The 82,917-nt window shown below is 37.8% G+C and carries 89 protein-coding genes and 1 pseudogene; 65 read left to right on the top strand and 25 right to left on the bottom strand.

All coding sequences use genetic code 11. The features are described 5' to 3' along the window. Positions 1-190: 190 nt before the first annotated feature. The 3 genes from catA to ODQ17_RS14470 all read right to left on the bottom strand — a co-directional run bounded on the left by catA (position 191) and on the right by ODQ17_RS14470 (position 2,693). A complete protein-coding gene (catA, locus tag ODQ17_RS14480) occupies positions 191-1,111 on the bottom strand; it encodes a catechol 1,2-dioxygenase (protein ID WP_019458831.1) in 921 nt (306 codons plus the stop codon). A gap of 161 nt (positions 1,112-1,272) precedes the next feature. After that, positions 1,273-1,563 carry a muconolactone Delta-isomerase gene (gene catC, locus ODQ17_RS14475; protein ID WP_005069136.1) on the bottom strand — a complete coding sequence of 97 codons (291 nt, stop codon included), beginning with the start codon at positions 1,561-1,563 and terminating at the stop codon, positions 1,273-1,275. 23 nt (positions 1,564-1,586) lie between these two features. After that, positions 1,587-2,693, bottom strand: coding sequence for a muconate/chloromuconate family cycloisomerase (locus tag ODQ17_RS14470; protein WP_005305941.1), 1,107 nt, complete (start codon positions 2,691-2,693; stop codon positions 1,587-1,589). A 100-nt stretch (positions 2,694-2,793) separates the two neighbouring features. On the opposite strand from ODQ17_RS14470, the gene ODQ17_RS14465 reads away from it, so the two are divergent. The 13 genes from ODQ17_RS14465 to ODQ17_RS14405 all read left to right on the top strand — a co-directional run bounded on the left by ODQ17_RS14465 (position 2,794) and on the right by ODQ17_RS14405 (position 16,764). Next, positions 2,794-3,708, top strand: a complete 915-nt coding sequence (locus ODQ17_RS14465) for a LysR family transcriptional regulator (protein ID WP_005305939.1) — start codon at positions 2,794-2,796, stop codon at positions 3,706-3,708. A gap of 81 nt (positions 3,709-3,789) precedes the next feature. Continuing rightward, positions 3,790-4,584: a TorF family putative porin gene (locus tag ODQ17_RS14460; RefSeq protein ID WP_322904561.1), complete on the top strand. Its 795-nt coding sequence runs from the start codon at positions 3,790-3,792 to the stop codon at positions 4,582-4,584. A 305-nt stretch (positions 4,585-4,889) separates the two neighbouring features. After that, positions 4,890-5,786 (top strand): LysR family transcriptional regulator, encoded by an 897-nt coding sequence (locus ODQ17_RS14455; RefSeq protein WP_151768162.1) that lies wholly within the window; start codon positions 4,890-4,892, stop codon positions 5,784-5,786. A 202-nt stretch (positions 5,787-5,988) separates the two neighbouring features. Next, positions 5,989-7,077: an LLM class flavin-dependent oxidoreductase gene (locus tag ODQ17_RS14450; protein WP_262772044.1), complete on the top strand. Its 1,089-nt coding sequence runs from the start codon at positions 5,989-5,991 to the stop codon at positions 7,075-7,077. A 17-nt stretch (positions 7,078-7,094) separates the two neighbouring features. Beyond that, on the top strand, positions 7,095-8,087 hold the full coding sequence (locus ODQ17_RS14445; RefSeq protein ID WP_322904556.1) for an ABC transporter substrate-binding protein: 993 nt from the start codon (positions 7,095-7,097) through the stop codon (positions 8,085-8,087). A 2-nt stretch (positions 8,088-8,089) separates the two neighbouring features. After that, entirely contained in the window at positions 8,090-8,653 is a 564-nt protein-coding gene (locus tag ODQ17_RS14440) for a cysteine dioxygenase (protein WP_322904554.1), read from the top strand. A gap of 1 nt (position 8,654) precedes the next feature. Next, positions 8,655-10,244 (top strand): rhodanese-like domain-containing protein, encoded by a 1,590-nt coding sequence (locus ODQ17_RS14435; RefSeq protein ID WP_322904552.1) that lies wholly within the window; start codon positions 8,655-8,657, stop codon positions 10,242-10,244. Positions 10,245-10,568: 324 nt separating this feature from the next. Further along, on the top strand, positions 10,569-11,726 hold the full coding sequence (locus ODQ17_RS14430; protein WP_322904550.1) for an AMP-binding protein: 1,158 nt from the start codon (positions 10,569-10,571) through the stop codon (positions 11,724-11,726). Positions 11,727-11,738: 12 nt separating this feature from the next. Next, positions 11,739-12,530, top strand: coding sequence for an ABC transporter ATP-binding protein (locus ODQ17_RS14425; protein ID WP_272315224.1), 792 nt, complete (start codon positions 11,739-11,741; stop codon positions 12,528-12,530). 40 nt (positions 12,531-12,570) lie between these two features. After that, positions 12,571-13,452, top strand: a complete 882-nt coding sequence (locus ODQ17_RS14420) for a branched-chain amino acid ABC transporter permease (RefSeq protein ID WP_005305864.1) — start codon at positions 12,571-12,573, stop codon at positions 13,450-13,452. A gap of 3 nt (positions 13,453-13,455) precedes the next feature. Next, positions 13,456-14,526: a branched-chain amino acid ABC transporter permease gene (locus ODQ17_RS14415; RefSeq protein ID WP_322904546.1), complete on the top strand. Its 1,071-nt coding sequence runs from the start codon at positions 13,456-13,458 to the stop codon at positions 14,524-14,526. 43 nt (positions 14,527-14,569) lie between these two features. After that, a complete protein-coding gene (locus ODQ17_RS14410; RefSeq protein ID WP_322904544.1) occupies positions 14,570-15,967 on the top strand; it encodes an ABC transporter substrate-binding protein in 1,398 nt (465 codons plus the stop codon). Between the two features lie 17 nt (positions 15,968-15,984). Then, complete coding sequence (locus tag ODQ17_RS14405) at positions 15,985-16,764, top strand: ABC transporter ATP-binding protein (RefSeq protein WP_282496590.1); 780 nt, start codon at positions 15,985-15,987, stop codon at positions 16,762-16,764. 65 nt (positions 16,765-16,829) lie between these two features. Here the strand turns inward: ODQ17_RS14405 and ODQ17_RS14400 are convergent, their stop codons facing one another. Then, a complete protein-coding gene (locus ODQ17_RS14400) occupies positions 16,830-17,906 on the bottom strand; it encodes a sigma-54 interaction domain-containing protein (protein WP_322904543.1) in 1,077 nt (358 codons plus the stop codon). 92 nt (positions 17,907-17,998) lie between these two features. Beyond that, positions 17,999-19,195: an acyl-CoA dehydrogenase family protein gene (locus ODQ17_RS14395; protein WP_322904542.1), complete on the bottom strand. Its 1,197-nt coding sequence runs from the start codon at positions 19,193-19,195 to the stop codon at positions 17,999-18,001. Between the two features lie 486 nt (positions 19,196-19,681). Here ODQ17_RS14395 and ODQ17_RS14390 point away from each other — a divergent pair, with 486 nt between their 5' ends. Further along, on the top strand, positions 19,682-20,743 hold the full coding sequence (locus ODQ17_RS14390; protein WP_322904541.1) for a sigma-54 interaction domain-containing protein: 1,062 nt from the start codon (positions 19,682-19,684) through the stop codon (positions 20,741-20,743). A gap of 303 nt (positions 20,744-21,046) precedes the next feature. Here ODQ17_RS14390 and ODQ17_RS14385 read toward each other — a convergent pair whose 3' ends face one another. After that, entirely contained in the window at positions 21,047-21,943 is an 897-nt protein-coding gene (locus ODQ17_RS14385; RefSeq protein ID WP_322904540.1) for an acetoacetate decarboxylase, read from the bottom strand. Between the two features lie 326 nt (positions 21,944-22,269). On the opposite strand from ODQ17_RS14385, the gene ODQ17_RS14380 reads away from it, so the two are divergent. From ODQ17_RS14380 to ODQ17_RS14365, 4 genes are all read left to right on the top strand, one after another. Further along, complete coding sequence (locus tag ODQ17_RS14380) at positions 22,270-23,100, top strand: alpha/beta fold hydrolase (RefSeq protein WP_322904538.1); 831 nt, start codon at positions 22,270-22,272, stop codon at positions 23,098-23,100. A gap of 160 nt (positions 23,101-23,260) precedes the next feature. After that, the gene (locus ODQ17_RS14375; RefSeq protein ID WP_322904536.1) at positions 23,261-24,502 is read left to right on the top strand and encodes an NADH:flavin oxidoreductase/NADH oxidase family protein; all 1,242 of its coding nucleotides are present in this window, start codon (positions 23,261-23,263) and stop codon (positions 24,500-24,502) included. A gap of 12 nt (positions 24,503-24,514) precedes the next feature. Further along, the gene (locus tag ODQ17_RS14370; protein ID WP_322904534.1) at positions 24,515-25,582 is read left to right on the top strand and encodes a saccharopine dehydrogenase family protein; all 1,068 of its coding nucleotides are present in this window, start codon (positions 24,515-24,517) and stop codon (positions 25,580-25,582) included. Between the two features lie 203 nt (positions 25,583-25,785). Continuing rightward, positions 25,786-26,361: a dihydrofolate reductase family protein gene (locus tag ODQ17_RS14365; RefSeq protein ID WP_322904532.1), complete on the top strand. Its 576-nt coding sequence runs from the start codon at positions 25,786-25,788 to the stop codon at positions 26,359-26,361. Between the two features lie 69 nt (positions 26,362-26,430). Here the strand turns inward: ODQ17_RS14365 and ODQ17_RS14360 are convergent, their stop codons facing one another. Further along, the gene (locus ODQ17_RS14360; RefSeq protein WP_322904530.1) at positions 26,431-27,237 is read right to left on the bottom strand and encodes a type 1 glutamine amidotransferase domain-containing protein; all 807 of its coding nucleotides are present in this window, start codon (positions 27,235-27,237) and stop codon (positions 26,431-26,433) included. Positions 27,238-27,312: 75 nt separating this feature from the next. Further along, positions 27,313-27,729 (bottom strand): MerR family transcriptional regulator, encoded by a 417-nt coding sequence (locus ODQ17_RS14355; protein WP_322904528.1) that lies wholly within the window; start codon positions 27,727-27,729, stop codon positions 27,313-27,315. Positions 27,730-27,885: 156 nt separating this feature from the next. On the opposite strand from ODQ17_RS14355, the gene ODQ17_RS14350 reads away from it, so the two are divergent. Next, complete coding sequence (locus ODQ17_RS14350; protein ID WP_322904526.1) at positions 27,886-28,578, top strand: type 1 glutamine amidotransferase domain-containing protein; 693 nt, start codon at positions 27,886-27,888, stop codon at positions 28,576-28,578. Between the two features lie 82 nt (positions 28,579-28,660). On the opposite strand, the gene ODQ17_RS14345 is transcribed toward ODQ17_RS14350, so the two are convergent. Further along, positions 28,661-29,866 carry an NAD(P)/FAD-dependent oxidoreductase gene (locus tag ODQ17_RS14345; RefSeq protein WP_322904524.1) on the bottom strand — a complete coding sequence of 402 codons (1,206 nt, stop codon included), beginning with the start codon at positions 29,864-29,866 and terminating at the stop codon, positions 28,661-28,663. 157 nt (positions 29,867-30,023) lie between these two features. Continuing rightward, a complete protein-coding gene (locus ODQ17_RS14340; protein WP_003651943.1) occupies positions 30,024-30,572 on the bottom strand; it encodes an RrF2 family transcriptional regulator in 549 nt (182 codons plus the stop codon). Positions 30,573-30,965: 393 nt separating this feature from the next. On the opposite strand from ODQ17_RS14340, the gene ODQ17_RS14335 reads away from it, so the two are divergent. Then, positions 30,966-31,334: a hypothetical protein gene (locus ODQ17_RS14335; protein WP_026056125.1), complete on the top strand. Its 369-nt coding sequence runs from the start codon at positions 30,966-30,968 to the stop codon at positions 31,332-31,334. Positions 31,335-31,391: 57 nt separating this feature from the next. Here ODQ17_RS14335 and ODQ17_RS14330 read toward each other — a convergent pair whose 3' ends face one another. The 3 genes from ODQ17_RS14330 to ODQ17_RS14320 all read right to left on the bottom strand — a co-directional run bounded on the left by ODQ17_RS14330 (position 31,392) and on the right by ODQ17_RS14320 (position 34,248). Continuing rightward, positions 31,392-32,411 (bottom strand): MBL fold metallo-hydrolase, encoded by a 1,020-nt coding sequence (locus ODQ17_RS14330; RefSeq protein ID WP_322904522.1) that lies wholly within the window; start codon positions 32,409-32,411, stop codon positions 31,392-31,394. Positions 32,412-32,551: 140 nt separating this feature from the next. After that, a complete protein-coding gene (locus tag ODQ17_RS14325) occupies positions 32,552-33,121 on the bottom strand; it encodes a TetR/AcrR family transcriptional regulator (RefSeq protein WP_322904519.1) in 570 nt (189 codons plus the stop codon). An 80-nt stretch (positions 33,122-33,201) separates the two neighbouring features. After that, on the bottom strand, positions 33,202-34,248 hold the full coding sequence (locus tag ODQ17_RS14320) for an AraC family transcriptional regulator (protein WP_322904517.1): 1,047 nt from the start codon (positions 34,246-34,248) through the stop codon (positions 33,202-33,204). A gap of 107 nt (positions 34,249-34,355) precedes the next feature. Here ODQ17_RS14320 and ODQ17_RS14315 point away from each other — a divergent pair, with 107 nt between their 5' ends. From ODQ17_RS14315 to ODQ17_RS14295, 5 genes are read left to right on the top strand one after another with little or no spacing between them, the layout of a single operon-like run. Continuing rightward, positions 34,356-35,159: an SDR family oxidoreductase gene (locus ODQ17_RS14315; protein ID WP_322904515.1), complete on the top strand. Its 804-nt coding sequence runs from the start codon at positions 34,356-34,358 to the stop codon at positions 35,157-35,159. Then, positions 35,156-35,902, top strand: a complete 747-nt coding sequence (locus tag ODQ17_RS14310) for an acetoacetate decarboxylase family protein (protein WP_322904512.1) — start codon at positions 35,156-35,158, stop codon at positions 35,900-35,902. The genes ODQ17_RS14315 and ODQ17_RS14310 overlap by 4 nt, the downstream gene beginning before the upstream one ends. Before the next feature lie 13 nt (positions 35,903-35,915). After that, positions 35,916-36,773 (top strand): metal-dependent hydrolase, encoded by an 858-nt coding sequence (locus tag ODQ17_RS14305; RefSeq protein WP_322904510.1) that lies wholly within the window; start codon positions 35,916-35,918, stop codon positions 36,771-36,773. A 24-nt stretch (positions 36,774-36,797) separates the two neighbouring features. Then, positions 36,798-38,024, top strand: coding sequence for an NADH:flavin oxidoreductase/NADH oxidase family protein (locus ODQ17_RS14300; protein WP_322904508.1), 1,227 nt, complete (start codon positions 36,798-36,800; stop codon positions 38,022-38,024). A gap of 35 nt (positions 38,025-38,059) precedes the next feature. Then, complete coding sequence (locus ODQ17_RS14295; protein WP_322904506.1) at positions 38,060-38,929, top strand: metal-dependent hydrolase; 870 nt, start codon at positions 38,060-38,062, stop codon at positions 38,927-38,929. 152 nt (positions 38,930-39,081) lie between these two features. Here ODQ17_RS14295 and ODQ17_RS14290 read toward each other — a convergent pair whose 3' ends face one another. Both ODQ17_RS14290 and ODQ17_RS14285 read right to left on the bottom strand, forming a co-directional pair. Continuing rightward, a complete protein-coding gene (locus ODQ17_RS14290; RefSeq protein ID WP_005305708.1) occupies positions 39,082-40,080 on the bottom strand; it encodes an NADP-dependent oxidoreductase in 999 nt (332 codons plus the stop codon). A gap of 54 nt (positions 40,081-40,134) precedes the next feature. Further along, positions 40,135-40,938, bottom strand: coding sequence for an oxidoreductase (locus ODQ17_RS14285; RefSeq protein ID WP_322904566.1), 804 nt, complete (start codon positions 40,936-40,938; stop codon positions 40,135-40,137). Positions 40,939-41,169: 231 nt separating this feature from the next. On the opposite strand from ODQ17_RS14285, the gene ODQ17_RS14280 reads away from it, so the two are divergent. From ODQ17_RS14280 to ODQ17_RS14265, 4 genes are read left to right on the top strand one after another with little or no spacing between them, the layout of a single operon-like run. Beyond that, positions 41,170-42,183 carry an alpha/beta fold hydrolase gene (locus ODQ17_RS14280; protein ID WP_322904504.1) on the top strand — a complete coding sequence of 338 codons (1,014 nt, stop codon included), beginning with the start codon at positions 41,170-41,172 and terminating at the stop codon, positions 42,181-42,183. Between the two features lie 40 nt (positions 42,184-42,223). Then, on the top strand, positions 42,224-43,087 hold the full coding sequence (locus ODQ17_RS14275) for an alpha/beta fold hydrolase (protein ID WP_322904502.1): 864 nt from the start codon (positions 42,224-42,226) through the stop codon (positions 43,085-43,087). Between the two features lie 47 nt (positions 43,088-43,134). Next, positions 43,135-43,521 (top strand): hypothetical protein, encoded by a 387-nt coding sequence (locus tag ODQ17_RS14270; protein WP_004642957.1) that lies wholly within the window; start codon positions 43,135-43,137, stop codon positions 43,519-43,521. Between the two features lie 8 nt (positions 43,522-43,529). Then, the gene (locus ODQ17_RS14265) at positions 43,530-44,780 is read left to right on the top strand and encodes an NADH:flavin oxidoreductase/NADH oxidase family protein (protein ID WP_322904500.1); all 1,251 of its coding nucleotides are present in this window, start codon (positions 43,530-43,532) and stop codon (positions 44,778-44,780) included. A 14-nt stretch (positions 44,781-44,794) separates the two neighbouring features. Here ODQ17_RS14265 and ODQ17_RS14260 read toward each other — a convergent pair whose 3' ends face one another. Beyond that, positions 44,795-45,841: a helix-turn-helix domain-containing protein gene (locus tag ODQ17_RS14260; protein ID WP_322904498.1), complete on the bottom strand. Its 1,047-nt coding sequence runs from the start codon at positions 45,839-45,841 to the stop codon at positions 44,795-44,797. Between the two features lie 176 nt (positions 45,842-46,017). On the opposite strand from ODQ17_RS14260, the gene ODQ17_RS14255 reads away from it, so the two are divergent. From ODQ17_RS14255 to ODQ17_RS14245, 3 genes are read left to right on the top strand one after another with little or no spacing between them, the layout of a single operon-like run. Further along, the gene (locus ODQ17_RS14255; RefSeq protein WP_322904496.1) at positions 46,018-46,824 is read left to right on the top strand and encodes an SDR family NAD(P)-dependent oxidoreductase; all 807 of its coding nucleotides are present in this window, start codon (positions 46,018-46,020) and stop codon (positions 46,822-46,824) included. 47 nt (positions 46,825-46,871) lie between these two features. Further along, positions 46,872-47,168: a YciI family protein gene (locus ODQ17_RS14250; protein ID WP_322904494.1), complete on the top strand. Its 297-nt coding sequence runs from the start codon at positions 46,872-46,874 to the stop codon at positions 47,166-47,168. Positions 47,169-47,195: 27 nt separating this feature from the next. Continuing rightward, positions 47,196-47,906: an SDR family oxidoreductase gene (locus tag ODQ17_RS14245; protein WP_322904492.1), complete on the top strand. Its 711-nt coding sequence runs from the start codon at positions 47,196-47,198 to the stop codon at positions 47,904-47,906. Positions 47,907-47,988: 82 nt separating this feature from the next. Here the strand turns inward: ODQ17_RS14245 and ODQ17_RS14240 are convergent, their stop codons facing one another. Then, entirely contained in the window at positions 47,989-48,423 is a 435-nt protein-coding gene (locus ODQ17_RS14240; RefSeq protein WP_322904490.1) for a winged helix-turn-helix transcriptional regulator, read from the bottom strand. Between the two features lie 105 nt (positions 48,424-48,528). Continuing rightward, entirely contained in the window at positions 48,529-48,888 is a 360-nt protein-coding gene (locus ODQ17_RS14235; protein WP_003651924.1) for a winged helix-turn-helix transcriptional regulator, read from the bottom strand. A 127-nt stretch (positions 48,889-49,015) separates the two neighbouring features. Here ODQ17_RS14235 and ODQ17_RS14230 point away from each other — a divergent pair, with 127 nt between their 5' ends. Both ODQ17_RS14230 and ODQ17_RS14225 read left to right on the top strand, forming a co-directional pair. Continuing rightward, the gene (locus ODQ17_RS14230; RefSeq protein ID WP_322904488.1) at positions 49,016-49,873 is read left to right on the top strand and encodes an SDR family oxidoreductase; all 858 of its coding nucleotides are present in this window, start codon (positions 49,016-49,018) and stop codon (positions 49,871-49,873) included. A gap of 273 nt (positions 49,874-50,146) precedes the next feature. Beyond that, positions 50,147-50,545 carry a CDI toxin immunity protein gene (locus ODQ17_RS14225; RefSeq protein WP_322904486.1) on the top strand — a complete coding sequence of 133 codons (399 nt, stop codon included), beginning with the start codon at positions 50,147-50,149 and terminating at the stop codon, positions 50,543-50,545. Between the two features lie 32 nt (positions 50,546-50,577). Here ODQ17_RS14225 and ODQ17_RS14220 read toward each other — a convergent pair whose 3' ends face one another. Continuing rightward, on the bottom strand, positions 50,578-51,510 hold the full coding sequence (locus ODQ17_RS14220; protein WP_199987616.1) for a LysR family transcriptional regulator: 933 nt from the start codon (positions 51,508-51,510) through the stop codon (positions 50,578-50,580). Positions 51,511-51,608: 98 nt separating this feature from the next. On the opposite strand from ODQ17_RS14220, the gene ODQ17_RS14215 reads away from it, so the two are divergent. The 13 genes from ODQ17_RS14215 (at position 51,609) to ODQ17_RS14150 (ending at position 59,963) form a co-directional block, all read left to right on the top strand. Next, positions 51,609-52,043 carry a DMT family transporter gene (locus ODQ17_RS14215; protein ID WP_322904484.1) on the top strand — a complete coding sequence of 145 codons (435 nt, stop codon included), beginning with the start codon at positions 51,609-51,611 and terminating at the stop codon, positions 52,041-52,043. Between the two features lie 9 nt (positions 52,044-52,052). After that, positions 52,053-52,517, top strand: a complete 465-nt coding sequence (locus ODQ17_RS14210) for a DMT family transporter (protein ID WP_322904482.1) — start codon at positions 52,053-52,055, stop codon at positions 52,515-52,517. A 612-nt stretch (positions 52,518-53,129) separates the two neighbouring features. Then, the gene (locus ODQ17_RS14205) at positions 53,130-53,675 is read left to right on the top strand and encodes a TetR/AcrR family transcriptional regulator (RefSeq protein ID WP_322904480.1); all 546 of its coding nucleotides are present in this window, start codon (positions 53,130-53,132) and stop codon (positions 53,673-53,675) included. A gap of 105 nt (positions 53,676-53,780) precedes the next feature. Then, a complete protein-coding gene (locus ODQ17_RS14200; protein WP_322904478.1) occupies positions 53,781-54,074 on the top strand; it encodes a hypothetical protein in 294 nt (97 codons plus the stop codon). Between the two features lie 139 nt (positions 54,075-54,213). Beyond that, positions 54,214-54,729 carry a hypothetical protein gene (locus tag ODQ17_RS14195; RefSeq protein WP_322904476.1) on the top strand — a complete coding sequence of 172 codons (516 nt, stop codon included), beginning with the start codon at positions 54,214-54,216 and terminating at the stop codon, positions 54,727-54,729. A 78-nt stretch (positions 54,730-54,807) separates the two neighbouring features. Next, positions 54,808-55,386, top strand: a complete 579-nt coding sequence (locus ODQ17_RS14190; RefSeq protein ID WP_322904474.1) for a hypothetical protein — start codon at positions 54,808-54,810, stop codon at positions 55,384-55,386. A gap of 173 nt (positions 55,387-55,559) precedes the next feature. Next, positions 55,560-56,402 carry a hypothetical protein gene (locus tag ODQ17_RS14185; protein ID WP_322904472.1) on the top strand — a complete coding sequence of 281 codons (843 nt, stop codon included), beginning with the start codon at positions 55,560-55,562 and terminating at the stop codon, positions 56,400-56,402. An 882-nt stretch (positions 56,403-57,284) separates the two neighbouring features. Beyond that, positions 57,285-57,764, top strand: a complete 480-nt coding sequence (locus tag ODQ17_RS14175) for a hypothetical protein (RefSeq protein WP_322904470.1) — start codon at positions 57,285-57,287, stop codon at positions 57,762-57,764. Between the two features lie 100 nt (positions 57,765-57,864). Continuing rightward, positions 57,865-58,371: a DUF2247 family protein gene (locus ODQ17_RS14170; RefSeq protein WP_322904468.1), complete on the top strand. Its 507-nt coding sequence runs from the start codon at positions 57,865-57,867 to the stop codon at positions 58,369-58,371. Positions 58,372-58,437: 66 nt separating this feature from the next. Beyond that, positions 58,438-58,917, top strand: coding sequence for an SMI1/KNR4 family protein (locus ODQ17_RS14165; protein WP_151988253.1), 480 nt, complete (start codon positions 58,438-58,440; stop codon positions 58,915-58,917). A gap of 153 nt (positions 58,918-59,070) precedes the next feature. Next, positions 59,071-59,211, top strand: coding sequence for a hypothetical protein (locus ODQ17_RS14160; protein WP_151768686.1), 141 nt, complete (start codon positions 59,071-59,073; stop codon positions 59,209-59,211). Positions 59,212-59,369: 158 nt separating this feature from the next. Further along, positions 59,370-59,552, top strand: a complete 183-nt coding sequence (locus tag ODQ17_RS14155; RefSeq protein ID WP_005305647.1) for a hypothetical protein — start codon at positions 59,370-59,372, stop codon at positions 59,550-59,552. A gap of 180 nt (positions 59,553-59,732) precedes the next feature. Next, positions 59,733-59,963, top strand: a complete 231-nt coding sequence (locus ODQ17_RS14150) for a hypothetical protein (RefSeq protein WP_005305644.1) — start codon at positions 59,733-59,735, stop codon at positions 59,961-59,963. 275 nt (positions 59,964-60,238) lie between these two features. Here the strand turns inward: ODQ17_RS14150 and ODQ17_RS14145 are convergent, their stop codons facing one another. Then, positions 60,239-60,412 (bottom strand): hypothetical protein, encoded by a 174-nt coding sequence (locus tag ODQ17_RS14145; protein ID WP_005305641.1) that lies wholly within the window; start codon positions 60,410-60,412, stop codon positions 60,239-60,241. 351 nt (positions 60,413-60,763) lie between these two features. On the opposite strand from ODQ17_RS14145, the gene ODQ17_RS14140 reads away from it, so the two are divergent. From ODQ17_RS14140 to ODQ17_RS14130, 3 genes are all read left to right on the top strand, one after another. Continuing rightward, complete coding sequence (locus ODQ17_RS14140; RefSeq protein ID WP_005305637.1) at positions 60,764-60,973, top strand: hypothetical protein; 210 nt, start codon at positions 60,764-60,766, stop codon at positions 60,971-60,973. Between the two features lie 7 nt (positions 60,974-60,980). Continuing rightward, complete coding sequence (locus tag ODQ17_RS14135; protein WP_013197775.1) at positions 60,981-61,217, top strand: hypothetical protein; 237 nt, start codon at positions 60,981-60,983, stop codon at positions 61,215-61,217. Positions 61,218-61,463: 246 nt separating this feature from the next. Beyond that, positions 61,464-61,775, top strand: a complete 312-nt coding sequence (locus ODQ17_RS14130) for a hypothetical protein (protein WP_250375648.1) — start codon at positions 61,464-61,466, stop codon at positions 61,773-61,775. A gap of 140 nt (positions 61,776-61,915) precedes the next feature. Here ODQ17_RS14130 and ODQ17_RS14125 read toward each other — a convergent pair whose 3' ends face one another. Further along, complete coding sequence (locus ODQ17_RS14125) at positions 61,916-62,311, bottom strand: putative four-helix membrane protein (RefSeq protein ID WP_336624783.1); 396 nt, start codon at positions 62,309-62,311, stop codon at positions 61,916-61,918. A gap of 283 nt (positions 62,312-62,594) precedes the next feature. On the opposite strand from ODQ17_RS14125, the gene ODQ17_RS14120 reads away from it, so the two are divergent. The 3 genes from ODQ17_RS14120 (at position 62,595) to ODQ17_RS14110 (ending at position 65,754) form a co-directional block, all read left to right on the top strand. Then, positions 62,595-63,308, top strand: a complete 714-nt coding sequence (locus ODQ17_RS14120; protein ID WP_192834993.1) for a DUF2314 domain-containing protein — start codon at positions 62,595-62,597, stop codon at positions 63,306-63,308. A 296-nt stretch (positions 63,309-63,604) separates the two neighbouring features. After that, positions 63,605-64,738: an OmpW/AlkL family protein gene (locus ODQ17_RS14115; RefSeq protein WP_322904456.1), complete on the top strand. Its 1,134-nt coding sequence runs from the start codon at positions 63,605-63,607 to the stop codon at positions 64,736-64,738. A gap of 317 nt (positions 64,739-65,055) precedes the next feature. Then, positions 65,056-65,754, top strand: a complete 699-nt coding sequence (locus ODQ17_RS14110; protein ID WP_013197779.1) for an IclR family transcriptional regulator — start codon at positions 65,056-65,058, stop codon at positions 65,752-65,754. A 61-nt stretch (positions 65,755-65,815) separates the two neighbouring features. Here the strand turns inward: ODQ17_RS14110 and ODQ17_RS14105 are convergent, their stop codons facing one another. Next, complete coding sequence (locus ODQ17_RS14105) at positions 65,816-67,135, bottom strand: MFS transporter (RefSeq protein WP_322904454.1); 1,320 nt, start codon at positions 67,133-67,135, stop codon at positions 65,816-65,818. 75 nt (positions 67,136-67,210) lie between these two features. Further along, a complete protein-coding gene (locus tag ODQ17_RS14100; protein WP_322904452.1) occupies positions 67,211-68,200 on the bottom strand; it encodes a hydroxyacid dehydrogenase in 990 nt (329 codons plus the stop codon). Positions 68,201-68,399: 199 nt separating this feature from the next. Here ODQ17_RS14100 and ODQ17_RS14095 point away from each other — a divergent pair, with 199 nt between their 5' ends. The 3 genes from ODQ17_RS14095 to ODQ17_RS14085 all read left to right on the top strand — a co-directional run bounded on the left by ODQ17_RS14095 (position 68,400) and on the right by ODQ17_RS14085 (position 70,752). Next, complete coding sequence (locus ODQ17_RS14095) at positions 68,400-69,077, top strand: RraA family protein (protein ID WP_322904450.1); 678 nt, start codon at positions 68,400-68,402, stop codon at positions 69,075-69,077. 156 nt (positions 69,078-69,233) lie between these two features. After that, on the top strand, positions 69,234-70,502 hold the full coding sequence (locus tag ODQ17_RS14090) for a DcaP family trimeric outer membrane transporter (protein WP_322904448.1): 1,269 nt from the start codon (positions 69,234-69,236) through the stop codon (positions 70,500-70,502). Between the two features lie 61 nt (positions 70,503-70,563). Then, positions 70,564-70,752 (top strand): type II toxin-antitoxin system Phd/YefM family antitoxin, encoded by a 189-nt coding sequence (locus ODQ17_RS14085; protein ID WP_016138054.1) that lies wholly within the window; start codon positions 70,564-70,566, stop codon positions 70,750-70,752. On the opposite strand, the gene ODQ17_RS14080 is transcribed toward ODQ17_RS14085, so the two are convergent. Continuing rightward, the gene (locus ODQ17_RS14080) at positions 70,749-71,666 is read right to left on the bottom strand and encodes a LysR family transcriptional regulator (RefSeq protein WP_322904446.1); all 918 of its coding nucleotides are present in this window, start codon (positions 71,664-71,666) and stop codon (positions 70,749-70,751) included. The genes ODQ17_RS14085 and ODQ17_RS14080 overlap by 4 nt on opposite strands. Positions 71,667-71,762: 96 nt before the next feature. Here ODQ17_RS14080 and ODQ17_RS14075 point away from each other — a divergent pair, with 96 nt between their 5' ends. The 3 genes from ODQ17_RS14075 (at position 71,763) to ODQ17_RS14065 (ending at position 76,267) form a co-directional block, all read left to right on the top strand. Then, the gene (locus ODQ17_RS14075) at positions 71,763-73,145 is read left to right on the top strand and encodes an aspartate aminotransferase family protein (RefSeq protein ID WP_322904444.1); all 1,383 of its coding nucleotides are present in this window, start codon (positions 71,763-71,765) and stop codon (positions 73,143-73,145) included. Positions 73,146-73,200: 55 nt separating this feature from the next. Then, on the top strand, positions 73,201-74,766 hold the full coding sequence (locus ODQ17_RS14070; RefSeq protein WP_151822325.1) for a CoA-acylating methylmalonate-semialdehyde dehydrogenase: 1,566 nt from the start codon (positions 73,201-73,203) through the stop codon (positions 74,764-74,766). A 109-nt stretch (positions 74,767-74,875) separates the two neighbouring features. Then, positions 74,876-76,267 (top strand): amino acid permease, encoded by a 1,392-nt coding sequence (locus ODQ17_RS14065; RefSeq protein ID WP_151827092.1) that lies wholly within the window; start codon positions 74,876-74,878, stop codon positions 76,265-76,267. Positions 76,268-76,369: 102 nt separating this feature from the next. Here the strand turns inward: ODQ17_RS14065 and ODQ17_RS14060 are convergent, their stop codons facing one another. After that, complete coding sequence (locus ODQ17_RS14060; RefSeq protein WP_013197793.1) at positions 76,370-77,263, bottom strand: LysR family transcriptional regulator; 894 nt, start codon at positions 77,261-77,263, stop codon at positions 76,370-76,372. Between the two features lie 154 nt (positions 77,264-77,417). Between ODQ17_RS14060 and ODQ17_RS14055 the strand changes: the two genes are divergently transcribed. From ODQ17_RS14055 to ODQ17_RS14030, 6 genes and pseudogenes are all read left to right on the top strand, one after another. Beyond that, the gene (locus ODQ17_RS14055; RefSeq protein WP_322904442.1) at positions 77,418-78,455 is read left to right on the top strand and encodes a cupin domain-containing protein; all 1,038 of its coding nucleotides are present in this window, start codon (positions 77,418-77,420) and stop codon (positions 78,453-78,455) included. 27 nt (positions 78,456-78,482) lie between these two features. Beyond that, positions 78,483-79,703, top strand: a complete 1,221-nt coding sequence (locus ODQ17_RS14050) for a 3-hydroxybenzoate 6-monooxygenase (RefSeq protein ID WP_322904440.1) — start codon at positions 78,483-78,485, stop codon at positions 79,701-79,703. Beyond that, entirely contained in the window at positions 79,700-80,338 is a 639-nt protein-coding gene (maiA, locus tag ODQ17_RS14045; RefSeq protein ID WP_322904438.1) for a maleylacetoacetate isomerase, read from the top strand. The genes ODQ17_RS14050 and maiA overlap by 4 nt, the downstream gene beginning before the upstream one ends. Positions 80,339-80,369: 31 nt before the next feature. Further along, positions 80,370-81,071, top strand: coding sequence for a fumarylacetoacetate hydrolase family protein (locus ODQ17_RS14040; protein ID WP_322904436.1), 702 nt, complete (start codon positions 80,370-80,372; stop codon positions 81,069-81,071). A 111-nt stretch (positions 81,072-81,182) separates the two neighbouring features. Further along, positions 81,183-82,526 carry an MFS transporter gene (locus ODQ17_RS14035; RefSeq protein ID WP_322904434.1) on the top strand — a complete coding sequence of 448 codons (1,344 nt, stop codon included), beginning with the start codon at positions 81,183-81,185 and terminating at the stop codon, positions 82,524-82,526. Between the two features lie 78 nt (positions 82,527-82,604). Next, positions 82,605-82,917: pseudogene (locus ODQ17_RS14030) on the top strand (OprD family outer membrane porin); the annotation flags it as partial.

Genomic DNA, 82,917 nt, shown 5'->3' with positions numbered 1-82,917 from the left:
CATCTTTAATCTGCGATAGTACCTCGCTAAGAGAGGACTTACTTTTGTCAATCATGTGAGAAACCTTAGAGCATGAGGTAACGTGATGTTATTACTACCGCTAAAAATTTATTTAAATTCTTAATGGTAGTAATAAATGGAATAAATTTTGTGAGTCAAAAGCGAACTTTTAACTCACATACACTTTCAATTAAGCGCTAGCGCGACGACGTTCAACTTCAGTTGAAGGAGCTGCAGCGGCATCTTTAACAAGTTCGATGTTAAATGTGATGTGTTTGAAAGCGTGATCTAAACCACGGCGTTGGATTTCAGCTGGGTCAGTTACATCAACTGCTGTTGCCACTAAGCCATCACGAGTTGCGAAAGCAAAGTCGTCCCATAAGTACTCATCACCCTCAATGTTGAATTGAGTTGTAAGCTTGCGGAAACCTGGTGCAGAAACGAAGTAGTGAACGTGAGATGGACGGTTACCATGACGGCCTAATTTGTTAAGAAGGGCTTGAGTTGTACCTTCTGGCGGGCAACCATAACCCACTGGCATTGTGGTTAATGCAACATATTTACCATCAGCATCAGTTAAAATACTACGGCGTAAGTTAAAGTCCGATTGAGACTTATCAAAGAATGAGTAGTTACCCAAACTGTTAGCATGCCATACTTCAACTTTAGCATTTTCAATGATATTGCCATCAGTATCAGTTACGGTACCTTCAATAATTAAGGTATCGATTTTGCCAGATTCAGTGCCATCATCCATACGCGCAAAGCCAACAGATTCAGGCGCGCCAGCTACATAAAGTGGGCCTTCAATGGTACGCGGTGTGCCACCCGTAACGCCAGCTTTTGCATCGGCTTCATCTGCACGTAAGTCAAGATAGTGCTCTAAACCTAAGCCAGCTGCTAAAAGACCAAGTTCGTTTGCTTGACCTGCGTCTGTGAAATATTCCAAACCTTTCCATACTTCTGAAGGTTGGATGTCTAAGTCTTCGATGGCTTGAAATAAATCCCCGAGAAGGCGCACTACAATTTGTTGAACACGTGCATCTACTTCGCCTTTTGCAGTGTCGACATTCATTTGTTTTACAAGCGCATCAATTTGTTGACGGTTCATACTAAAACTCCTTAAGTATGCAATACGGTTTTGGGTGGCAGCGCTGCGGGCATGTTGTTTTGCTAGCGAATAAGTGCCGCCACGTTCCTTGTTACCTTCTGAATAAATATATTCACTTTTTGAATGTGCTTCCGACCACACATTCAAACTATTTTCTTAGATTACGAATCATCATCACGAACAGAAGAAGGGTGGCGATTCATTGCCATCACTTCGATGTTCATGTAAGGATAGAGAGGTAATCCTTGTAAAATGTTGTGCAACTCTTCATTGCTCTCAACATCAAAAATACTGATGTTTGAATACTGGCCTGTAATGCGCCAGATATGACGCCATTTACCTTGACGTTGTAAGTCTTGCGAATAGGCTTTTTCAACGGCCTTAATTTCATTTGCTTTGTCGGCTGGCATATCAAGTGGGATATGCACATCCATACGTACATGAAATAACATGGGAAACTCCTTATCCTGTTGCCTTAACGACGTAACTTCTCGACTTTCTCTTCATCAATTTCAATGCCTAAGCCTGGAGCCGTTGGCAAGTGCAATTCAAAGTTTTCGTAACGTAGCGGTTCTTTCAAAATTTCTTCGGTAAGTAACAACGGACCAAATAATTCAGTACCAAATGCTAATGTTTCAAAGGTTGCAAACGCATGAGCAGAAGCAATGCTACCTACAGGGCCTTCAAGCATAGTGCCGCCATAAAGATCGATTCCAGCCAAACCTGCAATTTTGGCAACTTCACATGCCTCGATCAGACCGCCTGATTGTTCAATTTTCACGGCAAATACATCTGCACCATGACTTTTTGCAATACGATAGGCGCTGTCAGGACCAGTTAAAGCTTCATCTGCCATGATTGCGACATCAAAACGACGTGTTAAACGAGCAAGTGCTTCAGTATTTTGAATAGCACAAGGCTGTTCAATTAAATCAATCCCGCCATCTTGCAGTTGTTGAATACCTTGAATACATTCCAGCTCTGACCATGCACGATTTACGTCAACACGTACACTAATATCTGCACCTAGTGCTTTTTTAATTGCAATCACATGATCAACATCGTGTTGCAAATGGCGTGCACCGATTTTGAGTTTGAACGTGTTATGACGTTTCAACTCAATCATTTTTCGAGCTTCAGCAATATCTTTTTCTGTGTCACCAGACGCGAGCGTCCAAAGTACAGGTAAACTATTACGCAGACGGCCACCTAAAACTTCACTTAACGGCACGCCTAAACGTTTTGCCTGAATATCAAGTAGAGCGGTCTGAATGGCACATTTCGCGAAACGGTTACCATTAATATTCTTACGAATCAGTTTTAGTGTTTGAGCCACATTTAAATCTTTAACTGATGCGAGTAATGGTGCAAAGTAAGTATCAATATTGGCTTTGACACTTTCAGGACTTTCTTCACCATAGTTCAGTCCACCAATGGTGGTCGCTTCACCCCAACCGACAATACCATCCGTGGTCGTAATTTTAACGAGCACCAAAGTCTGAGTACGCATGGTAGTCACAGACAACTGGTGAGGACGGATAGTTGGAATATCCACAAGTATGGTTTCTATGGTTCTATACATGAAGTTTCAACTATTACGAACTTGTTTACATACCATAGAAGAATGTAATAGCCTAAAATAGATATAGAACGGTATTTTAAGATACTAAAAAGGTATATTAATGGAATTAAGACATCTACGTTATTTTGTTACCGTTGTGGAAGAACAAAGTCTGACTAAAGCGGCTGAGAAGCTTTTTATTGCCCAGCCACCACTCACGCGTCAAATCAAAAAACTAGAAGAAGAATTAGGCATTGATTTGTTTGTGAAAGGATCGCGTCCATTAAAAGTTACAGAAGCAGGGCTGTTTTTTTACCAACATGCCGTTCAAATTTTAACGCATACCGCTCAAGCTGCTTCGATGGCTAAAAAAATGAAGTTGGTAGAGAACATTGTGAAAGTTGGCTATGTCAGTTCACTTCTGTATGGGCGTTTACCACAGGTCATTTATCTATTTAGACAAAAGAACCCTGACATTCATGTCGAGCTTATTGAGTGTGGTACACGAGATCAGGTGGAAGCATTAAAACTTGGTAAAATCGATTTAGGTTTTGGCCGATTACCCATTAGTGATCCAGCGATTAAAAGGCTATTGCTTAGAAAAGAAAAATTAAAACTCGCGATTCATAAAAAGCATCCATTAAGTGAGTTTCAAGATTCAGGAATTTACTTATCTCAAATTATCAATGAGACGATTTTTTCTTACCCAACGACACCTAAGCCTAATTTTTCAACCACTATTCAAGCTTTATTTACCAAATTAGGTTTAATCCCAGCCAAGCTGACAGAAGTACGAGAAATTCACATGGCGCTTGGTTTGGTGGCATCGGGCGAAGGTATTTGTATTATTCCAGAAAGTGCATGTGATATTGGAATGAAGAATCTAACTTATTTAAATATCTTAGATTTAGAAGCTTATAGTCCCATTTCTCTATCCATGCGTAACATGGACCAAAGTTCTTATATCCCTAAAATTTTAGATTGTATTGAAGAGATCTATAGCCAAGAAGAAGTGTCGAGAAATCTAAATTTATAACTTTTTAATACTTTTTAAATTGAATTATCATGTTATTTTAAAACTTTAAGATTATAGGTAATATTTAAAAGGAATTAATAGATGAGAAAAATTTTAGGCGCAGCTTCTCTCATTATGTCTACCTGTGTTGTACATGCTGAACAATTAAATGAACAAGAAAAAACTTCTCCATATAGCGCGAATGTTACTTTTGCTAGCCAATATATTTCACGTGGGTTTCAACAAACTTGGGGTAAACCTGCTTTGCAAAGTGGACTGGATTATGCCAATCCGAATGGTTTTTTTGTCGGGACTTGGGCATCAAGCGTGAGCTCTAATTATTTGCGAGATGCCTCGGTTGAATGGGATTTTTATACAGGTTATTTAAAAACAATCGATAAATTTTCAATTGGGATGTCAGTTTTTTACTACTACTACCCAGGCGCGAAAAGTACACCAGAAACGGGGAGTAGCAGTTATAACTATGGTGAAATCGTACCTCAAATTGGCTATGGTCCTTTAAGCCTCAAATACTTTGTGACTTACACACCAGACTATGCCGGTTATAACTTCAAAACCATGGGGGGACCTGCTGGTAAACGATCGAGAGGATCAAGTTATTTAGATCTTAACTTTACCCAGCCTATCAGTGATACTTGGACTTTTGGCGCTCACTATGGCTATGAAAGGATCAAAAACTTTTCAGAATCTAATTTTCAAGATGTTAAAGCTGAACTCGTTAAAGATTTTGGTGATGGCTGGACTACAGGACTAGCGTATACAAAAGCATGGGATAAAAATAGCTACTATAAAAAGTATAGTAATGGTGAGACAGACGCACCTATTTCAAATCCGATTGACTCGACTTTTACAGTGTCTGTAAAAAAAGTATTTTAAATTAGATTTAACAATAATGGCTTTTAACTGCGCTTGGGCATCTTTAAATTTAAACTTCCAAACGTAGTTAAAACTGAATTTCTATTTATTTTTAAGTTAATTACGGCTGAACTGAGAATAACTGCGATTGAACTCAGCATAAGTTTGAAAGCTTCTCGTAATTTTTATCCTAAAACTTATATGGACTTTTATTAAATTCAATATTGATGATATGAAATAAAATGAATAGTAGGCTACTGTTTATTCCATAAAAAAACATCATAATTGGATATAACCTTTATTTATAAATCTTGTCCTAAGCTATTATGAAAATTGAAGATATTGAAGCTTTTGTTTGTTTTGTCAATGTTCAATCTACCAGTCTGGCTGCCCAGCAATTAGGTATTTCACAACCTGCTATTACTAGAAGGATCCAAAATCTAGAATCAGATTTGGGATTACAACTTTTTGACCGTAATACACGCCCTCTAAAATTGACTCAGCTAGGATTTCAAATTTTTGAGCAGTGTGCACAGGTTACTGCTGAAATAGATGCATTAGGACAATTAGTTAACAGCTATAAATTATCGACCCAAAACTTACGGATTGGCATTGCGACAAGTCTATCAGACACGATCTTGTCAGGTATTTTAGAAGACTTAAAGCAAAGTTATCCAACATTAAACTTAGAAATTAGCACAGGTTGGGGTATCGATTTATTAGATAAATTTAAGGAAAAAAAGCTAGATTGCATTTTTTCAACAACAGCCCAAACTTATGGGCAGAATGACCAGATAAACATGGAAATTTTAGGTCAGTTACAAATTGTGCCGACTGTTTCTAAAAAATTAAAAAAGATGTCTGTACAGCATCTTGCCGATTGTCAGTCTTTAGGATGGATTCTTAATACTGAAGGGTGTGGTTTTCGCCAATATCTTGTATCGGAATACCATAAATTGAATCAGTTACCTAATATAAAAATTGAGGTTACAGGAACCAATTTGCAGATGAATTTATTGGCTCAAGGTCTTGGAGTAGGGTTATTACCGAAAGAAGTTTTTGAAAAGAGTATTTATGCTGCTCAACTTACCTCAATTGAACTTACTGATTTCAATTTATCAGTGCAACTTTTTTATATGATTCAACCCGATTTGAATGAAGTCTATCAATCAATTTGTCAAGAGATGAGTCGTAAAGTACAGAGCATACTCGGATGGGGATGAAATAAAATATCAAGAAATTTTATTGAGCATAATCAATATAAAAAGTATTAATTGAAGATAACGCTTTCGTTGACGTCCGCAATGTTTTGAGCACTACTCATTCTGCTAGTATTCCATATTTTAATATTATTATATATTTAATATTTGTTTTTAACATATTAAGACCTGCCGTATTCTTATAAAAAATACATCGGGTTTAAATATGGCAATTCAAATTTTAGGAATGATCTGGCACCGTGAGGCATCTGAAATTATTCCAGCGACGAAAACTTTTGATAAAAATTATATTGTCAAAATTGCTCAGGCACATGAACAGGCTGGTTTTGACCGTATTCTATGTGGCTATTGGTCCGATCAGGCTGATGGTTTTTTAGTGACAGCCTATGCTGCTGCACATACGTCTAAAATAAAATTTTTACTGGCACATCGTCCGGGCTTTGTTTCTCCAACATTGGCAGCCCGTAAATTGGCAACCTTGGATCAGCTGACAGATGGACGTTTAGCGCTACATGTTATTTCTGGTGGGAGTGATATTGATCAGAAAAAAGATGGAGATTTTTTAAATAAACAAGAACGCTACGCACGTAGTGCCGAGTTCATCGAAGTTGTACAAAAAACATGGTATAGCCAAGAACCTTTTAGCTATGAAGGTGATTATTACCATGTAGTAGATGCTTATTCTGAAATTAAACCACTCCAAACACACTTACCAATTTATTTTGGCGGTTCTTCAATAGAAGCTTTACAAGTTGCCGCAAAGCAGGTTGATATTTTTGCGCTTTGGGGAGAGCCTCTAGCGGGGGCCCAAGAGCAGGTTGAAACACTAAATCAGTTGGCAGCACAACATGAGCGCCAACTTGATTACAACATTTCATTTCGTCCAATTATTGCTGATAGTGAGTCCATAGCTTGGGAAAAAGCACAAGAAATTTATCAATTATCTAAAAAACAATTAGAAAACTTTGGCCTACAAGCTGCCAGAAAAAAACCACAAAGTACGGGTGGGCAACGTTTACTTGCAGCAGCGGGTCAAGGTGAACGTTTAGATACCAATTTATGGACTGGTATTACTTCTTTAGTTCAAGGCAGTTATAACTCTACGGCATTAGTGGGAACCCCAGAACAAGTTGCAGAGTCTATTTTGCAATATTACAAACTCGGCATTCATAGCGTATTGATACGTGGGTTTGATCCTGTTCAGGACGCAATTGATTATGGTCGAGAGCTATTGCCCCAAATCCGTGAAAAAACAGAAAAATATGATCAACAGCAACAGCTGATTTCGGCCTAATCGGAAAGGAAATAATAATGAATCACTATGGCAAAATTTTATTGGGTGTTTTTACAACAGCAATTTTAGTCGGTTGTACAAAAAAAGAGGCTTCACCTGAACATGCTCAGGCATCTGAAGTCAAAGCAAATAAGGGGCAGGTTGTGCTCAATATTGGTGATCAAAAAGGCAATATGCGTGCACAGCTTGAAGCATCTGGTGCTTTAAAAAATGTCTCATATAAAATCAATTGGTATGAATTTCCAGCTGCTGCACCAGTTGCAGAAGCATTAAAAGTAGATGCGATTGATATTGGTTACTTGGGGGATGCACCTTTTATTTTTGCCAATTCTAATGGCGGAACAGCCAAAGCTATTGCCGTGTATAAAGCAGATCCATATCCAGTTGCTATTTTAGTGCCGCAGAATAGTCCAATTAAGTCTGCTAAAGATTTAAAGGGTAAAAGTTTAGCATTTAATAAAGGCTCAATTAGTCATCTTTTAACTTTAAAGGCCCTAGAACAACAAGGTCTGAAGCCTGAAGATGTGACGTTTAAATTTTTACCTCCTGCCGATGGAAAATTAGCTGTTGCCAATGGTTCAGTAGATGCTTGGGTGGTATGGGATCCATATACGGCATATGCTGAGCTCAAGGATCATTTTCGTGTGGTGGTTAATGGCCGTGGTTTGTATTCAGGTTATACCTTTTTAGCAGCCACGGATAAATCTTTAAAGGATCAGAACAAACGTGTGGCAATTCAAGATTTCATCTATCGTTTAAAAGAGTCACAAGCTTGGGCAGGACAACATGGGGATGAGTTTGGTAAAGCTTATGCCAAAATAACTGGACTACCAGAGGATGTGGGAATCAAAGCTTTTAAACGTCGTAATGCCTCGTGGGAGCCGATCGATAATGAAGTGATCAAAGTTTCTCAAGGAACTGCCGATTTTTATACCAAATATAAGCTTATTGATAAAAAGTTTGATGTGACATCTTCATTTGATACTGGTTTTAAAGTGGAGCAAAAATAAAGATGAGTCAGTTGCAACAAGTACTCCAGCCGTTGATTGAAAAAATTGAATATGGAATTTCACAGCAATTAGAAGATGTTGATCTCATACAATCTTTTATTCCAGAGTTTCGTAGATTGCTGCATTTAAATGATTGGTTGCCAAGCTCTTATCGGCAGCCGAACCCTGAACGCTATCAACAGTTTTTATTATATCGCGATCCGGAAGATCATTTTTCAATTGTCAGTTTTGTATGGGATAAGGGACAAACTACACCAATCCATAATCATGAAGTTTGGGGAGTCGTTGGTGTCCTGCAAGGTGAAGAAATCTCACAGCGCTACCAAAGAAATGCATTAGGACATTTTGAGATCACAGGAGAACCAGATCATTTAAAAGTTGGCGAAATTGATTTTTTTACTCCAGCCTTGGGTGATGTGCATCAAGTAAGTAATGCGCTGTCCGATCAGGTTTCGATTAGCATCCACATTTATGGTGCAGATATTGGCAAAGTAGAACGCTATACCTTTGCTTTAGATGGCACAGCAAAGCGTTTTATTTCAGGTTATTCAAATCAGGAACATTAATATGACAACCAATATTCAAACTTATCAAGATATCCGCAAAAAACTATTGGCTAGTCAAGAAATCGCACTAATTGATGTACGTGAAGAAGATCCATATGCTCAAGGTCATCCTTTGTTTGCTGCCAATATTTCTCTTTCCAAATTTGAAGTAGAAATTCTCAATCGAATACCTCGTCTGTCTACAGATATTGTTATTTATGATAATGGTGAAGGTTTGGCAGAACGTGCCTATCAACAGTTACAAGCATTAGGCTATCAGCAGATTTCATTATTGGATGGTGGTTTACAAGGCTGGAAAGATGCAGGCGGTGAAATTTTTATTGATGTCAATTCGGCAAGTAAAGCCTTTGGTGAATTTGTTGAACATCATAAAGGAACGCCGTCACTTTCAGCTCAAGAAGTCAAAAAATTAATTGATGATCAGGAAAACATTGTCATTCTGGACGCTCGTCGTTTTGATGAATATCAAACAATGAGTATTCCGGGCGGTATCAGTGTACCTGGTGCTGAATTAGTACTCCATGCTAAAAATATTGTTAAAGATGAAAATACTAAAATTATTGTGAATTGTGCGGGGCGTACACGTAGTTTAATTGGTACACAGTCATTGATTAATGCCAAGATTGGACATGAAGTCTATGCTTTACGTAACGGTACGATTGGTTGGACATTGGCACAGCAACAATTAGCTTTAGGACAACACCAACAATATACTAATTTTGCTAATAAAAATAATTCATTAGGCGTATTAGAGAATGCCAAACAATTAACACAGCAGGCTGGTGTAAAAACGATTAGTTTGGAACAACTACAACTATTCCAACAACAGAATGAACGCACCACCTATGTTTTTGATGTACGGTCAGAAGAAGAGTATATACAAGCGCATCTACCCAATAGCCGTTGGATTGGTGGTGGGCAACTAGTTCAGGAAACTGACCATTATGCGAGTGTACGCGGTGCCAGAATTGTACTCATTGATGATCAACTTGTCCGTGCTTATATGACTGCCTCTTGGTTGGCGCAAATGAATTGGGATGTCTACGTACTCGATGCGGATTTTCAGACAATATTTACCGAGCAAGGAGGATGGAAACCAGTTGTTCCGTTGTTGCATATAAAACATCGGATCACACCTGAACAATTGCAAGCATGGTTAGATGTCCGTGAAGAAGTCACTATTCTGGATTTTACAACTAGTGCAAATTATCAAAAAGGGCATATTCCTACTGCTCAATGGGTATTAAAAGCAGATATTGAACGACTGTTTAATGAGAAAAAAATTCCAACAAACCATAAAATTGTTGTGACTTGTGGTACTAGTCTGTTGGCACAATATGCAGTATCTGCTCTTCAATCCAAAATTTCAGAAAATGTATATGTCTTGGAAGGCGGTAATCAGGCATGGGCAAAAACTTTTGTTTTGGAAACTGATAAACATGTTTACTTATCTCCCCGTATAGATCGGTATAAACGCCCTTATGAAGGAACGGATAATTCTATCCAAGCTATGCAAGACTATTTAGAGTGGGAATATGGATTAGTTGCCCAATTGAATACAGATGGGACGCATGGTTTCTTTGTGGTTTAGTTAAATATTTAGCTAAAATATTGATAAAAATCATAATAGCTCTTTTAAAACGAAGAAGAGCTATTATGAAAATCAAAAATATTAATCAAAACTTTTTCTTGAGATTTCTCTAAAAAAATCTTTTTGAAACTAAAGTAATAACTGTTGCCTGAAAAACAGTTATTCAACAATAAACTATCACTTTTATGCACAGATAGAGAAAGATATTTTTATAAGTTATTGAAAATAATTGTAAAAATATTTGGCATGTAAATTGAAATATAACAGCAATATTTTTTTATCTCATCGTTTAGCAATCGACGTTATGAGGGGGGTATTGCAAAAATGTCAGATTATTCGCAAAGTCTTATTTCACTGTTGGCATACCACGCAACAGCACGTCCAGATGCAATTGCATTAAGACATAAAAAGCTAGGTCTGTGGCAGCAGTGGTCATGGAAAAATTTACTAGAACTTAGCGAAAGATACGCGTCTGCGCTTTATGAGTATGGTTTTCAAAACAAGCAAACTTTTCTTATTGTCAGTGCTCCGAATATTGATGTAGTTGCTATTAGTCTGGCTATACAGGCTTTAGGTGGCGAAGTTCAATTAATTGACCAAAGTGTTGATACATTAAAAACAGAAGACTTTTTAAGACACCTTGCGATTTTAAAACCAGATTATATTCTCGTAGAAGAGCTAGAGCAGCTTGTTTCAATTGAGACATTACGCTATCACCCAATTTATATTTTTTATATTGAACAAAGCAAGTTAAGTACATTTGAATATGACTATGTTGTAGCTGTCGATAAGTTATTAAAAAGTTCCAATGGGAAATATCGTATTGATTTTAAAAAGACTCAGCTCGAACCTGCACAAATTGCTTTTAGCTTTGAACGGATTGAATCTAATCAACGACTGAGAGTGCAATATTCTCATCAAGATTTGATTGCAGAGGCCAAACATTTAGTTCAAAACCACCACCTAGATCATCAAGAGGAAGCATTTGTCACACGTGCTTTTTCAAGTGTTGGTCACATTCGTTATCTATGGTCATCATGGCTACTTGCAGGTTTTAACTTAAATATTCCTGAGACCTTAAATACTCGCGATCAGGATAGACAGATTATTTCGCCAACATTGATTTTAGGGACCAATGAAACCTATGCCCGTGTTGAGCAGTTAATTTATAACCGCTTACCAAGTGATAAATGGCTTGCCAAACATTACTGGCACGCACTTCAAAAACAGAAAAATGAAGAAAAATTATCTTTGATTGATAAGTTGAGCTTTGCCTTATTTAAGCAAGTCATTTTAGAAGAGTTGGGTTTTTCACACCTTAAAGTGGCTTTAACAGTGGGGCAGCCTGTAACGCTTGCAACACGAAATTTTTATCAAAGTTTAGGTGTGAAGTTACACGAATGGGGAGAATATGCCGAATGGCAAAGTACCCAATTGGACAATTCGCAGCTTCATTCTTTGCCAATAACAACAATAACTTAAGACGAGGAATATATGTCAGTATCATCTGTGGTATTGCTAGAACTTAAGGCAATTGATTTATCTTTTGGCTCTTCACAAGTGCTCAAGCAGCTTAGCTTAGAGGTGAGAGAGGGGGAGATTTATTCTTTAATTGGTCCCAATGGTGCAGGCAAAAGTTCAGTAATTAATATTATTAATGGCATTTATCAGCCGCAATCTGGTCAGATTATTTTTGCTGGTCAGGTTTTGCATAACTATAAGGCAAAGCATGCACCGTATTTAGGAATTGCGCGCACCTTTCAAAATTTAGCACTCTTCAAGCAAATGTCAGTATTGGACAATGTCTTAACTGGACGGGTATTAAAAAGTCGTCATTCATTGTTAGGTGCATTATTGTCTTTACCAAGCACTCAGAAAAATGATGACTTACAGCGTTTTAAAGCTGAAGAAATTTTAAAACTGTTGAATCTACAAGAATACCGGGACCAATTGGTTAGCTCGTTGTCTTATGGTTTGCAAAAACGTGTGGAGTTGGCAAGAGCATTGGCAGCAGAACCTCAGTTTCTGCTTTTAGATGAGCCAATGGCTGGAATGAACCATGCTGAAAAAAGAAATATTGCCAAGTTTATTCAAAAGATAAATCAACAGTTGGATATAACCATTTTCATGATTGAGCATGATTTGGCTGTTGTGATGGATATTTCCGACCATATTGTGGTGCTGGACTATGGCAAAAAGATTGCAGAAGGCACTCCACAACAAATTCAAGAACATCCCGAAGTGCTGAGTGCATATTTAGGGATTCAAGCGCTTGAAGCGCATTGAGCATATACAAATAAATTAAAAATAAGAGGTTAGTTTTTATATGTCATTTTTTCTAGAAGTCTTGCTAGGGGGTACGTTGGCAGGTGTCATGTATTCCTTGGTTGCCATTGGGTTTGTTTTGATTTATCGGGCATCGGGTGTTTTTAATTTTGCACAAGGTTCCTTGGTTTTATTTTCAGCCTTAACTTTTGTCAATTTAACTGAACGTGGCATTCCATTTGTGGTGGCCTTTATTGTCACGCTATTTGTCATTTTTGTGCTGGTACTACTGATCGATGCATTGATTTTAAAACATTTAATTAATCGCTCTGTCATTACATTGTTTATGGCAACTCTGGGTTTGAGTTATGTCATTGAGGGATTAGCTCAAACTGTATGGGGAACACAGGTCCATGGATTAGATCTGGGAATTTCTGATTCACCCATTAATTTCTTTGGCATCATGCTGAGCAAGTTTGATCTGTTCGCAACAGGTATTGCTGGAACATTGGTCATTATTTTATCTCTTTTATTTAGTAAAACTCGCTTTGGCATTTCACTACGTGCTGTTGCTGATGATCCTTTAGCCGCACAATCTGTGGGGATCCGTTTAAATCATATCTGGATATTAGTCTGGACAGTGGCAGGGTTTGTTGCATTAGTCGCTGGTTTGTTGTGGGGCGCACGTTTAGGTGTTCAATTCTCGCTTTCATTGGTGGTACTAAAGGCTTTACCTGTACTGATTATTGGTGGTTTTACTTCGATTGCAGGTGCGATTTTAGCGGGCTTGATTGTGGGAGCAACCGAGAAACTAGCAGAGATTTATTTAGGCGGCATTATTGGCTCGGGAATTGAAAACTGGTTTCCATATGTGCTGGCGATTCTCTTTTTATTGGTATACCCAACTGGTCTGTTTGGTCAGAAACAAGTGACGAGGGTATAAGCCATGTTTTTATTTAGCCAAGCAAGACAGTACGTACAGCAATATCAAGATGAGAAACGCATTTTTCGGCTTAAAGAGCATCGTATTTTATTTATTTTTGCACTATTGATTGCCTTTCTTTTCGTTCCATTTGTGGGGCCAGATTACTTATTTAATGCAATTTTAGTCCCTTTTCTAGTTTTGGCACTTGCCGGATTGGGACTTAATATTCTGACAGGTTATACCGGACAACTTTCATTAGGTGCCGCAGCTTTTATGGCAGTGGGCGCATTTGCAACTTATAACTTAGAGCTGCGAATTCCTCAGTTGCCATTACTGGTCAGCATTTTTTTGGGCGGTGTAATTGCTGCTTTAACTGGGGTTGTGGTTGGTCTGCCAAGTCTTCGAATTAAAGGCTTTTATTTAATTGTTTCCACCTTGGCTGCACAGTTTTTCATACCGTGGTTATTCACACAGTATGGTTGGTTTACTAACAATAATGCTTCGGGGGTGATTACTGCTCCTCGTATGAAAATATTGGGTTATTCCATAAATAGCCCAGTCGGGCACTATTTATTGACCTTAAGTATTGTCGTGGTTCTCATTGTTTTGGCTCGCAACCTGATCAATAGTCAATATGGTCGTAATTTTCGTGCTGTACGAGATATGGAAACTGCGGCAACCACTATCGGCATTCCGGTGAGCCAGACTAAATTACTGGCGTTTGCGATCAGTTCATTTTATCTCGGTATTGCGGGAGCACTTTGGGCTTTTGCTTATCTTGGAACCATTGAAGCAGATGGGCTAGATCTTAATCGATCATTTCAAATTCTATTCATCATCATTATTGGTGGTTTAGGCAGCCTAACAGGTAGCTTTTTGGGCGCCGCATTTATTGTGCTGTTGCCTATTTTATTGAGTGTTTTGGGGCAAGTTGTTTTCGGACAGGCTATCGATCAAGCACTACTACAGAATCTACAAAAAATTATTTTCGGGGCTTTGATCATTTACTTCTTGATCAAGGAACCAGAAGGATTAAGCCGTTTACTACGTAATTTGTATCACAGATTAAGAAAATGGCCATTACGTTACTAATTGTTTTAACAACACTTTTGTCTGTTTATTTAGAGATTAATTTATGAAGTTATTTAAATCCTTGTGGTTTTGGCTGGTGGTTATTGCCATCGCTTTAGTCGCTATTGTGTTTGTCACGAAAAAAGACAAACAAAATCCACCTGAGCAAAAACAACAAGCCGCAACTGAGCAGCAAACACAATTATCGGATAAAAATGCCCAGTATTTCCCGTTACAGAGTTATCGGGTTGGCCCTTACGCTGCTGGGGGAACGGGCTTTTTCGGGGGCTTTATTGACTACATGAAAGCCGTCAATGCCAAAGGCGGTGTGAATGGCGTGAAGCTGGTGTGGTCTGAGTGTGAAACCGAGTATGTAGTAGAAAAAGGGGTAGAATGCTATGAGCGTTTGAAGAATGGTTTAAATGGAGCGCCTGCTGCTGCAACCAACCCTTTATCTGTCGGTATCGCTTATGCAACTTTGGAGCGTTCAACAAAAGATAAATTACCGTTGATTACTATTAATCATGGGCGTACAGATTCTACGGATGGCCGTGTTTTCCCATACGTATTTCCATTGCAGCTCAATCCATATAGTGAAGTATCTGCAATTATTAATTATTTAGGTCAGCAAAGCGGTGGCTTGGAAAAACTAAAAGGTAAAAAAATCGTGGTTCTATATCACGGTTCTCCTTACGGCAAAGAAACGATTCCAGTCATTGAGATTTTATCGAAAAAGTATGGCTTTGAAGTAACCAACATTGAAGTACCACACCCTGGTAATGAACAACAATCTCAATGGTTAAATATTAGACGGATTCAACCGGATTGGGTCATTCTTCGTGGTTGGGGTGTGATGAATCCTGTTGCATTAAAAACTGCACAGAAAGTGGGTTACCCAACCAATAAAATTATTGGGAATATCTGGTCAAACTCAGAAGAAGATGCTGCCCCAGCAGGTGCTGCGGCAAATGGGTTTATTTCAATTACGACTCATCCATCAGGAACGAATTTTTCTGTATTACAAGAAATTAAACAACTTGTTGTTGATAAAGGCCAGTCAGATCTTGCCGATAAAAATCGTTTCGGTACGGTTTACTATAACCTAGGTGTGGTAAACGGTATTTTGAATGTAGAAGCAGTACGTGTGGCACAAAATAAATTTGGTAAACGTCCGCTTACTGGTGAAGAGGTCCGTTGGGGCTTTGAACATATCAACTTAACTGAAGCACGTCTAAAAGAACTTGGTGCATATGGTTTGGTACAGCCTTTAAAATTATCGTGTCAAGATCATGAAGGCGGTGGTGCGGTACGTTTCCAACAATGGGACGGTAAAGAGTGGAAAGTAATTAGTGATTGGGTACAAGCAGATCGCAGCTTATTACGTCCGATTATTGAACAATCTTCAGAAAAATATGCCAAAGAGCAAGGCATAAAAATTCGAGATTGCGCAACTGAAGAATAAGATCAGGAGATGACCGCATGTCTAAATCATTAAACAGTATCAAACCTGAAAGCAGTGAACCGTTGTTAAATGTCGATGATATTGAAGTCGTATATGACCAGAGTATTTTGGCGGTTAAACGGGTGAGTTTAACTGTTCCTTCCGGTTCTATTGTTGCATTGCTTGGTGCCAATGGAGCTGGTAAGAGTACAACTCTGAAAGCAATATCACAGTTGATTTTTGCTGAAAATGGGCAAATTCACCGTGGCAAAATTGAATATCAGGGTGAATCCATACTTGGGAAAAATCCAAGTGATATTGTCAAAAAAGGTTTGGTTCAAGTCCTTGAAGGACGTCATTGTTTTACACATTTGACTGTTGATGAAAATTTAAGGACAGGCGGTTTTATTTCGCATCATTCGGGTACCAAACTTTCAACTGCATTAGAAAAAGTTTATCAATATTTTCCAAGGCTTGCTGAAAAGAAGCAGACATTGGCTGGTTATCTTTCTGGTGGTGAGCAGCAAATGCTTGCCATTGGTCGCGCATTGATGACAGAGCCAAAGTTGGTTTTATTAGATGAACCTTCAATGGGGTTAGCTCCTAAGATTAGTTATGAAATTTTTGAATTAATTAAGTCGCTTTCTGAAGAGCAAGGTGTGAGTTTTTTAGTTGCCGAACAAAATATTCGTTTGGCACTTGGCTACACCAATTATGCGTATGTCATCGAAAGTGGAGAAGTCAAAGTTTCTGGACAGACTCAAGTTCTTTATGAAACCGGACAAATTCAAAAAGCATATTTAGGAGAGATTGCTTAGCTTTTAATAGCCAGTCATCAATCAAATGATTGATGACTGGCTTGATATTGATAGATAAAAATAATTTATTCGCCGCGTTTATTTACAACCAACTCACCTAAATCAATCAGTCGGGAACGAATGACATTACGACTTAAACCTAGCATTTGTGCAGTTTTAACTTGATTCTGATGACAATAATGATAGGCGATTCGTAATAATTGCTCTTCAAATTGTGCATAAACTTGTCCATCATTTTGCTGAAATAGCTGATGAAAAACTTCTTTTAATTTAGGATTTATGACGGGTTCACTGGTTTTTTTTTCTTGAAGCTTATTTTGGTTCAGTTGAGTGGGTGGTTGAATTAATGTGAGATCATGACTTTCAATAATGCCATTTTGGCAAATTAATAGCGCATGATGGATCATGTTTTCTAATTCACGAATATTACCAGGCCACCAGTAATTGCTGATTTTTTCTTTTGCAGCGCTGGAAAAATCGGCTTTGTCATAACCAAGTTGAGCATGATATTTATCAATAAAGTGATAGGCGAGAGGTAAAATATCTCCTTTTCGTTCACGTAAAGGTTTAATGTTTAAGGTAACCACATTAAGGCGGTAATATAAGTCTTCGCGAAACTGATCGCTAAGAATGGCTTGTTCTAAGTTTACATTTGTTGCTGCGAGTACTCGTACATTTACAGGAATACTTTTACGAGAGCCCAAACGGACTACTTCACGTTCTTGTAATAGCCTTAAAAGTTTAACCTGAATCCGTTTAGATAAATCCCCAATTTCATCAAGTAATAATGTCCCACCGTTTGCAGCCTCGAACCACCCCGCATTGCTCGATAATGCCCCTGTAAAGGCACCTTTTTCATGACCAAAGAGTTCGCTTTCAACAAGGGTCTCAGAAAAAGCCCCACAGTTTACCGCAATAAACGGTTTATTACGCCGTTTACTATGGTTATGAATTTGTCTGGCAATGAGCTCTTTACCTGTACCTGTTTCACCATGAATTAATACACTCGCTTCGCTGGGTGCAATCTGCTTGATATATTCAAGCAATTTTTTGGATTCTGGGTCGTTAAATACCTGTGCTGTGGCTTTATGCGAGTCACTGCGCTGGGTAATTTCAGGTAGGGTAACAATATTATGCCGCATCTAATATAGGTCTCTCATTTATATCAAATGGTTTCTGTCGGTGGGAGTTCGATGCATATCGGTTATTCCTAAGTATTCAATTGTCGATGATGTTATGAATAGAATGACGCTTTGGGATAAAGATCATTTAGAGCCCAAATTCCTAAATCTTGCAGCTTATATTCCACTGGGTCATGTAAGGTTTGTGTTCTTACATTGCGCCAGAATCGGTCAAATCGTAATGACACCTGAGTTGCTCTGGCTCCTGTCACCTCAAAAATACGATTGGTAATATCTAGACTTGTTCGTGTTGCTGCTACTTTTGCTGTTGCTATAGCAATAGCAACCTCACCACGTTGTTGTTCTGTCAGGTTTTCGGCAATGTCCCATGCTTCTTGTAGTTTGGTAATCGCATTTTTGTTTAACAGGCGTAAGGCTTCTAGCTCTAACCAGAACTCACCATAGTGTCGCAAGATGTAAGGATCTTGATCTGCATGTTCCACACCAGATAAAAACCATGCACGTGATTCATTTTTTGTATAACGTTTGGCTTCAAGCATTGCGCCTTCGGAAACGCCCAAGAACATATTCACAAAAACCAATTGTGCAATTAAAGGTCTTAACGTTGAAAATGGTGTACTTAGTGGCCCTGGGTCAAGCAACATATCTTTTATTTCAACACGAACCCGTTCGAAAATGGAACTACCACTGTCTGTTTGACGTTGTCCAATATTATCCCAGTCATGGTACAACGTAATTCCTGAGCGTGAGGTTGGTACCGCTGCAATTAAAAGATTTCCAGTTTTTTCATCTACTCCTGATGCAATAAGCATTTCTGAGTCAAGCGCACCTGAGCAAAAACTTTTTTTTCCCGAAAATTCGTACCAGTCATCTTGTTTTTTTACGACGGTACGTTTGTCGAGTGGGTTTAATGCATTTCCCCAAAACCACGATTTTTCAGCAGTGAGTTGGTACCAACGCTGCCATTGCTGTGAATTACCAAATAAGCGAACCGTTGCTAAAAGCAAATGATGAAAACCAAAAACATGGGCGAGTGAGCTATCAGCCTGAGCAAAGATTTTGACAACATCAAAGATGTCTTGCCACTGACCGGACAAGCCACCAAATTGCTCTGGAATGGATAAAGAAAGAAGACCACTTTGACGAATTAAATCACGTTCATGTTTAGGAGTACCGCCAACTTTATCTCTTTCTATAGCAGTTTGCGCAAACTGCTGAGTCAGAGACTGTGCAACAGGAATGACATCAGAAAGACTACGAATACTGTGGTTCTGATTAAAAACGTTCATACTTGCCTTATCCTTTATTTATCTATTTTTGACATAATTTAAGACTTACTTTCACGATGTGGCGTGAAGGACGAATAAATAATTGGTTGGTGCTTCAATTGATTTATAAGTTGTTATAGCTAGATAAATCATAAGAGATCAACCAAACTAAAGTCTCATAGGATGCTGCGAGCAAACACTATGCCAATAAAATATTTATTAAATTTCAACAGACTGTATCTTTTTTCTCATGTGGCAGGTTGGCTTTAAATTCAAAGTGTTGATGTACTGTTGCATAAACAACACTATGCTTTTGGAATGTTGCCTATTTCACATCGAGTACTCTAAATGAGCAAATAATTAAATTTAATATTATTTGCACTTAATATTATTGGTATTAGTTATCTAGAAAACTTAGATTAAGCTACGTTGTTTAGCTATTTTTCTGATTTAAGAAAAAGTACTCGTTCAGATTGATCTCATCCACTTTAAATTTTGGAGATTATTATGGATATCGTCAAACATCCCGAATCTCGCCAACTCGTACGTACGGTTAAAGCCAGTGCATATGTATTTGAAGATCAAAATTCAAAGTGTTTAATGTCTTATGTTGAACAAATCGCACCAAGCGAAGCTTCCGTTTTAATTGTTGGTGAAACAGGAACAGGTAAAGAACTGGTTGCTCGAAAGATTCATGCTTTATCTAATCGGAAAAATAAACCCTTTGTTGCTGTAAACTGTGGTGCTTTATCTGATACGTTAGCTGAAACAGAGTTGTTCGGTCATGAAAAAGGAGCTTTTACAGGAGCCATAAGCCATCAGATCGGGTGGTTTGAAGCAGCGCATGGCGGAACCATTTTTTTAGATGAAATTGGTGATTTGTCACCAAGCATTCAAGTGAAGCTGCTAAGAATTTTACAAGAAAATGAAGTGGTTCGGGTTGGTTCTCGACAGACCAAAAAAATTGATGTCAGAGTAATTGCTGCAACGAATATTCGATTAGAAGAAGCCGTATATGCTGGTAATTTCAGAGAAGATTTATATTTTCGATTAAAAGTTGCATCGCTCCATGTTTTACCGCTTCGCCTACGAACTGGTGATATTTTGCCTCTAGCACAGCACTTCATTTATGACTATTCGCAGAGTCTGAATAAGAAACCGCCTATGTTAAGTGAAGAGGCTCAACAATTGCTCGTTGATTATCATTGGCCGGGAAATATTCGTGAGTTAGAAAATGCAATTCATCATGCATTGCTCATTTGTAAAAATAGGGTGATTCAAAGTTATGATTTCCAACTTTCCGGTTTCAAGCATAAATTACTCACTTCGGAATATGATTTTTCGATTTATCGCAACTCAAATCAAACTTTAAAACAATTGCTGTTTAGTTGGTTTGAACAAGGAATAGAAGATTTAAATGAGCAATTAGAGGCAGAAATTACAGGAGCTGCCTATGAATATTGTCATCACAATCAATTGCATACTGCAAAATTACTAGGAATAAGCCGAAATATTATTCGCGCGCGATTGATTAAACATGGTTTATTGTCTCCAAATATTCGCATATAAATCGTGCTTATTTTTTTATATCAACCCAAAATTACCATGTGATTTTGGGTTTTATTTTCTTACTCAAGAAAGATTTAATAAAATAGATAAGGGGGGCAATAGTGCTAAAAATTGATAATAAACAACAACCTAATCCTTAATATTTCAAAGAACACACTATCGCTACTGAAATAAAATTTGGTAATAATGTATTGAAAACTAGCCTACTATTTAGTTAGTAGGCTTTTAGATGTAGAAAATACAATCATGAAATATGTTTATATATCTAGTTTAACTACTCTAATCTTATTGAATAAAGCATTACTAAATTTTAACTGGCAAATTAAGCACCACCTGAGCATCCTCAATAACATCTAAGCGTAAAATTTTTGAAGCACCTAATTCATTTAGCAAATTAGTTAAAGGCCCCTCATTTTTTTCGAGTTGAACATTCTTTGGAAAAAGCTTTTGCGCAAAAGAAAGAATATTAGATTGAACGTCTGTTTGGTGCCATTTTCCATCCACTACATGTAGCATAGTTGCTTTATTAATATGTGTTTCAGAATCGACACTTTTTAAAGTAGGAACAGCAGTTTTTAAACTTAAATCTAATTTTCCATTAACATCAAAAATATTGGCTTGCACTTCTTTTGAGTTAATCTCGACATCAATTTTAGTTAACCATTTTGGTAGTTGGTAACCATATACACCACGGACTCTGGCAATTTCAGTATCAACTGGCAAAGCTAAAACATGCGCATAAAAATGACGTTGACGCATCGATTTCATTAACTCTACGATATGTGGCCCACGAGCATTAGGCTTACGGACAACAATCGCAATCGATACTTCGTTATAAGGGTCATTGTCACAAACTGAATAGGTAAAGAATGTGACGGCGACCAAACCATAGCCCGGAAATGGTTGTAACGGCGTTAAAGCAGCGGGAAGTTTTGCTTTAATTTGCTTAATCGGAGCAAGCATTAACAACTGAACATTTGCACTACGATAATAAAAGTTAGGTGCCCAAACAGGACCTACTCGGGATTCCACAATTTTTTTAGGAATATGACGGAAAAAGTCGATATTGCCAGCAGCTGGATCTTGAGCCACTTCATCTAGGTCAGGATTCATTCTAAAGCGGTCATAATAACCACCTTTCGGTACTTTGACTTTTTGTTGCCCGAATTCAACCTCAGTAAATTGTTGTTTTATATTCATTGGAGTTCACCTTTACATTAATTGACCGAGTAGCTACCGTTGTCTTTAACAAGACGTATTAATTAATAGCCAATGTGGTCACTATAAGTTTAAAGCTAACTTTAAAGTCAAGGCTTTAATTTTGACATGTCAAATCTTTGACATTTAAAAGAAATAAAATAAAAACAATTAAAGTTTAAAAAGATACAAACTTGATGAGCGTCTTCATATAAATTTTATTTTTAAAAGATGATTAAGATAGTTGACCTTAAAGTTAACTTTAAGCTTAGTATAAATATTCAAATCTTTATAACGAATCAACAAGCAGTTTTACCAGGAGAACAAAGATGGGATATGTAACCACAAAAGATGGCGTAGAAATTTTCTATAAAGATTGGGGACCACGAGATGCCCAAGTTTTATTTTTTCATCATGGTTGGCCTTTAAGTTCAGATGATTGGGACACACAGTTACTTTTTTTCCTTAAAGAAGGTTTTCGTGTAGTTGCTCATGACCGCCGTGGCCATGGACGTTCAAGTCAGGTGTGGGATGGTCATGATATGGACCACTACGCAGATGATGTCGCAGAAGTGGTCAAACATCTGAATATTAAAAATGCAATTCATATTGGACACTCTACAGGTGGCGGTGAAGTTGCTCACTATATTGCTCGTCACGGTCAAGAAAACGTTGCAAAAGCTGTTCTTGTCAGTGCAGTTCCACCACTAATGGTTAAAACTGAAAGTAATCCTGAAGGTTTACCAAAAGAAGTTTTTGACGACCTGCAAAATCAAGTTCTCACCAACCGTGCGCAATTTTTCCGAGACCTTCCATCTGGCCCGTTCTATGGTTTTAACCGACCAGATGCGAAGTCATCTGAAGGTATCATTGCTAACTGGTGGCGTCAGGGTATGACGGGCAGTGCAAAAGCACATTACGATGGTATTGTGGCATTCTCACAAACTGATTTTACAGAAGATTTAAAGAAAATCACCATTCCTGTTTTAGTGTTGCATGGTGATGATGACCAGATCGTGCCTTATAAAACTTCTGGTGTGAAATCTGCAGAGTTACTCCCAAATAGCCAACTCAAAATCTACCCAGGTTTTTCTCACGGCATGTTAACTGTAAATCATGAAGTGATTAACGCTGACTTATTGGCATTTATTCGCGAATAATTAAAAGTTTTAAAATTTTAAAAAAAGAGGCATGTCGAGTGCCTCTTTTTTTATATAAAAATAATAAATTCAATTAATTAAATCTAGAAGTGCGAAAAGGTATTGACATTAAAGTTAGCTTTAATCTTAAAGTAAAGCCATAATGAATGAGGTCATTCCAATGAAAGTGTTCGAAAAATTAGTATTCCCAAATGGCTCACATGTTCCTAACCGTATTGCTAAAGCGGCAATGGAAGAAAACATGGCCGATTTAAACCATGCACCATCAGAAGAATTAATGCGTTTATATCAAACTTGGGCAAATGGTGGTGTAGGTCTAATCATTACTGGAAATGTGATGGTAGACCGCCGAGCGATGACTGGACCGGGCGGCGTAGTGCTTGAAGATGAAAAGCATCTGGATACTTTTAAAAAATGGGCACAAATTGGTCGTTCAAAAGGCGCTCAGATTTGGCTTCAAATTAACCATCCGGGGCGTCAAATGCAAGCGAACCTTGGTCAGCAGACGTGGGCGCCATCGGCTATTTCACTTGATCTTGGCAAAATGTCAAATCGCTTTAATACACCAATTGAAATGACTGAATCTATGATTGCAGAAGTGATTCAGCGTTTTGCAAACACGGCACGTTTAGGTGAAAAAGCAGGATTTACTGGTGTGGAAATTCATGCAGCGCATGGATATTTATTAAGCCAGTTTCTTTCACCACTGAGCAATAAACGCCAAGATCGTTGGGGTGGTTCTTTAGAAAACCGCGCTCGTATTTTAATTGAGATTGTTGAAGCGGTGCGTAAAGTGGTTTCGCCAGAGTTTACCGTTGCAGTGAAACTAAATTCAGCCGATTTCCAGCGTGGCGGTTTTAGCGCTGAAGATGCTCAGCAGGTGGTTAAAATGTTAAATGAGCATGCAGTCGATTTGGTTGAACTTTCAGGTGGTAGCTATGAAGCGCCTGCAATGCAAGGCCAAGCACGTGATGGCCGTACACTTGCTCGCGAAGCTTACTTTTTAGAATTTGCGCAAGAAATTCGTAAAGTTGCCAAAATGCCTGTTATGGTCACAGGTGGCATACGCCGTAAACAAGTGGCAGAGAAAGTGGTTGAAAGTGGTGTAGATATGGTTGGTATTGCCACAGCTTTAGCGATTGAACCTAATTTGCCAAATGCTTGGAAACAAGGCAAAAATGTTTCACCTGAACTCAAGCCAATTACGTGGGAAAATAAAACATTCGCTTCACTTGCCAATATGGCTGTGGTCAAATTCCAGTTACGTAATTTAAGCGCTGGTAAAAAAACAAAACCAAATGTTTCACCAGCTTGGGCTTTAATTTTGCAACAATCAGCTATGTCATGCCGTACCCGCCAATACAAAAAAGGCATGCGTGACTATTCATTTGCTTCTAAATAAGTGAGTTGTGTTATGACAAATCCTAACGATTCAAACTGGATAATTTATGGAGCAAATGGCTACACGGGCGAGTTAATCGCTCGTGAAGCTGTACGCCAAGGTCTAAAACCAACTCTGGCTGGTCGTAACAAAGCTAAGGTTGAAACATTAGCTCAGGAGCTGGGACTCGACTATAAAGCTTTTGGGCTGGATAATGTAGATGCGGTCAGTGAACAACTCCAAGGCTTTAAACTGGTCATGCACTGTGCAGGACCATTTTCAGCAACATCAAAACCCATGATGGAAGCGTGTATTAAAGCTGGTGCTCACTATTTAGATATTACGGGTGAAATCGCTGTATTTGAATTGGCACAGTCACTTAATAGTCAAGCTGAAAAAGCCGATGTTGTGCTTTGTCCGGGTGTTGGTTTCGATGTGATTCCGACAGATTGTGTCGCTGCTGCACTGAAAGAAGCGTTGCCAGATGCGACCCATTTAGCACTTGGTTTTGACTCTAGAACAGGGTTTTCACCGGGTACTGCTAAAACAAGTACAGAAGGCATGGCCGAAGGCGGAAAAATTCGTAAAAACGGAAAAATTACCACCGTTCCATTAGCACATTATGTGCGGACCATTGATTTTGGTGACGGTAAAAAAAGTGCCATGAGTGTTCCATGGGGAGATGTATCTACAGCGTTCTATACAACAGGTATTCCAAACATTGAAGTATTTGTACCCGCATTTCCCAAAATGATTTTTGGTGCGAAAATGATGAACTATTTACGCCCAGTATTAAAAATCAATGCCGTGCAGAAGTTTATTAAGTCGCGTATTGAAAAAACAGTTGTGGGACCAAATGAGGAACTCCGCGCGAAAGTACCTACCTATGTTTGGGGTGAAGCCAGAAATTCACGTGGGGAAATCAAAACTGCCCGCATTCAAACGGAAAATGCGTATAGCCTTACCGTAAATGGCTCACTGACTGTGGTGAATTATTTACTCAAAAATACCGTGAAAGGCGGTACATATACGCCAGCAAAACTGATGGGTTATAAACTAGTGACTGAGCTGCCGGGTTCTGGTCCGCTAGTCATTAATTAATAAAGCCCTTATTAAAACAGCATGTTGATAGATAGTCCCGAATAAGGAGTCATTCTTGTTCGGGTTATTTTTAAATATTTCAAGTAAATATAGCTTTCTATAGATAAAAAGAAAAATAGAAAACAAAACACTCCATAAGAAATAATTCAAATTGAATATACTAAAAAGCGATAAATATTTTTCATAACAAAGGAATGAGAATAATGAGAAAACTCATACTGTTTCTACATGCATCGCTAGACAGTTTTGTCGAAGGTCCAAATGGGGCAATGGACATAGGCTGGATTGCTTACGATGCCGATTTAGCAAATCATGCCAAAGAGATTTTGAGCACTGCCGATACGGTAATTTGGGGACGTGCGACTTACCAGATGATGCATAATTACTGGCCAACCATGCTTTCAAACCCAGAAGCTTCGGAGCATGAACGAAATCACGCTGAGTGGATTGAAAAGACTGAAAAAATCGTTTTTTCAACTACTTTAGATACAGTTGAATGGAATAATTCCCGTCTTGTAAAAGACCATGTTGAAGAAGAAATTAATAAGCTCAAACAGCAAGCGGGTAAGGATATGGTGATTCTGGGCAGTCCGCGGTTCGCGCACTATTTGCTGCAACTTGGTTTAATCGATGAATATAAAATTACCGTTTCGCCCGTACTGATTGGTAGTGGTTTGCCACTATTCCAAGGCATTCAGCAAAAGACCAATCTTAAACTCATTGAAAATAAAACTTTTGCTTCTGGCGCCATCGGTCTTCATTATCAAAAGATAAGCTGATTTTTTTCTATAATATTTGTATGGAAAAGACGAATTACAGTGCTGGTCTGTAATTCGTCTTTTTTATATTTATTGAATTGTACTTAAACGCTTAACAACTGCTTCAGCAATTTCTTTACTCGACTGAGGGTTTTGTCCAGTAATAAGTCTATCGTCCGAAACTACATACGAGGTAAACGGAATAAACGCTTCCTTGTATTTTGCTCCACGTTCAATGAGACCATTTTGTAGAGAAAAAGGAACTTGAGACTTAATACCTGAAAGTGTTTCTTCAATATTTGCAAAACCAGTCACGGTTCTACCTGCAATTAAGGATTTGCCATTTTCATCCTGTAAAGGCAATAAACCGCCTACGCCGTGGCATACTGCTGAAACGACTCCACCTTGGCGATAGATCTGTTCACTAATGTTTTGCAAAGCTTTATTGGTTGGGAAATCCCACATGGTTCCATGGCCACCGGTATAGTAAATGGCTTTGTATTGCGAAGGATTAATCACATTTAGAGCTAATGTTGTTTTTAACCGCTGCATAAAGGCTGGGTCGGCTAAATGCTGACGGGCAGATTTGTCTAAGTAAATAGACTTTAAGCTACGTTCATCTAGTGGAACTTCACCACCTAAAGGACTTACAAAATCCATGTCATAGCCAGCAGCCAAAGCGACATCGTAAAAATGAGTGAGTTCGGTCAGCCAAAGTCCTGTTTTATCAGAACGGGAAGGATAATCCGAGTGATTAGTCATTACGACTAAAATTTTTCCGTTTGCTTTGGTAAGGCTTTGAGCTTTATTTGACTCAGCGGCATGTACCACATGTGTAGTCAAAAAAATGGCAAAAATAATGGTTAACCAACGCTGAAAATTCCAAACTTTAAACATGACAGGTCCTCATTCATCACCTGTAGCCAATCTTATGTTTAAAGCATACTTTAAGGTCAATAGGTCTCGAAGAAATTACGGTGTTTTGGCTTTGTCGAAATAGAGATTCATGAGCCGTTCTGCATTTTGCTCACACGTAATTTCATCAGGTTTGTCATTAATGGCATTAATCATGATACGTAAGTTTTGCTTACTCACCTTGAGTTTTTGTTCTAAAAGTTCTATTTCCTGAATTTTTAATTCAATTGTTTGAATAAGGGCATCATGGTTCCAAATGGCAACTTTTGAAGGCAAAAAAGCTTTAATTTCTGCTAAAGAAAAACCAACTTGCTGGGCTTGTTGAATAAGAGAAAGTTGCTTCAAATCGTTATCGGTATATTCACGATAACCATTCGATTTTCTTTTTGCTTTAGGTAAGAGTTTGATTTGCTCGTAGTAACGAATTGTTGGGGTGCTTAAGCCGCTTAATTTTGATAACTCGCTAATATTCATGGCCACAGACTCTATTGACATTAAAGTTAACTTTAGACTTATAGTAGTGTAAAAGCAAGGTTCATAACTTTACTAACCACACACTTTAAGTAACAGCTTTCTATGCTTTGATAGATGAAAGAATAGAATTATAAATATGAAAAATGAGGTGAGAAAATGTCTAAACGCATATTACACGTCGTCACCAATGTTTCACGTTATAAGGATGTAGATGAACCAACAGGGCTATGGTTAGGCGAGCTCACTCATGCCTATGATGAGTTTGAAAAGCAAGATTACATACAAGATATTGTTAGCCCAAATGGCGGTAAAACTCCAATTGAACCTAAGTCACTTTTGCCTTTAGTTGCAGATAAGTCTGTTAAAGACCGAGAAAAAGATCAATCTTTTATTATGCTGCTAGCAAATACATTTAAGCCTTCCGATATTTATTGGCAAGATTATGACGTAATCTATTACACAGGTGGTCACGGTGTGATGTGGGATTTTTTAGATAACCCTCAACTTCAAGAAATCACCAAAAATATTTATGAAAATGGCGGCATAGTTTCCAGCGTTTGTCATGGCTATTGTGGCTTGCTCAATGTACGACTTTCAAATGGTGAGCGACTGATAAAACATAAGAAGTTAACAGGCTTTGCTTGGAGTGAAGAGGTTCTGGCAGGGGTAGCAAAAAAAGTGCCGTACAATGCCGAAGAGTTAGCGAAAGAATATGGCGCTCATTATGAAAAAGCTTTTATTCCCTTTGCACCATATGTAGTTCAAGACGGCAAGTTAATTACAGGTCAAAACCCTTTTTCAGCTAGAAAGACGGCTTTAGCAATAGTAGCAGAGCTAGAAAAGTCGTAATTGTTAATGATTCAAACATAAATCCGACAAGCAAAACCAGTGACGGTTTTGCTTGTCGGCTGGGATCTAGCACGGCTAATTTTTAAGGAACAATCACAAAATCAGGGTTTGCTATTGCAAAAACTGCTTCGCGGTCTGCGGCTGGTGGATAAATCCAGACGGTATTAATTTCTTGTTTAATTTTTTTAGCTGCATCACGCACAAATTGAACTTGGCGATCCCAACCTTCGCTATAAAGTGCGCCCCACGGACCTAAGTCAACACACGTCACATACTTCGGTTGACTGTATGGATGAAGTGGTAAATCAACTAGTTCTGCGGCAGCATTGTAACCCGCTACACGACCTAGACTCATGGCATGTTGGCAAGACATCACGTTAAAGTTACCTAAATCATCAGTTGGAACTTTTACAGTGTCGCCAGTCACAAAAATATTTTTTGCTTGAGGTGCGTGTAAATAAGCATCCCCAATCAAACGGCCTAAATTATCTTTTTCACCAGCAATTTGAGAGGTGAGTGGGTTGGCTCGCATGCCCGCAGTCCAAATCACGGTTTCTGTTTCAATTCTTTCGCCGTTTGAAAGCGTTACCCCTGATGCATTAAGTGCAGTAACGCGTAGCCCAGCTTTACCTTCCACACCGAGTTCTGTGAGAGCTTCTCGTATAACTGTAGCTGCTTGGTCACCCATCGCCGCGCCAATTTCTGTTGAGGAATCAACTAAAACTACACGGACATCAGTTTCACCTAAAATGCTACGCAGACGTTCAGGCATTTCGGTAACGGTTTCTAACCCAGTAAGACCACCACCTGCAACGACCACCGTATTACGCGCTGCATTTGCAGGTTTATTGGCTAAGTTTTTAAGGTGCTGATCTAGTTTCTCCGCATCTTCTAGTGTGCTTACGCTAAAGCCATATTCGGTAAGACCCGATATAGGCGGCATAAACGTAGTACTTCCGGTTGCCAGAATAAAACGGTCATAGCTTAAAGTTTGTTTGCTGCCATCGGTGGTTGAAACTTCAATTTCCTGTTGGTCGGCATCAATTTTATTTACCCAACCTGCCAGAAATTTAACCCCAACCACACTTAATAACTCTGAAATATCAGGGTTCATGTTTTCAAGCACAGCTTCATAAAGACGAGGACGAATACCAACATTCGGGCTAGGAGAAACCATCACCACTTCAATATTTTGTTCTTGCGACGCTAAGTGAATTGCTCTTTGTGCAGCGAGTGCAGCCCATAAACCAGCAAAGCCAGAACCTGCAATAATAATACGCTTGCTCATTTGATTATCCTTTTGATAGATTTTCGGACAACACATTCCAACTCATCACAAAATTTAGGGTGAGCGAATCCTTTCTCTGATTGTCCGAAAAATCTGAGAAGGCGTTTAAAACGATTAGGGGTGTTATTGCTCTAGGGTTTGAGACCCTTTCAGCTCATTAGTCGGGGGTATCCCGTGAGATTTTGTTTTTCCGCATTTTTGCTGTTCTTCCTTCGATGCGTTCATTGATCCAGCCATTTACATCACTAAAAAATACGTCGGGTGCATAACGGCCAAAACGGTCAGCAATATCACCAAGTGTATGAGCACCTAAAGCGTCTCGCATGGCTTTTTCGGCCTGTAGCATGACGGCATGCACTGCACACACACCACTGGTTGCCCAATCTGGCGGAGCATGATTAAAGACTGCGCATTTACCACGAACTTCTTGGCACTCAAAAAGTGGTTTTTCACCTTCGATTGCATTCACAATATCTAAAAAACTGATTTCATGAGCAGATCGAGCCAGTAAATACCCACCACGAACACCTTCTTGAGCAATAACGAGACCTGCCTTTTCAAGTTTAGGAAAAATCTTGGCCATAAAACTTGGAGAGACTCCTTGTAATTCAGCAAGATCCTTACTACTCAAAGGTTTATCTTCATTGTTCACAAGAAAAAGAAGACAGTGAATCGCATACTCGACGCTACTAGTGATATAAGCCATTTAATTTCATAATTGATCAACTACAAACACAGACTAATGCAGTCTGCGTTTTTAGTCAATAATAAAACTAAGACGAAGTTAGTCCTAGTTTTGAAAAAGACTCTTTTAAAGCGTTAATCATGAATATATCTAATTGAATAATTTAAATTTTATTAAATAATAAATTTTTAATAATTTATTTAGTTCACTTGAGTGTAAAAATTTCTAATAGATGTTTAATGAGGTAGTTCACAACTTATAAGTAAGATAGAGGAAAGGGGTTAGACATTTATCATTTATTTATAGAGTCTTTTAAATTATATTTGTGTAGATTGTTTCAATTAAAATATTGAATAGCTTTATCTGAATAAAAATATTTTTTACATAGCACGATGAATGAATAAGAGAGTTGTTTTGAAAACTGAATTTATTATTAGATGTATTTATGCACTTTGTCTTATCGGTGCAGGGTTCAACCATTTACAAACAGTTTTGATGCACGGTTTGTTTTGGGACTATAACAATGCACCACTATTTACCTGTATTTATTGGACATCTTTAACGTTTATTGATCCACTTGCAGCAATTCTTCTATTTTATAGACCTCGTATCGGCTTAATTCTAACTTTTCTCATTATATTTAGTGATGTCATTCACAACACTTGGATTACATTAAAAGTGGGCCGAGACTTACTCAACTATATGTATATTTCCCAATTTTTATTTCTGGTTTTTGTTTTGTGCACAATTAAGTTTCCTTGGAAGGCACATAAGACAAGTTAAAATTTAAAGATTGGAGAGCAAAAGCATTCTTTTACTCTCCAAATAATTTCGTCAAACTTACGAACGCCACCAATAATTTTCGACATTTGGTTCATTAAGATTCAAGAGTTCTCCCATTTGCGGTGTGCTAATCGCTAACGCATTTTCTTTAGCTAAATCGACAATACGTTCAAACGGGTCATCCCAAGCATGAAGTGCCAAATCAAAAGTACCGTTGTGTACAGGTAACAAATGACGACCTTTTAAATCGATATGTGCTTGCAAAGTTTGCTCTGGTTGCATATGAACATCAGGCCATTCAGGGTCGTAAGCACCAGTTTCTAACATGGTTAGATCGAAGGGGCCATAACGATGTCCAATCTCTTTAAATCCATCGAAATAGCCTGTGTCACCACTAAAAAATACACGCAAGTCATTATCAATAATCACCCACGAAGCCCAAAGGGTCGCATTACTATCGCCCATACCACGGCCTGAAAAATGATGCGCAGGGGTAGCCACCAATTTTAGTCCATCCACATGAGTAGTATCCCACCAATCAAGTTGTTGAACTTTTTCTGCTGGAATTCCCCATTTAATGAGTGTGTCACCCACACCAAGCGGTGTTAAGAAGTGCTCAACCTTATCGTTAAGTTGCATCACTGCATGGTAGTCGAGATGGTCGTAGTGATTATGCGACAAAATCACGCCTTTAATGGGCGGTAAGTCCGCAATGCTAATCGGTGGCTGGTGGAAGCGTTTTGGTCCAAGCCATTGAAAAGGTGATGCACGTTCTGAAAAAACTGGGTCGGTTAACCAAAATTCATTTTGCAGTTTTAGTAAGATAGTTGAGTGGCCCAAACGAAATAGAGAGCGATCGGGTGCACTTAATAACTGCTCTTTCGACAAACTTAAAACAGGAATTTCTTTGTTTGGAACGGTGTCTTTTGGTTTGTTAAATAAAAACTTCCACATCAGCTGAAGTGTTTTGCCAAAAGAAGGCTTGTGTTGGTTTGGACGCGTATTTCTAAATTTGCCATTGTGCTGTTGAGATGGCATTAAGGGAGAAGGCAAGTCTGTTGTGTTTGAAATAGTCATCTTGTTTTTCCTTATTGGAACAAACCTATATGTGCAAATAAGAACTTGGGCTAAGTGCTTATTTTGATTTATTTAAATGAGTATTTGCTCACTCATTAATTGGTTTAAAAATAAGGACGCCGCGCATCCTTAACTTTTATCTAAATTGAAACTGCATGCCAAAACGCTTCAAAACCAGATTTACGATAACGCTCGGCTTGAGAAGGGTCTTGGGTAATAAAATTAAGTGTAACTTCTGCAAGCGCACCTAAAATTGAAGCAATAAATAACGGTGGATAATCTCTTAATTTGCCATCGTTAATACATTCTTGAATGTTTTGGGTGAGGTCACAAAAGGTTTGCATGCCAATTTGTTTGCTTTGCTCAGTAATTTGTTCCGAAGTCGAAAGCTGTGCCATGACTTTACGTTTAAGAGGAGCTTCTAAACTCCAGTCCAAATAGCTTTGCCAAATATGCGACATTTGTATTTGTAGGTCAGAATCAGCAGGGTAACCAAGCATCATGACCTGACGTAGTTCAGCCTTTAGTGAAAGATATAACTGGTTTAGCAGTTCTTCTTTATTGCTAAAATAGGTAAATAAAGTACCTTCTGCTACACCAGCGACTTTTGCAATTTTTGAGGTAGACGCACGCTCGCCAAGCTCTGCTAATGTTTCAATAGCAGCACTTAAAATTGCATTACGTTTATCTTCACTGCGTGGACGAGCCATATATAAACACATTAATTGAGTGATTACTCAATCATACATAAAAATAGCAAGACAGCAAGATATATTTTGTTAGATCTACATTATTGATTCGTTCTAAATGTAATGGGTGTTTGACCTGTCCATTTCTTAAAAGCTCGTGTGAAATTTGTAGGTTGTATATAGCCCAGATAAAGCGCAATTTCTTGTATATCCATATCACTATGAAGTAACAAATGTTCAGCTTCTTTTTGTTGAGCTTCTTCAAGCAGTTGTAGATATGAAGAACCGACTTGGTTCAAATGGCGCCGCAATGTTCGGCTAGACATGTTTAAGCGAGTCGCAATTTCATCAAATGAGGGATAACCCACCTGTGGTTTTAAGTTTAGTTCGGCCTTTACGGTCAGGCATATATCTTTAATTTGCTCTGAAAAACGGATTTGTTCAGCTTCACACTGCGCCAGAGCTTGTTTAAAGGCAATCGGATCTGCCATTTTAATGGGTAAATCTAGAAGCTGTTTTTTATATCGAATTTGATTAGTTGCTTGATTAAATCGAATAGGTGGCAATAAATGCTGATAGACTTTGTGATAGGTAGGTTCTGGCCAATCTACCCATAACTCAATTTCGTCAAAATTATGTGCTATTAAAAATTGGCCAGTTTGAATCACACCAATCATTAAACATTCATAAAAAAATCGTCTAAGCGTTTCAGCCTGTTCGGGTTGATTACTGACAATTGGGTGAGTTTCATTAATTTCAATAATAGAAAACTCATTATTTTCAAGCAAAGCAATACGATAATCTTTTAATCGCATATTAAAGAATTGTGTTGAAACCTCAATCGCCTGACGCAGGTTTTGACTACTCATTAAGGCATATCCCATCGGGCCATGAGCAGTTAAACGCAGTTTTAGTCCATATTCATATCCTAAGCCAGAATCTTTCGACAATAACAAGCTTTCCCACGCCAGTTTAGACCACTGCACAGGAGTAATTCGTGCATCTAATTGATCTAAAAGGTTTAAGGGAATTTTACTTTTTTTCAATATCTCAAGGGCTGAAAACCCTTTCTCGACCATGATTTCTAATAACAAATGCGCATAAGAAATAGGAATGCTGGCTTTGGAAAGCCCATAAGGATCTTTCATATTGTTTTTTATTATGGCCGAAAATGATTATCAGTATGTCTGATCCACATCTCACGCTCAAGTTAAAAGTTCGGAATAATCAATTTACTATATTTTGAGCATCAATTATGAGCTTACCTATTCCACAAGCTTCCTCTCGAGTTGTGATTACTGGCGCTTCATCGGGTATTGGTGAACAGCTAGCAAAACAGTTTGCTATGCGCGGTTATTCGTTAGTTTTGGTGGCACGTCGTGTAGACAAACTAGAGACACTCGCAGAAAAATTAAAAGCCGAATATCAAATATCCGTAGATTTATATCCATGTGATTTGGGTGATCGGGCGGCGCGAGCTAAATTTCGTGATTATTTAGAAAATATTGAAGTAGCCATTCTTTGTAATAACGCTGGATTTGCGACTTTTGGTTGCCTACAAGACTTAGATGCAGACCGAGAGCGTGAAGAAGTTGAAGTTAATTCGGTGGCAATTCATGACCTGACTTTAGCTGTGTTGCCAGAAATGATTAAAAGAAAAGCTGGGGCAATACTCATTGTGGGGTCTACCTCTGGTCATCAGCCGACTCCAGCAAATGCAACTTATGCAGCAACTAAGGCGTTTGCCAATTCTTTTGCCGAGTCATTACATAGTGAACTTAAAGGAACAGGTGTCAGTTGTACGCTACTGGCTCCGGGGCCAACCAAAACTGGTTTTAATGAAGTTGCAGGCATTACAAAAATTGATGGTGTTGGTGGCGGTCTTGTTTGGGTAACCGCAGAACGCGTCGCCAAAGAAGCCATTCAGGGAATGGATCGGAATTGTCGAATTGTGATTCCGGGTTTCGTGGCACAGGCCCAAACCTTTGGAGGGCGTTACACACCACGCATTATTTTGCTGCCCATTCTTAAACAAGTATTTTCGAGATTAAGCCCATGAAACAATTGATTAATGACTTACGTGTGCCTGTGGGTTTAGCCAATCTTGGCAATAAGCTTTATCACAATGCCCACTATTTGACTGCTGTCGTTGAAGTCGATGAAAAAGCGATGGCACGTTGGTTACCTTCTGGAATGACACTGGTTAAACCTGCCATAGCCGATCTGTTTTGTGCGTATTTCCCTGAAAATGTCTATACGGGTGCTTACCATGAAGCGGGTCTATTTGTTCATATTAAAGTTGGCAACAGAACAGGAATCTTTTGTCCTTGGATGATTTTGGATGATGACCGAGCCATGATTATTGGCCGTGAATTGCTCGGCTACCCTAAAAAGATGGGAGAAATTAGCTGGGAAAATGATGGCAAACGCATTTTAAGCAAAGCTTCACGCCGAGGCACAACACTCATTGAAATGGAAGCCAAGCTTGGTGAAGTTATTCATGATGCACCTCCAATTTTAGGATTACCGCATCGGAATATTACGGGTGGATTAGGAATTGGTTTACCCCGTGAAGTTCGATTCACCCCGAAAGAGCATCCAGTTGAAGTGCGTCAGGTTGAAATGAACTTACGTTTTACAGGCACAGCAAACGATCCTTTACATGATATGGGGTTAGGCGAAGTTATAGAGGCCAGATTACATCGCGTTGATTTGTCGGGAGGGTTAATTCCACCGATTCAAATACCTCGTTTACGCACGCCGTTATTTTTATTACGTCAGTTTAATCCACGCGTTTTATAACTGGAGAATAAACATGAACGCATTTTTTCAGTCAAAACCAGCCCAAGATTTTTCTAAAATTTCTGCATCAATTGACATTACAGTGCGCCAGTTAGACTTATCTTTTCCAGATGAAATACCAGAGTTTTGGTTTAAAAATAATCCCTTGCTGACCATGTTATTTACAGCCTTATCAAGTGCTTTCCCAGATGGTGAACGGCAGTTTATTTATAGTGTGCGTAATTATCAGGACAAAATTAGCGATCCTATTTTGCTTAAACAAGTCCGAGCTTTTATTGGTCAAGAAGCACATCACGGCAAAGAGCACGATGCGCTTAATGCTGCGATGCTTAAAAAAGGTTATCCCGTTGAACGTATCTATAAGCGTTTTAAAAAGATGAACCGTATGTTGCAGCAACGATTTTCTTTAGAGCATCAATTGGCTTGCACGGTATGTATGGAGCATTTAACGGCAATTTTAGCGGACTATTTTATTAGCATCGCGCCTCAAGACTTAGAGTTGTTTGATGTTCATTTGCGGAAAATTTGGGCTTGGCATGCGATTGAAGAAACAGAGCATAAAGCTGTGGCGTTTGATGTCTACCAATCTTTAGTGAATAGACCTTACTTCTTACGACTAGTGATGTTAGAAACCACGATTTCTTTTCTCATTATTACTACCAGAGGAACAAAAGAGCTTTTAAAGGCTTCTGGCAAAAATAGAGATTTTAAAAATCTATATGTGGGTTTGAAATATTTGCTTGGCAGTCAAGGTGTGATCCGAAAAATTAGTCGCAGTTACTTAGATTTTTATTCTAAAGATTTTCATCCTTGGCAACACGATAACCGTGAACAAATGATGAAATTAAAAGACCTATATCTTAATGAATGATTTTTAAATTTAGGAAGAAACAAAATGACAAAACCTAATTCAAAACCCACATTAGCAAGTCCTTTAACGTTAGCCTGTGGCATTAGCATTCCAAACCGAATTGCCAAATCTGCAATGAGTGAACAACTTGCCGATCGGCATGGTTCACCGACCACTGACTTACAACAGTTGTATGCAGCTTGGGCCAGAGGTGGAGCAGGGTTGTTAATTACCGGCAATGTCATGATTGACCATCGTGCTTTTGTGGAACCACGAAATGTGGTTTTAGAGTCAGCAGAATTTCTGCAAGCAAATAAGTTATGGGCTCAGGCTGCACAAGCCAATGGCAGCAAAATTATTATGCAAATTAACCATCCCGGCCGTGTTGCAGTTTTACCACTTTTGAAAAAGCCAATAGGCCCTTCAGCAGTTGGGCTTGATTTACCTGCCATGAATATTATTCGCATTCCGCTTGCGATGACCGAAGCGGAAATATATGAACAGATCAATCGATTTGCTCAAACTGCGAGGCTGGCTATTGAAGCTGGTTTTGATGGAGTACAGGTGCATGCAGCGCATGGCTATTTACTCTCACAATTTTTATCAGCTCTAGCCAATGTTCGGACAGATCAGTGGGGTGGTAGTCCTGAAAACCGACGCCGTATGCTCATTGAAACAGTTCAGGCTGTGCGAGCTGCAATAGGCAAAGACAAAATATTAAGTGTAAAACTCAACTCTGCCGATTTTCAAAAAGGTGGCTTAAGTCAGGAAGAATCGATAGACATTGCATTAGCTTTAGAAGCAGAAGGGATCGACCTCTTAGAGATTTCAGGCGGGAATTATGAATCCCCTGCACAGTTAGGCTATGCACCAGATCGTTCTGCTCAGCGTGATGCATATTTTATTGACTATGCCACTGCACTTCGTAAAAAAAGCAAATTACCACTCATGTTAACAGGCGGACTGCGCGATGTAGATTTTATGAACCATATTGTTGCCAATGGTACGGTCGATTTGGTTGGATTGGCTCGACCTTTTGCAGTACAGCCAGATTTAGCAAAACAACTGTTAGCCGGAAAATCGGTATTAAAACCAGCAAAAATTCCAGCCATTGGATACAAACCTGTAGATGCCTATTTACAACTGGCCTGGCACGCGACCCAATTCCGCCGTATTAGCCGTGGGCAACAACCTAAAGCAATTAAGGGGTTACTTAAGACATTTGTTGCTTTTGGCCCACGTATGGGCTTTAACATTTTGACTCAGGATTAATGGTAAGAGTTTTTGATATATAAGGATTTATTATCATGAATAGTTTAATCAGACAAAACCATGTCATTATGCCGCGGCGTCCAGTATTTAATTTTACTGAAACCCCATGTCATTGGATTTATGATGATCCCATGGTTTCACAGATATTAAATTCAATTAACCCAATTACGCCTGCACCAGAACGTTGGTTTTGTCAGACGTTTAGAGATGCATTGCCTTATATTAAAGATGAAAAACTGAAAGAGGCAGCAATTGCTTTCATTAAACAAGAGGGTGCTCATAGTTATGGGCACACTCTCGGAACTCGGCATATAGAGGCGTTAGGGATTGATTTAAGTCGTTATACTAAAATGATGAATTGGATATTTAATGACATGATTGGCTCAAAACCATTAGGCTATGAATTGAAGCATCCACGCTTAAAGTCGATGTGGCTAACGACCCGATTAGCAATGGTGGCCGCTGCCGAGCATATGACTGGAGTGTTAGGACATTGGGTTCTCAATGTAGAGGGGCTACAACAAGCACCTGTCGATGTAGAAATGTTACGTTTATTGCAATGGCACGGAGCTGAAGAGGTTGAGCACCGTGAAGTAGCCGATGCAATGTTTAGATATTTTAGCAATAGTAATGTACTTCGAGTGGGGGCAGCGGTTTTCACGTTCCCTCTATTTATTGTTTTGGCTTATGTTGCTGTCGAAAATCTAGTAGAACAAGATGCGCAATTACCACATCGTTTTCGTTTCAAAGATTATTTCCGAGCAGCTCGACAAGACCGTGTGCCTAAGGTTGACGATATAATACGTGCCTGTTTGCGATACTTTAATCCCAACCACAGCCCTTTAAATGAAGGGTCAACTGAGCAAGCCTTAACTTTTTTATCTACAATAAAAGAACTTAACTAAATAAAAGCTTGTACGAATATTGCTTCTTTTAGGCTCAAAAATAATGAATAAGACCTTTTAATTCATCTTATTCATGGTCTATAGCCGCCATATGAGCGGCTATATAATCTTCGAACCCTTGCGTAATCTAGATAATATTTGAGCTATGTACCTTATTCATCAAATTGTAAAACAACTTTCCCTTTTGCTCGTCCAGTATTTACATATTGGAGCGCTTCTTTAATTTGAATAAAGTCATAGGTTTGGTCAACTACGGGTTTAATTTTTCCAGCTTCTACCAGTTCAGTAATTTTTGAGAGCTGTTGACCATTTGGCTGCATAAATAAAAATGTATAAGTAATGCCGCGTTTTTTTGCTTTATGTCGAATTGACCAGCTTAACATCGGAATAACACATTTTAGGAACCAGTTCGGATTAACTGCCTCTGCAAAAGCATGGTCAGGTGGTCCTGAAATACTAATAAGACGTCCACCACGTTTAAGAACGTTCAGTGATTTTTCTAAGGTTTTCCCGCCTTGTGTATCTAAGACTACGTCGTAATCTTTAAGTTCTTGCTCAAAGTCCATTGTTTTATAGTCAATGATGATGTCAGCACCTAGCTCTTTCACCCAACCACTGTTTTTGGCACTAGTTGTGGTCGCAACCGTAGCGCCAAGTGATTTGGCAAGTTGAATTGCAATTGAACCTACACCACCTGAACCTGCATGAATAAGTACTTTTTGACCAGCTTTAACTTTTGCAATTTCAACTAGTGCTTGCCATGAAGTTAAGGCAACTAATGGTAGGGCTGCCGCCTGTTCCATTGAAATATTTTGCGGTTTCAGTGCAAGTGAAGACTGTTGAACCACAGTATATTCAGCAAAAGCGCCGTTTAAATCTGTCTTGGCATAGACTTCATCTCCAGCTTTAAACTGGGTAACCTTCGATCCAACTTCTACGACTGTACCTGCAAAATCATTGCCTAATATAAAAGGAAACTTCACTGGGAGAATTGCTTTAAATTCACCCTCTAAAACTCTTAAGTCGAGAGGGTTAATGCTGGCTGCATGAACTTTAACGAGCACAGCGTCTGCTGTTAGTGGTGGTTGAGATTGTTCATCGAGCTGTACGTCATCAATGTTGCCATAACGGCTAATGTAGGCTGCTTTCATTTGAAACCTCTATTTCTCAAAATTATTTTAAAGTTTTATAGGCTTGGGTTTGTTCTAAACTTTCAAGCTACGGTGAATTAATTTGTCAAAGATCTTTGCAGGTGCAAATCGTCTTAACGCTTTTAAGCTTTTTGCAGTTTTTCCTGCTGTGTAGCGTGGCACAACATGTTGACTTTGAATGACCGCTAAAATTGTATTGGCAACCACACTCGGGTCATCTGACTTATTAATTGAATTAATCATTTGTTTATGTAGCTTTTCACGAGTTTGATCGTAAAAAGAAATTTTATTATCTGCTTCGAGTAAGTTTACTCCCAAAGAAGTATTAGTGTAAGCAGGTTCAATAAGTGACACACGAATGCCTTGAGATCTTAATTCGTGATCTAAAGATTCAGAGTAGCCTTCAAGGGCATGTTTTGAAGCAGCGTAAAGTGCACCAAAAGGCAGAGGTAAAAGCCCAAGAATTGAACTGATATTTAAGATCAATCCTGATTTTTTCTGGCGCATATGTGGTATCACTGCACGAGTCATTCGAACCGCACCAAAAAAATTGGTATCAAAAATAGCCTGTGCTTGTTGCATTGAACTTTCTTCGGCGCCAGCAGGTGCTATTGCAAACCCAGCATTATTAATTAAGACATCAATTTTTCCTTCGCTTGAGATGACTTTCTCAACGGCTTGGGCAACTGAATCATCTTGATTTACATCTAACTCAATAAGATGGAATTTGTATTTTGATGAATCTTTTGCTTGTCGGCTTGTGCCATAAACAATAAATCCAACCTCATGTAAAAGGTTTGCTGTTGCTAAACCAATACCAGAAGATGCGCCTGTAATGAGAACTACTTTACCAGTCATACCATTTTTTCCAATTTGAATGTGTTCGCTATTCAGTTTCACCTTGATATTTTCATCATAATCTAAAAATAAAATAGTTACTACTAAAATGATAGTGACAATGCATTTTTGTCTATGTATAGTTAGTACTAAATCGATATTAACTCTGTTTTTTATCTTTTCTCCCTTTGAAAGATCACTCATAAAAAACAGATAAATCAGATCAATGAATTAAATTTGAGGATCAGAGAAATGAATTTTTTATTAAATACAGTTGCAATGAGTTTGACGGCGATATCTATTTTTAGTGTTCCCTTAACTCAGGCAGAGGTTGTGCCATCAGTTTCTTTTAATGAACCATCAATTCAGGCATATAAAGTGTCATCAAGTGCTGTTAGTAATCCGCAAGCAGGGCAACACGCCGAGCAAGATACAAATTGGAAGAATGTACCAACTCAATTTATTAGTGCAGGTGGCGTTAACTTCGCTTATCGAGAATATGGTCAACAAAACGGTGGAACACCTGTCATTTTCTTAAACCATTTAGCTGCTGTACTAGATAACTGGGATCCACGAATTATTGATGGAATTGCGGCTAAACATCATGTTGTTGTGTTTGATAATCGCGGCGTTGGTGCTTCGACTGGTGAACCAGCAAAGTCAATTGAACAAATGGCAGATGATGCGATTACTTTCATTCAAGCAAAAGGATTTAAGCAAGTTGATTTATTTGGTTTTTCGATGGGCGGCATGATTTCACAAGAGATTGCGCTAAAACAGCCGAATTTAATTCGAAAAATGATTTTGTCGGGAACTGGCCCTGCGGGTGGTACTGGAATTAGTACCGTAGGGCGAATTTCTAATTGGGATTTAGTTCGTGGAATGGTGACTGGTCAAGACCCTAAGGTTTATCTATTTTTCACTCGTACAGAAAATGGTAAAGCTTCTGCAAAAGCCTTTATTCAACGTATTAATGAACGTACTGAAAACCGAGATAAAGAAATTACCATTTCTGCCTATCGTGCCCAGCTCAAAGCATTAAAAAAATGGGGAAGTAAAAAACCTGCTGACCTTTCTGTGATTCAACAACCTGTTCTTGTTGCCAACGGTGATCATGACCGAATGGTGCCGACAGTAAATACTTATGATTTAGCAAAGCGCTTACCTAATAGTTCACTTGTTATCTATCCAGATGCAGGTCATGGGGGAATATTTCAGTTTCATGATGATTTTGTAAAACAATCCCTCACGTTTTTAGCTAAATAAAAATTAGCTTAATCAGAAACTTAAATTCAGTATAAAGACAATGACGACTATTACTCACCAAACAGCCGAGACCCAATTCATTGAAGTAGATGGAGCAAATTTTGCCTATCGTCGATGGGGTAACTCAAATACAGGGCAGCCACCGCTATTTTTTCTTCAGCATTTCCGAGGTGGTTTAGACAATTGGGATCCACTGATTACTGATGGTTTAGCTCAAGGACGTGAAGTCATTTTGTTTAACGGTCGCGGCGTTGCTTCATCTACTGGCCAGCCCCGTACTCGCATTGAAGATATGGCAGACGACGCGGCAGCAGTCATTCGTGCATTAGGCTTAAAGCAGGTTGACCTATTAGGCTTTTCACTGGGCGGGTTTCAGGCACAAGATTTAGTACGCCGCCACCCTGAACTCATCAGAAAACTAATGCTTTTAGGTACGGGACCAAGAGGTGGCAAACCACGTGGAGATGATCCAGAAGTGGTCGCTTTGGTATTAAAGCATGCAACAACTACTGTGCCTTCTGAAGAAGACTTCCTCTTTTTATTTTTTGGCCGATCTGAAGCCGCTATTCAGGCGGGTCATGAATTTTGGCAACGTCGCCATGAGCGTAAAAACCAAGATCCAGCAAGCTCAGTTGAAGTCATGCAGGCACAGATAGAAGCCAATATGCATTTTTTACCTAAACTTGATGAACAAGATCCTTTTGCACATTTACGTGAGATTAAACAACCTACTTTCATTTTAAATGGTGTCGATGATGTGATGATTCCGACCATTAATGCATACCACATGGCACTTAACATTCCAAACGCTCAGCTATTTATTTATCCCGATGCAGGACATGGTGCCCAATTTCAGTACCCTGAACGCTTCTTAAAACATGCAATACAGTTTTTAGATGAATAATGTTCATGAGTTCGGTCCATTCAATTTGATGAATCAAGAAGATAAAAATGATGAAATTTAAATTATTGCTGTGGATGCTGACCAAGCTCATGCAGCGTGCTGTAAAAAAGAACCCGAAATGTGCAGCTTATGTGAAAGATAAAAATGTCATCTTTCAGATTCAAACAGCAAGTGGTGAAGGCCGCTATTTCGAAGTAAAAAACGGCAAGATTAACTCTTATTCAGGGCTAACCAAGTCACCAAGTTTTACCTTTACGTTTAAAACGGGTAGCAAAGGGTTTGCCGTGTTGTCAGCGAAAGACAGTGTAAACACTTTTTTAACTGCACTTAAAACACAAGACCTTGTCATTACCGGAAATTTTGTGGATGTGATGTGGTTTCAAAGTTTAGTGGACTTTATTCAACCCCATTCAAAACCCTCTTTAACTGTGTGAGATAAGCCATGACTCATCTGCAATTAAAAACGAATCTTTTGAATCAGCCTTTAACTTTACCGAATGGCGTTATAGTTCCAAACCGGTTAGCGAAGGCTGCAACCAGTGAAACTTTAGCCAGCTATTCAAATAATCCAAACGAAAAACATGTTCGGCTATATCAGCGTTGGGCTGCCTCAGGGATTGGGATGATCATAACTGGCAACATTATGATTGACCGCAAAGCCTTAGGTGAGGCTGGCAATGTGGTGGTTGAGGATGAGCGTGATTTTGCAATTTTACAGAAATGGGCAAAAACCGTGACCGAACAAGGTTCTCAATTATGGGCACAGTTGAATCATCCGGGGAAACAATCACCGAAAGGATTAAATGTACGGAATATTTCTGCATCGGCAGTGCCATTTGGTGCAGAAATGCAGTCTTTATTTGCGACGCCTGATGAAGCTACACAAGCAGAGATTATCGATATTATTCAGCGTTTTGGTCGAAGCGCAGCAATTTGTAAAAAAGCAGGATTTAGTGGAGTCGAGATTCATGCTGCACATGGTTATCTGATTAACCAGTTTTTGTCACCTTTACACAATTTAAGAAATGACGAGTGGGGTGGTACACCAGAAAAACGTCGCCGTTTCTTGATGGAAGTTTATGCAGAGATTCGAAAACAAGTCGGTAAAGAGTTTCCGATTGCCATTAAGCTAAACTCGGCAGACTTTCAAAAAGGCGGGTTTACCGAGCAAGACTCGTTAGAAACAATTCAGGCATTAGCAAATGCAGGCATTGACCTGATTGAAATATCGGGTGGTACCTACGAATCTGGAGTAGCCAAAGCTCCACAAAAAGCATCGACAATCGCACGCGAAGCTTTCTTTATTGATTTCGCAGAAAAAGTGAGAACACTTGTTAAAACGCCTTTGATGGTAACAGGTGGATTCCGAACTGTAGAGGGTATGGAACAAGCTTTGCAGTCACAGGCGTGTGACGTGATTGGAGTTGCAAGACTTATGGCAATTGAACCTGATGTACCCAAATCTTTATTGGCAGGAAAAAATGGTCTTCAGTCAGTACAACCCATCAAAACTGGCATTAAGAAAATTGATAGTCTGGGTATTATGGAAGTACTTTGGTATACCCAACAACTCAAACGGATTGGGAAAGGTAAAGAGCCGAAACCTAAGGAAAGTGGGTTATGGGCATTTATTAAATCAGTTTTACTCAGTGGTTGGGGAACGTATGCAACCCAACGTAGCCGAGCAAAATAACCCATTTTTTTTGATTAGGATAAGTTGCTGCGATGTGCTTGCGGAGTTTTTCCAGTCCAAGCCTGAAATGCTCGGGCAAAAGAATTTGAGTCCTCAAAGCCTAGTAGAAAAGATATTTCAGCACTCGACATATCAGTATTGCGTAAATAGTGATATGCAAGAGATTCACGTACATTATTGAGAACTTGCTGGAATGATGTACCTTCATTTTGAAGTTTACGTTGGAGTGTACGTGTACTCACTGCAAGTTTTCGACTCACTACCTGCATCGATACTTCTCCGGCTGGCAAAGTCTCTAGTAGCGTGCTATGTACTCTTTCTGACATACCTGACATTTTATCTAAATCAGCCAATCTCTGGCGTAAAGATGGCTCAAAGAAAAACCACATTTTGTGATTTTCTGTCAGAAAGGGCCTTTCCATATCCTCAGTTAAGAATACCAAAGTCGTTAATGGGCTATTTGTTACGGATGTGCCAAAAAAAGTCTCATAGGCGATCGCAAAATCATTTCTTAAATCTGATGCCAATGGCCAACTGACTCGTAATGGTTTCACAGGAGCACGTGTTGCCAAACGTACAAGCTGTACAAAAAAAACGAGCTTAAATATAAGAAATACATCTGGTGGCTGTCTGGTATTGTCCATAAAACCAATTGAGACTGTAGTGTGCACTGCTGTACGGTCTATCTTAAAGATCATAGGAGCAATGAGTCTGACATACTTTGCCATCCGATCAAGAGCACAACTCATATTGGAGCTACAAAGAGCAGCAAAAAGCTCGGGATCGAACCAGTCTGATGACATCACCTTTGCTATTTGCAAAGCAGCAGGAATATCGGCATTAACAGACATCGCCTCGTCTTCAATAGCGACCCAAAGTTTGAAAAAACTTTCCGGATCTAAACGAACGTTTTGGCGAGCAAACAGGTCACCAGGAAGTTGCGCGCGACGCAAAACAGGTGAGGCTTCAATACCTGCATCTTGCATTAACAAGCGCCAACCTGGCCAGATTGAATAGTCTTGCATGCTGTTGTTTCGATGCATATTTTTTTTGATAGTCATCCGTACATTCTATATGGGAGATTACGCCATCTCAATAGCGAAACGCGCCAATTAGCCTGTACTTATATTGGCGTATTTGGCGATTATATTGGCGTGCTCCGCTAGTGATGGTCATAATATTTATCGACAAAATACACCCTGAGATTAATTATTTAAAAATCTTAAGGTCGGTAAAAATGAAAAAGACAATTTTGATTACAGGTGCTTCATCGGGGTTTGGACTGATGCTAGCTAACAAACTACACAAGGCTGGCTTCAATGTCATTGGTACTAGCCGCCAGCCCGAGAAATATGAAACTAAAGTACCTTTCAAACTGTTAAAGCTCGATATTGATGATGATAGTTCCATTCAGGCGTTTACAAAAGAGCTGTTTTCTCTTACTGAGCAACTTGATGTGCTCGTCAACAACGCAGGCTATATGGTCACTGGCATTGCCGAGGAAACTCCGATTGAGGTTGGGCGCGCGCAGTTCGAAACTAATTTCTGGGGTACTATCAAAGTTACAAATACTTTACTACCGTACTTTCGCAAACAGAAGAACGGCCAAATTATCACAGTCAGTTCAATTGTCGGTTTGATTGGACCACCTAACCTGTCTTATTACACTGCCTCAAAACACGCGATTGAAGGCTACTTCAAGTCCCTACGCTTTGAGCTAGATCATTTTAACATCAAGGTCAGTATGGTCGAACCAGTGTGGTTCAAAACGAATCTTGGTAACCACTCAGTTTCAACAACTAAACATAATATCTCAGACTATGATTCTTATCGCCAACTGGCACAAGCCGCTACGCAAAAAGGGATGAACGAGGCCGAAGAACCGGATGCCGTAGTATCAACCATCACTAGGCTTATCCAAACTAAAGAGCCGAAATTCAGTAATCCGGTTGGGAAGATGACGGGCTTGATTCTTTTCTTACAGAGCTATGCTCCCTGCATGTTCGAAAGTTCGATCCTTAAAAGTGTCAAGACTGCCAAATAGATACTTAAATATTTACGCAATTTTCTAATTATTTTTAAGGGCATGAAATGAAAAATTACTTATGTAAATGGATCCCACCACGTGCGGATTTTCTCGAAACGATGTCTGACGATGAGAAGATATGGATGGGACAGCATGGAGATTTTTTAAATAAACTTCTCGAGCAAGGCGTTATTGTCGCCCATGGTCCCGTTATTAATGATGGGAATGGGTACGGCCTTTCGCTTTACCAGATTGCAGATGAAGAGGATGTCGCTAGCTTCACGTCACAAGACCCTATCGTAAAAAATGGTGTCGGTCATTATGAGCATTACATCATGCTTCATTTGGCTTCACACCTCTAATTTCTTAAATTTATAGTAGATATCATTATGAATATTAAAGGTTCAGTCGCACTTGTTACAGGTGCAAATAGAGGGCTGGGTGCAGCTTTTGTACGCGAATTACTCGCTGCCGGTGCCAGCAAGGTCTATGCGGCAGCGCGCAATCCATTGAGCATAACAATTGAGTCAGGTGTAGTACCTGTTTGTCTGGATGTAACAAGTCCAGATGAAGCTGAAGAGTTAGCACGAAAACTGGGTGACGTAAATTTATTGATAAATAACGCCGGTATTGGTGGATCTGGGGCTATTTTTTCTTCATCATCTATCGATTTACTTCGAGATCAGTTCGAAACAAATGCAGTTGGGCCACTGCGTGTAACTCAGGCGTTTGCACCAATTCTGGCTACTCACAATAGTAGTGCTGTAATCAATGTAATCTCAGCTTTAAGCTGGGCTACTTTGCCAGGAGTTACAGGTAGCTATAGTGCTTCAAAAGCAGCAGCTTGGGCTTTGAGCAATGCTATGCGACAAGAGTTAAAAGCACAGGGAACAGAGGTTTTGTCGCTACATGTTGCTTTCATGGACACAGACATGGCTCGTGGATTAGTTGGAAATAAAGCTTCACCTAATGTTATTGCACAAATGACGATAGCTGCTTTAGAGAGGGGGCAATCTGAACTCTTAGCTGATGAGATTACCCAAAACGTGCATGCTGGACTGACAGCAGAAACGCCAGTTTATCTTGGCATGTTTGAGTAAAGGAACAATGAATAAATATTTATAACAAGCTCTGTTCTATTAAAAGCACTCTAACTGAGTGCTTTTATATTTAAATCATTCATTACTTTTGACTAATCGGACGAGTACCAATTTCGGCGCCAGTCACTTGGTCAATTACAATAGGTTTGATTTCAGTGCCTTGTTCTGCATCAATGAAAGTTACCATTTTTTCAGGTTGCTCAAAGGGTTTATATTTTTGACCCCATGCGCCAATAACAAATAAAGCTGGTAAAAAATCTTTACCCGCTTGTGTTAACACATATTCTTCACGCGGTGGATGTTCAGAATATTGTCTTTTTTCAAGTAAGCCTTCTTCGACTAAAACAGATAACCGTTTTGTTAGCATGGTTGGCGCAATGCCTAAGCTTTTACGAAACTGATCAAAACGTGTAAAACCTGCATGAGCATCTCGTAATATCAACATGCTCCACGAATCACCTAAAACTGAAAGTGTTCGGGCGATTGGGCAGACTTCAAGATTGCTATTTTTACTCATATGACATTAATCAACTGAATGGTGACTACTAAAAAAATAGTAACACAAACTGGCGAATTAAGCGAGTTTGAATGCTTAATATACATACTACGTCTATTTATCGAGTCAATTTTGAACTATGTCTGCACTAGGCTGACTTTCTAATAACTTGGATAAATTATTTTCAAGCCAAGTAGTTAAATCAAAAAGTCGTTCGGAAGCCTCGCGTCCAAAGTCAGTTAATTGATAATCTACGCGAGGCGGTATTTCCGCATAATCCTGACGTACGATAAAACCATCGTGCTCAAGCGTTTTTAGGGTTTGTGCCAACATCTTTTCACTAATGCCATCAATAATTTTCTTTAACTCATTAAAACGCAGACGTTGATCTCGAAGTGCAACTAAAATCAAGACACTCCAACGGCTCGTGAGAGTTAATAAAATTTTTCGAGAGGGACAATCTGCTGCAAAAACGTATCCTTTCATCGCGTACCACCTTCATTACAAAAGTTTACATTTGTTTCTAAACTTACTTTTAGGTAAGTACTTACTTTTAGTAAGTTAAGGTACTACGATGATTGGAATATATCAACTACATCAGATGGAGATCATCATGCGTATTGCAGTTACTGGTGCATCAGGTCAACTCGGCCAATTGGTTATTTCTCAATTACTCGAACGGACTGACGCAAAAAATATTGTCGCATTAGTTCGCAATCCAGAAAAAGCATCAGATTTAAGCTCAAAAGGGATCGAAGTGCGTGCTTTTGATTATGGCCATGACGCAGATAAACTTTCGGTTCAATTGGCTGGTATTGATAAGCTTTTATTAATCTCATCGAATGAAATTGGCCAACGTACAGTACAACACCAAAATGTGATTAATGCGGCAAAACTTGCAGACGTAAAATTTATTGTTTACACGAGTTTATTAAATGCAGATACATCACCACTTCTATTAGCACAAGAACATGTTGAAACTGAACAATATTTAAAAAAATCGGATATCCCATATACGCTATTACGTAATAACTGGTACAGCGAAAACTATGCAATGGGGCTTGCACAAGCAGTTGAGCATGGCAAAATTTTTGGGGCAACCCATCACGGCAAAATTGCTTCTGCTTCGCGCTTAGACTATGCGACTGCTGCCGCTGTGGTATTAACGCAAGACGGGCATGAGAATAAAGTTTATGAACTAGCAGGCGATGCGAGTTATACCCTTGACGATGTTGCAAAATGGGCAAGTGAAATTAGCAAAAAAGAAGTCATTTACCAAGACCTACCAGAAGAGGAATATAAAGCGCTCTTGGTACAATTGGGCATACCAGAAGGGTTTGCTGGCATCTTGGCAGATTCAGATGAAGGCGTATCTAAAGGTGGTTTGTATAGTGATAGCAAAGATCTGCACCAGTTAATTGGTCGTGCCACTACCAGTATGCAAGAGACGATTAAAGAATTCTTATCTTAAGTTAACGCTATAACTCTTATCTAAGAACAAAAGGCTTAAATTGTTCAGATTTAGGCCTTTTGTATATTTAAATAAATAGGTTTTCCATCATTAATAATGTGCAAAGTAAGTTGACCCGATCAGATTTTTTCCTGATGTATAGTGCAACTTTATTTGAGATGTAGACTTTACTGAAATATATAATTAAATGAAAACAATAAATTAATAGCTAAAAAGTTATAAAATGAGTGTGAAATATATTGTTAATCGTTAAAAGAAAACTAGGTAAAAGAGATGTCTTTATTTGAAGAATGTAAAAATGCACTCAAAAATGATTTTCAAATTATTAGTGATATAGACTCAGAAGATGTTTATACGAAGTTGAATATGTATCCCATAAAACAAAACTATATTTTATGGAAAAATATAGATTTCAAAGATTTTGATGATATGGAAGAGTTGTTAGCAAGCATGCAAACGATTCAGAATGAAAATATCTATGTCGTTGCAGATGATCAGAATATTCCAGTCTTTACTTCTAAGCTGACATCAATAATCGAAAATATATACGATGTTATGGCTCTATGTCCTAAAGTCTTTATTTTTAATGAAACTATCCTGTTAGAACCACTTTTTCCAACTTACACCCTTAGAGTGGCTTTTAATCCTAACTTAAATAAATCTCATATTTAAGGTTTTTCTTAATTGTGTAATTAAAAGAAAAATTAATCCTGCCAATAAGGTGTTTCACCGTAGACTTCAGCAAAATAATCAATAATTACCCGAATGTTTAAGGGCGGATGACGCACATTAGGATAAATTGCTGCGATGTGCTGTGGTTGAGGTTTAATAGATGCTTCATATTGAGGTAAAAGTTTTATTAATTTGCCGTGCTTTAATGCCTCACCAATGAGCCAGTCAGGAAATAAAACAATTCCCATCCCATTGAGTGCCGCCGTCATTAAGCTCTCAGCATTATTTGAAGCAAGTAAAGGCACAATTGGATAATGTACCCATTCCTCATCTGGCTTTCTAATTAACCAACGGTTAGGTCCTTCAAACCCTTTATAGACTAAACATTTATGGTCATTGAGTGCCTTGGGGTGATCAAGAGTACCGTATTTAGCAATGTAAGCAGGAGAGGCCGCCAAATGATATTTTTGTGTGCCAAAAATACGCGCATGAAATGATGAGTCTGTGAGGGTTCCAATGCGAAATATTAAATCAGTACTATCTCGAAGAGGATCTATAAATTCGTCTGTCTGAATCAGTTCTATTAAAAGCCGTGGATAACGTTCTGATAAACCTGCTAACCACGGCGCAATATGTCTTTGACCAAAAAATACGGGTGCATTAATTCTAACCAGCCCAGAGGGCTCTACAGTTTTATCCTGCAACGCCTTTTGAGCTTCATCAAATTGCTCCGTAATTTTTTTGGCATATTCAAAAAATAATTTACCCGATTCGGTCGGTGTGATTGCTCGTGTATTTCGATAAAAAAGTTGCTGCCCCAACGCATCTTCTAACTGTTGAATGGTCCGAGAAATCATCGATGCAGACACGTCTTCTTTTCTTGCCACAACAGAGAAGTTTTGAGCTTTATATACACTGATAAAAAAGCGAAGGGTACGAATATCAATCGAATTTGATAAATTCATCTGTGCAGTTTCTGCAAAAGTGATTCATGGATTATGCTGTTTTTCTGCTGAATTGGCTACTCTATGATTCGTTGCCTAAATACCATGAGGCAATGTTCATGCAAATTCTATTACTGTTTCTAACCATTTTAGGTGGGATGGGGCTATCTGTAGAAGCAGGTCTTTTAGGGCCATTAGGTACACAAGTTGGAGAATTGTGGGCCACTTTTAGTATTTTTGGAGTAGGGGCCGCACTTACCTTTCTACTTATGTTGTTTTTTAGTCCTCGCAATAGTCCCTCATTTTTTACTCTTCCATCATGGCAGTTATTGGGTGGGGTAATTGGCCCGATCTACGTCATTATTCTCACCATCACAGCGCCGATTATTGGTATTGCCATGACCATGATTGGGATTTTGGCTGGTCAAGTTTTTAAGAGCCTGATTATTGATCATTATGGGTTACTCGGAACCCCGTATAGAAAAGTAGATCGAAAACGTGTGCTTGCACTTGTTTTTATTGTGGTTGCACTTTCATTAGTCGCAAAAGCATAAGGGGGAAATATGACTATATTTATGATTTTATTGGCAGTCATCGGCGGTGCTTTACTCAGTGTACAAGCGGCAATTAATGGTCAGCTTGGCAGTAAAGTTGGCGTATTCCGTAGTGCATTTTTAACGTTTTCTGTAGGCGCTTTAATTACCGCATTACTTATTTTTTATTTTGAACCCAAGCAAACTTTAACCCTATTAGATGTACCTAAATGGCAATTACTAGGTGCAATGTGTGGTGTTCCCTATATTGTGATTATGGTCTTAGCAGTACAGAGAATTGGGGCGGCTGTTGCAACTGTTGCGGTTATTTTGGGGCAACTTCTCATGAGTATGTTAATTGATAATTTTGGTTGGTTTGGCAATGAAATTCTACCTTTTTCAACTTATAGATTGGGCGCGCTCATCTGTTTAGCGATTGCGCTTTATTTTATATATTCAAGTAGTAAAACGACTCAAGTTGAACCTAACAGCTAACATGTTTATAAAACAGGAGGGTTTTATTAAGTTAATATTTAAGGTTTTTCTTAATTGTGTAATTAAATGAAAAACAATAATTAATTAAATAATTTCTAGCCAATTTCACATTGACACCTTAATTTTTGAAGATTACCATTTGCGGGCTGGCCTACATTGCCAGTCGGTTTTGACGGACCGTAATTCAACCACATCAGGATTATTTCTTCTGAGGAATAGTTTTGTGTGCACATCTCGTTCCCTCCCGTAGCGGTAGGACGGGAGTGGGACACTTTCGAGTGTGCTGGAGTTGAACCAGTCCGTCAACCTGCTTCCGTTCTGCCACCATAATTTATAATGTTTCGGCAGAACTCCCAAAAGAAGGAGTTGGCTATGTACATTCATAAATTATTGGCAGTCAATGTCAAAATCTATATCGACACCACTTAAATCAATTTAAAGCAGTTTGATGAGCTATAGGCTTTTCAGGCTTTAATTCGTCACGACTAAAAAACTTAATCATCAATAAAACTTGAGATGTGCTGCGCACAGTCTTTACGGCTTTGCTGTGCCTTTTTTTCTCCCAAAAAATTATCTCTTTTAGAAACAACAAGAATTTATAAAGGTAAAACTATGCCAACTTTAGAAACATCTTCCAAAAAATTACAGGTTATTCATACTGCAATAGAGCTGTTCAATCTGCATGGATTTCACAATACAGGCGTGGACTTAATTGCCAAAGAATCCAAAATTCCTAAAGCCACTTTTTATAATTACTTTCATTCAAAAGAGCGGCTTGTTGAAAGATGCGTATCTTTTCAAAAAAGCCGCCTGAAAGAAGAAGTGCTTGCCATTATTTACTCAAGCCGTTACCGAACCTCAAGAGACAAACTCAAAGAGATTATTGTTTTACATGTTAATTTTAATAGCCTGTACTACCTTTTACTTAAAGCCTTCTTCGAAATTAAACTTGTTTACGCTCAGGCTTACCGTATGGCAATAGAGTATAGAAAATGGTTACTTCGAGAACTTTTTGATCTGGTTTTTAGTTTAGAGAACAACACACTAAAACCCGATGCCAATATGGTTTTAAACTTAATTGATGGTTTGATGTTCCAGATTTTAAGCTCAAATAGTTTGGATGAAAGGGATGTGGTGATAGAGAGGTTTTTTGGGTAATATTTGACAATGCTTAATTCTAAATTTTACTAACTAAAGGTTAGAGGTTAATTTAAAGTTATAACTGTAGATTATTAAAACTAAACAAATAATGAGGGGATTTTAATGCAAGATGTGAGGGCCGGCTTATTAATACTTGAAAATAAAGAAGTTGAGAATATAGCTGATATCTATTCTTTTGAACAAATTAGAGAAATACTGATTTTTGCTCTAACCGATAGTACTTCTGAATATTGGACTATATTAGCTCTAAACCTATTGAGTAAAAAATCCGAGTATATTTCTGATGAAATAATCTTAATGCTTAAAGAAATAGCAGGCATGCCAAAAAAATATACACAAAAAACCAGACATGAGGCATTAAAAATATTTAAAAAACAAAATGGAAATACTAATTAGGGGATTTATATGAATTGAATTTTTTAAAGAATATAGTAGTTAATTTAACATAGTAGTGGCTATGTATAGATTGGATATACCGCAGAGAAAATCATGAATGAAAACTACATTAATATTTTCATAGTGTTGGAGTTTTATTGTGCAGAATATAAAAATGAAAGATGACTCATGTCATTTTTTTACTGAACAAGATATTACAAGTAAGCAAATTATTAAAGTTTGCTTTGACATATCTAATTTTGATGAACTTCAAGAAGTTTATAATTTTTTTGGCGAGAAAATATATGGAAATAATAGAGAGCACTTGAATGACATTCATGCAAATACAAAACATTTTGGAAGTAATCTGTCTGCATTTCATGACTATTTAAGAGGATATCTCATTGGTGTTTTTCTAGAAAAAAGAAATGAAATTTTATCAATAATTATAACTAATAAAAACAATAAAAATATTGATGAGGATTGGTTGGCTTTTTTTAATATAATAGTGCAAACTTTTTTTGATTCGCATGGAGATATAAAATATGGGCTTTATATGACATTGGATTTTTCAAGAAGTATCATGGTTAATATGATGGATTATTTTAGTTTTTTAATTTCTGATTATCACAATAGACCAAAAGATGAACTAGATGAGAATGGTAATTATGTGTAAAAGTTTTTAATTTGGTATACTAAGTTGTGAATATTTATAGATCTATTTTAAGGCTTCCCAATCTATAAGGTACTTTATATGAGTAATTTGGTGACTATGCTTTCTTCTATTAGAGCTGAAAAAAATTATTTTATTGAAAAAATAGAAAAGGTTAATGGATATTCAGAACAAGAAATCGCTGAAATTGAGAAATTAAATAATATTTCTGTGCATGGTCAATTGAAAGAGTTGCTAACAACTATGGGTAAATGTTCAGGAGGAGTGATTTTTGGTGATGATTTTTACATATATAGATATTATAGAAATGCTGGATTTAATATACAAAGGCAAAAAAGTTTAATGGCTGATGAAGAACTTGCTATCAATTATAGAGAGAATGGTGAGAAATTAGATTTAGCTGAAGAACAATATTTTGAGATTTGTGGTGAGAATGAACATGCTAATATTTTCTTCATGTATACAAAGGATATTAATGATATTGTTTATGAGTGGAATGAAAATAATAATACAGTAAAAAGATTTGGAACACTATTTGAGTACTTAATTCGATACAGAAAGAGATTAGGTTCATATTCGTCTCAAGGAACAATTCGAGGTGATGAAGATCCTACTTTGTTCGATGAGTTAACAACAGGAAGATTATTGCTTTCTAGCTAAATTAGAAATAAAACAACTTTATTTTTAAAAAGTTTTGCAAACTATATATTAAATCTATCTTATGAGTTTTAAATTATTTTATTCCGGAATATTGGTTTTTAAATTTATAATCATTAAGTTAACTATTCTTAAGGAAGATTTTTTTATAATGTGAAAACTATTGAGATTGCCTGATGAAAGAAATAAGAGAATTAAATAAATTATTAAAATGTTATAAAACGTATAGTATTGGAAGTTTGATTCATTCGTTAAAATTTGATCAAAAACACATACTAGATACCTTAGATGGGAAAGACATACTTTTTCCTCACCATATAGTAGGTATGTCTATATCTTATGCCCAGTTGGCATTCTTAAAAATTGAAAATAATAATGCAGATATAGATGCTTTAAATAGTTTAAATCTTGCTTTGATGTATGCAGAAGTGGGAAGAGAATTACAATTAAAAGATTTTAAAATAAAACCTTTAGATAAAATGAATGTACATGATTTAAAGAAGTATTTTTCAGAATTTTCTGCACTACTTTTTTGGGCGATTCTATTAAATAATAAAAACTTAGCAAAGAAATTAGCTCGCCAAGTAGAGTTTTGCTTACAACAAAAATTTCTATCTGAGTTTCCTTTAAGTTATGACTATTTTTCATTATGGGCTTATTACAAATGGATTAATGAAGAATTTACATTAGTATCAAAAATAGATGGAAAATTTAAAGATTTGATAAATAATTGGTCATGTGACTCAGTATTTTTAGAACCATTACTCATAGATATAGCAAATTTACACTGCGAAGAATTAATAGATAATGATTTACGTAAATATCCTCCAAAATTCATTAACCCTCCGTTTACTTTATTGCCACTTGAAATTCATGTGATTAATAAATTACGTGCATTAGATAAATTAAATGAAATATCATTAAATCATCCTTTAATGAACACTCATTCAGCAAAAATTAAAGACTTCGAAGTGATAAGTGATGATTTGCTTGAAACGATACAGATAAATTTTTTGTAGCTGAATCAACCTACTCAAAAGTGCGGTTGCAAACAGCTGGGGTACAGGAGGATACAATGGCATGAATTTATATATCTATCGAATATATTGATAAATTTGAATTAATTATAGTCATTACTTAGAAATGACTATGTATAGATGGGATATACCGCAGTGCAAATTATAATTGAGCCATCAGTTCTTAAAACCAAATCTCCATTTTTTATTATTGCTAAAAATTTCTTTATTTTTGGATTGCTTTGGATTTTATCTTTATTCTTGTATGGTGTTTTTGATTATGAGTCATATTCTTCCATATTTATTTATCTAATTAGTTTCTATGCTATTTATTTTTTTGGATATTTAATATCTAAACCTATTCTTGCAGACCTTGACTCTTACACTCTTAATCGAGTTAAGTTTTTAAGCCTTATATTTTTTGCACTTTATTATGTAATAATACCTATACGGTTCTTTCTATTTGATATTAATAATGATTTATATGGTTTTAGACTTGGATTTGGATTCGTTTTCCATTGTGGACACTAACCCCAATTTTTATCACTAATCTGAAGAATAAGTTTTATATTTATTTATGTGTCTTGCTATGCGCTATAGAAGTAATTTTTTGGGTAATGTTTTTTAAAATGAGTGAGTCTGAATTTTACAAGAGACCTTCATCTGTTGCTATGTTCACAAGTTCTCTTATATTCGCCTTAACTTTTCCTTGGTATTTATCTTGGCTAAGAGAAATAGACATCAATAAATGCGTTTTACCATTCTTTTTTAAAGAAGATAGATTTATATCTAAACTAATATCATGGGTAGTAATAGGACTTGGTAGTTTATTTATGTTTTTATTCTATCTTTTCTTCTAAAAAAGAATTCTAAAAAGGAGTACCTATGAGATCTTTACATCAGGTAGCAGCCAGTCAATTGGGTATAGGGGTATGGTACCAGAAAGGATTTGAACAAAATGGTATTTTGTTTATTCGACCAAATCATTACCACCCATCGGAGGCTATGGGGGCGCAATGTGCAAATTGTAATACGATTGTATGGATAACTGGGCGTAATGATCCTATTTTAAATGAGGATTTGCCAGAATATGCTGTTAATGGTGGTTCTCTTTATCGTAATTATATTGAGAATAATACAAAAAGGTTTTTAAACTCTTTACCTTCATGTCCAGCTTGTCATCAACAAGCTTACGATTTGTTTATAAATAATTTAGTTATACCAAGATATCAGAACGGTGATGATCCCTTAGTAGATAAGGATCACGGTATAAATGAAGAGATGACAGTTAAGGTCAAAGACAAAGCCGTGTGGTGGTATGGTGATCAAGCTGAAGCTAAAAGACTGAGTTTGAAATTTTTATAATATTTTTGAATACATGCTTGATAATCAATAAACTATTACTTGTGAAGATTTTCACATAGTAGAATTACAGTCTTTTTATTAAGAACAGAGACACAAAGAGATGACGTTGTTTCCAATGCCTGCTGATTTTATTAATGAAAAGGTGACACTTTCATGGTGTGATATCAAATGGGGTTATGAAAAGAATCTCCTTACTTCAGAAATACCAATAAAAAAAGCAGAAAATATTGTATCAACAGGGAGCTCTACTAAAGCTGAACTTGAGCTGTCATTCCTTATCTCGACTGAATCAAATGACATCACTCCATTTATTAATGAACTATGTCCTAACTTTAAAGAAGATGAATATGAGAACATCAGTCAAAAATGGTTATATGTAATTCTTAGTTGGCTCTGGCTTAATCGAGAAAGTTTTGAAGATCCTTTAGATGAGGTGGAGCGTATTTATACAGATTTTGATTATCCAGCCGAAATTAATAATTTTATTAAATATATGCCTCCTACAGATGGATATAATCCCTCATTGTATTCTTATGCAGAAAATATTAATCGCTTAATGAAGAATTGGGAAAATTATTTACAACAGAGTGCTCTAAAGTACAAATAAAGCACTGTGTGATTTATGACACTTAAGAATATTAGGCAAATTTTTTAAATACTGGAGAACCATCAAATGCTACAAGATATTGGGGATCAGTATCCAAATGGCGCAATTAATAAAGAAATTATTGAAAATTTTGCAGCTACCTTAAAAGTTACATTTCCACCAGAATATGTTGAACTTATTTCTCAGCATGATGGCATTTATCCTGAAATTTCTAGCTTTGATTATGTTGACACTGATGGTGAACTAAATATCAGTACAGTAGAGTTAGGAGGATACTTGCATGAACCTCGAATAGAAGGGATGCAATTTCCCGAAGGTGATGATGACTATGAGGGAAAATTAATTAGCTTTGGATCTACACCTGGTGGAAATTTTATTTGTTTCGATTACAGATTTCCTTGGATAAAAGATCAACCTAAGATTGTGCTTGTTTTACACGATGAATTCTATAGTTCTGGAATAAATGAGGGTAAAAGAAAGGTTCTGTACCTAGCAGATAATTTTGTACACTTTATAAATTCATTACATGAATTTATTGAGTACTGATTATTACTGCCATTAAAGAAAGCTCATAATCATGAGTGCTTTTATATTACACATTGCTTAAAATATATACAGAAACCTCGCTAAAACGAGTTGGAAAGCTACAAACGCGAATGATACTTTAAGTTTCACTCTTCCCAATAAGTGAGGTGAGCAATGAAATTGTTAGCTTTGTTCAGTATGGGAGTTGCAGCAAGTTATTGGTATAAAACTATAAAAAATAGCGAGCAAGCTCTTCTGAAACCAACTTTTGATGAAATAGTAAAAAACTTTGTATTGGCAGAATTTAACACCTAATACATACCGTTAATTTTAATTAAATAAAAGCTCATCGGAAGATGAGCTTTTTTGTTTTATAGATTTCAAATTTTCTTTTAATAATAAAAAACACTCTAATGCACTTGTTTATTTAGTTGTTCTAAACTAACAATGCAGTAAAACAGGAGTGTTAAAGTATGAAATCAATAAGTGAGTACATTCCTAATGAGGAGCAAGAAGAGGAATCGTTGATTACTGCAAAAATTGATTCAGAAATTGGAAAATTAAGGAAAAGAAGGGATGAACATTTACTATCCTATATTGATGAGGAGAAAAATATTAAGTATAAAATTCAAATAGAAAGTTCAATCAAGAGCTGATATTCGATTTTTATCGAATTGTATGATGATATTTGATTAATAAACCTTATCTACCCTAACCAATACGACTAAAAATTCCTGACTGTTTACAGTAAATAAAGCTCCGCAAAGTATCCTTATTTTGGGGGGATTTTTTCTATATGTGTTAAGCTGATCTTCATAAATTTATGGATTATTACAATGTTCATTTGTATTGGCGGTGATTTAGATGGTGAAGTTGTATATGACCGTGAAGGTACTTACTTTGAAGCCAGTGAAATAGATGCAAGTAAACAATCAACATACAACCGCCAGAGTTACTTAGTGGGCGAAAATATATATCGTTTTTGGCTTTGTGCAGAATTATCTTATTTTGAAATTACAAAAATAGCGAATGATCACTTGGCGCAAAAACATCCCTATCTTTCATAATTCACATATTAAAAAATAAGCCCGCCAATTATGGTGGGCTTAATCTATCTAGGCGGAGTCGGCTAAATACGAGTTAAGTAAAAACAATTAAAAAAGCCCCTCATATCTGAGAGACTAGTCATATCAATTTTCTGGAATGAATGGCTGTAATTTCTTAAATAACTAAACAAATCAAATTGATAAAAGTAGTTAATAGTATAATAAATCAGTGCACTAATTTATTCTTTATAGTAGCAGAGCCTCAAAACAATGTCCAAGGCACTGTTAATAAGAAATTATTTGTTATTAGGATCAGGTTGTTCATTATTCTCAGGCAGATCTTTTACTGTGCCTGGAACTTCTGAAGGTTGAGTTTCAGTCGGTGGTGTTGCAGGATGCTTGTTCATTTGAGATTTGATGATATTAGCGTGGTTAGTTGTATTTTGAGAAAAACTTTTAAAACCTGACATTTTTATCTTCTTATCTTCATTAGGGAGAGTTGATAGTACACTTTAAAGGCCTTTACATTGCGGTAGTTTTAAGACTCATGTGTGTTGATTTGTGCAAGAAAAGATCTTTATCTCGACAACTTATTTCATAAATAAAATCAATTATATATAACCTGTTGAGTCTTATCCTTTAAATTTTGAAATCACCTTATCCAACTTTCAAGTAGGGGTACACAAATTACACATATATAAATTTTTTCCACGTTTTGGATTAATAGTTTTTAAAAATTAATTCAATCTAGTGTCTACAAAATATTCATAGTATAAAAATATCGTTGGGCATAATATGTATGATTAAATTGGAGCATATTAATGCTAAAAGAAATTACAATTATTGATTTCCAAGGTAAAGAAAAAAGAGCGCACGCAAACTATACAGAAGTAGATACTAATAAAATCGGTCATTCATCTAGAGTTCAGAGACCCAAAGTTGAATATATTTTGTTAAAAGGTGAATGTATTTACCCTACTTTAAATTTGGTTTTCAACAGTTCCGATGGCAACAGCTATTATATAGAGTAAACATGATATGTCAGACAATTCAACAAAATGGCTTTGTGTGGGTGGTGTTCTAAGTGGTGAGTGGAGAGAGCAGCAATTAGAAGCATTTGATGTTGATCCTAATGATTTAAATACTCATAGTTATGAAGCAATGAAACTCATTAATCCTGTTACCAAGACAGAACAGCATTTCTATGTATATACCGAGTTACAAGAACACGCATATGACAGGGCAATAAATTTTGCCTTATCCAAAAATCAATAAGAACAAGAGAGCACTTAGGTGCTCTTTTTTTTAATAAATAGTCGTTGTATTTAAATCATAGATTTTATAAGCCTAGTATTAGCAGAATTTAAAGCCAATACATACCGTTAATTTTAATTAAATAAAAAGCTCATCGGAAGATGGGCTTTTTTATTGTAGTAGTGTTTATTTATTTTATTGTTGACTGTTAAAATTTAAAAATATATTTTGTCATTTTTGTTTTTCAATTCAACGAACTAAGAAATTATGAATAAATATCTTATGCTAACTCTTCTTGCAACATCTACTCTTTCTTTGACAGGTTGTGCGCAAATGTTTCCAGCTCAAGCTACCAAACTTGAAAATGGAAATTATATGATTCAAACCACTTCTAATATTTTAGGTTCTAATGAAGCAATGGAAAACAAAGTAAACAAAAAGGCTGAAACCGTTTGTGCTGGTAAAGGCTTTAGTGAAATAAATAATAATCATCAAACTCATAGCCAACGGATTTATACAGCTCAAGTAATTACAACAGGCACATATAAGACCTTCAATAAGACGATTAAATGTAATTAACCACTTTTATTGATAGCAATTGAACCCACTTTGGTGGGTTTTTTTAAAGGTGGTTTTTAATTTGTAGAAAGTGTTATAACTTTGAACCCGACTAAATAAAGATTATTAGTGGGATTTTTATTTTATAAAGTAGATGGCTTCTAAGTCCTTCTTAAAAAAATCAATAATCCAAAACAAAATATAAATACAATATACCAAGTGTCTCTTACGAGTTGATAGTCGCCTATACTTTGTAGTATTTCAAATATAGGTCCACATGCAAATATTGATACCAGTACATATCCTGCAAGTGTAATGCCCCAGTCATCAAGGCCAAGTTTACGTTCTGGTTTTTGACCAGTTGATTTTCTTTTGAGCCATTTTAAGAATGACTTATAGTAAAAATATAAAGCTCCCATCCCCACAATCATTAGTATAAGTGTGTCGAAGGGGCCACTATAAGAGGAGCTTCCCATTCTTGGGCTCATATGTATTGCAGCTAATCCATGTAGTGATGTAGACAATAATATTAATAATGCACTTAATTTTTTTATCATAGTAAATATAACTTAACTCAACATAGATTTTGGGAAATTAAAGGAAAAGATTAATTTATGTAAAAGTGAACCAGTATTGTAAGTGCTTTGCTAGAGGTTTTACAGAGTAAAAAGCTTACTTTAGTTTGGTATTGGCGGAGTTTCTTTTTTTGAAAATTCATATTTATAATTGATAAATTTTGAGATATTTAAATTTATCATAGTGTTAATATAAGTAGGTTTAATATTAATCAAGTGTAATATGTATTATATGAATAAATTGTATAAGAATGAATCTCCAGAAATGATTCTAGCTTTTGAGAGTGCCATAGGTACATTTAAATATTTTTGGCGTGAACTTTATTGGGAATATCGGCGAATTGTTCCTGCTCTAGAACTGGCTTATGTGAAGTGTGCATTTATCCAAGAAAACCCTGAAGATACAAATCAACCTTTGATTGAGTATATGTGGATTGATCAAGTTGATTTTAATGGCAGTACAATTTCAGGAACTTTGTTAAACGACCCTTATATTATTGATAATGTGCAAGCTGGTGAAACAGTAAAGCTTCAATTTGAGTCTATAGTTGATTGGATGTTTCTATCCAATGGCACTGTTCATGGTGGGTTTACGATTCAAGAGTATCGTAAAACTTTAAATGCAATAGATCGTAAAAAATATGATGAGGCGTGGGGGATTGATTTTGGCAACCCTGATGAAATTTTCCTAGTTTATGACCAGAAAAATTGTCCTGAAAATTTAGACGAACATCCTATGTGTAAGAGTATTTTGGATCAGTTCATAAACATTATAAATACAGATCCTACAATCATTAGTGAAAAGGACGAAAGTAGTAATCAATTATTACATCGTGAAGTTATAGCTGGTAATTATTTATTTGTTCAAGAGCTTTTAAGGTTGAATACCAATAAGTTGGAAGTGAATAACCAATCAATGACTCCTTTAGATTTGGCTCATAAGATGGGGTGGACTAATATTGTAAATTTACTTAAGTAATGTCTACTCACACTCTCTAATGGAAGCTTTTTAATAGGCGAAATTTGAGAAAAATAAAATCGGCTTTGATCCTAGTAAGAATAAGCTCATCGGAAGGTGGGCTTTTTTTAATTTATAAATTTCCATAGAAAATTCACTTATATTGTATATTTTTCAATCAATTAAAATAAATTAATTAAAATTAATATATTGTTTTATAATGCTTTTTGTCGGAAAATTTTACCAAAAGTTAAAAAAATCTTTATTTTGAATGAAGAGGTTAATGGAAACCTCTTAAATAAAATAAAGGAAATAAAATGGATATTTTAAAATTAATAGGCGGAAACCTGCTCGCCGTGGCTTTCGTAACGGGAACTCAAACCTCACATGCAGAATTTAAACGGTTTTCTGTATCTGCTGGGTGGTTGCATGTCATGCCACAAGGGAAAGCAAATCCATTCAACATAAATACTGCTGTAGCAAATGGAACCACTGCCAAAGTCGGAACTATTTCTACTTCAGCATTTATGAAATCAATAGACCCTAATGCAACATTATCAACTGGGGAAAATGCCAAAGAAGTTCTTGATATGGTATTTAGCCATCCAGTCGATGAAAACGGCAATCAACAACAATCGGTTGGTCAGTTATTAGGGCTTGTAGATGAAAATGACATGGTTTCGCCAGATATCACGGGTACAGCAACCATAAAAGGACTAGAACAATGGGAAGGTAAAGGCACAGGGCTTGAAGCAGAAGATGTAGACACTCTGGGTTTAATGTTCAATTACTATGTGAATGAGAACGTGTCTTTACAGTTAATCGGTGGGATTCCTCCAAAAGTTGATATTAAGGGGAAAGGAGAAATCAACGCGCCGTTATCTGGTTTTGCAAATCCTGAAGGGTTAGCTGCTTTGGTTATCGGGGATAAACTTGATTTATTACAAGATATTCCAATCACTAATCTTGGGAATAAATCGAAAGCTGCTACGGTACGTGCATGGACTCCAGCATTAGAGGCTCAATATCAGTTTGGTAAGGCAGGAGTAAATAAATTTCGTCCATATGTTGGTGCTGGAATTATGTATTCACGCTTCTCTAACATTAAGTTAAACGACCAAATTAATTCTGACTTAATTGCTGCGGGTCATATGATTCAGAATGTTCTAGATAACAATGCTGGTGCAGCCTTAGATGGTAAAACCTCAAGTGCAAATCCATATGTTCGGGTTAAAGCAACGGATGCGATTGCCCCAATTGTGAGTCTAGGCGCTACTTATGACATCACGCCAAATTGGTATGCCGTTGGTTCAGTGTCCTATGCAAAGTTAAATAACCGCGCAAATATTGATGTGATTGATAGCAAAACAGGTAAGCAGTTAATTCATGCCTCAACCAAAGTTGATATTGATCCTTTAATTACATATCTAGGTGTGGGTTATCGTTTTTAATATCCTCATTTAAATATTATTCTTTCGGTTAGGAAAATTTACGATTTAACCTGTCGTATTTTCTCTGCATAGAAAGCCCTACCAAATATCAATTATTGGTGGGGTTTTATAAGAAAAGCAGTGTAGTGGTCTGTTTGTGACTTCAAGGAAGAACTTATTGTTTTATGATAAATATCTGAAAGAAATAAGCTTTATATGGTTGGTTAAAGAAAAACCGAAGGTCACTTGAGAGATTAAATTAAAATATAAGAAATATGGTAAAGTTAAAAACCTAATTCAATACATTAAAATTGATATCAAGCTATTGTAGGAAAAACATGGTTAAAATTAAACCTCACCCAGCAACAAGCGGAAATGCATCGGCTGATCGCCTTTTAACTTTGTTAACTGCTTTTAGAATAGGTGATAAATCTTTAACCCTAGCAGAACTCGCTGAACGAACAGAATTAAATAAAGCAACTATCATGCGCTTAATCGTTTCGCTAGAAGATTTTGGTTTTGTTAACCGTCTTTCAGATGGCAGATATACGCTTGCCAGCGAAGTCATGCGTTTAAATACAATTTATCAAGATGCTTTAGACTTAGAAAGACATGTTGTGCCTTGTTTACAGCAACTTGTAGATGAAATTGGCGAAACAGCTTCTTTTTACGTTAAGCATGGGGCATATCGTCTTTGCCAATATCGAATAAACTCTACCCATCGATTGCGCGTTCATATTCAGCCGGGTGAAGTTCGACCAATGGATGGTGCGGCAGGTGCTCAAGCATTGCGGTCAACACACGAACAAGTTTTATCAAGAACCGATCCTTTTTATTCAACTGGTGTAACGGAACCACATGCTGCTTCAATGGCATTGCCAGTATTTGATGCTCAAAATGATGTGGTTGGCGCATTGGTTGTTTCAGGTCCATCAAGCCGTTTTACTTCGGAAATTGCAAAATCTGTGGGTGATTTCTTCTTTAAAATTGCAGATGACTTGACCAAAAGTTTGGGTGGTAAGAGTATTCGTAATTAATCTTAATATTTTAAATATAAAAAAGGGGCTAATGATTTAGCCCCTTTTTTATTCGTGTTATTTACGAAGTGCTTTGTGGTTGGTTAAACAAAACGGCTTTCTTTCTAGACATAATGACAACCATAATAGCCGATACGAGATTTAAGGCTGCAAGTGGAAGTAAGGCAATAGCGTGGCTTCCTGTTGCATCATGGATTGCACCATAGATATTCACCATCATGCCGCCACCAATCAGGTTAGCGCATGCGCCAATTGCTGCTAGTCCTGCCGCCGTTGTAGTTGGTGACATCCATGAGGATGCTAAAGCCCAGAATGGACCTTTCGCAGAATAAGCACCAATTAAAACGATACTAAGTAAAAAGATTGTGCCAATAAGTGAAGACGTAAACAAAGCAATTAATAAACCAATTGATATCATTAATAGAGCAATTGCTGTATGCCAAAGGCGTTCATTTTTACGATCTGAGCTACGACCCCAAAGAATCATGGCAATAGAAGCTAAGCCATAAGGAATCGCATTTACTAAACCGATTTCTAAATTACTCAAACCAAATGATTTAATTAATTGAGGTGCCCAAACACTCATTGTACTTCCAGCAGCAGAAGCACCAGAATAAATAATGATCATAGCCCAAATATATTTATTCTTTAGAAGTTGCCATAGAGAAATATGACCAATCGGAGTTTTTTGTTGGCGTTCAAATTGTAGTTTTTCAACTAACCAAGCTTTTTGTTCGCTATTGAGCCATTTTGCCTGTTCTGGTCGATCTGTGAGTACAAATAGGCAAGCGATACCCAGTAAAATCGCAGGAATACCTTCTAAAATAAATAGCCAATGCCATCCGCGCATGCCCATCAAACCATCTAGGGATAGTAAAAAACCAGATAATGGTGAACCTAAAAAGTTTGCCCCCGGAATTGCCACCATAAATATAGCAATCATTCGGCCTCTATAATTGGCGGGCAACCAATAAGTTAGATATAAAATCACGCCAGGGAAAAAACCAGCCTCGGCAGCGCCTAGCAAAAAGCGCATAATATATAACGATGTGGAGCTTTCAACGAATGCTGTTGCAGCTGAAATTACCCCCCAAGTCACCATAATTCGGGCAATCCATACTTTTGCTCCAAATTTTTGCATGGCGAGGTTGCTGGGTACTTCAAATAGAAAATATGCAAAGAAAAATAAGCTACTGGCAAAACCAAAGGCAGTAGCTGTCAATCCAAGGTCTTCATTCATTTGTAATGAAGCCATACCAATATTGCCACGGTCAATAATAGCAATCACATAACAAAGCGTTAAAAAAGGCAGCAATCGCCACGCTACCTTGCGCATTGTTTCACGTTCAATCGCACTCGCTTGAGAATATTCTGTAGACATAAAAAAATCCTTTTTTATATTCAATATTTTAATTGTTCTCGCATCTAAAAGCTTAGAAACAATTGAGTTCCATGATTAGCTATTGAGTAACTTCCAGTTAGCGATAGCTCGTGGGTTTAATAGTTGACCATCCCAAATACTCACAATCTGTTCGAGTGCTAAGAGACCGACGCGATTACGTGAATCTGTTGTGTTTGCTCCTATGTGAGGAGTAACAACTAGATTAGGTAATTCCCATAATGGATTATCTTTTTCAGGCGGCTCTGAAGAAAAAGTATCTAAACCTGCACCAGCAATTTTATTATTTTTTAGTGCATCAACTAATGCAGCCTGATCAATTAATTCACCACGTGCTGTATTAATTAAGATGCTTGAGCGTTTCATCTTTTCAAATTGGGCGTGAGAAAATAAGTGTCTATTCTCTGCTGTGAGCGGACAATGTAGGCTAATAATGTCACTGGTTTCTAAGAGTTTTTCAAAGTCATGCTCTTGTTTTACGTAATCGAGCTCTGGCAGATTTTGTAGAAACGGATCGTATACTTTTACTTTCATGTTTAAAGGAGCAACTAACTTCATAAGTATGCTACCGATTGCCCCTAAACCAATTAAGCCCAGCGTTTTGCCATATAGCTCCACACCATTTGCACTTGCTTTGTCCCAGTGACCTTCTCGAATACGTTGGTCTAACCATGTGACTTGTCGAGCAACATTAAACATGAGTGCAAAAGCGTGTTCGGCAACAGATTGTGCATTTGCGCCTACGGCAATAGTTACAGGAATTTTTCGTTCAGCAGCAGCTTGAGTGTCGATTGTGTCAAACCCAACACCATGTTTTGCAATCACTTTTAAATTATCAGAAGCAAAAATCATATCCCTAGAAAGTTTGCCTGTCCGAACAATGATTGCATCAGGTTGTTCATCATGGATGAGTTTTTCCATTTCATCTTTTGCCATGTAGGGTTCAGTTGGAATCAACTGAATATCATGGGATTGAGCATACAGTAACGCATCTGAAGTTAATGTTGGCCCCGTGATAAGAACTTTACGTTTCATTTTGACTTGCACTCCATTTAAGTATTTTGAGCAAAATACGTCCTTAATAATCCATGTTATTAAAACGACATTTCAAAAAAATAGTCAATAGTAAAAATTAAATTTAAAAATTGGGTGAATTTTGGTTAAATTAAATTTAAAAATGAAATGACATTTCAAAAAAATACTGTCATATTAATTTGCACAAGAAAACTGATGTAAGGGAAAAGTTATGGCAATTGGTTTTAGAGTGCTAAAAAACGACAGAAAAGTTGAGCAAAAATGGATTGAGCAATATCGAGATCTACCAGTCGCTAATGTCAGTGACTCAATGAATCGAATGACTTCAGGTGGGGCTCAATTAAGACCAATGCATAAAAAGGGATATCTTTGTGGACCTGCCATTACAGTTAAGGCGCGTCCGGGTGACAACTTGATGTTGCACTACGCTATTGATATCGCCCAAGCGGGAGATGTCATTGTGGTTGATGCGGGTGGTGATCTAACCAATGCATTAATTGGAGAGATGATGGTTGCTTATGCCATTAAAAAAGGTATAGCCGGCATTGTTATTAATGGTGCGATTCGTGATTCGGTTGTCATTGGAGAGGGAGATTTTCCACTTTTTGCGGCAGGAATTTCACATCGAGGGCCTTATAAAGACGGACCGGGGGAAATTAATGTTCCTATCGCAATCAATGGAATGGTAATTGAACCGGGAGACTTGATTTTAGGGGATGAAGATGGACTTTTAAGCGTGCCGTATGCAGAAGTAGAAGAAGTTTATCTGAAGGCAAGTGCTAAACATGCCGCTGAACAAAAGCAATTAGATCAAATCGCCGTAGGTGAAAATGACCGTAGCTGGGTGATCAACAGCTTAAAACAAAAAGGATGCGAATTACCTGAATAAGGTTATTCAAGAATATTCGAGCAGGAACGGAACTAGCGAAGTCAATGGTTGAGCTTCGTTAGCCTCTCAAAAGTTAACTCAATAATTATTAGGTCGCTAATTGAAAAATAGGAAATTTCAATTTGGTCTAGATAATTTCGTCTAAAGGAAAAGGACATGAAATATAAAGGGATTATTTATTTATCGTTATTAATGAGTATTACATTGCAGCAAGCCCAAGCTGAAAGCGAAGATAACTCAGCGCTAAATGAAAAAATAAGTAAATTACAAGCACAAATAGATTATTTGATGGAGCAGCAAAATTTAAATAAAAATAATGGATTAAACAAAACACCTGACTTGATTCAAAACAAAACATCAAACACCGAAATGCCCGTTACGGCTGACCAAACTAAAATTAAATTTTATGGAAATATTCGTGTTGATGCCGCATATGATTTTGAAGGCTCAACGCGTTCAATTGCGAATAAAACAGGTTCAATACCATTAAACAATTCAAACTCACCAAGTAAATCATTAAATGTTTCTGCTGCAACTTCACGTGTAGGAGTGGATATCGTCAAGCCGACCTCGAAAGGAGATTTGATTGGAAAGCTAGAAGCCGATTTCATGGGAAGTGGCGGAGATAACGGTAATGGTTCTGTTCGGGTTAGACATGCTTATATTTCACTAGGAAATTGGTTGATTGGTCAAACCACTTCACCTTTTGTGAATAGTGATACAGCTCCAAGTTTGGTTGATTTTACAGGCGCGATGGGTACAGGAACTCAGCGTAATATCCAAATCCGTTATCAGCACGTTGTTGATGCCAAACAAAAATTATTAGTCGCTTTGGAAGGCGGTGATGTTGAAAATAAAAATGTAGAAGGCGGCAGCCGTTTTCCTGCATTAACCATGCGATATGAATTTAAGAATCCAGATTTTTTGGTTCAATTGCACGGTATGCTTCATGAAAATCGAGCAATCTCTGATACGAATGAAGAGCAAACTAAACTTGCTTGGGGTGCTGGATTAGGCACAAAGTATAAGCTTTCTGAAAACGACTCACTTGTGTTTAATTACTATCACATAGCGGGTGATAACCGTTACATGCTGTATTCAAAAGATAATGATGCATTCTACTTTGATCAAAATCGAATGTATTTAAGTGAATTTGATTCTGTCGAGTTAGGGTATATGCGTAAATGGAATGAAAATTTACGCTCTTCTTTGTCCGCTGGTAGCCTTGTCTATAAAGATTCAAATTTTTCAGAAAATAACCCTGATCAAAATAAAAGGATAATCAATGCAAGCGTCAATTTATTTTGGACGCCTGTAGAGAAAGTCGATCTTGGTGTTGAATATACCTATGGTAAGAGAGAAACTTTTTCAGATTTAGAAGGAAAGTTATCTCGAATCAACTTATTAGGTCGATACAATTTTTAATGTAATCACAGCCACTTTAATATCAAAAGTGGCTTTCTTTTATCTGATTGGGACTAATATTGTGGAACAAATTAATTACGCAAATGCAAGATCACAATTTTCAAAAGTCATGGAAAGAGTGCTGTTAGGTTACGCCGTAAAAATTACGCGAAAAGAGAAAGACTCTGTGGTTCTAATTAGTGAAAAGGCATATCTTGAATATAAAAATGCGATGTTTGAGCTTAATAAATTAAAAAACAAAGATTTTTAACTCCCAACGATCCGCTTCTCAAGCATCTCCATAAAAGTTTTTAAAATAATATTGTGGTTTTTGCCTTTGTGAGTAATTAAACAAATGGGTGTGCTGTAATGCATTTTCTCCTTTGAAACAGCTTGCATAAAACCATCTTCAACCCATTTTTTTGCATAGTGGTCGGGTAAAAAACCTAAGAATTTTCCTGTTAAAATCAGAAATGCAATTCCTTCACGGTCACTTGCTGTCGCTTTACAGTCTAAAAGCTGATGCAACTTTGCCGCTTCTGGTGTAATTGCATAATTGGGAAGTACAGCTTGCCATTCTTTTAATTCATCTAAATCCATCTTGCTACATTTGCCAAACAAGGGATGGTTTTTACCGCAATATAAAAATGAACTTTCGCTATATAAGTCAAAATAGTCTAGGCCAGACAGCGGAGTCACAAGGGGAATTGCTCCCGCATGTAAACGGTTGTCTAATACACGGCACTCAATATCTGAAAGTGTGCTCATGCTAATGTTAATGATCACTTCAGAATGTTCTTCGGCAAGTTGTGCCAGCGTATTAGTAATGTAGCCACTTGGCATGGTCACGAGGTTATTAATAATACCTATATTAAATTCACCCTTTAGACGGTTATGCATTTGATTGACTTTGGAGCGAAAGTCTTCGATAGAAGCGGTGAGCACTTCTATATATTCTAAAATTTCACGGCCTTCATCAGTCAATGCAAACCCTGCACGACCACGTTGGCATAGCCGAATGCCTAGACGATTTTCTAAATCGCTCATATGCAAACTAATCGCAGAGCGACTAATACCAAGAATACTTTCGGCAGACGTAAAGCTGTGACAGTCACAAACCGTTTTAAATATTTTAAGTAATTTAATATCAAAATCAGTGACTTGATTTAATTTTTTAGGTTTCATTTAGTTTTGTTTTTTTAAATCTAAACTCAAGATAATTTGAATTTATCAAAACTATATCGCTCTGTACACTCAAAAAATAGCCTCAAAACAAGAAGAGTGATTATGTTTGATATCGACAAATTAACTGATGACGATGCAGCATCGGAAACCGTTCAATCAAATGCTCAGATGAGCTTAAATTATCAAGCGCATTGGATGCCATTTTCTGCAAATCGTAATTTCCATAAAGATCCACGGATGATTGTCGGTGCTAAAGGATCATATTTAATTGATAGCAATGGCCGTGAGATCTATGACTCATTATCAGGTCTATGGACGTGTGGTGCTGGGCATACGCTTCCTGAAATTCAGCAAGCCGTAAGTACTCAGTTGGCAAAGCTGGATTACTCACCAGCATTTCAGTTTGGTCATCCATTGTCGTTTCAATTGGCTGAACGAATTATTCAATATATGCCTGAAAAATTGCAGCATGTGTTCTTTACTGACTCAGGTTCAGAGTCTGCCGATACCGCAATTAAAATGGCTCGTGCCTATTGGCGAATTAAAGGCAAACCAAGCAAAACCAAGCTGATTGGGCGCGCACGTGGCTACCATGGTGTAAACGTTGCAGGGACAAGTCTTGGCGGTATCGGTGGTAACCGTAAAATGTTTGGTCAGCTTATGGATGTAGACCACTTACCGCATACCTTACAGCCCGATTTAAGTTTTACCAAAGGGTGTGCTGAAACAGGTGGTGTAGAGCTTGCCAATGAAATGCTTAAGTTAATTGAGCTACATGATGCTTCGAATATCGCCGCAGTCATTGTCGAGCCAGTTTCAGGTTCGGCAGGATGTATTGTGCCGCCGACTAGTTATTTAAAGCGTTTAAGAGAAATCTGCGATCAACACGATATCTTACTTATTTTTGATGAGGTTATTACTGGTTTTGGACGGATGGGGAAATGGACGGCTTCAGAATATTTTGATGTCACGCCAGATATTTTGAATTTTGCCAAACAAATTACCAACGGCGCTATTCCACTTGGTGGTGTGGTGGCAAGCCATGAAATTTATGATGCCTTTATGCAGCAAGATTTGCCTGAACATGCTGTTGAGTTTACCCATGGTTATACCTATTCGGCGCATCCGGTTGCTTGTGCTGCTGCCTTAGCAACGCTCGACATTTTAGAAAAGAAAAATTTAATCCATCAATCGGCTGCTCTAGCTCCAAGTTTTGAAAAACTTTTACATGAGTTAAAAGGCGCTCCAAACATTCTTGATATACGCAACTGTGGGCTGATTGGTGCTGTGCAATTAGCACCGCGTGATGGCGATGCGACGATTCGTGGTTTTGAAATTGGTATGCAACTTTGGAAAGCGGGTTTCTATGTCCGTTTTGGCGGAGATACGCTTCAGTTTGGCCCAATGTTTAATAGCACTGAGGCAGAGTTACAACGACTCATGAATGCCGTGGGTGAGGCAATTTATCAAGTGAAATAACGTTTGTTTATATCAACGCTCCATTAGAAAAGATGAATAGATACAAGGAATAAAGATGAACACTTTAGAGAATTTTGACAGCAACGCGATTGCCAACACAGACACAGATTCAAGTCAGCAAACCGTTAAAGTAGTCGGGCATTTTATTGATGGTGGACTTGTCACTAAAACTACCAAGAAACAACCTGTTTATAACCCAGCGACAGGTGAGAGTACAAAAGAAGTTGCACTTGCAGATACAGAGTTGGTCAATCAAGTGGTTCAAATTGCAGAGCAGGCTTTTCCAGCATGGCGTGATACACCAGTGATTAAACGTGCTCGTGTGATGTTTAAATTTAAGCAATTACTCGAAGAAAATGCTGACAAGCTTTGCCAACTCATTGGAGAAGAACACGGAAAAATTTGCCACGATGCCAAAGGTGAATTACAACGTGGGATTGAAAATGTTGAGTATGCATGTGGTGCGCCTGAGTTTTTAAAAGGTGAATATTCAAAAAATGTGGGTCCAGATATTGATTCGTGGAGTGAGTTCCAACCGTTAGGTGTGGTTGCAGGTATTACGCCTTTTAACTTTCCTGCAATGGTTCCGTTGTGGATGTTCCCGATGGCAATAGTTTGCGGTAATTGTTTTATTTTAAAACCTTCGGAAAAAGCGCCGTCGGCTGCGTTATTTCTAGCGGAGCTATTAAAACAAGCAGGGTTGCCTGATGGTGTTTTTAGCGTTGTAAATGGTGATAAAGACGCTGTTGATGCGTTATTGCATCATCCAAAAATTCAAGCGGTTAGTTTTGTTGGATCAACCCCAATTGCAGAGTACATTTACCGTACAGCAACCGCGAGTGGTAAGCGTTGTCAAGCATTAGGCGGAGCCAAAAATCACGCCATTATTATGCCAGATGCAGATATTGATAACGTCGTAACTTCCTTGTTAGGTGCTGCATTTGGTTCATCTGGCGAACGTTGTATGGCGTTATCAGTCGCAGTTGCTATTGGCGATGAAGTTGCCGACGTTGTGATCGAAAAATTAAAACAAGAAATGAAGCAATTAAAGTTTGGACACTATGCAGATGAGCGTAATGACTTCGGACCGCTCATTACGCAAGCACATAAAGACAAAGTACAAGCTTTTATTCAAAGTGCAGAGCAACAAGGTGCTAAAATTGTTGTGGATGGTCGTGATGCAAAACCGGCAGGTTATGAAAACGGTTTTTTTGTTGGGCCGACTTTAATTGACCAAGTTTCACCAGACATGACAAGTTACCAGCAAGAAATATTTGGCCCTGTTTTACAGGTCATTCGTGTACAAACCATGCAAGATGCAATGCAACTGATTAACGACCATGAATATGGTAATGGAACGTGTATTTACACTCGTGATGGCGAGGCTGCACGTTATTTTACGAGCAATATTCAAGTTGGTATGGTTGGGGTCAATGTGCCATTACCTGTACCAGTTGCGTATCATAGCTTTGGTGGTTGGAAGCGTTCATTGTTCGGTGATTTATATGCATATGGTCCAGATGGTGTGCGTTTTTATACACGCCGTAAAACCATTACCCAACGTTGGCCTTCAACTCAGCTTCGTGAAGCCAAACAATTTGCGATGCCTACATTAAATTAATCAATAAAAAGGGAAAACTCTGATTTTCCCTTTTTTGTTTCGTACAAGTTGGAGAAGTACATTTTTAAGACGGTTTTAAAATCAGTTTGTCAATTTGAAGGAATCGAATATGAACAATGATAAAACAATAAAATTAAGTGAAGGACTTTCTAATCGACATGTCACCATGATTAGTATTGGTGGCGTTATTGGTGCAGGTTTATTTGTAGGTTCTTCTGCAGCAATTGCAAAAGCAGGCCCAGCCGCCGTACTCGCTTATATAATTACAAGTATTTTAGTTTTTCTGGTTATGCGCATGCTGGGTGAAATGGCGGTCGCACAACCCGATACAGGTTCATTTTCTACATATGCCCGTAAAGCAATTGGTCCTTGGGCAGGGTTTACCATTGGATGGTTATATTGGTGGTTTTGGGTACTGGTGATTCCAATTGAAGCCATTGCTGGAGCTGAAATTTTACATGCTTGGTTTCCACAAATTTCCAGTGCTGTTTATGCGTTTGCCTTTATTATTTTACTTAGTCTAGCTAACTTTTTTAGTACCAAAAGCTTTGGTGAATTTGAGTTTTGGTTTGCACTCATTAAAGTTATTGCGATTGTCGTGTTTATTATCATTGGAGCAATGGCTGTATTTGGAATGTGGCCTTTAGCAACAAATGTCAGTGGCGTTGGTAACCTATTTTCAAATGGTGGTTTTATGCCACACGGAATGGGCGGTGTTTTATCAGCAATTTTAATCTCAGCATTTTCATTTTTTGGAATAGAAATTCTTTCTATTGCAGCGGCAGAATCTAAAAATCCAGAAGAAAAAATTAAACGTGCAACGAATTTAGTACTTTATCGAATTATTTTATTCTTTGTTGTTTCGATTTTTCTTGCAGTTGCCTTGGTCGATTGGCGCTCACCAGATTTACAAAAGTTCGGGACCTTTCAGTTTGTGTTAATGAGTTTAAATGTTCCCGAGACTAAACTGATTATGGATGCCGTCGTTTTTATTGCCGTTGCAAGCTGTATGAATGCTGCGGTTTATACCTCATCTCGAATGTTATTTGCTTTAGGTACACGCCATGAAGCACCGAGTGTTGTAACAAAGATTAATAAAGCAGGTGTGCCGACTTCAGCTGTATTTTTATCGACTTTGGTTGGTGTGATTTGCTGTGCGGTGAACTATATGTTTCCAGGTCAAGTCTTTGGATTCTTACTATCTACCACAGGTTCAATTGCATTACTGGTTTACCTAGTAATCGCATTTTCTCAACTACGGTTAAGACATAAATTGGAAAAAGAGGGCGCAGCTATATCTTTTAAAATGTGGCTATTCCCTTGGTTAACGTGGTTTGTGATTTTAGTGATTATGACTGTTTTAGGTTATATGTTCTTATCACCAACCTATAGTTATGAAACTACTTTATCTTTAGGCGTAACTTTGTTGGTGGTCATTTGCGGGTTGTTTGTCACGAGAAAGCGTAAAGCAACCAGATCGGTTGCCATGAATTTAGATTAATTAAAAAAAGAGTTTATAAAGACTTTGTATAGTGAGATTTTATTCATCTATGCAAAGTCTTTTTGTTTTTATTAGATTTTTAATAGTGCCTGTTTAAATTTTCTATTCAGAAAAAAGTTCAAAACATACTCTTCTTAACCATTGGTTGCTTGGTGTTTGGTGAACTCGTGCATGCCAATGCTGCTTTACGCTATAAGTCGGAAAATGATAAGGAGGTTCTAAAACTTTTAGACCCCCTCTGACTAAAAGCACCTGACTTAAATAATGAGGAATAGTCGCAATCGCGTCTGTGTCTTGAACAACCAAGCCAACCCCTAAATAGCTTGGCAAACGAACCAGAATATTTCGGTTTACTCCCAGTTTTTGTAACTCATGCTCCAGTACATAGTGTCCACCCGTTGCAAAAATATCGACATGTAGCTCTTGGCGAAATTCTTGATCTGAAAGCGTTGTACCTGTAAGTCTCGGATGTTCTTTACTAGCAATACAAATATAACGTTGCTGGAAAAGCGTTTGCTGGTAAAAACCTGCTTCAAGCTGAGGCAAAAAACCAATGGCTAAATCAATGTCTCCATTTGACATCATGACTGGTGTATTGGCATCAATCGGTACAATTTCTAGGCGAATATTGGGTGCATGTGCACGTAAATAATTGATCAGTTTAGGTAATAAAACCAGATGGCTAATATCAGTCATGCTGATTTTAAATTGATAATTTGAAGTCTGTGGATCAAATTCAATATTGTAGTTTTGAACCAGTTTTAGTCGGTTCAGAATTTCTACAACCAGCGGATATATTTGTTTAGATAACTCAGTAGGTTGCATCTTATTTTCAATACGGACAAAAAGTGGGTCCTGAAAATGCTCACGTAATTTATTTAAAGCAATACTCAAAGTTGGTTGTCCAATTTCAAGCTGTTCGGCAGCTTTAGACACACTACTATGTTTATAAATTTCAAAGAAAATTTGTAAAAGCCGAGTATCAAGATCAAACACTTTAATTTCCTTGTATTGATTTTATCAATACAGACTATTGTTTTTTGTGCATGGATTCAACAATTTTCGATTGTTACATTGATGATTAAGGAAGAATAGGCCGTGAAAGTACAAAGCATTATTGTACAAATTGGCCTTAAATAGAGGATCTGAAATGGAACAGTTAGCAACGTTAGATGACTTGCCAAAACGTTATCTTGGTCAACTTGAAGAATCAAATTTAGTCCCTTTATGGCCAAGTTTACGCAATGTATTACCTCCGCATAAACCGATGCCGCACACCGTAGCAACCGCTTGGTATTTTCAGAATATTAAACCTTTATTACTCGAAGCAGGTGAGTTAACACCAATTGAAAAAGCTGAACGCCGTGTATTGGTTTTAGCAAATCCCGGACATGGTCTGGAAAATATGAAAGCCAGTTCGGTCATGTATCTTGGTATGCAGCTTTTATTGCCAAAAGAGTGGGCTCCATCACATCGACATACCCCAAATGCAGTGCGTCTGATTGTTGAGGGTGAAGGTGCATATACGACGGTTGAAGGTCAAAAATGCATGATGGAGCATGGAGATTTAATCCTTACGCCATCAGGGCTTTGGCATGAACATGGACATGATGGCAATGAGCCTGTGATCTGGTTAGATGTACTGGATTTACCTTTGGTTTATTACATGGAAGCTTCTTATGTACAACCAGGTGAAATCCAAAAAGTGACCAGTGCTGGAAATGCTCATCATTATGGAACGGGCATTGTACCAACAGCTCATTTTACCCGTGAAAATGCCTCGTATCCGATCATGCGCTACTCTTGGAAAGAAACCAAAAAAGTTTTGCATGCGCTTGCAGATGATAAAAACCATCAAGCCCCAATTCAGGTGACTTACATCAATCCTGAAACTGGTGATGACTGTCAAAATATTATTGGTTACTCCGCTTTAATGCTCAGACCAAATGAAACATTACAGCTCCAACCGCGCTCTTCCGCCCAAATTTTTCATGTGATTGATGGTCAGCTCCAAGTCAAAATTGATCAGAAAGATTTCAATTTAAATAAAGCTGATACGGCATGTGCCCCATGTTTTTCTCATATTGATTTAATCAATACCTCAGATCAACCATGTTATTTGTTTATTGCAGATGAAGCACCCTTACAACGGAAACTGGGTTTGTACTCTGTGCGTGAGAGTCAGTAAATAGAATATTTTATAAGGATATAAATCATGTCAAATACTCAACAACCGATATTAATTGCTGGTGGTGGCATTGGTGGGTTTGCAGCTGCACTCGCTTTGGCAAAACAAGGTTTTAAGATACAGGTTTTTGAACAAGCACCTGAAATTGGTGAGATCGGTGCTGGAATTCAACTAGGGCCGAATGCATTTCATGCCTTTGATGCGCTAGGAATTGGTGAGATTGCTCGCAGTAAAGCGGTCTATACCGACTATATGGTTATGCATGATGCGATTGATGAATATCAAGTCGGTAAAATTCCAACCGATGAAAAATTCCGTGAACGTTTCGGTAACCCATATGCAGTGATTCACCGTGCCGATATTCATGGTTCATTGGTCGAAGGTGCTAAACAATACGGCAACTTGAAGATTATCACTAATTGTCATATTCAAAAAGTTGATCAAGATGATGCCCGCGTAACAATTACAGATCAAAACGGTACGCAATATCATGGTCAGGCACTTATCGGTGCTGACGGGGTTAAATCTGTTGTGCGTGACACCTATGTGGGTGACCCTGCATTGGTTACAGGTCATGTGGTTTACCGTGCTGTAGTACCTGAAAGCGAGTTTCCTGAAGACTTGAAATGGAATGCAGCCAGTATTTGGGTCGGGCCAAATTGTCACCTTGTGCATTATCCACTGCGCGGTGGAAAGGAATATAACGTTGTAGTGACGTTCCATAGCCGTGAGCAAGAACAGTGGGGCGTAACCGATGGTTCTAAAGAAGAAGTGCTGTCTTATTTTCAAGGAATTTGCCCGAAAGCTCGCCAATTGATTGAGTTACCTAAAAGCTGGCGCCGCTGGGCAACCGCAGACCGTGAACCAATTGAAACATGGACTTTTGGCCGTGTGACATTACTTGGCGATGCAGCACATCCAACCACGCAATATATGGCGCAAGGTGCATGTATGGCGATGGAAGACGCCGTAACTTTAGGGGAAGCGTTACGTGTTACCGACCATGACATTTTAAAAGCTTTTGATATTTACCAAAAAGCACGTGTGGCACGTACAGCACGCATTGTTTTGTCTTCACGTGAAATGGGCAAAATTTACCATGCCAAAGGTGTGCAACGCTTGGTTCGCAACGACTTGTGGCGTGGACGTCCTACTGAACGTTTTTATGATGCAATGGAATGGTTATATGGCTGGAATGTCAATAACTGCCTTGATGCAGTGAAAAACTATCAAGGGAATGTGGCATGAAACTTTATAGCTTTTTTCGTAGCGGTACATCGCATCGAACCCGCATTGTTTTGAACCTAAAGGGTTTGGCCTACGAAGCGGCTTATATCTCGCTCGCTAAAAATGAACACCATCAAGCTGCTTTTAAAGCTTTAAATCCGCAAGGATTTGTACCGGTACTTGAAACTGAATCTGGAAACTTGTTGCAAAGTCCAGCCATTATCGAATGGCTAGAAGAGCAATATCCCGAACCCGCTTTATTGCCTAGAGATGCATTGGGTCGTGAAAAAGTCCGTACCATTGCTGCTTTAGTTGGATGTGACATTCATCCCTTAAATAACAAGCGTGTTCTTGAATATTTACGCCAGAACTTAGGGCTGGATGATGCACAAATCAATGCATGGTGTGCTAAGTGGATTCAGGATGGATTTGCTGCTTTAGAGCATATTTTGGAACAAGACCAGAATCGCGAAAAGTTCTGCTATGGCAATCAACCGACCATTGCAGATGCCTATTTAGTTCCACAAGTAGTGTCTGCTGAGCGTTTTAAAGTCGATTTATCGGCTTATCCAAATATTAATGAAATTTACCAACATTGCATGACCTTAGAAGCATTTCAAAAAGCAGCACCTGAACAGCAGGCCGATGCATTTTGAGTCGTGATTAACCTAATAGAAGGAATTTAACATGTCATTTATTTTTGAACCAATGACCACTGCGGGTCTATATATTCACGACTCAGAGCATAAATTTCCAGTACGCCGTGTGTATTGTGTCGGCCGTAATTATGCTGCTCATGCACGTGAAATGGGTTTTGACCCAGACCGTGAACCACCATTTTTCTTTTGTAAGCCAAATGATCTTGAGTCGATTGTTCCGGTAAATACAGATGCGATTGATATTCCATATCCATCTGAAACTTCAAATTTTCATTATGAAATTGAGTTGGTTGTTGCAATTGGTAAAGATGCCAAAAATGTATCGGTTGAGGATGCAGTGAACTATATCTACGGCTATGCCGTCGGTTTAGATATGACCCGCCGTGACTTACAGATGGCAATGCGTGAAAAAGGTCGCCCATGGGAAATCGGTAAAGCTTTTGATTTTTCTGCACCAGTTGGCCCAATTCATCAGATTACCCAAACGGGTGAAATCAATAGTGCTGATATTCATTTAACGGTAAATGGTAAAACTGAACAGCACAGCGATGTCAGTCACCTGATTTGGTCTGTGGCTGAAACGATTGCTAATTTATCTACATTATTTGAACTAAAAGCAGGTGATTTGATTTTTACAGGAACTCCAGAAGGCGTGGGTGCGGTAGTGAAAGGTGATGTTATGCGTGCAGACATTACTGGACTGACTGGAATTACGGTGAATGTGAAATAAATCAAATTGATCTGATTTATTGAAATAGGTGCTCAACCTAAATAAAAAATACAGTTGGGCACCTTTGCTAAGGATTGCATATACGCCAATGTATTGGCGAAAGGAGCTCTCATGTCTCAAAATTCTATAGACGTACAAAGTTTCATTGATGAAATACCGCTATCGTCTTTGCAAAAATTAATCATGTGGTTGTGTTTTTTGATTGTTGCGATTGATGGATTTGATACCGCAGCAGTTGGATTTATTGCACCTGCTTTAAAGGCAGAATGGGGATTGCAAGCAACCGATTTGGCACCTTTATTTGGTGCTGGCTTATTTGGACTGATGGCAGGTGCACTCATTTTCGGACCGTTATCCGATAAATTAGGCCGTAAACCGATTTTGATTGGTTCGGTGATTATGTTTGGAATTGCTAGTGTTTTTGCCTCTTTTTCAGCAGATTTACAATCACTGATTATTTGGAGATTTCTCACTGGTTTGGGTTTAGGTGGGGCTTTACCCAATGCAATTACTTTAACTTCTGAATATGCGCCTACATCTCGTCGTTCTAATTTAGTGACCATGATGTTTTGTGGATTTACAGTGGGTTCTGCTCTTGGTGGTATTTTTTCGGCTCAGCTACTTCCTCATATTGGCTGGCACGGTATTTTGCTCATTGGGGGAGTGTTGCCTTTAGCGACTGTACCTTTCTTATATTTTTTATTACCTGAATCTATTCGATTTTTAGTGCTTAAAAAGAAGGGCACCGAGAAAATTGAAAAGATTATTCACCGTATCGCGCCGCATTTAAATAGTACTCCTACATTGGTTCCAACAGTCAATGAAGTCGAAAAATCAAGTTTGAAAGATTTGTTTAATAAAGGCTTTGCTTTGGGCACTTTTTTGATTTGGTTTACCTTTTTTATGAGCCTTCTCATTATTTATATGATTTCAAGTTGGATGCCTACTTTATTGACCAATGAAGGCTTTAATTTATCCAACGCGTCATGGCTGACTTCAATTTTTCAAATAGGTGGAACCATTGGTGCAATTGTCTTAGGCCTACTAATGGATAAGATGGATGCAACTAAAATTTTAAGTACGGCTTATGTTTTTGGCGGTTTTTTCCTGATTTGTTTAGGGTTTGGAATTGAACAGGCAAATACGGCTTTATTGATGTTTGCCATGTTTGGGGTAGGTGCAGGAATTAGTGGTTCGCAAGTAGGAGCAAACGCTTTTGCATCTAGTTTTTATCCAACACATTGCCGTGCAACAGGGGTAAGTTGGGCTAATGCAGTAGGGCGCTCAGGGTCGATTGTGGGATCAATTATGGGCGGCTGGTTAATGTCATTAAATCTCTCCAGTTTTGAAATTTTAAGCATTTTAGCGATACCTGCATTTTGTGCCGCGGTTTCGTTGTTACTCATTAAACGTTTAAAGAAAAATCGGTCTCAAGTTTTAGTTGCTTCGAATTGAGATAACACGATTCCACTGAACAAATATATGTCTGTGCCAAAGGATGGCGCAGACAATAATTAAAGGATGATTTGTTTCATGAAATATTTAAAAACACCATATTTAAAGTTTTCTACTCTTTTATTTATCTGTAGTGGTCATTCATTGTTGTGGGCAGCCAATACCACTCAACAAGGCGAAGATGAATGGAAATTCACGCTAAAGAATGCCTATATCAACCGTAATTTTGATAATGATGCCCTCAAAGATACGGGTAGCTGGTCTCAAGCAGCATCGTTATTTTATAAATCGAAAATGCATGACACCCCACTGCAAATTGCAGATAAACCCATTACGATTGGTGCCGATGCTTCTGTTCAATACGCTGTGCGCTTAAGTTCAGACAAACATG

The sequence above is a fragment of the Acinetobacter sp. IRS14 genome, assembly GCF_034650275.1.
Lineage (GTDB): Bacteria > Pseudomonadota > Gammaproteobacteria > Pseudomonadales > Moraxellaceae > Acinetobacter > Acinetobacter oleivorans.
Note: the sequence above shows the minus strand (reverse complement) of the source record. Positions and strands in the feature narration are given on the sequence as shown.

Excerpts from the sequence above, each read along its gene's own strand:
- catA (WP_019458831.1), bottom strand. The coding sequence starts at position 1,111 with ATGAACCGTCAACAAATTGATGCGCTTGTAAAACAAATGAATGTCGAC.
- catC (WP_005069136.1), bottom strand. The coding sequence starts at position 1,563 with ATGTTATTTCATGTACGTATGGATGTGCATATCCCACTTGATATGCCA.
- ODQ17_RS14470 (WP_005305941.1), bottom strand. The coding sequence starts at position 2,693 with ATGTATAGAACCATAGAAACCATACTTGTGGATATTCCAACTATCCGT.
- ODQ17_RS14465 (WP_005305939.1), top strand. The coding sequence starts at position 2,794 with ATGGAATTAAGACATCTACGTTATTTTGTTACCGTTGTGGAAGAACAA.
- ODQ17_RS14460 (WP_322904561.1), top strand. The coding sequence starts at position 3,790 with ATGAGAAAAATTTTAGGCGCAGCTTCTCTCATTATGTCTACCTGTGTT.
- ODQ17_RS14455 (WP_151768162.1), top strand. The coding sequence starts at position 4,890 with ATGAAAATTGAAGATATTGAAGCTTTTGTTTGTTTTGTCAATGTTCAA.
- ODQ17_RS14450 (WP_262772044.1), top strand. The coding sequence starts at position 5,989 with ATGGCAATTCAAATTTTAGGAATGATCTGGCACCGTGAGGCATCTGAA.
- ODQ17_RS14445 (WP_322904556.1), top strand. The coding sequence starts at position 7,095 with ATGAATCACTATGGCAAAATTTTATTGGGTGTTTTTACAACAGCAATT.
- ODQ17_RS14440 (WP_322904554.1), top strand. The coding sequence starts at position 8,090 with ATGAGTCAGTTGCAACAAGTACTCCAGCCGTTGATTGAAAAAATTGAA.
- ODQ17_RS14435 (WP_322904552.1), top strand. The coding sequence starts at position 8,655 with ATGACAACCAATATTCAAACTTATCAAGATATCCGCAAAAAACTATTG.
- ODQ17_RS14430 (WP_322904550.1), top strand. The coding sequence starts at position 10,569 with ATGTCAGATTATTCGCAAAGTCTTATTTCACTGTTGGCATACCACGCA.
- ODQ17_RS14425 (WP_272315224.1), top strand. The coding sequence starts at position 11,739 with ATGTCAGTATCATCTGTGGTATTGCTAGAACTTAAGGCAATTGATTTA.
- ODQ17_RS14420 (WP_005305864.1), top strand. The coding sequence starts at position 12,571 with ATGTCATTTTTTCTAGAAGTCTTGCTAGGGGGTACGTTGGCAGGTGTC.
- ODQ17_RS14415 (WP_322904546.1), top strand. The coding sequence starts at position 13,456 with ATGTTTTTATTTAGCCAAGCAAGACAGTACGTACAGCAATATCAAGAT.
- ODQ17_RS14410 (WP_322904544.1), top strand. The coding sequence starts at position 14,570 with ATGAAGTTATTTAAATCCTTGTGGTTTTGGCTGGTGGTTATTGCCATC.
- ODQ17_RS14405 (WP_282496590.1), top strand. The coding sequence starts at position 15,985 with ATGTCTAAATCATTAAACAGTATCAAACCTGAAAGCAGTGAACCGTTG.
- ODQ17_RS14400 (WP_322904543.1), bottom strand. The coding sequence starts at position 17,906 with ATGCGGCATAATATTGTTACCCTACCTGAAATTACCCAGCGCAGTGAC.
- ODQ17_RS14395 (WP_322904542.1), bottom strand. The coding sequence starts at position 19,195 with ATGAACGTTTTTAATCAGAACCACAGTATTCGTAGTCTTTCTGATGTC.
- ODQ17_RS14390 (WP_322904541.1), top strand. The coding sequence starts at position 19,682 with ATGGATATCGTCAAACATCCCGAATCTCGCCAACTCGTACGTACGGTT.
- ODQ17_RS14385 (WP_322904540.1), bottom strand. The coding sequence starts at position 21,943 with ATGAATATAAAACAACAATTTACTGAGGTTGAATTCGGGCAACAAAAA.
- ODQ17_RS14380 (WP_322904538.1), top strand. The coding sequence starts at position 22,270 with ATGGGATATGTAACCACAAAAGATGGCGTAGAAATTTTCTATAAAGAT.
- ODQ17_RS14375 (WP_322904536.1), top strand. The coding sequence starts at position 23,261 with ATGAAAGTGTTCGAAAAATTAGTATTCCCAAATGGCTCACATGTTCCT.
- ODQ17_RS14370 (WP_322904534.1), top strand. The coding sequence starts at position 24,515 with ATGACAAATCCTAACGATTCAAACTGGATAATTTATGGAGCAAATGGC.
- ODQ17_RS14365 (WP_322904532.1), top strand. The coding sequence starts at position 25,786 with ATGAGAAAACTCATACTGTTTCTACATGCATCGCTAGACAGTTTTGTC.
- ODQ17_RS14360 (WP_322904530.1), bottom strand. The coding sequence starts at position 27,237 with ATGTTTAAAGTTTGGAATTTTCAGCGTTGGTTAACCATTATTTTTGCC.
- ODQ17_RS14355 (WP_322904528.1), bottom strand. The coding sequence starts at position 27,729 with ATGAATATTAGCGAGTTATCAAAATTAAGCGGCTTAAGCACCCCAACA.
- ODQ17_RS14350 (WP_322904526.1), top strand. The coding sequence starts at position 27,886 with ATGTCTAAACGCATATTACACGTCGTCACCAATGTTTCACGTTATAAG.
- ODQ17_RS14345 (WP_322904524.1), bottom strand. The coding sequence starts at position 29,866 with ATGAGCAAGCGTATTATTATTGCAGGTTCTGGCTTTGCTGGTTTATGG.
- ODQ17_RS14340 (WP_003651943.1), bottom strand. The coding sequence starts at position 30,572 with ATGGCTTATATCACTAGTAGCGTCGAGTATGCGATTCACTGTCTTCTT.
- ODQ17_RS14330 (WP_322904522.1), bottom strand. The coding sequence starts at position 32,411 with ATGACTATTTCAAACACAACAGACTTGCCTTCTCCCTTAATGCCATCT.
- ODQ17_RS14325 (WP_322904519.1), bottom strand. The coding sequence starts at position 33,121 with ATGGCTCGTCCACGCAGTGAAGATAAACGTAATGCAATTTTAAGTGCT.
- ODQ17_RS14320 (WP_322904517.1), bottom strand. The coding sequence starts at position 34,248 with ATGAAAGATCCTTATGGGCTTTCCAAAGCCAGCATTCCTATTTCTTAT.
- ODQ17_RS14315 (WP_322904515.1), top strand. The coding sequence starts at position 34,356 with ATGAGCTTACCTATTCCACAAGCTTCCTCTCGAGTTGTGATTACTGGC.
- ODQ17_RS14310 (WP_322904512.1), top strand. The coding sequence starts at position 35,156 with ATGAAACAATTGATTAATGACTTACGTGTGCCTGTGGGTTTAGCCAAT.
- ODQ17_RS14305 (WP_322904510.1), top strand. The coding sequence starts at position 35,916 with ATGAACGCATTTTTTCAGTCAAAACCAGCCCAAGATTTTTCTAAAATT.
- ODQ17_RS14300 (WP_322904508.1), top strand. The coding sequence starts at position 36,798 with ATGACAAAACCTAATTCAAAACCCACATTAGCAAGTCCTTTAACGTTA.
- ODQ17_RS14295 (WP_322904506.1), top strand. The coding sequence starts at position 38,060 with ATGAATAGTTTAATCAGACAAAACCATGTCATTATGCCGCGGCGTCCA.
- ODQ17_RS14290 (WP_005305708.1), bottom strand. The coding sequence starts at position 40,080 with ATGAAAGCAGCCTACATTAGCCGTTATGGCAACATTGATGACGTACAG.
- ODQ17_RS14285 (WP_322904566.1), bottom strand. The coding sequence starts at position 40,938 with ATGACTGGTAAAGTAGTTCTCATTACAGGCGCATCTTCTGGTATTGGT.
- ODQ17_RS14280 (WP_322904504.1), top strand. The coding sequence starts at position 41,170 with ATGAATTTTTTATTAAATACAGTTGCAATGAGTTTGACGGCGATATCT.
- ODQ17_RS14275 (WP_322904502.1), top strand. The coding sequence starts at position 42,224 with ATGACGACTATTACTCACCAAACAGCCGAGACCCAATTCATTGAAGTA.
- ODQ17_RS14270 (WP_004642957.1), top strand. The coding sequence starts at position 43,135 with ATGATGAAATTTAAATTATTGCTGTGGATGCTGACCAAGCTCATGCAG.
- ODQ17_RS14265 (WP_322904500.1), top strand. The coding sequence starts at position 43,530 with ATGACTCATCTGCAATTAAAAACGAATCTTTTGAATCAGCCTTTAACT.
- ODQ17_RS14260 (WP_322904498.1), bottom strand. The coding sequence starts at position 45,841 with ATGACTATCAAAAAAAATATGCATCGAAACAACAGCATGCAAGACTAT.
- ODQ17_RS14255 (WP_322904496.1), top strand. The coding sequence starts at position 46,018 with ATGAAAAAGACAATTTTGATTACAGGTGCTTCATCGGGGTTTGGACTG.
- ODQ17_RS14250 (WP_322904494.1), top strand. The coding sequence starts at position 46,872 with ATGAAAAATTACTTATGTAAATGGATCCCACCACGTGCGGATTTTCTC.
- ODQ17_RS14245 (WP_322904492.1), top strand. The coding sequence starts at position 47,196 with ATGAATATTAAAGGTTCAGTCGCACTTGTTACAGGTGCAAATAGAGGG.
- ODQ17_RS14240 (WP_322904490.1), bottom strand. The coding sequence starts at position 48,423 with ATGAGTAAAAATAGCAATCTTGAAGTCTGCCCAATCGCCCGAACACTT.
- ODQ17_RS14235 (WP_003651924.1), bottom strand. The coding sequence starts at position 48,888 with ATGAAAGGATACGTTTTTGCAGCAGATTGTCCCTCTCGAAAAATTTTA.
- ODQ17_RS14230 (WP_322904488.1), top strand. The coding sequence starts at position 49,016 with ATGCGTATTGCAGTTACTGGTGCATCAGGTCAACTCGGCCAATTGGTT.
- ODQ17_RS14225 (WP_322904486.1), top strand. The coding sequence starts at position 50,147 with ATGTCTTTATTTGAAGAATGTAAAAATGCACTCAAAAATGATTTTCAA.
- ODQ17_RS14220 (WP_199987616.1), bottom strand. The coding sequence starts at position 51,510 with ATGAATTTATCAAATTCGATTGATATTCGTACCCTTCGCTTTTTTATC.
- ODQ17_RS14215 (WP_322904484.1), top strand. The coding sequence starts at position 51,609 with ATGCAAATTCTATTACTGTTTCTAACCATTTTAGGTGGGATGGGGCTA.
- ODQ17_RS14210 (WP_322904482.1), top strand. The coding sequence starts at position 52,053 with ATGACTATATTTATGATTTTATTGGCAGTCATCGGCGGTGCTTTACTC.
- ODQ17_RS14205 (WP_322904480.1), top strand. The coding sequence starts at position 53,130 with ATGCCAACTTTAGAAACATCTTCCAAAAAATTACAGGTTATTCATACT.
- ODQ17_RS14200 (WP_322904478.1), top strand. The coding sequence starts at position 53,781 with ATGCAAGATGTGAGGGCCGGCTTATTAATACTTGAAAATAAAGAAGTT.
- ODQ17_RS14190 (WP_322904474.1), top strand. The coding sequence starts at position 54,808 with ATGAGTAATTTGGTGACTATGCTTTCTTCTATTAGAGCTGAAAAAAAT.
- ODQ17_RS14185 (WP_322904472.1), top strand. The coding sequence starts at position 55,560 with ATGAAAGAAATAAGAGAATTAAATAAATTATTAAAATGTTATAAAACG.
- ODQ17_RS14175 (WP_322904470.1), top strand. The coding sequence starts at position 57,285 with ATGAGATCTTTACATCAGGTAGCAGCCAGTCAATTGGGTATAGGGGTA.
- ODQ17_RS14170 (WP_322904468.1), top strand. The coding sequence starts at position 57,865 with ATGACGTTGTTTCCAATGCCTGCTGATTTTATTAATGAAAAGGTGACA.
- ODQ17_RS14165 (WP_151988253.1), top strand. The coding sequence starts at position 58,438 with ATGCTACAAGATATTGGGGATCAGTATCCAAATGGCGCAATTAATAAA.
- ODQ17_RS14160 (WP_151768686.1), top strand. The coding sequence starts at position 59,071 with ATGAAATTGTTAGCTTTGTTCAGTATGGGAGTTGCAGCAAGTTATTGG.
- ODQ17_RS14155 (WP_005305647.1), top strand. The coding sequence starts at position 59,370 with ATGAAATCAATAAGTGAGTACATTCCTAATGAGGAGCAAGAAGAGGAA.
- ODQ17_RS14150 (WP_005305644.1), top strand. The coding sequence starts at position 59,733 with ATGTTCATTTGTATTGGCGGTGATTTAGATGGTGAAGTTGTATATGAC.
- ODQ17_RS14145 (WP_005305641.1), bottom strand. The coding sequence starts at position 60,412 with ATGTCAGGTTTTAAAAGTTTTTCTCAAAATACAACTAACCACGCTAAT.
- ODQ17_RS14140 (WP_005305637.1), top strand. The coding sequence starts at position 60,764 with ATGCTAAAAGAAATTACAATTATTGATTTCCAAGGTAAAGAAAAAAGA.
- ODQ17_RS14135 (WP_013197775.1), top strand. The coding sequence starts at position 60,981 with ATGTCAGACAATTCAACAAAATGGCTTTGTGTGGGTGGTGTTCTAAGT.
- ODQ17_RS14130 (WP_250375648.1), top strand. The coding sequence starts at position 61,464 with ATGAATAAATATCTTATGCTAACTCTTCTTGCAACATCTACTCTTTCT.
- ODQ17_RS14125 (WP_336624783.1), bottom strand. The coding sequence starts at position 62,311 with ATGATAAAAAAATTAAGTGCATTATTAATATTATTGTCTACATCACTA.
- ODQ17_RS14120 (WP_192834993.1), top strand. The coding sequence starts at position 62,595 with ATGATTCTAGCTTTTGAGAGTGCCATAGGTACATTTAAATATTTTTGG.
- ODQ17_RS14115 (WP_322904456.1), top strand. The coding sequence starts at position 63,605 with ATGGATATTTTAAAATTAATAGGCGGAAACCTGCTCGCCGTGGCTTTC.
- ODQ17_RS14110 (WP_013197779.1), top strand. The coding sequence starts at position 65,056 with ATGGTTAAAATTAAACCTCACCCAGCAACAAGCGGAAATGCATCGGCT.
- ODQ17_RS14105 (WP_322904454.1), bottom strand. The coding sequence starts at position 67,135 with ATGTCTACAGAATATTCTCAAGCGAGTGCGATTGAACGTGAAACAATG.
- ODQ17_RS14095 (WP_322904450.1), top strand. The coding sequence starts at position 68,400 with ATGGCAATTGGTTTTAGAGTGCTAAAAAACGACAGAAAAGTTGAGCAA.
- ODQ17_RS14090 (WP_322904448.1), top strand. The coding sequence starts at position 69,234 with ATGAAATATAAAGGGATTATTTATTTATCGTTATTAATGAGTATTACA.
- ODQ17_RS14080 (WP_322904446.1), bottom strand. The coding sequence starts at position 71,666 with ATGAAACCTAAAAAATTAAATCAAGTCACTGATTTTGATATTAAATTA.
- ODQ17_RS14070 (WP_151822325.1), top strand. The coding sequence starts at position 73,201 with ATGAACACTTTAGAGAATTTTGACAGCAACGCGATTGCCAACACAGAC.
- ODQ17_RS14065 (WP_151827092.1), top strand. The coding sequence starts at position 74,876 with ATGAACAATGATAAAACAATAAAATTAAGTGAAGGACTTTCTAATCGA.
- ODQ17_RS14055 (WP_322904442.1), top strand. The coding sequence starts at position 77,418 with ATGGAACAGTTAGCAACGTTAGATGACTTGCCAAAACGTTATCTTGGT.
- ODQ17_RS14050 (WP_322904440.1), top strand. The coding sequence starts at position 78,483 with ATGTCAAATACTCAACAACCGATATTAATTGCTGGTGGTGGCATTGGT.
- maiA (WP_322904438.1), top strand. The coding sequence starts at position 79,700 with ATGAAACTTTATAGCTTTTTTCGTAGCGGTACATCGCATCGAACCCGC.
- ODQ17_RS14040 (WP_322904436.1), top strand. The coding sequence starts at position 80,370 with ATGTCATTTATTTTTGAACCAATGACCACTGCGGGTCTATATATTCAC.
- ODQ17_RS14035 (WP_322904434.1), top strand. The coding sequence starts at position 81,183 with ATGTCTCAAAATTCTATAGACGTACAAAGTTTCATTGATGAAATACCG.